The organism is Streptomyces sp. TSRI0107 (genome assembly GCF_001905845.1).
Classification (GTDB): Bacteria; Actinomycetota; Actinomycetes; order Streptomycetales; family Streptomycetaceae; genus Streptomyces.
In genome coordinates, this window is record NZ_LIVZ01000002.1 from 111990 (window position 1) to 226171 (window position 114182).

Genomic DNA, 114182 nt, shown 5'->3' on the forward strand with positions numbered 1-114182 from the left:
CCGCCCAGACCATCGACAACCTCGGCGCGTCCGGCGCCTGGTGGGTGAACGACCTGAAGAACTTCGACCCGAAGGTCCGGGCCCGGGTCGCGCGGCTGCTGTTCTCCGAGCAGGGCCTGGACCTGAGCGCCTACCGCTACAACATCGGCGGCGGCGGTACGGCGGTGACCACGCCGTCCCGGGCACCGGAGGACTTCCGTGCCGACGACGGCACGTACGACTGGTCGCGGGACGAGGGCGGCCGTACGTTCCTGAAGTACGCGGCGGAGTACGGCGTCGAGGACCTGATCGCGTTCGTCAACAGCGCGCCCGCCGAGTGGAAGTCCAACGGTCAGAGCTGCGGCGGCCACCTGAAGGCGGAGAACACCGAGGACTTCGCCGACTACGTCGCCGACGTCACCGACCACTTCGCCGCGCGGGGCGCCCGGTTCGACTACATCAGCCCGTTCAACGAGCCGACGAACAGCTTCGACTCGTGCGGCCAGGAGGGCATGCTCGTCCCGGTCGACCAGCGGGACGACATCGTGCGGGCGCTCGGCGCCGAGCAGCGCGCCCGGCACCAGCGGACCGGGATCATCGCGGACGAGTCCAGCAGCACCGTGCAGTTCAACACCGAACTGCCGCAGTGGATCGCCCAGCCGGGCACGGCGCGGTACGTGTCCAGGCTCGCCCACCACACGTACGACAACCCGGGCGACGACCAGCGGGCGCGGATCCACGAGACGTCGAAGGCGGTCGGCAAGCCGTCCTGGTCGACGGAGATCTGCTGCTTCGGCCAGGGCGGCACGGGCTGGGCGAAGGAGTACGACCCGACGATCGACGGCGGCCTGAACCTGTCCCGGATCATCCACAAGGACTTCGCCACCGCCCACGACTCGGCGTTCCACTGGTGGGTCGCGCTGTCCGAGATGATCGGCTCCGACCCGTACGCGAGGAACGACGACGGCTGGAACGACGGCCTGATCTACTACGACCCGGACTACGCGACGAACGGCAACCAGACGCTGTACTTCACCAAGCGCTACTACGCGCTCGGCCAGTACAGCAAGTTCGTCCGGCCGGGCGCCGTCGCGCACAACGTGACCGGCGCGCCGGACGGCGTCGAGGTGAGCGCGTACGACAGCAAGGGCAAGTGGGTGGTCGTGGTGAACAACCACAACACCACCGACACCCCGCTGGACCTGCACTTCAACAGTGACAGCCCGGTGCGGGCGGTGAAGGCGGTGCGTACGTCGGCGAGCGAGGACTGGGCGTCGGTGGCGAAGCCGTCGGTGGGCGCGGACGGCGCCGTCTCGGCGACACTCGCCGCGCGCTCCGTCACGACGTACGTCTTCGACCGGAAGGGCCGCGGCAGTACGGCGGTGACGGGGGCCTGGCAGGGCCGGCAGTCCGGCAAGTGCCTGACGGCGGACGCCTCGGGGGCCGCGATCGGCAGCTGCGCCGACGGGGCCGGGCAGCAGTGGTCGTACGACGCGAGGGGCGCCCTGAAGAACGCCGACGGGTATCTGACGGCGGGGAGTCCGGGGCTCGCGACCAGTGCCGAGTTCACCGGTGACGCGGCCCAGCGCTGGCTGCTGAACGGCAACGGGCAGATCGTGAGCGAGGCCACCGGCAAGTGCCTGGACGTCAGCGGGCAGGCGACCGCGGACGGCAGCCGGGTGATCCTGTACAGCTGCACGGGCGGGGCCAACCAGGCCTGGTTCCGGCACTAGTCCGACCGGTTCCGACGGCCGGCGGGCCACGTCCGTGGTGGCCCGCCGCTCCGTCACGTCCGGTATCACGAACGTTGCGCAACGCTTCGAACAGACTTCGTCCAACCCCTTGCCGAAGGCTTAGTCCAAGGTTAACGTCCCGCACCGCAAGCCCGTTTGAGCCATCTGAGCCGCAACCCCGCACTCGAGACAAGGACGTCAGCATGTCGGCATTCAGCAACAACACCTGGGACCGCCGGTCCGTACTGCGGGCCGCCATGGGACTGGCCGCCGTCGGCGGGCTGGCCGCGTGCGGAGGCAACAACGGCCGTGGCGGCGGGGCGGGTTCGGGGACGAGCCTGGTGCAGTACTTCCACGCCTACGGCGAGGCCGGCACCGAGCAGGCGGTCAAGCGGTACGCGAAGGCCTACAAGGACGCCGCGGTCAGCACGCAGTGGATCACCGGGTCGAACTTCGAGAGCAAGCTGTTCTCCGCGCTGCTCACCGAGAACGCGCCGGACGTCTTCGAGTTCCACCCGCAGATCCAGCTCGTCCGCAGCGGCCAGGTGGCGGATCTGACCGACATCGTCAGCCCGGTGAAGGACGACTTCAACCAGGCCGACATCGCCTCGCACACCATCGACGGGAAGATATGGGGCGTCCGCATGATCGACGACCCGCAGTTCTTCTACTACCGCAAGTCGATGCTGGCGGACGCGGGCGTCGAGCCGCCCACCACGCTGGACGAACTGGTCGAGGCCGCGGCCAAGCTGACCACCGACAACGTCAAGGGGCTCTTCCTCGGCAACACCATCGTCCCGGTGATGAACCCGCTGATCTGGTCGGCCGGCGCCGACACGCTCGACGAGAACAACCGGATCGCCTACCACACGGACGCGGTGGCCGCCGGGCTCGGCAAGCTGCGCGGCATGTTCGCCGACGGGCATCTGCTGCTGGACGCGCCCGCCGACTGGTGGGACCCGTCGGCGCTCACCCAGGGCCTGGTCGCGATGCAGTGGTGCGGTATGTGGGCGATGCCGGTGATCGAGAAGGCGCTCGGCGACGATGTCGGCATCATCCCGTTCCCGTCCTCGGCGGACGGCGCGAAGCCGGCCGTGGTCAACGGCGGCTGGTCGATGTTCGTCAACGCCAGGTCGAAGCACGTCGACGAGGCGAAGGGGTACGTGAAGTGGCTGTGGATCGACCAGAAGGAGTACCAGGAGGACTGGGCGCTGTCCTACGGCTTCCACATCCCGCCGCGCACCTCGCTCGCCGAGTCCGCCGACAAGCTGAAGTCGGGTCTGGCCGCGGAGGGCGTGAAGCTCTTCAACGAGTTCGGGCACTTCGACAACCCGGCCTGGACACAGGCCATGATCGTCGCCCTGGAGGGCGTCATCGCCGACTCCGTCCGCAAGGGCGGCAGCCCCGAGGCCGCGCTCGACAAGGCCGACAAGACCGTGGGCCGTGAGCTGAAGAAGCTCTTCGGATAGGCCGGCGGACGGACCACGACCATGTCGACCACCACACCCTCGCGGCCCGCCGAGAGCCTCGCCGCCGGCAAGGCCCCCGCGCTCGGGCGGCAACGCGGGGTCCGCGGCCGGACCCTCGCCTTCTGGCTGTTCACCGGACCGTTCCTGACCGGGCTGGCGATCTTCGTCTACATCCCGATCGGCTGGAGCGCGTACCTCTCCTTCTTCGAGGCCCGCTACACCGTCACGCCCAGCACGTTCGTCGGGTTCGACAACTACCGGTACATGCTGACGAACGACAAGTTCGTCGACTCCCTCGTCACCTTCACCGTCTTCGCCGCGATCGTCGTCCCGATCACCTGGGCGCTGTCGCTCGGGCTGGCGCTGCTGGTGCACCGGATCCGCTTCATGAAGGCGTTCTTCCGGTCGGTGTTCTTCCTGCCGACCGCGGTCAGTTTCGTCGCCGCCTCGCTGATCTGGAAGATGTCCGTCTTCAGCGGCGTCCGCTTCGGGCTGATGAACACCGTGCTCGGCTGGTTCGGCGCGGACGACATCGCCTGGCTGGCCAACCCCGACCCGCCCTGGTACTGGCTGGTCGTCCTGACCGTACGGCTGTGGCTCCAGGCCGGCTTCTACATGATCCTTTTCCTGGCGGCTCTGCAGAACATCCCGCAGGAGCTGTACGAGGCGGCCGCGATCGACGGCGCCAGGCCGGGCCTGCAGACCTTCCGCCATGTCACCCTGCCGCAGCTGCGGGCCACTTCCACGGCCGTGATCCTGCTGCTGCTCGTCGCCGCCTACCAGGCGTTCGACGAGTTCTTCAACCTGCTGAACAAGACCACCTGGGGCCGTCCGCCGCTGGTCGAGCTGTACTACACCGCCCTGGGCGAGAACCAGGACTACGGCTCCGGCAGCGCGGGCGCGATGATCCTGACCCTGCTGATCTGCGTCGTCACCCTGCTCCAGGGCCGGATCATGGGCTTCGGGCGAGGGGAGGAGTCGAAGTGACCCAGCGCACCCGCGGGGCGGGCTCCGTCGGCCTGTACCTGGCGACCGGTGTCGCCGCCTTCCTCTTCCTGGTCCCCTTCTATCTGATCGTGCGCAACGCGCTGTCCACGGACGCCGAGATCACCGGCGAGAACTGGAAGTTCTTCCCCACCGAGATCCAGTGGGGGAACATCGGTGAGCTGTTCGACGATCCGACGGTGCCGTTCGCGCAGTCGCTGTGGAACTCGGCCGTCGTCGGTGTACTGCATACAGTCGGCACGCTGCTGGTGTGCTCGCTCGCCGGATACGGCCTCGCCCGTATCCCCTACCGCCACGCCGACAAGATCTTCTACGCCGTCCTCGTCACCCTCATGGTGCCGACCGCCGTCACCTTCGTGCCCAGCTTCGTGCTGGTGTCCTCCCTCGGCTGGGTGTCCAGCCTGCGTGGCCTGGTCGTCCCCGGCCTGTTCAGCGGCTTCACCTGCTTCCTGTTCCGCCAGTACTTCCTGGGCTTCCCGAAGGAACTGGAGGAGGCGGCGCGGGTGGACGGGCTCGGCTACTGGGGCGCGTACTGGCGGATCGTCGTACCGAACTCCCTGAACTTCTTCGCGGCCATCGCGACCATCACCTTCATCAGCGGCTGGAACGCCTTCCTGTGGCCCCTGGTCATCGGCCAGGACCAGGAGGCGTGGACGGTGCAGGTCGCGCTCTCCTCGTACATGACCAACCAGACCGTCAACTTCCATCTGATCTTCATGGCCACGGCCATTTCCATCCTGCCCCTGGTGTTCGTGTTCCTGTTCCTCCAGCGCTGGCTGGTCCAGGGCGTCGCACAGACCGGCATCAAGGGCTGAGCTAGGAGACCGATGTCTGTCCGCACCACCCCCGCCGCCGACCACGTCGAGGACGTCTCCCCGGGCCGCGGAACCCTTCCGCCCCGCTCCTGGTACGCGTCCTCCGACGCCGCATCCCTCAGTCTGAACGGCCGTTGGCGCTTCCGGCTGTCCGCGACGGCGGACGCCGAGGACGACTCGTTCGCCGGGCCCGGGTACGACGCCGGGGACTGGGCGGAGGTCACGGTGCCGGGCCACTGGGTCCTCCAGGGCCACGGCGCACCCGTCTACACGAACCACCTCTACCCGTTCCCGGTCGACCCGCCGCACGTCCCGACCGAGAACCCCACCGGCGACCATCTGCGCGTCTTCGACCTGCCCGCCGACTGGCCGGCGGACGGGGACGCGGTGCTGCGCTTCGACGGGGTGGAGTCCTGCGCCCGGGTCTGGCTGAACGGCACGGAGCTGGGCGAGTTCAAGGGGTCCCGGTTGCCGCACGAGTTCACGGTCGGCGGTCTGCTGAAGACTGTAGGCAATGTACTGGCGGTCCGTGTCCACCAGTGGTCGTCCGGCTCCTATCTGGAGGACCAGGACCAGTGGTGGCTGCCGGGCATCTTCCGGGACGTCACCCTGCTGCACCGCCCGGCGGGCGCCGCGGGCGACTTCTTCGTGCACGCCTCCTACGACCATGCGACCGGCGCGGGCACCCTGCGCGTCGACTCGGAGGTCGCCGGCCGGGTCACCGTGCCGGAGCTGGGCGTCGACATCGCGACCGGCGAGCCGGTGACGGTCCCCGTGGAACCGTGGACGGCCGAGACACCCCGGCTCTACGACGGGGTACTGGCCACGCCGGGCGAGCGGGTGCCGCTGCGGATCGGCTTCCGGACCGTCGCCCTGGAGGACGGCCTGATCAAGGTCAACGGCACGCCGGTGCTGTTCAAGGGCGTCAACCGGCACGAGTGGCACCCCGAGCGGGGCCGCGCCCTGGACCCGGCGACCATGCGCGAGGACGTGCTGCTGATGAAGCGGCACAACGTCAACGCCGTGCGCACCTCGCACTACCCGCCGCACCCGGCCTTCCTCGACCTCTGCGACGAGTACGGGCTGTGGGTGATCGACGAGTGCGACCTGGAGACGCACGGTTTCGTCGAGCAGTCCTGGCGGGACAACCCCGTCGACGACGACCGCTGGACCCCGGCCCTGCTGGACCGCGCCGCCCGCATGGTGGAACGGGACAAGAACCACCCGTCGGTGGTGATCTGGTCCCTCGGCAACGAGGCGGGCACCGGGCGCGGCCTCACCGCGATGGCGGAGTGGATCCGCGGCCGGGACGGTTCCCGGCCGCTGCACTACGAGGGCGACATCGACTGCCGGGACACCGACGTCTACTCCCGGATGTACGCCTTCCACGACGAGGTCGAGCGGATCGGCCGCGGCCTGGACGGCGGCACGCTCAAGCGGCGCGACATGCCCTTCATCCTGTGCGAGTACGCGCACGCCATGGGCAACGGACCGGGCGGACTCGCCGACTACCAGCGGCTTTTCGAGTCGTACGACCGGCTCCAGGGAGGCTTCGTCTGGGAGTGGATCGACCACGGCATCGCCCACCCGGAGCTGGGCTTCGCCTACGGCGGTGACTTCGGCGAGGAGCTCCACGACGGCAACTTCGTCTGCGACGGGCTCGTCTTCCCCGACCGGCGGCCGTCGCCCGGCCTGGTCGAGTTCAAGAAGGTGATCGAGCCGGTCCGGATCGAGGGCGACGGCGCGGGCGGCACCGTCCGCGTCACCAACCGGCACGACTTCGCGGACCTGTCCGCGCTCGCCTTCGAGTGGTCGTACCAGGTGGACGGCGAGACGGTCGACGCCGGCCCGCTGCCGGTGCCGGCGCTCGCGCCGGGCGAGTCGGCGGAGGTCAAGCTGCCGCAGCCGGGCCCCGCGCCGGCCGGTGCCGAGACCGGGTGGACGGTGCGGGCGCTGCTGGCGGAGGCCACCGCGTGGGGGCCGAAGGGCCATGTGGTGGCGTGGGGCCAGCTCCCCGTCACGAACCGGGTGGCGCCGTCGGTGACGGCGAGTGAGCGGCCGGCGGTGAGCGGGGGGCTGGTGCGTCTCGGCCCGGCCGCCTTCGACGCGCGCACCGGCGCCCTGCGGACCGTCGGCGGCGTGGACGTGACGGATCTACGCCTGGACGTGTGGCGGGCGCCGACCGACAACGACAACGGGGCGCCCTGGCAGCCGGACGCCCGCTACGGGCTGCTGTGGCGCGAGCTGGGACTGCACCGGATGCGGCATCGCCTCGACGCGGTCGACGTGACGGACGAGGCGCTGACCGTGCGGACCCGGGTGGCGCCGGCCGCCGTCGACGTCGGACTGCGGACTGTATACCGCTGGACGTCGGACGGCCGCCGGCTGAAGCTCACCGTCTCGGTGACACCCGAGGGCGACTGGGCGGTGCCGTTGCCGCGGCTCGGTATCCGGTTCGGGCTGGCGGGCGCGGACGAGGTGTCGTGGTTCGGTGGCGGGCCCGGTGAGGCGTATCCGGACAGCAGGATGGCGTCGACAATCGGCCGTTGGCGGTCGACTGTAGACGATCTGCAGACGCCTTACGTCCGTCCGCAGGAGAACGGCGCCCGCGCCGACGTCCGCTGGGCGGAACTGGGCGGCCTGCGCGTCGAGGGCGACCCGGCGTTCTGGTTCAGCGCCCGCCGCTGGACCAGCGAACAGCTGGACGCCGCCGGGCACCTGACGGATCTCGTCCCCGGCGACACGGTGTGGGTCAACCTCGACCACGGTCAGATGGGCATCGGCTCGCAGTCCTGCGGCCCGGGCGCGCTCCCCCAGTACCACCTGCGGGCCGAGCCCGCGACGTTCTCCTTCGTCTTCGAGGCGAACGGCTGAGCCGACGCCGACCGGCCGGCACCACTCGGGGTGGTACCGGCCGGTCGCGGCGTCCGCGGAGCCCCACCGGCCCACACAGTCCGAACGGTCCGCACGGTCCGCTCGGTCCGCTCGGTCCGCTCGGTCCGACGGGAACGGTTCAGTGGTCGGCGCAGCACGGCGTGGGGTCGGGGACCTCGAACGGGGTGAGCCGGCCGCCCGCCGCGGGCATGGCGGTCAGGACCAGTCGGCCCTGGAGCCACTGGGGCCGTACGTGGTCGCGGGTGACCAGCGGGGTCGCCGGGTCCGGTGTCCCGGCCGCGCCCAGCACCGTCACGGCGTCGATCGCGGAGCGGGACAGCAGTTCGCCGACCGTCAGCGTGCCGGTGAGGTGGGCGGCGCCCGGGTAGAGGACCGCGCGGCCCACCGCGTCGGGGGCGCCGCCCTTCACCTCGTACCCCTCGGCGATCAGCCGCTCACGGCAGCCTTCCACGGACGTGGTGAGGGAGAGGGCGACGCGCGGCCGGTCGCCCCGCAGCAGGTGCGTGCAGCCGAACGCGCCCTCGGGGAGGGCGAGTTCGGCCGCCAGTTCCAGCAGCAGGTGATCGGCTGCGCGCAGGTCCTTCAGGCCCGCGTCCACGGTGAGGACGTACGGCGTGGTCACGACGGCAGGACCCACACCGGGTTGGAGTAGAACCACAGGTCGAGCCACGGGTCGGCGTCGCCGACGACGTCGAGGGCGGGGCCCGCCGGGTCGACGGCGGCGCCCATCGCGCCGACGGCGGTGCGGTTGCCGTCGGTGCCGCGCAGCCGGACGTAGACCGGGCGGTCGACGCGGCCGAGGTCGTAGGTGAGGCGGACCGTGCCGGTCGACTTGTTCACCTCGTACGACTTGACGACCTTGGCGGTGGGGGCGGTGAAGGTGTCCTTGTCCTTCACCTCGCCGGTGACGTCGCCCTGGATGACGTCGACGCGGGCGAGACTGGGCACGAATCCGGCCCAGTTGGGGCCGCCGGCGAGGGCCACGTCCACGGTGAGGGTGACCCGGGTGCCCTTCTTGACGTGCAGGGCGCCGCCGAGGGTGGCCCAGCGGCCGCCGCCGGCGACCCGGGCGTCGAGGGCGCTGATCAGCCGGCCGTGGTCGACCCAGATGCGGCCGGCGCGGATGCCGTCCATGACGGCGGCGTAGGAGAAGCCGTCGGCGCCGACGTGGGTGCGGCTGTACTGGCCGGGCCAGTAGTCGCCCTGGGTGACGTCGATCTTGCCGCCGTAGACGGGGTCCTCATAGCGGCCGTTGGCGTTGAAGTCGCCGCCGGGGCCGCGGACGGCGGTGTCGCCGTAGACCTGGTGGGAGTCGGAGTTGGCGGTGATCCACCAGGGCTTGCCCTCGGCGAGGAGGCTGTCCCACAGGCCGCCGACGGTGGCGGTCATCCAGTCGAAGCCGCCCCAGGTGCGGTACGACTCCGGCGGGTAGCCGGCGAAGGAGTTGGCGCCGGGGTTGTTGTCGTAGATGCCGCGGGCGCGGGCCATGCCGAGCGGGGCGGGCAGGCCGGCGGCCTGGTGGCCGGGGGCGCCCTCGAAGCCGACGGCGATCCGGTGCTCGGCGGAGGTGGCGTCGCGCCAGGCGCGGATCTCGTGCGGGGAGTCGACGCCGCGCCGCGCGGGGTGGTTGGCGAGCATCAGGGCGTCCTTGACCTTGCGGCGGCGGACCTGCTCGCCGAGGAAGGCCAGACCGGCGACGGCGAGGGCCTCGTTGGCGGGCGTGGAGTCGGTCGCGCCCTTGACGCTGCCGTCGTAGTCGGTCTCGAACTGCTTGAGGACGGCGACCTCGTTCTTGCCGGGGTGGACGAAGACGGTGCCGTGCTCGGCGGCCGGGATGTTCCACTCCAGGCCCTGGAAGACGAGGGTGTCCTCGAACGCGGCCCGGGCCTCCTTGATGTCCGGGTTGACCTTCTCGACGCCGATCTTGGCGTGGGTGGCGCTGCCGTGGTCGGTGATGACCAGCCAGTCCATGCCGTGCCGGGCGCCCTGACGGACCTGGTCGACGACGCGGTACTTGCCGTCGCTGCTGTACTGGGTGTGGATGTGGTGGTCGCCCGCGAGCCACAGGAAGCCGTCCCGCTTGCGTCCGCCGGGGGCGGCGTACGCGGGTGCCTGCGGGGTGAGGACGCTCGCGGCGGCGAGGCCCGCGCCGAGCAGTCCGGCGCGGCGCAGCAGCGAGCGGCGGGAGTGCTGTTCGGGGGTCAGGGCCTCGTCGGGCACGGAGGTGTCGAAGGCGGCGGGCAGGGCCGCGTGGTCGTGCGTGTTGTCGTGCGTGTGGTCGTGCTCGTGGTGATGGTGGTGATGCCCGTGGCCGTGGTGGTGGGCGTGCCCCATGGTGTGCCTCCTCGATGCCGCGGCGTGTGCGCGGCCGCCTTCTGCGGCGCTGCCGCGTCGCGTGAGGAGGATCAAGGCAGAAGATGAATGTTGAACGACTCGGGGGTGAGCAACAGAAGTCCCAAGCACGGCCGCTCGCCACGCCGTTGACAGCTTTCCCGACTGCCGGGTGGTGCCGTACGCGCCGGTCGACTGAAACCGGTACCTAATTCCACTAGCCTGCGGCCTGGAAACCCCAGGTTCGTGTCAGGGAGGCCCCCATGCCCCGTGCCGGTCTCACCGCGGACCGTCTCGTCACCGCCGCTGTCGAACTCGCCGACGAGGCCGGGTTCGAGAACGTGACGCTGTCCGGGCTGGCACGCCGGTTCGGAGTGAAGGACGCGAGTCTCTACTCGCACGTCAGGAATCTCCAGGACCTGCGCACCCGGATGGCGCTCCGGGCCGGCGGCGAGCTGATCGACCGCATCGCGGCGGCCGTCGCCGGACGCGCCGGCAAGGACGCGCTGACCGCGTTCGCGGGCGCCTACCGGGCGTACGCCCTGCAACACCCGGGCCGCTACGCCGCCACCCAGACCCGCGTCGACCAGTCCCTCGTCGCCGACTCCCCCGCCCTGCGCCGCACCGCCGAGATCACCTACGGCATGCTGCGCGCCTACGGCCTGGAGGAACCCGACCTCACCGACGCCGTACGCCTGCTCCGCGCCACCTTCCACGGCTACTGCGTCCTGGAGGCGGGCGGCGGCTTCGGTGCCCCCCGTGACGTACAGCGGTCCTGGGATCGTGCCGTCGACGCCCTGCACACGGCTCTGACGCACTGGCCGGGTGAGGAGGACGGCGGGGAGGTGGGTGAGGCGGGGAGGTGATTGAGCAGAGGGGTGACTCCCCCGCGTGAGCATGGTCAGCGCCCCCTTCGGCCATGGTCAGCGTCCCGCCGGCCACGGTCAGCGGCGCGTTGAAGGGCCGGTCGCCAGCGCCCGTACCTCGTCGTACGACGGCACCGTGCCGCCCGGCGCGCGCCCCGCGCGGATCTGCGTGAGCGCGTCCACGGCCGCGCCGAGCGCCTGCCGGTAGAGCAGGGAGCCGAGGCTGATCCGGCGGACGCCCAGGTCGGCGAGGTGGGGGACGGAGGGGCCGGCGGGCGAGTAGAGGATGTTGAGGGGGATGCCGTCGAGGTCGCGGACCAGGGCGGCGATCTCGGCGGGGTCGGTCAGGCCGGGCACGAACACGCCGTCGGCGCCCGCCTCCCGGTAGGCCTCCAGGCGGCGCGAAGTGCCCTCGCCGTCGCCCAGCCAGTACGTGTCCGTGCGGGCGTTGACGAACAGGCCGGGGGCCGCGGACTTCACCGCCGCGATCTTCTCGGCGTGCAGGGCGGGCGAGCCCAGGCCGTCCTCCAGGTTGATCCCCACGGCACCCACCACGGCCAGCTCCCGCGCGAACTCCCCCACCTCCTCCGGGACTTCCCCGAAGCCGTCCTCCGCGTCGACCGACAGCAGGAAGTTTTCCGCGCCGAGGGCAAGGGTGAGGCGCAGGGTCTCGTCGCGCGTGGCCGCTCTGCCGTCCGGCAGCCCGGCCGCCGCCGCGACCCCGAGACTCGTCGTGGCGATCGCGGGGAATCCCAGCCCGGCGAACAGCCGGGCCGAGGCGTGGTCCCAGGCGTTGGGCAGGAGAAGCGGGTTCCCGGCGCGGTGGAGGTCGGCGAAGGCGGTCATACGGGGAACGGTAGAGGCGAGTCCGTTCGGCGACCGCCGAAACGTCCCGGCGCTGACGGGCTTCCGCCCGGTCCCGGTCCGACTTTCCGACCGTCACTCCTCTCCCTTGAGGACGTGGGTGGACTCCCGTTGGATGTGCCCGGAGTGGTGGAGGAAGTCAAGGATCACGGTGAGCTCCGCGTCCGAGTCCTCCGCGCAACGGCCGGCAGCGACCGGTGACCAAACGGAGCCGGATGAGGTGTGCGACTGCGGCTGCGGTGCCGGGGTCCGGGGTCCGGACCGCCCCGCTCACACCGGCCGCACGTCCACCCCGTCGGCGTCCAGGCGGACCCGCAGCGCGGGACCCGCGCTCCAGCGGACCTCCAGCACCCCGCTGCCGGCGTCCACCGCCACGCTCACCGACTCGGCAAGCGGCTCAGGGTCCGGTTCGCCGGTGAGGCGGGCGAGGGCGACGAACAGCGTGCCGTCGTCGGCGGTGACGCCGGTCGCCGTGTCGGACAGCCCGTGCAAGGGAAGCAGTTCGGCGCGAACGCCGTCCCGCGCCGCCCACCCGGTGACCCGTACCGGCGTACCGGGGGCGGCTCCCGTCACCAGGTGCGCCCGCAGCTCGGCGGCCCCGTGCGCGAGCACGACGCTGGTCACCCGCGCTCCCCCGCCCGCCGAGTGCCGGGAGGCGACCCAGCCGTCGCCGACACCCAGCGGCACGATGTCCGCACGGCTCGCGTCGCCGCCGACGATCACGCTGTTGTCGTACGACGGGTCGGGCCGGGTGGCCGTCGAGTAGGCGAGGCGGGTGTAGTACGGGTCGTAGCGGACGTCCTCACTGCCGTGGTTGTGGAGCCGGACCAGCCCGTCCGAACGCGTCGACTGCAGCAGCCAGTTGGGCGGGCCGACCGGGGTGACGGCGTCCTCGCGCTCCGCCGGACCCGGCTCCTCCACGGCCGTCCAGACGGGGTGGTCCGGCGGGAGGAGCAGGCCGAGGAAACCCTTGCTCGCCCAGTAGGGGGAGGCGGGACCGGAGTAGTTCTGCAGCACGGACTCGTCGGGGCCGTGCCAGCCGAGGGTGAGCAGGCCGCGCTCGTCGACGGCGCCCCGGTCGAGGAAGTACTTCAGGGCGCCGGAGGCCAGGCGCCGGGTCTCGCCGGGCGGGAGCGGGGTGTGGCCTGTCAGCGCGCCGAGCCAGAGGGGCGCGGTGGTGGCGAAGCGGTAGGTGAGGGAGCGGCCCTGGTGGAGGGGGGCGCCGTCGGCGGCGAACAGGCGGGCGTAGTCGGCGAGGTGTTCCGACAACCGTCGACCGTATACAGCCGACAGTTCACCGTCGCCCGCCAACCATGCGTGGAGGACTGGATACAGGTGCATCGCCCAGCCGTTGTAGTAGTCGAACTTCCGGCCGTCGCCGTCTGTATACCAGCCGTCGCCGACATACCACTTCTCGATGCGCTCCAGCCCTCGGTCGATCGCCGCCCGGGACGCCGCCGTCTCGTGGCCGATCTCCTGGAGGAAGCCTCCGACGGTCACCGGGAACAACTCCCAGTTGCAGGGCCACGCCTCGGCGGTGAGCGCGTCCGCGAGCCAGTCCGCCGCCCGCTGCCGCACCCCGTCGTCCAGCCGGTCCCACAGCAACGGCCTCGTCAGCCGCAGCGCGAGCGCGATAGACGCGGCCTCGACCAGCGGCTGGGTCCGGCTCTCGACACGGGGCCAGACACCCGCGGCGCCGGCCGCGAGCCCGTCGGCGTAGCGCTGCAGCGTCGTCTCGTCACGGTGGAAGGCCGCCAGCAGCAACGTACGGGCGTACCCCTCCAGACCGTCGGAAAGACGACCGGACCAGCTCTCCCGGCCGCCGGGGAGGTGGTAGAGCGCGAAGTCCTCGGTGGCGTACGGCTCCACCGCCGCGAGCAGCGCGTCGGCTGCCGCCTCCCAGTGGGCACGGGTGAGGCCGGTGTACGGGCTGAGGGTGCGGTCTTCGGAAGGCAGCTGCATCAGTCCTCTTTCCGGTCTTCTTGCCGGTCTTCTTGGCAGTCTTCTTTCCGGTCCTCTTGCCAGTCTTCTCTCCGGGCCATCCGGGCCATCCGGGCCTTCCGGGCCTCGATTTCGCAGGTGGGTGCCTCGCTCCGTGCTCACGCAGGGAGGAAGCCCGGCCACCACGGCGGGACGTTTCCCGGGCACAGAGGCGCGGGATAGGAGTCCGGCATGCCGAGCCACGTCACGAGGAACCAGGTGAACCACAGAGTGAAGACGATCCCGGCGGCCGGTGCGGCCCGTCGGTGGCGTCTGCCGAGAGTGCCGTACAGGATCACCCACGGAACCGCGGCGGCGACCCAGATGAGCGGGGCGAGAAACAGCAGTGTCATGCCGTTCGCCGCCGCACCGCCCCCGACGTCACAGGCGGCCCACGCCCTGCCGACAGCGGCGACGGACACCACTGCGGTCAGCCCTCCGAAGAGGGCGCCGAAGCCGATTCCTCTCGACCAGGGTCTCGGAGGACTCGACGTCCCTGCTCCCACGATTACCTACTCCCCCAGCCTCGAACACAGGTGCGGAGAGTACCAACGTCCTGAAGCAGCCCCGTGATCTCCTGCTCGACCACGGGGTTCGCGGATCAGCCCGCTCCTGGTGTTCTGCGGCGGTGGCGCGGCGACCCTGCTCACCTGGCACGGTGGCCTCTTCGTCGTCCACGGTGTGCTGGTCGAGGCGGGAGCTGCCGACCGCCGCATGGACGGGACCGGGACTTCCTCGGACTGACTGACCTGGGGCGCCCCAGTTCCGGTCGGGGCGCCCCAGGGGCTCAACCCGCGCGGACCAGGCCGCGCGGTACCAGGTGCTGGGCTAGGAGTTCGTCGCGCACCAGTTCCGCGTAGACCGTGGCGCCGTGTACGGAGGTGTGGGTGTTGTCGCGCTTCTCGTTGTAGAGGTACAGCGCCTTGGACGCCTCGACGCCCAGCGATTCCACGACCGCCTTCGTCTTCGCCGTGAGGTCGATCAGCGGCACCTCCTCAGCCGTGGCGACGGAGCGGACGACGGCCGGGTGGTCGACGCCGAGGCCGTTGACGAGCAAGGCGGTGTTGTTGTTCAGGGTGCCGTCGGCGTTGAACCAGCGGCGCACGATCGGGGTGACGAGCACCGGCTCACCGCCCTTGTCGCGGACACCGGCCACCAGCGCTTCGAGGTTGGCCCGGTAGGTGGCCTCGTCGGTCGTCTTGTCGTTGTGGGCGAGCTGGATCAGGACCAGGTCGCCGCGCCGGATCTGCGGCTGGACGGTGGCCCAGAGCTGAGGGTTCTGCAGGAAGCTGACCGTGCTTTCGCCGGAGTCGGCGTAGTTGGCGACGGACAGGCCCTTGCGCAGGTACTGCGGCAGCTGCTGGCCCCAGCCGGCGTACGGGTCGCCGGGCTGGTCGCAGACCGTGGAGTCGCCGACGAGGAATATCTGCCGGGTGTGCCGCGCGGGGGTGACGCGGATGTCGGCGAGGGCGGGGGCCGCGCCGCCGATGACGAGGTCGAGGCCCGGCGTGCCGGCCGGACCGGTGGGCTCACCCTCCGGGATGCGGACGTTCACCGTGAAGCTGCGGGCGACGCGCTCCCCGGCCGGCGCGGCGGTCTCGGGGAGCAGGGCACGCCGGGTCTCGCCGCCGATGCGAGTGCTGGACGCCGTGTCGCCGCCGAGGAGGACCTTCACGTCGTACGTGCCGGGCGGGACGTCGAAGTGGCAGGCGTCGGCGGTGCAGTTCTCCGGTCCGAGCGACGACGCGGCGGGGACCTCGGCGTTCCCGGCCTGGGCGTCCCCCGCGTGGGCGGGCACCGCGGACAGTACGGTCCCCAGGGTCGCCACCACCAGCGCGGCGATGCTGAAACGTCTCACTTCCGGCTCCTCGATCACGGACGACGGGTCTGGCGGTGGACCGTACCGCGCTTGGCAAGCGCTTTCTAGCCCTCAGGCAGTTTTTGCACAACTCACAGTTCCGGCTCTGTGAAAGGCCTTTCGCGAAAACGATTCAACTGTCACCCTGCCAGTCACCCGCACCCCCCTCACCTCCCGAAGGAGGCATCCCCATGCCCGGATCCGCGAACCGACCGGTCGGACGCCGCAGCCTCGTCCTCGGCGCCGCGGCCGCCGCCGGCACGGCGGCCCTCGGGGGCCCGCTGGCCGGCTCCGCGTCCGCCGCGGCCTTCGGCTGGAGCGACGACGGCGCGAACTACGTCGTCGACACCGGCGCCCAACTGGTCTTCAAGGTCAGCAAGTCCAACGGCGACCTGACGTCGCTGGTCTACCGGGGCACCGAGTACCAGGGCTACGGCGGCAAGAACTCGCACATCGAGTCCGGCCTCGGCAGCTCCGCGGTGACGATCCGGCAGTCCGGCTCGACCATCCTGATCTCGGTCGCGTACGGCACGCTGCGGCACTACTACGCGGCCCGCAGCGGCGAGAACAACATCTACCTGTGGACCGACAAGGCCGACGACTCCGTCTCGGCGACCCGCTTCATCCTGCGCGTCAAGGCGGGCCTCTTCCTCAACGACGAGCCCGACTCGTACACCTACGCACCGACCGCCATCGAGGCCTCGGACGTGTTCGCCAAGTCCGACGGCCAGACCCGCTCCAAGCACTACTCGAAGCTGCGGGTCATGGACTACGACTACGTCGGCTGGACCGGCGGCGGCGTGGGCCTGTGGATCGTACGCAGCAACCACGAGAAGGCGTCCGGCGGGCCGTTCTACCGCTCCCTGCTGCGGCACCAGAGCGCCGACGGCGGCGGCCTGTACGAGATCCTGTACTACGGCCAGAACCAGACCGAGGCCCAGCGCTTCGGCCTCCAGGGCCCGTACGTCATCGCCCTCACGGACGGCGGCGCGCCCTCCGCCTCGCTGTTCCCGGGCACGCTCACCACCCCGTGGGCGGATTCGCTCGGCATCTCCGGGTACGTCGGGGCGAGCGGCCGGGGGCGGGTGGCCGGCGTCGGGATCACGGGCCGGAACACCGCGCATCCGTACACGGTGGGGCTCGCCAACGCGGCGGCACAGTACTGGGGAGCGGCGCGGGCCTCGGACGGCTACTTCTCCGTCGCCGGTGTACTGCCGGGGGCATACACGCTGACTGTCTACAAAGACGAGTTGGCTGTATACAGTACACAGGTGACGGTGTCCGCCGGGGCGACGACCACCCTCAACACCATCGCCATACCGTCGACGAACGACCCCGCCAACGCGAGCGTCATCTGGCGCATCGGTGACTGGACCGGCACGCCGAAGGGCTTCAAGAACGCGGACCTGATGACGTACGCGCATCCCTCGGACGTCCGGGCGGCCCCCTGGACCGGCAACGTCGTCATCGGCAGCGGCACGGAGACCTCGGCCTTCCCCTGCTACCTCTGGAAGGACGTCAACAACGGCATCGTCGTCTACTTCCGGCTGACCGCCGCCCAGGCCGCCGCCGCGCACACCCTGCGCATCGGGGTGACGACGGCCTACGCCAACGGCCGGCCGCAGGTCGTGGTCAACGACACCTGGACGTCGGCGATCCCCTCACCGCCCACCCAGCCGAACACGCGGTCGCTGACCAACGGCTCGTACCGGGGGAACAACCACACGTTCACCTACAGCGTCCCGGCGAGTGCCTGGCTCACGGACACCGGCCAGTACAACACGCTGAAGATCAACGTGGTGAGCGGTTCGGGGACCACCTCCTATCTCAGTGCCGGCACGGCGATCGACGCTATCGACCTGCTGGCCTGACCCTCGCCGGGGCGACGCCGGTCATGTCAGTTTCCGCGCGTCCACTGCTGGTTGGTGCCGCCGTTGCAGGCGTACGTGATGGTCGCGGCGCCGTTGGCGGTGGACCCGCCGTTCACGTCGAGGCATTCGCCCGTCGCGCGGGATCTGACGGTGACGTAGGAGCCGGTGGTGGTCAGCGACCACTGCTGGCTCGTCGCCGAGCCGGCGCAGTTCTCCTGGGTGACCGTGCTCGCGTTCTCCTGCACGCACAGGGAGCTGTGCCGGGCGGCCAGCTGGTAGTAGCCGCCGCCGACGGACTTGAGCCAGTACTTCTGGTTGTTGCCGCCGTTGCAGTCGTACTGCTTGATCTGCGCACCGGCCCACTGGGACTGGCTGGTGACGTCCGCGCACCGGCCGGAGTGCCGGGCGACGAGCGTCTGGTAGGCGGCGCCGGTTCCCGTGACCGTTCCGGCGGCCGTGTCGACGGTGACCTCCGGGGTCCAGGACATGGACATCGAGGTGGCGGTCGGGAAGGTCAGGGGAAGCCAGACGTAGCGGGAGTCGCCGACCGTGCCGCCGAAGGAGTTGCCCCAGCGGTCGCCGAGGTAGAGGTAGGACGTGGCCGTGGATTCCTGCAACGGTAGAACGTATGCAGTCTGCGATCCGTAGGCGGTTGCATCTCCCACATTGGCCATCGACGACCAGGGCCCGGCGAGGCTGGTGGCCGTGGCGTACTGCTGCTGGTTGGGGTTCCAGCCGGTCGCGCCCGAGGTGAGCATGAAGTAGACGCCGCCCCGCTTGAAGAGGGCGGGTGCCTCGCGGTGGCCGCCCGGCCACGGGTTGGCGACCAGGCTCGCGACGCCGGTGTAGTCGGCGGTGAGCCGGTAGATGTGCAGATCGTAGTTCTCGCGGGCGGCGGAGACCATGTAGCCGGTGCCGTCGGTGTCCACGAAGACGGTGATGTCCCGGGACATGTGCTGCCCGAGCGGGCGGAAGCTGCCCCGCCAGGCGTAGTCGCCGTCGACGGTGTCGGAGACGGCGACGGCGGCGCGGGCCTCGCCGTAGTCGGAGCCGTTCTCCTTGTGCATCCACATCACGAACTTGCCGGTGGCGGCGTTGTACATCACCTTCGGCCGTTCGATGTTGGCGACCGCCAGCTCGGGGTGGGTGGACTGGGTCAGGACGTGGTTGCGGAACTCCCAGTTCTTCAGGTCGGTGGAGCGGTAGGCGTCGACGTAGCGGAAGGTGTTGTCGGCGTTGCGGTGCTCGCCGAACCAGTAGTAGTAGGAGCCGACCTTGATGATGCCGCCGCCGTGGGCATGCACGGGATCGCCGGAGATGTCGGTGAACTGTATGCCGTTGCTGATCACCTGGGGTGCGGCCTGGGCGGGGCCGGCGGTGGCGAGGGCGCCTATCAGGCTCAGGCAGGCGGCGAGGAGGACGGCGTACACACGTCTCATCTCAGTCCTCCGCCCGTGCGGGGGTGTCGGCGACCGGGACGCCGAAGTCCGGGGTGCCGTCCGGCTTCCAGCCGAGCTTCTGGATCCGGGTGTGCCGGTTGGGGTCGTTCAGCGGATCACCGACGATCTCCTTGTACTGGCGGGCGTGGTAGACGAGGACGTCGGTGCTGCCGTCCTCGGCGACGGTGAAGCAGTTGTGGCCGGGCCCGTACTGCCTGGTGGAGTCATTGCTGGTGAAGACGGGGACCGGTGACTTCGCCCAGCTGGCGGGGTCCATGAGGTCGCTGCCGGCATCGGCGGTCAGGAGACCGACGCAGTAGTTGTGGTCCGTGGCGCTGGCGGAGTAGGTCATGAAGACGCGGCCGTTGCGCTGGAGGACGTAAGGGCCCTCGTTGACCTTGAAGCCGACGCACTCCCAGTCCAGTTCGGGTGTGGACAGTCGCACTTGCGGGCCGGTCAGCGTCCACGGGTCGGCCATCTCCGACAGCCACAGCGCGGTGTTGTTGCCCATGCCGGGCTCGTGCTGGGCCCAGGCGAGGTAGCGGGTGCCGCGGTGGGTGAAGGTGGTGGCGTCCAGGGAGAAGGTCTCCCAGGCGGTCCTGATCCGGCCCTTCTCGACCCAGGTGCCGCGCAGCGGGTTCGGGTGGGCGTTCTCCAGCACCCAGATCCGGATCTGCCAGACGTCCTCCTTGGGCGCGGCGGCGAAGTAGATGTACCACTTGCCGTCCACCCGGTGCAGTTCGGGCGCCCAGATGTGCGCGCCCATGTCACCGGAGGGGTGCACCCGCCAGATGACGGACTCGGCGGCCGTGGACAGGCCGTTGAGCGTGCGGGAGCGGCGCAGGACGATCCGGTCGTACTCGGGGGCGGTGGCGGTGAAGTAGTAGAAGCCGTCGGTGTGCCGGTTGATGTGCGGGTCGGCACGGTTGGGGACCAGGGGGTTCACGTACGGGGCTGCCTTGGGGGATGTGGTGGACGGAGCCGCCGACGCCCCGGCGGGAGCGGCGGCCAGGGCGCCCGCGGCGAGTGCGGCGCCCTTCAGGACGAGTCGGCGGTGGGGGTGGTGGGGAGTGGGGGGTCGGTCGTCGGCGCGGCTCATGCAGACTGCCTCTCGATGCTTCGATTCGAAATTTCGGACACCATCTGCCATTCCGAACGCGCACAAGCTATGGGCGTGTTGGGGACAGGTCAACGGGTCCGGTGGGACAGGTGACCGCCCCGTGAGAGGGGCGCCCCGTAGGGGTTCCCGTGAGAGGGCTCTGCGAGAGGGCCCTGTGAGACGGTCGTCCCGTGACCTGTGACGTGTGCGGACACGAGATGCGGCGGGAGCCGGAGCCGGAGTCGCGGATGCGATGGGAGCCGTCGCTGAGGGAACGGTGGTTCTGCGGCTGGTGCTACGCCTGGACCGACCTGGGACACCACCCGCACGAGGTCTCACGCCCGCAGTACGAGCCCATGAGCCGGCGCTGGGAACGGGCGGAGGGACCTGAGCTGCCGGAAGCCGTCGCCCACGCCTACGGACACTTCGGTACGACCTTGTGCGGCATCGCCCACGACGGCCTGACCGCCACCCCGTACTGGTGGATGCCGGAAGCGCCGCACGCCTGTCAGGCCTGCAAGGAGACCGCGACCGTCATCGACCGGCGCTGGCCGGAGGAGGTGCGGGACGGCGGACGGATCAATCCGGCCCCGCCCCCCGGTTCGCAGTGGCCCCCGTTCTGACGGCCGCCTGTCGGCAGGCCCCCGAGTCCGTGAAGACTTACCGGGTGAGGTCTTGGCCCGAGAGGTCTTGGCCTGTGAGGTCTTGGCCCGAGAGGTCCTGCCCTGCGAAGTCGTAGACGGCGAAGTCGGTGACCCGGCGGTATCCGATGCGCTGGTAGAGGGCGTTGCTGGTGGGGTTGGCCGCGTTCGTGAACAGCACGACTTCCTTGGCGCCCGCGTCCAGCGCGGCCCGGCTGACCTCGACCGTCACGGCGCCCGCGTAGCCGCGTCCGCGCAGGTGGGCCGGAGTGTATACAGGATCCACCCGGACCTGGCCGGCGACCATCGGGTTCGCGCCCGCCATGGAGACGGGCGTGCCGTCCGGGGTCTCCCAGAAGGTGTAGCTCTTCTCGGCGAAGCGGGTGCCGGCCCAGGAGGCGGCGTCGATGGTCACGGCCTCCCCGACGTCCGCGGCGAACTCACGGCACCAGCGCATGAGGTGCTCGTGGTCCCGCTCCCCCACGAGCCGGCCCCCGCCCTCGGGGAACGGCTCCGGCGGGGTGAGCGTGCCGAGCCGGTACAGGTGGAGCCGGACCCGGAGCGTCGGCGTCGCGCCCGTGCGCCGCTGCCAGGCCTCGGTGAAAGCGGCGGCGGTGCTGTGGTCCGCGCTGACGAACGGAAGGGAGTACCCCAGGTCGACCAGGTGAGCGGCGAGGGTGTCGGCCTGCCCGGGCGTGAGAGCGGTGACGCTCAGCCCTCGGGACGGGAACCGGTAGAAGACAGCGCCGACCTCGCCCGCCCGCTCCAGCCTGCCGAAGACGGGGCCCGGAGTTCCGTACGCGGCAGCCCCCAGTGTGCGCAGCTTCTCGGTCACCGACAGCGGCATGGTGTGCAGGACGGGGCGCGAGCGCAGGAAGTCTCCGGCTCGGGCGAGGAAGTCGTCGACGTCTTCGGTGAGTTGCCAGTCCGCCGGGCGCACGCTCCATGGTCTCTGGTGGAGTCGGCTGTGGGGAAGGACGGGGTTCAGGCCTCGCCCGGTGGCCGATGTCCGGCCCGCTCAGCGTCCGCTCGGCGCCTCCGGAAACCCCAGTAGGGGTGCGAGGCCCGGGCCTCGGCGGCCCAGCCGGCCAGGAACGCGAAAGCTTTGCCCCGCTCCCGGTAGCGGAGTTCGGGCGACCGTACCGGCGCCGCCGTAGTCCAGCTGCTCCTCGCCCGCGCGGGCCGGCATCAGCACGGTGAGCCAGTCGTACGTCACCGCCGAGGCGCACACCCCCAGTCGTCAGGCGGGCTCACCAGCTCCGTGCGCGGCGCCCAGCCGACGGGCGTGCTCGATGTGCCGGGCGAGCGGCCAGGCGGTGGCCGGTTCGCCGGGGACGTCCTCCAGCCACAGCGCGAAGTCGCCGTCCGGCTGGTCGACGCGCGCCAGGAGGCGGGGTGCGCGGATGCCGTACGGCTGCCAGTGCCGGGCGAGTCCCGACTCGTAGACGTGGGCCTCGCGGCGCCAGTAGTTCCAGTGCCGGGGGTCGTCGAAGGCGGCCCAGCGGCCGTCGGCCTCCTTGCGGCAGGTCAGCACCTTGAGTACGGCCGTGCGCTCACCGCGGCGGACCCGCCGGACGCCTGCCGTCACGCCGTTCTCGGGGTTGTGCACCAGGGGTTCGAGGACGGGCCGGCCGGCGCCGCCGAGGATCTCTCTCCGCTCCGTGCGGCTCCACTCCGGGCAGCTCCGCTTCCTGCGGCCACGGGCCTCTCCTACCCGCCTCATCGATTAGCGTCGTGGCATGACCAGCGATATCCCCGCGTTCGCGGACGCCCTAGCCGCCGGGACGGTCGTGCTGGACGGAGGCATGTCCAACCAGCTGGAGTCCGCGGGGCACGATCTGAGTGACGAGCTGTGGTCAGCGCGGCTGCTCGCCGAGCGGCCCGAGGCGGTCGTCGAGGCGCACCTGGCCTACTTCGAGGCGGGCGCCGACGTCGCCATCACCGCCAGCTATCAGGCCACCTTCGAGGGGTTCGCCAAGCGCGGCATCGGGCGCGAGCGGGCGGCCGGACTGATCGCGTCGAGTGTGGAGTCGGCGCGAGAGGCGGCCCGGCGGGCGCGCGCCGGGGGCGCCGGCCGGCCGTTGTGGGTGGCGGCGTCGGTCGGGCCGTACGGGGCGATGCTGGCGGACGGGTCGGAGTACCGGGGTCGTTACGGGCTCTCGGTCGACGAACTGGAGCGTTTCCACCGGCCGCGTCTGGAGGTGCTGGCCGCCGCCGCGCCGGACGTGCTGGCGCTGGAGACGGTGCCGGACGCCGACGAGGCGGCGGCACTGTTGCGGGCGGTGCGCGGGCTCGGGGTGCCGGCCTGGATGTCGTATACCGTCGACGGTGGACGGACGCGTGCCGGCCAGCCGTTGGAGGAGGCGTTCGCACTCGCCGCCGACGTGGACGAGGTGATCGCGGTGGGCGTCAACTGCTGCGCCCCGCAGGATGTCGACGCGGCGGTGGCGACGGCGGCCCGGGTGACCGGCAAACCGGTGGTCGTCTATCCGAACAGCGGGGAGACGTGGGATGCCGGGGCCCGTGCCTGGAAGGGCCGCTCCACCTTCACCGCCGCGCAGGTCGAGGGCTGGCTGGCGGGCGGGGCGCGGCTGATCGGCGGCTGCTGCCGGGTGGGTCCGCAGGCCATCGCGTCGATCGCGGACACGCTGCGGACGGCGTGAGCGTCGCGCACCGCTCCCCCGCCTGACTCCGGCGCCCCCACGCGGCCTCCGCACAACCTCCGCGCCGCCTCCTCGACACCGTCACACGCTGCTAGCCTCCACGCACCGGGAAGGTCGGGAACCGGTTTCTAGGCCTTCCCGCGGGTCCCCAGAGGCCGCTGCCGGGCCCGGCGGAAGGGGCGAGCGGGTATGACGAGGAAGAGCGGCGACGCCGGCCGCAGCACGATCCGGGACGTCGCGACGCGGGCCGGGGTGTCCGCGTCGACGGTGTCCCGGGTGCTGGGCGGCGAGTATCCGGTCAGCTCGTCGACGCGTACGCGCGTACTGCGGGCGGTGCGCGACCTGGACTACGTCGCCGACGCCCGCGCCAGAGCGGTCGCCGGTGCGGGTACGCCGTCCCTGGCGTTCGTGCTGGAGGACATCACCGGCCCGGCGTCCGCGCACATGGCGCACGGGGTGGAGCGGGAGGCAGCCCGGCACGGGCATCTGTGCCTGGTGTGCAGCACGGAGGGCGACGTGCGGCACGAACTGGACTTCGTGGAGATGATGCGGGCGCAGCGCGCGGCCGCCGTGATCCTGGTCGGCGGCGGCACGGACACCCCCGCGTACCGGGAGCGCACCCGCCGGATGGCGGACTCGCTGGCGTCGGCGGGCTCCCGGCTGGTGCTGTGCGGCCGGCCGCCGCTCGGGCCGGGGGCGCCGATGACGGTCGTCGAGTACGACAACGAGGGCGGCACCCACGCCCTGGTCGCGCACGTCCTCGCCCAGGGGCACCGGCGGATCCTCTTCCTCGGCGGCAAGCCCGACCACACGACGGCCCAGGGTCGCGAACGCGGCTACCTCGCCGCCCATCGGGCGCGCGCCGTCGAGCCGGATCCGGCGCTGCTGCTGCACGGCGACTTCACCCGCGACTCGGGCCACCGCCTGATGCGCCGCGCCCTCGCGGACGGGCTGGAGTTCACCGCCGTGGTGGCCGCCAGCGACACGGTCGCCGCGGGCGCGCTCACGGCACTGCACGAGGCGGGCCTCGACGTACCCCGCGACGTCTCACTGGCCGGCTACGACGACATCCCCTTCGCCCGCGATCTGCATCCGGCGCTCACCACGGTCCGCGTGCCCTACGAGGAACTGGGCCGGCTAGCCGTCCGCACCGCACTCGGCCGCACCCCGGACGCCCCGGACGAGCATCTGCTGCTCGGTACGCACGTGGTGGTGCGGGATTCGGTCGCTGCGGTCGGCTGAGCCTGCGGGCAGACGGTCGACTGGCCCTGCATTCCCGGAGCCGCTGATGGGCGGTGTGGCGGTGTATCGGTGTCAGTGCCGACGGACGCCGCCGGGGCGACGGAGGAGACGTGCCACCGACCGCGGTTGCGTGCCCGTGCCGCGGGTGGGCGTACCGTCGGCCGGGGCCGGTGCGGGTGGTGATTCCGGATCCGGAGGCGTGGCGGCGGGGTCGACAGTCCACAGGGCGAGTTGGGGATCCCGTGGACCGTATACGGTATGCGGCTCACCGTCGCCGAAGATCCGTACGGGGTGTGCGGTATCCCAGGCCTCCCAGCCGGGGCTTCCGTCGACGGTGAACCGTACCCACGCGGCGTGCATGGCGTCGGCCAGCTCCTGCGGGGCGCCCTCGCCGGCCAGCTTGGCCGACTCGGGCACCTCACCGCTGTCGAAGACGAAGCCCAGCTCCAGGGCGTGGCAGGCGCCGAGGCCGGGCCGCTGTGACGGCCAGGCGAACTCGTAGACGTACGACGAGCCGGGGCGGGCGTCGGCGAGGCGGTGCAGCGGGCGCCGCAGCAGATGGTCGGTGACCATCTGGCCGACGATCTCGGCGGGCCCGGCCCCAGGGTGCAGGGCACGATAGCCGCGCGGCACCTCGTGGCCGGCGTGACAGCGGGCCATGGCGCCGGCGAGGGCCACCGGGCCGAGGCGGTCGACGCGTTCCAGGAGCCCGCCGGGGACCAGCCACAGGCGGTACTCGTCCCGGGTCCACCCCATGAGCAGTTCGGCGCCCGCCGCGGCCTCGCCGTCGACCAGGGCCTCCAGCGGGTCGCGGGGTACGAGGTCGCCGTCGACGACGATGCCGAAGGCGGGCCCGCCCAGGACGGGGCTGCCGAGACGGCCGACCTCGGCCTGGGCGCGCAGCAGCAGCTCCCGGTCGACGGCGGCGAAGGCCTCGGCGGTCGCGGGCACCTTCAGCCGGGTGGCCATCCGGCGCACCATGCGCCGTACCTTGTCCCGGTCGGAGGCCTCCGGCGCCCCGCTCTGCAGCACGGCCCGCCGGAACAGGCCCTGGGCCTGCGGGGCGGCGATCAAGGCGCCGATGCTGATGGCACCTGCGGACTGGCCGGCCAGGGTGATGGCGTCCGGGTCGCCACCGAAGGCCGCGATCGCCTCGCGCACCCAGTGCAGGGCGGCGAGTTGGTCGCGCAGGCCGGGGTTGGCGGGGGCGTCCGGGAACAGTCCGTAGCCCTCGACGCCGAGCCGGTAGTTGATCGACACGAAGACGACGCCGTCGCGGGCGAAAGTGCGGCCGTCGTACACCGGCACACTTGAGGATCCCCTGGTCAGAGCCCCGCCGTGCAGCCAGACGAGAACCGGAAGCCGGGCTCCGGGGCCCGGCTCGGGTGTCCACACGTTCAGGTTGAGGCAGTCGTCGCCAGGCACGACCGGGTCGGACAGGTACTGCGCGAAGGCCTCGGAGTACGGCGGTTTCGGCGGGGTCGGACCGAAGGCGAGTGCATCCCGGATTCCGTGCCAGGGCTCGGGCGGGACGGGTGGCCGGAAGCGGTTCGGCCCGAAGGGGGGCGCCGCGTAGGGGATGCCTCGGAACACGGCGACACCGTGCTCGTACGTGCCGCGTACGGCTCCGTAAGGCGTGTGGACCACGGGGCCTGTCGGGTCTGTCCGGTCTGCTGCCGCCATCCGCCACCAGCTCCTCGCAGCGCTCGTGCACCGTTCATGTCAGAGCATCGCATCGCGGGGAGGTATTCCGGTGGAGGCCAGAGCGGGCGGTATACGGTATGCCGCCGACGGGTGACTGCCCCGCATCACGCATCCCCGCATCCCATATCCCGGATCTCGGATCCCGCCACACCGCAGACCGCAGACCGCAGACCGCAGACCGCAGACCGCAGCAACGAATACGGCATATCGCCGATCGCATACCGCCTACCGCCTACCGCCGGCATTCCGCAATTGACCCTCCCTCAGCCGCACACCTACGGTAGAAGGCGCTTTCAGAGCCGATCACCACCTCAGGCACTCCTCGCACCTCTCGCACCTCCCTCGCCCGTCAGGAGAGTCATGCCCAGCGCCCAGTTGCCCAGGGCCGTGTTCGCCATGGATCCGGTGCACCTCGCCCGGCTCTTCCCCGACGCCCTCCTGGCCCGGCTGCTGCGAACCGCGGAGCTCGACCCCGCTCTCGTCGTACGGGACTTCGCCGACCAGGCCGCCGCCGACGCGCTGGCCGGCGCGGACGTACTGATCACCGGCTGGGGCTGCCCTCACCTCGGTGCGGACGTCCTCGCCGCCGCGCCCCGGCTGCGGGCCGTGCTGCACGCCGCCGGCTCGGTCCGATCCCTGGTCGGTGACGCGCTCTGGCAGCACGGCGTGAAAGTCTCCAGCGCGGTCACCGGCAACGCGGTCCCGGTCGCCGAGTACACGCTGGCGATGATCCTGCTGGCCGGCAAGGACGCGTTCGGACACCGGGAGCGGTATCGCGCCACGCACACGTTCCCGACGCCCGCACAGACCGCCGCCATCGGCAACCTGGGCCGCCGCGTCGGCGTCGTCGGGGCCTCGCGGGTGGGCCGCCGGCTGCTGGAGCTGCTACGGCCACACGAGTTCGAGGTCCTGCTGTACGACCCGTACGTGGACGCCGCCGAGGCCGCCGCGCTCGGCGTTCGTGCCGTCTCCCTGGAGGAGTTGCTGCGCGGCAGTGACATCGTCAGTCTGCACGCACCCGACATCCCCGAGACGCGTCACATGGTCGACCGGGCCGGTCTCGCCCTGATCCGCGACGGCGGCGTGCTGATCAACACCTCCCGGGGCGCCCTCGTCGACCAGGACGCCCTCACCGACGAACTGGTCTCGGGCCGGTTGAGCGCGGTCCTCGACGTCACGGAACCCGAGCCGCTGCCGGCCGATTCCCCCCTCTACACGCTCCCCAACGTCTTCCTCACCCCGCACATCGCGGGCTCCCTGGGCAACGAGCTGGAGCGGCTCGGGCGGATCGTCGTGGAGGAGCTGGAGCGCCTGGCGCAGGGGCTGCCGCCGGTGCACGAGGTACGGCACGCGGACCTCATCCGGATCGCCTGACACACCGTCCACACCCTTCCGCACCCGTCCACACCCGTTCACGCCCACCCACACCCGTCGACACCCATTCACGCCCATCCACACCCCCATTCCTCCGACGCGTTCGGATTTCGAAAGTTCAGGCGGCAGCACTCCCCTCCTTCCCGTGTCTTCACGTCTCCCTGCCGCACACCTAGGGTAGGAAGCGCTTTCTATACGGTCGAGGCGACGACCCGAGAGCAGGGTGCTGGTCGCAATTTTCGAGGGCCCTCGGGCGGGCCGGAGGGGTGGTTTCCGATGGGCCGAACGGCACGGGCGAGCGCGACGGCCGGTCCGACGCTGGCGGTGGTGGCCCGGGAGGCGGGGGTGTCCGTGCCCACCGCGTCCAAGGTGGTCAACGGGCGCGAGGACGTGGCGCCGGAGACGCGCCGCCGGGTCACCGAGGCGCTGGACCGGCTCGGTTATGTGCGCAGACCCCGCTTCGACGCGGCCAAGTCACCGGGCATGGTGGACCTCGTCGTCCACTCCCTGGACAGTTCCTGGTCGGGTGCGGTGCTGCACGGCGTGGAGGAGGCGGCGCACGACGCGGGGCTGGACGTCGTCGTCTCGGCGGCGCTCGCCCGCAGCCGCGCCGGGCGTCCCGAGCGGGGCTGGCTGGACAAGCTGACCGTGCGCGGCTCGGCCGGGGTGTTGTTCAACCTGGCCGAGCTGACCGAGACGCAGTACGCGTGGCTGGAACAGCACCGCATCCCGTTCGTGATGATCGACCCGGTGCTGGAGCCGCCGCCGGGCGTGGTGTCGGTGGGCGCGGCGAACTGGCAGGGCGGGGTGACGGCGACCGAGCATCTGCTGTCCCTGGGGCACGAGCGGATCGCGGTGATCACCGGCCGCCGCCGCACGATGTGCAGCGGCGCGCGGCTCGCCGGTTACCGTTCGGCGCTGGCCTCGGCGGGTCTGCCGCACCGGCCGGAGTACCTGCGGCACGCCGGGTTCGACGAGGCCGTCGCCCGGCATCGCATGGCGGAGTTGCTGGATCTGCCGGAGCCGCCGACGGCCGTGTTCGTCTGTTCGGACCGGATGGCGCTGGGGGTGTACGAGGCGGTGGCGGAGCGGGGTCTCCGCATCCCGGACGACGTCAGCGTGGTCGGATTCGACGACCTGCCCGAGGCCCGCTGGGCGGCGCCCGCGCTGACCACGGTCCGTCAGCCGCTGGCGGAGATGGCGGCGACGGCGTTGCGGCTGCTGGTGCGCATGATGGACGGGGAGCGCCCCGAGAGCACCCGTACGGAACTCTCCACCCGCCTCGTGCTCCGGGCCAGCACGGCGCCGCCGCGCGTCGGCTGAGCAACCGTCGGAGCCGGCGGCCGGATCACTCGGCGAGCCGCGCCGCCCAGCCGATGCCGCCGCGCAGATGCTCCCGGAACCCGGGGTCGTCGTACGCCTCGGCGGCATGGCCGAAGGCGGTGTAGAAGACACGTCCGGCACCCTGCTCCCGGCACCACACCAGGGGGTGGTCGGCGCCCATCCCGCCACCGTCGTACGAGGATTCGTCGGCGGACACCAGCACGCGCACCCCGTGTTCGCGCGGGTTGGTGCGGAAGTCGTACCACTCGTCGGTGAAGTCCCAGACGGCAGGCAGGTGCCGGGTGGCCGGGTGTGTACGGTCCTCCACGAGCGCCTTGCCGGGCTGGTGGGCGGGGTGCCGGTCGAACCAGGCGCCCAGCATCTCCCCGTAGTAGGGCCAGGTGTACTCCGTGCAGGCGGCGGCGTGCACGCCGACGAACCCGCCGCCCGCCTCCAGGTAGGCGGCGAGCCGCGCGCGCCCGGTGGGCGTCAGGACCTCGCCGCTGGTGGAGAGGAAGACGACGGCGGCATAGCCGTGCAGCGGCCCGTCGAGCGCGTCCGGGTCCTCGGTGTGCTCCACCTCGAACCGCCCGAGCGCCCGTACGGCGGCGACGCCGGCCGGGATGGAGTCGTGGCGGTAGGCGGTGGTGCGGGTGAAGACGAGCAGTCGCGGAGCCATGCGGCGACCCTATGCGGGGTCGGGGCGGGGTCCCAGGGCTGCGATGGGCGCGAAACTTTCGGCACTCCGAGCCTCCTCGCAGTCCTCGCCGTCCTCGCCGTCCTCGCCGTCCTCGGCGTTGCCGGCCCCGTGGTGAGGTCAGCCGCCCGCGTTCACATCGTTGTTCGGCGCCCCGTCGCCCACCGGAGGCAGGTCCCCGCGCTCGACGGGTTCGCCGCCCTCACCGGCCCCGCCCCCGCCACCGTTGCCGCCCCCGCCACCGGTCCCGTTCCCCTCACCGCCACCATTCCCGCCCCCGCCCCCGCCACCGTTCCCCGGCAGCAGAGTGTCGAGTTCCTCCTCCGTGGGATGGTGCGCGCCGAGCGCCGCCTCGCGCAGGACGTCACGGCTGACGCCGGGGCCCCCGCCGACCCGGACGACGTGGCCGTCCTTGGGGACGGCGTACTCGCGCTGGTCGCCGGCGCTGCGGTACCAGGCGTCGCCGTCCTTCCGGCATTCCGTGTGCCCGCCGGAGGCGTCGCCGACCGGCTGCTCGGGGCAGGTCTTCGGGGTCATCTCGGTTCGGTCGACGCGGAGTTGGATCTGGCCGCCGGTGGACCGGGAGACGTAGACCGCGGAGAAGCCGTCGCCGCCGTACACGCCGACGGACTGCTGGGCCACGGTGTAGCCGTCGGCTTCGATCGCGTAGACGTGCTCGGGCGCGATGCCCAACGCCCGGGCACGCGAGGCGACTTCGGTCTGGTCGGCGGCCTGGCGCTGCTCGCCGCAGCCGGTCAGGAGGAGCGCGGGCAGCAGCAGGGAGGCGTACGGCAGGGCGCGCGGCAGACGAGTCATGGGCCCATCCTCCCGCACAGGTGTTCCACAGCGGGGCGGGGGTTGGCGTAGCCTCGGCGGCGATGAACACGATTCCGGCACACCTGGACCATCTCGTGCTCGCCACCCCCGATCTCGCCGCGACGGTGGCCGACTTCACCCGGCGGACCGGGGTGACCCCGGCTGTCGGCGGTACGCATGTCGGTCTGGGCACCCGTAACCATTTGGTCGGTCTGGGCGGTGCCGGGTATCTGGAGATCATCGGGCCGGACCCGGAGCAGTCCGGCCCGTCCGGTCCCCGTCCCTTCGGGGTGGACGCGCTGTCCGGGCCGCGTACGGTGACCTGGGCGATCAGCACGATGGACCTCGACGCGGCCATCGCGTCCGCCCGGGCCCGCGGCTATGACCCCGGCCCCGCCCGGGCGATGAGCCGCCGCACGCCCGACGGCACCCTGCTGGAGTGGCGGCTGACCGACGGCGCCGCCGCGCACCCCTCCGGTCTGGTGCCGTTCCTCATCGACTGGGGCGCGTCCCGGCATCCCACGGCCACGGGTCTGCCCACCACTCCCCTGCTGCGGCTGACGGCCACGGCTCCCGACCCGGACGAGATCCGGCCGCTGCTGTCAGCCCTGGGCACCGACCTGGTCCTCGCGGAGGGGCCGGTCGGCATCTCCTTCACCCTCGACACCCCGCGCGGACCCGTCACCTTCGGCTGAGCCGGCCGCGCGGGCGACGAAGACGAACTCCCGGCCGGGGCGGTCGGGAGCGTCCCGGACGTCCTCCACCACATAGCCGTGCGCGGCCAGGTCCGCCGCCACCTCGTCCCGTTCGCGGAACCGCAGCGTCGAGTCCGAGGTCAGCGCCTGCCCGTCGGAGTCGAACACGAAGGTCCAGCGGAAGGTGACCAGCGGGCCGTCGACGGCGGTCACCTCGACCCAGTTGTCGACCGCGCCGACGCCGGGTACGTGCGTGACGCGCCGGCTGGCGTCGCGGGTCCACTCCTCCCAGGCGCGGCGTGCCGGATCGCGGGTCTCGAGGACGAGGTGCCCGCCGGGCCGCAGCGCCCGGTGCGCCCCGCGCAGGGTGCGCCGCCAGGCCTCGGGGCCGGTGATGGCCTGGGCGACGTTCCCCGTCATCGTGGCGAGGTCGGTCCGCAGCGGCGGCAGTGCCGTCACGTCGCCGTGCACCCAGCGCACCCGTTCGGCCCCCGGCTTGGCTCGGGCGACGTCCAGGGAGGCCCCGGCGGGGTCGACCCCGACGACGTCGACCCCGCGCTCCGCGAGGAGCAGCGCGAAGACACCAGTACCGCAGCCGATGTCGAGCACGGTCCGGGCGCCGAACTCCTCGACGGCGCCGAGGTAGGCGTCCAGGTCGCCGCGGTCGGAGTCGAGCACGTCGTAGAGCGCGGCGAGCCGGGGGTGTCCGAAGAGCGGGTCGACCATGCGGGTGACGGTAGGGGGCGCCCGTGGTCGCGGCAACCGGGGGTGCGACTCACCCCCGCGGTCCCTGGACTTGGTGCACGGGCGGCACCTGGGGTATGGTCGATCTTGCCAGGCCGCCGGAACATCCGGTGACCGGACAGGCGTTGGTGGTCCAAGGAAAGACGCCCCGCTTCCTGCGGGGAGATGCAGGTGCAAGGCCTGCCCGGCGCTCCACAGTACGAGCCCCGTTCCTCCGGTCGGAGGGACGGGGCTCGTTCGTTTTCCGTCCGCGCGGGGCGGTGTCCGATTCTTTCAAGACCCGGCAGCGCGGCCCTGCCTACCGTGGCCGCATGAGTCCACGATTCGATGCCATCGGCCTGGTCGTCTCCGACATGGCCGCCTCCGTCGCCTTCTACCGCCGTCTCGGGTTCGCGTTCCCGGACGGTGCCGAGGAGCAGCCGCACGCGGAGGCCGGACTGCCCGGCGGGCTGCGGCTGCTGCTGGACACCGAGAAGACCGTGGGGTCCTTCCACCCGCGGTGGCGGCCGCCGTCCGGGGGCGGCTCACGGACCTCGATCGCGCTGCTGTGCGACGGTCCGCAGGAGGTCGACGCGGTGTACGAGGAGCTGGTCGGCGCCGGGTACCAGGGCGAGCTGAAGCCGTGGGACGCCTTCTGGGGGCAGCGGTACGCCGTCGTGCACGATCCGGACGGCAACGGCGTCGACCTGTTCGCGCCGCTACCGGCCGCCCAGTAGCCGGCCCAGCGGCAGGCCCGCCAGTTCCCTGACGTCCCGCGCCAGATGCGCCTGGTCGGCGAAGCCCGCCCGGGCCGCGGTCTCGGCGTACGGCACGCCGGTGCGGGCCAGCGCGAGGGCGCGTTGCAGCCGCAGGACGCGGGCGAGCGTCTTGGGGCCGTAGCCGAACGCGGCGAGCGAGCGGCGGTGCAGGGCGCGGGCGCCGAGGCCCAGTTCGTCGGCGGTGGCGGCGACCGGGCGGCCCGCGTCGAGGGCGGCGACGAGGTGGCGCAGCAGCGGGTCCGGCGGGTCGGCGTCCGCCGCGAGGCCGGCGGCGGCGGCCTCCAGTCCGGCCGTGGGATCGCCTGCCGCGCGGACGTGGGCGCGCAGCCGTCGTACGTCCGCCGCCGGGCGCAGCTCGGTCAGGTCGACCCGCCGGTCGCGCAGCTCGTGCGCGGGGACGCCGAGCAGGGCGGGGGCGACGCCGGGCGGGAAGCGGATGCCCGCCCAGAGTGCGGGCGGGCCGTCCGGGATGTGGGCACGGGTGTCGGGGCCGGCGACGAGCAGGCGGTCCTCGTGCCACAGCAGGTCCATGCAGCCGTCCGGCAGGACCCGTCCCGGTTCCGCGCCGGAGGGGGTGTTGGTCCACACCGTGGCGCCGAGCAGTGCGGACGTGCGCTCCCGGTACACGTGTGCCAGGCTACGCGGCCGCGGTGCGGCTGCGATGCTGCTGCGGGCTCACGCCGTACACCCGTTTGAAGGCGGTGGAGAGGGCGAAGGCGCTGCCGTAGCCGACCTGGCGGGCGATGGCCTCGAGGGTGTCGTCGGTGTCGCGGAGCCGGTCGGCGGCGAGGGCGAGACGCCAGTGGGTGAGGTGGGTCATCGGGGGTTCGCCGACGAGGTCGGTGAAGCGGCGGGCGAGGGCGGCGCGTGAGACGCCGGCCTTGGCGGCGAGGCCGGCGACGGTCCAGGGGTGTGCGGGGTCGTCCTGCATGAGGCGCAGCGCCCGGCCGGCCACCGGGTCGGCGAGCGCCCGGTACCAGCCGGGCGGCTCGGCTTCGGGGCGGGCGAACCAGGCGCGCAGCGCGGCGATGACCAGCAGGTCCAGGAGGCGGTCGAGGACGACTTCCTGGCCGGGGGCGTCGCGGACGATCTCCTCGGCGAGCAGCGGGGTGAGGGGGCAGTCCCAGACGTCGGCGGTGAGGGTGAGCAGCGGGGGCAGCGCGTCCAGCAGCGGGCCGCTGACCTCGCCGGGCCACAGGTAGGTGCCGATCAGCATCACCGCCGTGCCGTCGGGCCGGTCGCCCCAGGTGCGGACGCCGAGGTCCATGGAGCCGTTGAGGGGGCGGCCGTCGGGGTAGTGGCATTCGCCGCCGGGCAGGATCAGCGCCTGGGGGGCCGTGTCGGGGTGGTCGGCGCAGGTGTACGGGTCGGGGCCGCGGGCGATGGCCAGGTCGCCGGGGCCGATACGCATCGGCTTCCCGGTCGCCGGGGTGATCCAGGCGTCGCCGCGCGCCATCAGCATCACCGTCAGCGGTGCCCGGTCCTCGACCCGCACGGCCCACGGCGGGTCGAAGCAGGCCCGGATCAGGAAGGCGCCGCGGGCGCGGGGACCCGCGAGCAGGGCTCCGAGTGCGTCCATGCGGTCAGCGTAGACGCGCGCTTATGGGAATGAGCCGTTCGGCGATGGGCCCGTGGTGCGGGCGGCAGTTGACTGGGCGCATGACAGCGAACGGGAACGACGGGCGGGACATGATGGACGGGCGGGGCACGAAGGGCATGACCGTGGTGGTGACCGGTGCGTCCGGTCGTACGGGGCGGCGCGTCGCCGAGGCCGCGCGGGCCGCCGGGCTGGGCGTGCGGCCCGCCTCGCGCGCCCATGGCTTCGACTGGGACTCCCCGGCCGGCTGGGCGGACGTCCTGCGGGGCGCGGACGCCGCGTATCTGGTGCATCCGGCGGACGTGGGTGCCCCGGCGGCCGCCGAGGCGGTGGGGCGGCTGGCGCGGGAGGCGGTCGGGCTCGGTGTGCGGCGGCTGGTGCTGCTGTCGGCGCGCGGCGAGGAGCAGGCGCTGGCCACCGAGGCGGCGCTGCGGGAGTCGGGCGCGGACTGGACGGTCGTACGGGCCGCGTGGTTCGCGCAGAACTTCAGCGAGGGGCCGCTGGTGGAGGAGCTGCGGCAGGGCGGGGAGCTGGTGTTTTGCGGGGGTGCGGTGCGGGAGCCGTTCGTCGACGTGCGGGATGTCGCGGAGGTCGTCGTGGCCGCGCTGACGGCGGGTGACCGGTATGTGGGGGAGGTGGTGGAGGTGTCGGGGCCGCGGCTGCTGACGTTCGGCGAGGCGGTCGCGGAGGTCGCCGGGGCGGCGGGCCGGGAGTTGTCGTACCGGCCGGTGCCGGCGCGGGAGTACGGGGAGCGGCTGGCCGGGTTCGGGCTGCCGCCCGAGGAGGTGGCGTTCCTCGTCGAGGTGTTCGAGTCGCTGCTGGACGGGCGGAACGCGTGTCTCTCGGACGGTGTCCGCCGGGTGCTGGGGCGGGAGCCGAGGGACTTCGCGGAGTACGCGGCCGAGGCCGCGGCGGCGGGCGCCTGGAAGGCGCCGTAGCTCACTGTTCGTCGGGGGTGTCGCCCTTGTGGGCGCTCTTGGCGTGGTGGGTGCGCAGGCGGGCGGTGACGTCCTCCGGAGGCAGGAAGCGGGACCAGCGCTCGGGGAACTCGGAGGGCATGTCGGGGTCGTCGGGGTCGGCCTCGCGGGCGGCGGCGGCGCGGGCGACGTACTCGGCGACCTGCGCCTCGCGGACTCGCTCGTTGGCCTCGCGGGCGGCGGCCGTGGCGGCGGCGGGCCACACCCGGTCGATCGCGGCGTTGACGGCGGCGCCGACGAGGACGGCGAAGGCGGACACCCCGATCCACAGCAGGACGGCGACGGCGGCGGCGAGGGAGCCGTAGATCGTGGCGCCCTCGATGGTGTTGGTGAGGTAGATGCGCAGCAGGAAGCTGCCGAGGACCCACATGCCGAGGGCGACCAGGGCGCCGGGGACGTCCTCGATCCAGGGGGAGCGGACGGGCACGGAGACGTGGTAGAGCGTCGTGAGGAAGGCGATGGACAGGACGATCACCACGGGCCAGTACAGGACCTGCACCACCGTCGTCGACCAGGGCAGGATCCGGACCACCGCGTCGGGGCCGGCCACCATCAGCGGCAGGGCGACCGAGCCGATCAGCAGCGCCACGATGAACAGCAGGAACGCCATCAGCCGGGTCTTGACGATGCCGCGCACCCCGTCGAGGCCGTACATGACGGTGATGGTGTCGATGAAGACGTTCACCGCGCGGGAGCCGGACCACAGGGCGAACAGGAACCCTATGGAGATCACGTCGGGCCGGCCGCCGTTCATCACGTCGTCGAGGATCGGCCGGGCGATCTCGTTCACGCCCTTGTCGGACAGGACCGTGCGGGACGCCTCCAGGAGGTTGGTCTCCAGGCTGGTGATGGTGTCGGTGCCGGTCCACACGTCGACGTAGCCGAGCAGGCCGATGAGGCTGAGCAGCAGCGGTGGCACGGACAGCAGCGTGAAGAACGCGGCCTCGGCGGCGAGGCCGAGGATGCGGTACTCGATGCAGGAGTTAACGGTGTCCTTGAGCAGCAGCCAGGCGGTCCTGCGCTTGGAGACGTTCCGGTAGAGGGCACGCGCCCGGTGGAGACGACCGGAGGGCCGCTCGGGGGTTTCACTTGCTGGCTGCACGATCCAACGGTATCCGTCGTACGAGGTGGCGCTCACCCTGGTCCGGTGGGGCGGCCGTCGTGGCCGGACCGCAGGGTATCCGATCGGTACCTGGGGGTAGGTTGCCAGTCATGGCACGCAGCACCCACACCGTGACCAATCAGGCGCCGCCGCTGGTCGGCTACGACGTCTACTCCGCCGACCGGGCCCTGACGGCGGCGGTCGCACGGCACGTCGACCCGGAGCTGATCGAGGACGCCCGCTCGGAGCTGTCGGCGCTCGGCCGGACCTCGGGGTCGGCGCAGGTGCAGGAGTGGGGGGTGCTGGCGAACGAGTATCCGCCGCGGCTGCGCACCCACGACCGGTACGGGCGGCGGATCGACGAGGTGGAGTACCACCCGGCGTGGCACCGGCTGCTCGGCAAGGGCGTCTCGGCGGGGCTGACCTCCGCCTGGACGCGGCCCGGCGGGCATGTGCGGCGGGCGGCGGCGTTCGTGGTGTGGACGCAGGTCGAGGCGGGCAACGGCTGCCCGCTGTCGATGACGCACGCGGCGGTGCCGGCGCTGCGCGCGGATCCGGCGCTGGCCGCCGAGTGGGAGCCGCTGCTGACGTCCACGGTGTACGACCGTGATCTGCGGCCCGCCGGGCAGAAGGCGGGCGTGCTGTTCGGCATGGGGATGACGGAGAAGCAGGGCGGCAGTGACGTCCGCGCGAACACGACGGCGGCGACGCCGCTCGCGGAGGCCGGAACGTACGAGCTGACCGGGCACAAGTGGTTCTGCTCGGCGCCGATGTCGGACGGGTTCCTGGTGCTGGCGCAGGCGCCGGAGGGGTTGACCTGTTTCCTGGTGCCGCGGGTGCTGGCGGACGGCTCGCGCAACGTGTTCCGGATCCAGCGGCTGAAGGACAAGCTGGGCAACCGGTCGAACGCCTCCGCGGAGGTCGAGTTCGACGGGACGTGGGCGCGCCGGGTCGGCGAGGAGGGCCGGGGGGTGCGGACGATCATCGAGATGGTCGCGGCGACCCGGCTGGACTGTGTGCTGGGGGCGGCGGGGCTGATGCGGCAGGCGGTCGCGCAGGCGGTGCACCACTGCTCGTACCGGGAGGCGTTCGGCGGGAAGCTCGTCGACAAGCCGCTGATGCGCAATGTTCTGGCCGATCTCGCGCTGGAGTCGGAGGCGGCGACCGCGCTCGCGCTGCGGCTGGCGGCCGCCTGGGACGACGGCGGTGAGGAGGAGCGCGCCTTCCTGCGGCTGGCGGTGCCCGCCGCGAAGTACTGGGTGACCAAGCGGTGTCCGGCGGTGGCGGTGGAGGCCGCCGAGTGCCTGGGCGGCAACGGGTACGTGGAGGAGTCGGGGCTGCCCCGGCTGGTGCGGGAGTCGCCGCTGAACTCGATCTGGGAGGGCGCGGGCAACGTCCAGGCGCTGGACGTGCTGCGGGCGCTGCGGCGGGAGCCGGCCGCGCTGAACGCGACGCTGACCGAGATCGGCCGGGCGCGCGGCGCCGATCACCGGCTGGACGCGGCGGTCAAGAACCTGCTGACCGAGCTCGCGGACCTGGAGGGTGTGGAGGCGCGGGCCCGCCGGGTGGTGGAGCGGCTGGCGCTGGTGCTGCAGGGTTCGCTGCTGGTGCGGTTCGCGCCGCCGGAGGTCGCGGACGCGTTCTGCGCGTCGCGGCTGGGCGGGGACTGGGGGGCGTCGTTCGGGACGCTGCCGCACACGCTGGATCTGCGGTCGGTGGTGGAGCGGGCCCGGCCGGTCGGCTGACCTGCGCGGACACGTCAGCAGGGGTGGTGCTGCGCCGACACGGCACCACCCCTGCCACTGTGGGCCCGTTGAGGCCACGAGCGCCGCACGGGCGACGTCGCTCAATTTTCAATCAACGTATACGTGTTCACCAGGGTTGCAAGGGGTTGCAACTTGTTTGGTGCCGGTGACCGGAGTGTGCCCCTCCGTCCCCGGTGGGCGGCAGTATGGGACAACCATCAGCACGCGACCGGAAACCGTCTGCCGGAAGGCTTGACACCGGTTGCCCGAGAGGCAATTCCCCGGAGGACGACTGTGGCGAACTCGCCGTTGAACGTGACGCGACTCGCCGCCACCGACGCGGCACGGGCGGCGCGGATGCTCAGCGAGGTACGCGACGCCACCCTTTCCGGACAGCGCACGCCCATCGCGCCCCGGCCGGTGATCGAGGAGTCCTGGGGGCGCATGCTGCGCAGCGGGGTGGATCCGGACCACGACTTCCGGTCGGGTCTGCTCACCGCCGAGGAGGTCCGCCGGCGGCGTGAGGAGTCGCCGCTGCGTCATGTGATGCCGGTGCTGCGGCAGGGGCTGGTGTCGGTGGCGGACGAGGCGCACCACATCATGGTGGTCGCCGACGCGGACGGCCGGGTGCTGTGGCGGGAGGGCAGCATGGCGGTGCTGCGCAAGGCGGACGCGCTGGGGTTCATGCTCGGCGCGGACTGGCGGGAGAGCGTCGTCGGCACCAACGGGGTGGGCACCCCGGCGGTGGTGCGGCGGCCCGTCCAGGTGTTCGCCTCCGAGCATTTCGTACGGTCGCACGCCACCTGGACGTGTGCGGGCGCGCCGATCACCGATCCTAGGGACGGCCGGCTGATCGGGGTGGTCGACGTCAGCGGCCCGCTGGAGACCATGCATCCGGCCACCCTGGCCTGGGTGGACTCGGTGGCGAAGCTGGCCGAGGCGAGGCTGCGCGAGCTGCATCAGACGGCTCTGGAGCGGCTGCGGGCGGTGGCGGCGCCGGTGCTGGCCCGGCTGGGCGGGCGGGCGCTGGTGGTGGACCGGGACGGCTGGACGGCGGCGGTGACCGGGATGCCGTACACGCAGCGGGTCGCGTTGCCGAAGTCGCTGTCGGCGGGGCGGCGCCGGCTGCCGGCGCTGGGGGCGTGCGCGGTGGAGCCGCTGGACGGGGGCTGGCTGGTGCGGGCCGCCGAGGACGAGCCGCGGCCCCGGGACACGCCGACCCGGATCGTGCTGGACCTGTCCCAGCCGCGCCGCTGGACGGTGACGGTCGTCGGCAGCCTTGGTTCGTGGACCCATGAACTGAGTCCCCGGCACGCGGAGTTGCTGTATCTGCTGGCGATGCACCGCTCCGGGCGCAGCGCGGCGGGGCTGGCCGAGGACATGTTCGGCGAGGCGGCGCGCACGGTGACGGTGCGGGCGGAACTGTCCCGGGTGCGGCGCTACCTGGGGGGATTCTTGGAACACCGGCCGTATCGTTTCTCCGATGACGTGGACGTGACGGTGCTGCTCCCCTCCGACCGGCGGGACCTCCTCGCGCACTCGACCGCCCCGGCGGTGGTGAGGGCGCGGCACGCGGCCGCGGTGCCCTGAGCGGTGACCCAGCGTACGGGCCGCGGTGGCCTCTTCGGATCAATTACGGGGTCTTCGTCCCCAACCCCGGACACCTGCCGTAGCATCCCCCTACGGGCCCCCACCTGCTCCATGCTCAACCTGCGGAACGCGCGGCGCAGTTGGCCCCTCGGGAGGACTGATGAAGCAACGCGGCCGACATCGCAGACGCAAGCGCGGCCAGGCGCTGCGCGCCACCCTGGCCGGGACCGCGCTCGCGCTCACCGCCGCCGCCACCATGATCAGCGCCTCCCAGGCGGAGGACGGCGCCCGCCCGGGGCCGCTGAAGCCGCTCACCTCGGCCGCCGCGCTCCAGGAGCTGCGCCTGGACGAGGAGACCTATCCGGCGGCTCCCGGCCCGGCCCTGCGGGTCGCCGACGTCCTCGCGGACGCCGACCACGCCCTGCGTCCCGCCGCCGACTGCTCCGCCTCCGACCGCTCCGCGCTGCCCGTGACGCCGGCGGCCGCCGACGCCTGGTGCTGGGACGAGCCAGGCACGGACGCCGCGCGGGCGGGCGCGGTCACGGGTTCCGGGGACGCCGACGACGACGGCCGCTGGGGCGAGCACCGGGTGCTGCTGTCCGGCTGGAGCGACCCGCGCGGCCGCGCGCGGATCGCGGTCGTCGACGCCGAGCGCATGACGTACGCCTGGGTGCAGCCGGTGGTCCCGGCGGACGGCGGGCGCTCGCTGCGGCCGTTGCGCTCGCCGCTGTCCGGGCTGGTCTGGTACCAGGACAAGCTGCTGGCCACGGGCGACGAGGGCCGGACGCTGTACGTCTACGACATGGACCGCGTCCGGCGGACCTCCGCCGGCACCGACGGCCCCTCCTTCCAGCTGCCGGCCGAGCGCGCGTACCGCCTCGCCGGCGACACCCGGATCGGCGCGCTCTCCCTCGACCGCAGCACCGCGCCGGACAGCCTGGCCGTGAGCGAGGCGACACCGGCGGACACCGACCGGCCGGCCCGGCTGTGGCGCTACGCCCTGGAGACGGACGTCCTCGCCCCCGGCGCCGGGCTGCCCGACCCGGCCCCGGTCGAGGCGTTCGAGACGGAGGCGGCCGGCGTCCAGGGGGTGCTCACCCACCGGTCCCGCTGGTACCTGGCCCGCAGCGCGGGCGCCTTCGACGGGCACGGCACGCTGGTGCGGCTGGACGGCGACGGCGCCGGGGCGGCGCAGTGCGGGCCGGACGGGACGTACCAGTGCTGGAGCGGACCGGCCGCGTCGCTGTCCTACTGGGAGGAGAGCGGGACGGTGTGGTCGCAGTCCGGGCGGATGCTGTTTTCGCTGGGACTGAACACGATCGACAGGTCGCTGGACTAGATGATTCCCTGACCGCATGACCAACATCCCCGTGACCACCTGGTCGCTGGAGCAGACCTCGCCGAGCGATCTGCTCCCGGCGGCCGAGCCCGACGGCGACATCCGGATCGTCCGTGCCGAGGTGCCCTCGCCCGAGTTCAGCCGCTTCCTGTACACGGCGGTGGGCGGGGACGTCCGCTGGACCGACCGGCTGGGCTGGACGTACGCCCAGTGGCAGGAGGAGCTGGAGCGGCCCGGCGCGGAGACGTGGGTGGCGTACGACCGGGGGACGCCCGCCGGGTACGTGCAGCTGGACCCGCAGGACGACGGCGCGGTGGAGATCCTCTACTTCGGGCTGATCCCGGCCTTCCGGGGCCGCGGGATCGGCGGCCACCTGCTGTCGTACGGCGCCGCGCGGGCCTGGGACCTCGCCGACCGCTGGCCGGGGCGTCCGCCCACGAAGCGGGTGTGGCTGCACACCTGCAGCAAGGACGGCGAGTTCGCGATGGACAATTACCAGCGCCGGGGCTTCAAGCTCTTCGACACCAAGGTCGAGGAGGAGGCGGAGATCGCCACGCCGGGCCCCTGGCCTGGCGCATACCGCGCCTGACCTGCATGGACAAGGCCCTCTGCGGCCGGTGTGACCGACGACACCCTTGTCTCGCTAAGCGAGACAAGGGTGTCCGAATATTGGACGAAGCTGGACTGTGTCCAGATCGCCGTGACAGGCTTCCGTCATGTCTGGAACTGGAATCGCCTTGGTGAGTCGACGGCACGTCGACCTCGGCCGCATGTCCAGCGCCATCTGTCCGGCCCGCTGACAGCCCGCCAGCACCCCGGTTCCCCTTTCTTCTGTCTGCACCCGCGCAATGACGCGCACGTATGCCTGAAAGTGCCCGTACGCGCAGGTCAGAGCCGCTTTCCGCCTGTCCCGAAGGACGTATCAACCATGGCCGCCACCCCGCAGAACCCTGCCGCCGCGACTCCCCGCCGCAAGGTGAGCCGTCACCGCGGCGAGGGTCAGTGGGCCGCGGGGCACTTCACCCCGCTCAACGGCAACGAACAGTTCAAGAAGGACGACGACGGTCTCAATGTGCGGACACGCATTGAGACGATCTACTCCAAGCGTGGCTTCGACTCGATCGACCCCAACGACCTGCGCGGCCGGATGCGCTGGTGGGGTCTGTACACCCAGCGCAAGCCCGGGATCGACGGCGGCAAGACCGCGATCCTGGAGCCGGAGGAGCTGGACGACGAGTACTTCATGCTGCGCGTCCGCATCGACGGCGGTGCGCTGACCACGCGGCAGCTCCGCGTCATCGGTGAGATCTCGCAGGAGTTCGCGCGCGGCACCGCCGACATCACCGACCGGCAGAACGTCCAGTACCACTGGATCCGGATCGAGGACGTGCCCGAGATCTGGAACCGCCTGGAGGCGGTCGGCCTGTCCACGGTGACGGCGTGCGGCGACACCCCGCGTGTGATGATCGGCTCCCCCGTCGCGGGCATCGCCGAGGACGAGATCATCGACGCGACGCCGGCGCTGGAGGAGATGAAGCGCCGCGTCCTGAACAACCCGGCGTACTCGAACCTGCCGCGCAAGTTCAAGACGGCGATCTCCGGTTCCCCGCTGCTCGACGTGGTGCACGAGATCAACGACGTGGCCTTCGTCGGCGTACGGCATCCCGAGCACGGCCCCGGCTTCGACGTGTGGGTCGGCGGCGGCCTGTCCACCAACCCCAAGCTGGGCGTCCGCCTCGGCGCCTGGGTGCCGATCGACGAGGTCCCGGACGTCTACGAGGGCGTCATCTCGATCTTCCGTGACTACGGCTACCGCCGGCTGCGCAACCGCGCCCGGCTGAAGTTCCTGGTCGCCGACTGGGGCGCGGAGAAGTTCCGCCAGGTGCTGGAGGACGAGTACCTGGGCGGCCGCAAGCTGATCGACGGGCCCGCCCCCGAGCAGCCGGCCCAGCAGTGGCGCGACCACATCGGCGTCCACCGCCAGAAGGACGGCCGCTTCTACGTCGGCTTCGCGCCGCGTGTCGGCCGGGTCGACGGCGCCACCCTGACGAAGATCGCCGACCTCGCCGAGGCGCACGGCTCGGGCCGGGTGCGCACCACCGTCGAGCAGAAGATGATCGTCCTCGACGTCGAGGAGGGCCAGGTCGACTCGCTCGTCGACGGCCTGGAGGCGCTGGACCTCACCGCCCGGCCGTCCTCGTTCCGGCGCGGCACCATGGCCTGCACCGGCATCGAGTTCTGCAAGCTGGCCATCGTCGAGACCAAGCAGCGCGGCTCCCAGCTGATCGACGAGCTGGAGCGCCGGCTGCCGGACTTCGACGAGCCGATCACCATCAACCTCAACGGCTGCCCGAACGCCTGTGCTCGTATCCAGGTGGCGGACATCGGTCTCAAGGGGCAGCTGGTCCTCAACGACCAGGGCGAGCAGGTCGAGGGCTACCAGGTGCACCTGGGCGGCGCGCTCGGCCTGGAGGCCGGCTTCGGCCGCAAGGTGCGCGGTCTGAAGGTCACCTCCGAGGAGCTGCCCGACTACGTCGAGCGGGTCCTGAAGCGCTTCCAGGCGGAGCGCGAGGACGGCGAGCGGTTCGCCACCTGGGCGGCCCGGGCCTCCGAGGAGGCGCTGTCATGAGCGAGCGTGCCGCACCGTTCTACTGCCCTTACTGCGGCGACGAGGACCTGCGTCCGAGCGAGGAGGGCCACGGCGCGTGGGAGTGCGCGGCCTGCAACCGCGCATTCCGGTTGAAGTTCCTCGGGCTGCTGACCCGTGGGCTTCGGCAGGACACCACGGGAGGGGACGGGATATGACGACGGTTCAGGAAGCACGCACGGCCGAGGAGCTGAAGGCGCTCGCCGAGCAGGCGGGCCGCGACCTGGAGGACGCCTCCGCGCTGGAGATCCTGAAGTGGGCGGTCGACACCTTCGGCAAGCGGTTCTGCGTCACCTCCTCGATGGAGGACGCGGTGGTCGCCCACCTCGCCTCCCGCGCGATGCCCGGCGTCGACGTCGTGTTCCTCGACACCGGCTACCACTTCGAGGAGACCATCGGCACCCGTGACGCGGTCGAGGCCGTGATGGACGTCAACGTCATCACCCTCACCCCGCGCCAGACGGTCGCCGAGCAGGACGCCGAGTACGGGCCCAGGCTGCACGACCGGGACCCCGACCTGTGCTGCAAGCTGCGCAAGGTGCAGCCGCTGGAGGAGGGCCTGAAGGGCTACGCGGCCTGGGCGACCGGGCTGCGCCGCGACGAGTCCCCGACCCGGGCGAACACCCCGGTCGTCGGCTGGGACGAGAAGCGCCGGAAGGTGAAGATCTCCCCCATCGCCCGCTGGACCCAGGACGACGTGGACGCCTACGTCGCCGAGCACGGCGTCCTGACCAACCCCCTGCTGATGGACGGCTACGCCTCCATCGGCTGCGCCCCCTGCACCCGCCGCGTCCTGGAGGGCGAGGACGCGCGCGCCGGCCGCTGGGCGGGCCGCGCCAAGACCGAGTGCGGGCTGCACGGATGACGACCACGACTGAGGAGCTGCACGTGACGACCGGAGCCACCGTCTGGCTCACCGGGCTGCCGAGCGCCGGCAAGACCACCATCGCGTACGAGCTGGCCGGCCGGCTGCGCGAGGAGGGCCACCGCGTCGAGGTGCTCGACGGCGACGAGATCCGCGAGTTCATCTCGGCGGGCCTCGGCTTCAGCCGCGAGGACCGGCACACCAACGTGCAGCGCATCGGCTTCGTCGCCGAACTGCTCGCCCGCAACGGCGTGCTCGCCCTGGTCCCGGTCATCGCGCCGTACGCCGACAGCCGCGACGCCGTGCGCAAGCGGCACGAGACGAACGCGACGCCGTACGTCGAGGTGCATGTCGCCACCCCCGTCGAGGTGTGCTCCGTACGGGATGTGAAGGGCCTGTACGCCAAGCAGGCGGCGGGCGAGCTGTCCGGGCTGACCGGGGTCGACGACCCGTACGAGGAGCCGGAGACGCCGGATCTGCGGATCGAGTCCCAGAACCAGACCGTGCGGGAGTCCGCGGCGTCGGTGTACGCGCTGCTCACTGAAAGGGGACTGGCATGACGACGACCGTCGCCACGATCGACGAGGGCACCGGCACCCCGTACGCCCTGTCGCACCTGGACGCCCTGGAGTCGGAGGCCGTCCACATCTTCCGCGAGGTGGCGGGCGAGTTCGAGCGGCCGGTGATCCTGTTCTCCGGCGGCAAGGACTCCATCGTCATGCTGCACCTGGCGATCAAGGCGTTCGCGCCCGCGCCGGTGCCGTTCTCGCTGCTGCACGTGGACACCGGGCACAACTTCCCCGAGGTCATCGAGTACCGGGACCGCGCGGTCGCCAAGCACGGCCTGCGGCTGCATGTCGCGTCCGTGCAGGACTACATCGACCGCGGTGTGCTCAAGGAGCGCCCGGACGGCACCCGCAACCCGCTGCAGACGCTTCCGCTGACGGAGAAGATCCAGAGCGAGAAGTTCGACGCGGTGTTCGGCGGCGGCCGGCGCGACGAGGAGAAGGCCCGCGCCAAGGAGCGGGTGTTCTCGCTGCGGGACGAGTTCTCCCAGTGGGACCCGCGCCGCCAGCGGCCCGAGCTGTGGAACCTGTACAACGGCCGGCACGCCCCCGGCGAGCACGTCCGCGTCTTCCCGCTGTCCAACTGGACCGAGCTGGACGTCTGGCAGTACATCGCCCGCGAGGGCATCGAGCTGCCGGAGATCTACTTCGCCCACGAGCGCGAGGTGTTCCAGCGCAACGGCATGTGGCTGACCGCCGGCGAGTGGGGCGGGCCGAAGGACGGCGAGACCGTCGAGAAGCGGCTCATCCGCTACCGGACCGTCGGTGACATGTCCTGCACCGGCGCCGTCGACTCCGACGCGACCACGCTGGACGCCGTGATCGCCGAGATCGCCGCCTCCCGGCTGACCGAGCGCGGCGCGACCCGCGCCGACGACAAGCTCTCCGAGGCCGCGATGGAAGACCGCAAGCGCGAGGGGTACTTCTAAGCATGAGCACGACCACGACCGAGGAGCTCTCGGCCACCACCCTGCTGCGGTTCGCCACCGCGGGCTCCGTCGACGACGGCAAGTCCACCCTGGTCGGACGGCTGCTGCACGACTCCAAGTCGGTCCTCGCCGACCAGCTGGAGGCCGTCGAGCACGCCTCCCGCAGCCGCGGCCAGGACGCCCCCGACCTCGCGCTGCTGACCGACGGTCTGCGCGCCGAGCGGGAGCAGGGCATCACCATCGACGTGGCCTACCGCTACTTCGCCACGCCGCGGCGCCGGTTCATCCTCGCCGACACCCCCGGCCATGTGCAGTACACGCGGAACATGGTCACGGGCGCCTCGACGGCCGAGCTGACCGTGATCCTCGTCGACGCCCGCAACGGTGTCGTCGAGCAGACCCGTCGGCACGCGGCGATCGCCGCGCTGCTGCGGGTGCCGCACGTCGTGCTGGCGGTCAACAAGATGGACCTCGTCGGCTACGAGGAGAAGGTCTTCGCGGCGATCGCCGAGGAGTTCACCGCGTACGCCACCGAGCTGGGCGTCCCCGAGGTCACCGCGATCCCGATCTCGGCGCTCGCCGGTGACAACGTCGTGGAGCCCTCCGCGAACATGGACTGGTACGGCGGGCCGACCGTCCTCGAGCACCTGGAGACGGTCCCGGTCAGCCACGACCTGGCGCACTGCCACGCGCGGCTGCCCGTGCAGTACGTGATCCGGCCGCAGACCGCCGAGCACCCCGACTACCGGGGGTACGCCGGGCAGATCGCGGCGGGCACGTTCCGCATCGGCGACCGGGTCACGGTGCTGCCGTCCGGCCGTACGACCACCGTCACGGGCATCGACCTGCTGGGCGAGCCGGTCGACGTGGCCTGGACGCCGCAGTCGGTGACGCTGCTGCTCGCCGACGACATCGACATCTCGCGCGGCGACCTGATCGTGCCGAGCAAGGACGCCCCGGCGACCACGCAGGACGTCGAGGCGACCGTCTGCCATGTCGCCGACCAGCCGCTCGCCGTCGGCCACCGGGTGCTGCTCAAGCACGGCACCCGCACGGTCAAGGCGATCGTGAAGGACATACCGTCCCGGCTGACGCTGGACGACCTGTCCCTGCACCCGCACCCGGGGCAGCTCGTCGCCAACGACATCGGCCGGGTGAAGATCCGTACCGCCGAGCCGCTGCCGGTCGACTCCTACGCCGACTCGCGGCGCACCGGCTCGTTCATCCTGATCGACCCGAACGACGGCACCACCCTCACCGCCGGCATGGTCGGTGAGTCGTTCGCCTCTCCGGAGCCCGTCAAGGACGAGGCCGACGACGACGGATGGGACTTCTGAGCATGAACTCCCTTCGGTACGGCGGCGGACGGCGATGTTCGCGATGACGTCCGCGGACCCCGCACGCCGCCACCGAGAACCCGCCGACCCCACGGCCCCGCACTGATCCGACGGTCACCGCCGGGGCCTTCGAGAGGAACGACCTCCGTGCCTGCCACACCCGCCCTGCGCCGCGTCCTCGCGGTGATCGCCACGCTGCCGCTGCTCGCGCTCGCCGCCTGCGGCTACGGCTCCCAGGCGAAGGACCTCGACGACGTCCAGGTCGCCGCGGGCGCGAAGAAGATCGACGGGCTCGACTCGGTCCGTATCGGCTACTTCGGCAACCTGACCCACGCCACCGCCCTGGTCGGCCGTGAGAAGGGCTTCTTCCAGAAGGAGCTGGGCGGCACGCAGGCGAAGTACGCGACGTTCAACGCGGGCCCGTCGGAGATCGAGGCGCTGAACTCCAAGTCGATCGACATCGGCTGGATCGGCCCCTCCCCCGCGATCAACGGCTATGTGAAGTCGAACGGCACGAACCTGCGGATCATCGGCGGTTCGGCGTCCGGCGGCGTGAAGCTCGTCGTGAACCCCGACAAGATCAAGTCCTTGAAGGACGTCAAGGGCAAGAGGATCGCCACCCCGCAGCTCGGCAACACCCAGGACGTGGCCTTCCTCAACTGGGTCGCCGAGCAGGGCTGGAAGGTCGACGCGCAGAGCGGCAAGGGCGACGTGTCCGTCGTCCGCACCGACAACAAGATCGCGCCGGACGCCTACAAGTCCGGTTCGATCGACGGCGCGTGGGTGCCGGAGCCGACCGCGTCGAAGCTGGTCGCCGAGGACGCGAAGGTGCTGCTCGACGAGTCCGACCTGTGGCCCGACGAGAAGTTCGTGATCACGAACATCATCGTGTCCCAGGAGTTCCTGAAGAAGCACCCGAAGGCCGTCGAGGCCGTGCTGCGGGCGTCGGTCGCGACCAACCGGTGGATCAGCGCCCATCCCGACGAGGCGAAGGCCGCGGCGAACGAGCGGCTGGCGGCCGACACCGGCAAGCCGCTGCCGGCCGACGTGCTCGACCCGGCCTGGAAGTCGGTCGCCTTCCTCGACGACCCGCTGGCCGCCACCCTCGACGCCCAGGCCGGACACGCCGTGAAGGCCGGCCTGCTGGAGCGGCCCGACCTGAAGGGCGTCTACGACCTGACGCTCCTCAACAAGGTCCTCGCGGCCGAGGGCAAGGCCACCGTCGACGACGCCGGGCTCGGCGTCAAGTAACCGAATTCCGAGAGATCCAGGAGGTGACGACCATGGCCACGACCCTCGCCAAGGCCGCCGACGGTACCGAGACCTCGGTCGCGCACGCCGCCCGTATCGAGCATGTCTCGAAGTCGTTCCCGGGCCCCGCCGGGCCGCAGCTGATCCTGGACGACATCAGCCTCGATGTCGCACCCGGCGAGTTCGTCACTCTCCTGGGCGCCTCCGGCTGCGGCAAGTCCACGCTGCTCAACCTGGTCGCCGGGCTGGACCGGCCGTCCGCCGGGTCGATCGCGACCGACGGCCGCCCGGCGCTGATGTTCCAGGAGCACGCGCTGTTCCCGTGGCTGACCGCGGGCAAGAACATCGAGCTCGCGCTGAAGCTGCGCGGGGTCGCCAAGGCCGAGCGCCGGCAGCGGGCCGAGGAACTGCTCGAACTGGTCCGGCTGAAGGGCGCGTACGGCAAGCGGGTGCACGAGCTGTCCGGCGGTATGCGGCAGCGCGTCGCGATGGCGCGTGCCCTCGCGCAGGACAGCCGGCTGCTGCTGATGGACGAGCCGTTCGCCGCCCTGGACGCCATCACCCGGGACGTGCTGCACGACGAGCTGACCCGGATCTGGCGCGAGACCGGCCTGTCGGTGCTGTTCGTGACGCACAACGTGCGTGAGGCGGTACGGCTCGCGCAGCGCGTGGTGCTGCTGTCCTCGCGCCCCGGACGGATCGCCCGCCAGTGGACCGTGGACATCCCGCAGCCGCGCCGCCTCGAGGACGGCGAGGTCGCCGAGCTGTCCCGAGAGATCACCGAAGAACTGCGTGGGGAGATCCGCCGCCATGGCCAGCACTGACACGTCCGTCGACACACCCGTCAAGGACGGGGGCGACCTGGCCGGGCTGGAGGCCGGGCTGGACGCCCTGGAGACGGTCGAGTCGGGCCGTACCCCACTGCGCACGACGCTGGTGCAGAAGGTGCTGCCGCCGGTCACCGCGATCGCGCTGGTCCTGGTCGTCTGGCAGGCCCTGGTCGCCTTCGGCATCGTCGACGACCCGAGCAAGCTGCCCTCCCCGGGCGCCGTCTGGGCCGAGGTGGAGACGGCCTGGCTCCAGGGCACCCTGCTCGACTACATCTGGACGTCCGTCTCACGCGGCCTGCTCGGCTTCCTGCTGGCGCTGGCCATCGGCACGCCGCTCGGTCTGCTGGTCGCCCGGATGAAGTTCGTACGGGCCGCGATCGGGCCGATCCTGTCCGGCCTGCAGTCGCTGCCGTCGGTGGCGTGGGTGCCGCCGGCCGTGATCTGGCTGGGCCTGAACAACTCGATGATGTACGCCGTGATCCTGCTCGGCGCGGTCCCGTCCATCGCCAACGGCCTGGTGTCGGGCGTCGACCAGGTGCCGCCGCTGTACCTGCGGGCGGGCCGCACCCTGGGCGCGACCGGTCTGAAGGGCACCTGGCACATCGTCATGCCGGCCGCGCTGCCCGGCTATCTGGCGGGGTTGAAGCAGGGCTGGGCGTTCTCCTGGCGGTCCCTGATGGCCGCGGAGATCATCGCCTCCTCCCCCGACCTCGGTGTGGGGCTCGGCCAGCTGCTGGAGAACGGCCGCAACACCAGCTCCATGTCCATGGTGTTCCTCGCCATCCTGCTCATCCTGATCGTCGGCATCGCGATCGACCTGCTGATCTTCAGTCCGCTGGAGCGGCGGGTGCTGCGCAGCCGCGGTCTGCTGGTGAAGGGCTGACTCCCATGAAGCCGGTGCGTCCCGTCCTCGTCGTCGTCGCCCACGGCAGCCGCGACCCGCGGCATGCCGCGACCGTGCACGCCCTCGTGGAGCGGGTACGCGCGCTGCGGCCCGGGCTGCGGGTGGAGACCGGCTTCCTGGACTTCAACATCCCCTCCGTGCAGGGGGTGCTGGAGTCGCTGGCGGCGGAGGGCGTCCGCGACGTCGTCGCGCTGCCGCTGCTGCTGACCCGTGCCTTCCACGCCAAGGCGGACATCCCCGCGGTCCTGCGGGAGGCACCGGCCCGGATGCGGATCCGGCAGGCGGAGGTGCTGGGCCCGTCGCCGCTGCTGCTCGCCGCCCTGGACCGGCGGCTGTACGAGGCGGGGCTGACGCCCGCCGACAAGTCCTCGACCGGGGTCGTGCTGGCCTCGGCGGGGTCCACCGACCCGGAGGCGATCGCAGTGATCGCAGAAATCGCGCGGGAGTGGCGGCACACCGGTTGGTGCGCCGTGCGGCCTGCGTTCGCCTCCGCATCCCTTCCCCGGACCGAGGACGCGGTGCGGGAACTGCGCGCCCTCGGCTGCGCGCGGGTCGCCGTCGCTCCGTACGTCCTCGCGCCCGGCTTCCTCCCGGACCGCATCGCGCGGGGCGCGGCCGAGGCGGACGTCCTGGCCGATGTGCTCGGTCCCGCGCCGGAGGTGGCGCGGGTGCTGCTGGAGCGGTACGACGCCGCGCGGACGCCGATGCTGGCGGCGGTCGGCGCCTAACGCCTAACGCTTGCCGCTCAGAGGCCGAGCCCCAGCAGGGCCACTTCCAGCGGGAGCGGGGGCCGGGAGGGCAGGGCCGGGGGCTCCTCGCCGCGGCCCGTGTGGGTGGGCGGGACGGAGCGCAGGCCCTGGATGCCGTCGGCGGCCCACGGCGCGTCCGTCGACGGGAGCGACAGGGTCACGCGCCGCCCGTCGGGCAGTGTCGTCTCGAGCTTCGTCGGGTCGTTCGCCTGCGTCGCCATCGCCCCTCGCCTCCGTCGCGCCGCCCGGTTGTGCGGTTCTGTCAGGGAAGACGAGCGGGTGCGGGCCGGGGTTCCCCGACGGTCAGCGCGGGGCGGTGAGTTCCACCAGCTTCAGCACCGTGTTCCAGTTCCGGGTGGTGGCGATCAGGCCCTTGGTCAGGCGGGGCCGGGACAGGACGTCGGCGAGCTTGGAGCGGCCGAGTCCGTCGGGGGCGTACAGGTAGAGGGCACGGTCGCCGAGCCGGAACTCCTCCGGGAGGTGGGCGTCCCGGTCGACCTCGGCGAAGCGCGCCTCGTCGACGGGGGCGGAGAAGTAGGTGACGTGGAGCTGCCTGGCCTCCAGGTCGGCGGCGGGGAACGGGCAGGCGTCGGCGACGGCCTTCAGATAGGCGTGGTCGCGGACGATGACGTCCACCGGGAAGCCGTACTGCTTCTCGATCGCCCGGGTGAGTCCGGCGGCCAGGGACTCCTCGTCGCCGTGGCCGGCGGCGAACACGGCCTGGCCGCTCTGCAGATAGGTCCGTACGTCGTCGTGACCGAGGCCCTCGATCAGGGCGCGCAGGCCGGCCATCGGGATCTTCTTGCTGCCGCCCACGTTGATTCCGCGCAGCAGCGCCGCATACGTCGTCACCCGCCCACCCTAAGCGGCCGTCGTGCCCCGTGGGGGCGGGCACGACGGCCGCGGTCCCCCGGTGGGGGTGCGCGAAACTCTCGCCGAAACAGGGGGGATGGATCAACACCTACACGCTCTTGTGACTTAATCAACAAGGTTGCGTAATCCACAACTCACGTGCGCGGACGGCCGGGTGTCCCAGGGATATCCCGATAGATGTAAGGGGCCGTGGTCCTCCTCAGTGGTGAGGAGCGGGGGGCCGAGGGGATGAGTCGGGGCCTGCGGGCTTCACCGGGCAGTACGACGAGATGGCCTTACGCGGCGCCTACCTTCGAAGCGAAAGGTGGCGGCAGGGGGCCGCCACCGTGCACGAGGGGCAGCCCGGCATGAAGACCGGCAGGGGGACTGTCATGTCCGACGGACAAATACGGGTGCGGGGGTTCGCCGCGCGGGCGGGCGGCTGGAGCGCCCGGCATCGCTGGGCGGCCGTCGGCATATGGGTGCTGTTCGTGGTCCTGGCGATGGGGCTCGGCTCGGCCGCGGGCCAGGTCGAGGTCAAGGACAGCGATCAGCTCAAGGGTGAGACGCACACCGCGGCGAAGATCATCGAGGATGCGGGGATCGACGAACCGGCGAGCGAGACGGTCCTGATCCAGTCGAAGGACGGCGGCACCAAGGCGACCGACGCGGAGTTCCGCGCCGCCGTGGACGCCGTGATGAAGGCGGTCGACGGCACCGGCCGGGTCACCGACATCACCTCGCCGTACGACACGAAGACCATCTCGGCGGACGGTCGCAGCGCGCTGGTGCAGTTCGACATGCGTGGCGAGGCGGACACCGCGGGCGAGCGGGTGGAGCCCGTGCTGAAGGCCGTCGAGGAGGTTCAGAAGGACCACGGGACGCTGCGGATCGAGGAGATCGGCGGCGCGAGCATGATGAAGACGTTCGACGACGCGTTCGGCGACGACTTCAAGAAGGCCGAGTACTCCGCCGTTCCGGTGGCCCTGGGCATCCTGCTGATCGCCTTCGGCGCGCTGGTGGCGGCGCTGCTGCCGGTGCTGCTGGCGATCACCGCGATCATGGCGACGATGGGCCTGATGGGCGTCGTCAGCCATGTGATGCCGATGAGTGACACCGCGAACTCCGTGATGCTGCTGGTCGGTATGGCCGTCGGTGTCGACTACTGCCTGTTCTATCTGCGCCGGGAGCGTGAGGAGCGGGCCGCGGGGCGTGACGCGCAGACCGCGCTGCGGATCGCCGCCGCGACCAGTGGCCGCGCGATCGTCGTCTCCGGTGTCACGGTGTGCGTGGCGATGGCGGGCATGCTGTTCACCGGGCTCGCCGAGTTCGAGGCGATGGGTCTGGCGTCGCTGATGGTGGTGGCGGTCGCCATGGTCGGTTCGGTGACCGTGCTGCCGGCGCTGCTGTCGCTGCTCGGTGAGCGGGTGGACAAGGGCCGCCTGCCGTTCCTGTCCCGGCGGCGCCGCGGCGGCAGCGGGGAGAGCCGGTTCTGGACGGCCGTGCTGAAGGGCGTGCTCGCCCGGCCCGTGGTGTCCGTGCTGGTGGCGACGGGGGCGCTGCTGGCGATCGCGGCTCCGGCGGTCGGCATGAAGACGCAGCAGCTCACCCTGGACCAGGAGTTCGGCGACTCGCTGCCGATCGTGCAGACGTACAACCGGGTCAACGAGGCCTTCCCGGGCGGTTCCGAGCCGGCCGAGGTGGTCGTCAAGGCGGACGACATCAACGCGCCCGAGGTGCGGGACGCGCTCGCCGACTTCCGGGCGCGGGCGGTCAGTTCGGGTGCCTCGCGGGGCCCGGTCGAGATCAAGCTGCACGACGAGCGGAACGTCGCCTTCGTCTACGTCCCGCTGGTCGGCGGCTCCGACCTGGACAAGGCGGGCGCGAGCCTGGACAAGCTGCGTGACGAGGTGCGGCCGGCCACGCTCGGCAAGGTCGACGGTGTGGAGGCGCCGATCACCGGTCAGGTCGCGGGGTCGAAGGACTTCAACGACCAGCTCGCCGGCTCGGTCGTCCCGGTCTTCGTCTTCGTGGTGGTCTTCGCCTTCCTGCTGATGCTGCTGTCGTTCCGCTCGCTGACCGTCGCGATCACCTCGATCGTGCTGAACCTGCTGTCGGTGGGCGCGGCCTACGGCATCCTGGTCGCCGTCTTCCAGCACGGCTGGGGCGCCTCGCTGGTGGGCGCGGAAGGCGTCGGCGCGATCGTCAGCTGGCTGCCGCTGTTCCTGTTCGTGATCCTGTTCGGCCTGTCGATGGACTACCACGTGTTCGTGGTCTCGCGGATCCGTGAGGCGCGGCTGCGGGGGCGGACGACGAAGGACGCGATCGCCCACGGGGTGGTCACCACGGCCGGGGTGGTGACCAGCGCCGCGGTCATCATGGTCGCCGTCTTCGCGATCTTCGGAACGCTGTCGATGCAGTCGATGAAGCAGATGGGCGTCGGTCTGGCGGCGGCCGTGCTGATCGACGCGACGGTCATCCGGGGGGTGCTGCTGCCCGCGGTGATGGCGCTGCTGGGCGAGCGCAACTGGTATCTGCCGCGGTGGCTGCACCGGCTGCCGGACCTCACGCACGACGAGGCGCCGGAGGCGATCGCGGCGGAGCCGGCGCGGGGCGAGGAGGAGCCGCTGAGGGTGTGATCGCGTCCTCTTCATGACGGAGGGCCCGTCGGTTCCGGGGGAACCGACGGGCCCTCACTCATGCCCGGCACTTGGCCAGTTCGGCCTCGATGAGGTCGGCTGCCCGACCGGTACCGCCCTCCTTGGCCATGTCGGCCTGGATCTCCTTCAGGCGGTGGGCGACCTCGGCGTCGTCGACGAGGTCGAGGGCGGCGGCGCGCAGCGCCTCGGGGGTGGCCTCCTCGGTGGGCAGGTGCCGGGCGACACCGAGGCCCTGGAGCATGTCGGCGTTGCCGAACTGGTCGACGGCCTGCGGGACGGCGATCATCGGGGTGGCCGTGGCCAGTCCCTCCTGGCTGCCGCCCGCCCCGGCGTGGGTGACGAACAGGTCGGCCTGCCGGAGGATCGCCAACTGCGGTACCCACGAGCGCACTTCGATGTTGGCCGGTACGTCACCCAGTTCGGCGGGGTCGACGTGCCTGCCGATCTGGAGCACCACGTGCCAGCCCGGCAGACCGGCGAAGGCGCGGACGCAGTTGCGGTAGAACTCCGGCTGCTTGGTGAAGGACGAGCCCAGCGAGACCAGGACGACCTTCTCCGCCCCGGCGGGCCGCTGCCAGCCGCCCTCCGCGCTCCGGTCGCCCTGGCAGGCGCCGACGAAGGTGTAGACGCTCTCGTCGACGCGGTCGGCGTTGGGCTGGAGCGCCTTGGGGATCAGCACGATGGAGCGGTCGGGGCGCCCGGCGAACGCGTCGGGGTGCAGGGTGATCCCGTTCTCCTCCAGCCAGGCGTGGAAGCGCGCGTAGTACGCCTGGCCGCGTTCGGTCTTCCTCGGTTCCTCCCACATCGGTTCGGCGACCTCCTTCTCGTACCCCTCCCAGGCGACGAGGTTCGGCGACAGGGAGACGGCCGGGACGCCCCAGCGGTGGGCGAGGACCCGTGCCGGGTACGAGGTGATGTCGTGCAGGACGAGGTCGGGTTCGTCGCCCTCGTAGGCCGCGATGAGCTGGGGCAGGGCCTGGATGGCGTCGTTCAGGAACGGCTCGACGTTGTCCAGGAGGGTGCTGCCCCAGGCCGACGGGTCGTCGTCGGGCGAGGGCAGCGTCGAGTTCCAGGTCTTCACCTCGGCGCCGGTCTCGGCGGCCTTGTCCGCGAAGACGGGCGGGATCGCGTATGTGACCCGGTGGCCCCGTGCGACGAGTTCGCGGATCACCTCCAGGCTGGGGTTCACGTGGCCGTGGGCGGCGATGGAGAACATGGCGATGTGGGCGCGGCTGGTCATGTCGTGGAGCGTAAGCGAGACGATACGTCTCGTGCAACTTATTTCGGCGATCACCGCGTCAGCGCCTCGTGCAGCCGCAGCCACCGCTCCGGCGGCACCTCGCCGACGAGCACCCCCGCGTCCAGCCGCGCGGCACGGAAGGCGGCGTCGACCCGGCGCCCGGGATGGGCGCGCCGCAGGGACGCGTGCAGCGAGCCGCCGACCCCCGAGAACCCCAGTTCGACCAGTCGGGCCCAGTCGCGGTACGCGGCGGCGTCCAGCAGCGGTGCGGGGCGGCGTTCGATGCGGATGATCCCGGCGTCGACGCGCGGCGCGGGCCGGAAGTGGTGCCGGCCCACCCGCCCGGCCAGCCGCCACTCGTAGCGCGGCCAGGTGCGGATGGTCAGCAGGGTCCAGCGCCCGTAGTCGCCCGTGCGTTTGCGGGCGTACTCGAGCTGGGTGAGGAGGGTGGCGTCGGTGAGGGCGGGCGCCCTCAGACACCAGTCGACGATGTCCGCGGTGCGGGAGAAGGGCACGTTCCCGGCGACGGAGAACGGCACGCGCGGGGGCCGGGCGGCGAGGAAGTCACCGGCGACGACCCGGACGCGGGGGCTGCGGTCGAAGCGGGTGCGCAGCCCGGTCACGAGCCGCGGGTCGATCTCGTAGGCGAGCAGTTCCCGGCAGCGGCGGGCGAGCGGCTCCGTCAGGGCGCCTTTGCCCGCGCCGACTTCGAGGAGCAGGGAGGCGGAGCGGCCGTCCGGGACGGCGAGGCGCGCGAAGCGTTCGGCGGTGCGGCGGTCGGCGAGGAAGTTCTGCGAGAGCACCTTGGAGGTGCGCGTGGGGCGGGCCATGGCCTGCGGTCCTTGTCTTCCGGTGAGATGCGGAAAAGGGCAGCCGAAGGCCCTGACCGGAAGACCGTGAAAGGTGAGAGGAAGGGGTGGCGGACGCGGGGCGCCGGGTGATCAGCGCGTGCGGGACCCCAGGCCGGTCAGGGCTCCGGGGCCACGACGCATCCGAAGGAAGTACGTCATGCCCCGGCCGTGACCGGAGTTGAAGATCGCGTTGAAAGCTGCCACGGAACGGACGTTAGGCGCCCCGGGGCCGGGCGGGCAACGCGTTTTCGTCAGCGCTGGTACCGGGCGAGGACGAGGTTGCCGTCCTCCTCCAGGCGTCTGCGCAGCTCGTCCAGGCCGATCGCGCCGCTGTAGTACTCCTGGAACGCCGGGGTCGCCACCTTGTCCTTCCACTCCGGATAGCCCCGCACCGACTGGGCGGGCGCCGAACGCAGGTGGGCGGCCAGGGCGGTGCCCGTGGCCCAGTCGTGCTCGGCGGTGCGCAGCGCGGGGTCCTTCAGGGCCTCGGTGCCGGTGGGCAGCATCCAGTCGCCGAGGGCGAGACGCACCATGTTCTCCGGCCGCAGCAGGAAGTCGACGAACGCGGCGGCTTCCTTCTTGTGCGGGCTGTCCTCGGCGATGGACAGCGTCTGCGGGCTGACGCCCTGGGCGAGGCCGTCCGCGCCGGCCGGGGCGGGCAGCACCTGCCAGTCGAAGCCCTCCGGGGCCTGCTGCGCGATCTGCTGGCGGTAGGAGAAGCCGAGCGGGACCATCGCGTACCGGCCGCCGAAGAAGCCGGGCAGGGTGTCGGAGCCGCCGCTGCCGAGGGTGGTGGGCGAGGCGCTGCGGTCGGTGGCGACCTGGTCGTGGACGGTGCGCGGCACGACCTCGTCGGCCGCCTCGAAGCGCACGGTGACCCTGCCGTCCGCGTCCCGGTGGAACAGGCGGCCGCCCGCCGACAGGGACAGGTTGAGCGTGGCGGAGACGGGCTCCTTCAACGGCCAGGCCACGCCGTACTTCCCCTCCCCGGACAGCCGGCGGGTGACGGCGCGGAACTCCTCCCAGCTCCACGGGTCCTCGGGCGTCGGGATCCGCACGCCCGACTCCTTCAGCCAGGTCGCGTTGGCGATCAGCACCCTGGGCTCCTGGAGGAACGGCACGCCGTAGACGCCGTCGCCGAAGGTCGTCGTGTCCCAGGTGTGCCGCGGGATGTCCGCCTTGAGGCGGTCGGACAGCAGGTCGGTCAGGTCGGCGAGATAGCCGCCGTAGGCGAAGTCCGCGAGGTCGTCGGAGGCGTCGTGGATGATGTCCGGGGCCTCGCCGCCCTCGAAGGAGGTGAGGAGCTGGTCGTGCACGCTGTCCCAGCTGCCCTGGACGTACTCGACACGGACGTCCGGGTGGGTGGCGTTCCATTCGGCCACGAGTTCCTTGTTGGCCTCGACGGACTCCTGCTGCCAGGCCAGGGACTGGAAGCGCAGGGTGATCCGGCCGTCCCCGTCCCCGTCGTCCCCGCCGTCGCCGGAGCAGCCCGCGAGCAGCATCAGGGCCGCGAGGAACGCCGCCGTCAGCCTGGCGCGCATCAGCTCTTCACCGCCCCGGCGAGCATGCCGCCGGTGATCCGCCGCTGGATGACGGCGAAGACGACCAGCGACGGCAGGGTGGCGAGGAACGCGGCGGCGGCCAGCGGGCCGAGGTCGGCGACGCCCTCCGCGCCGATGAAGTGGGTGAGGATCACGGGCAGCGTCTGTTTCTCCGGGGACTTGAGCAGGACCAGCGCGAAGAAGAACTCGTTCCACGCGGTGATGAATGCGAACAGCGCCGTCGCCACGATTCCCGGCGCCAGCAGCGGCGCGGTCACCGACACCAGCGTCCGCAGCCGTCCGGCCCCGTCGACCGCGGCCGCCTCCTCCAGTTCGGTGGGCACCGCGCGGACGTACCCGGCGAGCATCCACAGCGCGAACGGCAGCGCCCACACCACGTACACCATCACCAGGCCCGGCAGGGAGTTGATCAGCCGGAGGTTCTTCAGCACCAGGAACAGCGGGATGATCACCAGCACGAACGGGAACGCCTGGCTGACCACCACCCATCCGGTCGCCGCCCGCGCCAGCCGGGTGCGGTGCCGGGCCATGACGTACGCCATCGGCGTCGCGATCAGTACCGCGATCACCGCCGCCGCGGCCGCCGCGAGCAGCGAGTTGAGCGCCGCGCGCAGCAGCGGCTGCTCGTCGAAGGCCTGCCGGAAGTTGGCCAGGGTGGGGTTCTCGGGAATCCAGGTGGGGTGCAGACTGCCCAGTTCCTGCGGCGGTTTGAAGGCCGTGGAGACCAGCCAGAGGAACGGGAAGGCGAGGAACAGCAGGTACGCGAGCAGCGCCGCGTACTGTCCGATCCGGGCCGTGGTGCGGGTTCTCACGCGTCGTCACCTCCCTTGAGCCGGCCGACGAGGAACACGGCGAGCAGCACCGAGATCACCGCGACCATGACGCAGCCCATGGCCGCGGCGTAGCCGAACTGGCCGTAGCGGAAGGCCTCTTCGTATGCGAAGAGCATGGGCAGGCGGGTACGGCCGCCGGGGCCGCCGTTGGTCAGGACGTAGACCAGGGCGAAGGAGTTGAAGTTCCAAATAAAGTTGAGTGCGGTGATGGCGAGGGCGATCGGGCGCAGGGCGGGCCAGGTCACGGTGCGGAAGCGGCGCCAGGCGCCCGCGCCGTCGAGGGCCGCCGCCTCGTGCAGTTCCCGCGGGGTGTTCTGCAGCCCGGCGAGCAGGGCGACCGTGGTCTGCGGCATGCCCGCCCACACGCCGACGACGATCACCGCGGGGAGTGCGGTGCCGAGGCCGCTGAGCCAGTCGCGGCCGTCGCCGAGGCCCAGGTCGCGCAGGGTCTCGTTGAGGATGCCCGCGTCGGGGTTGTACACCAGGCGCCACATGATGCCGACGACCACCTCGGGCATCGCCCACGGGATGATGGCGAGGGCGCGTGCGAGCCATCTCAGGCGCAGTTCCTGGTTCAGCAGCAGGGCGAGGCCGAGGGCCAGCAGGAACTGCGGCACGGTCACCCCGACCGCCCACACCAGGCCGATCCGGAACGACTCCCAGAACAGTGTGTCCTGCGCCAGGTCCCGGAAGTTGAGACCGCCGATCCACTGGGTGGGCTCGGTCCGGCCCGACTGCGCGTCGGTGAAGGCCAGCAGGACCCCGTAGAGCAGCGGTCCGACGCTCAGCACCAGGATCGGGATGAGCGCGGGCAGTACCAGGAACCAGGCCCCGTGGGCGGCGCCGCGCCGCCGGCGGCCCTGGTTCGGCGCGCGTTTCTCCGGGCGCCTCACCTCGGTCACCACTGTCACGTCATCGGCTCCTTTGCGCGGGTCGTGACGGTCCGGGCCCGGCGGGCCACCGTCATGGTCGTGAAGGCGGTATACGCCGTCAAGGCACCGCGCATACGGCCGCTTACCCGGTGCGACCTGTGCGGATGCGAGACTGGCCGACAAGTGGCGGAAACCGGCCACGGCGACGGACCGGCAGATCACGGACCAGCGGATCGCGGATCGGCGGATCGCGGATCGGCAGGTCGCGGATCGGCAGGTCGCGGGTCGGCGGAACGACGGATCGAGAAGACGGAGGCGGACGATGGACGAGGCACTGGCGCGGGACGTACTGGCCGAGGCGGGTGTGCTGCCCGGCCCGGCAAGGGACGCCCGGCTGCTCGCCCTGGGCGAGAACGCCGTGTTCGCCGCCGGGGACCTGGTCGTGAAGGTGGGCCGGGACGCCGAGCTGCTGGACCGCGCCCGCCGTGAGCTGGACATCGCGGGGTGGCTGGAAGAGGCCGGTGTCCCCGCGGTGCGGGCGGCCGAGCCGAAGGCGCTGCTCGTCGAGGGCCACCCGGTGACGGTGTGGCACCGGCTGCCCGATGCCGTGCGGCCCGCCGAGCCGCGGGACCTCGCCGAACTGCTGCGGGTCGTCCACGCGTTGCCCTCCCCCTCGTTCGATCTGCCGCCCCGCGAGCTGCTGGGCGGTGTGGAACGCTGGCTGCGTCTGGCCGGCGATGCCGTCGACCCGGCGGACGCGGCGTATCTGCGCGAGCGCCGGGACGGTTTCGCGGCGGCCGCGGCCGCGCTCACCCCGCATCTGCCGCCGGGGCCGATCCACGGCGACGCGCTGCCCCGCAATGTGCACATCGGCCCCGACGGGCCGGTCCTGGTAGACCTGGAGACCTTCTCCGCCGACCTGCGCGAGCACGACCTGGTGGTGATGGCCCTCTCCCGCGACCGGTACGGGCTGCCCGCCGAGGCGTACGACGCGTTCACCGGGACCTACGGCTGGGACGTGCGCGCCTGGGAGGGCTGTACGGTGCTGCGCGGCGCCCGCGAGACGGCGAGCTGCGCCTGGGTGGCCCAGCACGCGCCGAGCAATCCCAAGGCACTGGCCGAGTTCGAGCGCCGGGTGGCGTCACTGCGGGACGGGGACGAGACGGTGCGCTGGTACCCCTTCTGACGGACCACTCGGACCGGGCTCCGAGCCCCGCCCCGGTCCACCCGTCAGCTCAGAGCTGCGCCGCCCCGGCCGGCTGCTCCCGCAGCGGCCAGTTGCCGTCGATCACCGCGTCCCGCTCGCCCTTGCGGCGCAGGAAGTTCTGGAAGTCCGCCGCCCAGTCCGCGTACCACTCGATCTGGCGGCGGTGCAGTTTCGCCGGGCCGAGGGCCGCGATCTTCGGGTGGCGGTCGGCTATCGCGCCGGCCAGGCGGGCGGCGGCCAGGGCGTCGGCGGAGGCGTCGTGGGCGGAGTCGAGGGGAACGCCGTACTCCGCGCAGACCGCTTCGAGGGTGCGCTTGCCGCGGCGGTAACGGTCGGCCCGGCGGTCGATGGTGTACGGGTCGACGACCGGGGCGGGGTCCTGGCCGCCGAGGCGCTCGCGCAGGGACGGCAGTCCGTGCCGGCGCAGTTCGGCGGAGAGCAGGGTCAGGTCGAAGGAGGCGTTGTAGGCGACGACCGGGACGCCCGCCTTCCAGTACCCGGCCAGGACGTCTGCGACGGCGTCGGCGACCTGGTCGGCGGGGCGGCCCTCGGCGGCCGCGCGTTCGTTGCTGATGCCGTGCACGGCGACCGCGTCCGCCGGGATCTCGACTCCCGGGTCGGCCAGCCATTCCTTGCGGCCCAGCGGCTGCCCGTCCCTGACCTCGATGACGGCGGCCGTGACGATACGCGCCTCATGCGGATCCGTCCCGGTCGTCTCCAGGTCGAAGCCGATCAGCAGCTCGCGGTGCCAGCCCATGGGCGGTCCCCCTTCTCGGTGGTGCTTTCCCCCAGTGGTCTCCACCTTCGCATGCGCCACTGACAATCGGCGGCCCGCGTTCCGGTCACCTACCCCACCGGGCATTCACGACACCGGCATTCAGGACACAGGTCGCGAATCGGCCCAGGCCACCTCGAACTCCTCCCGGTACGTGGAGAAGAGCCCGGCGTCCAGCGCCCCGTCCTGTTCGTCCGCCTTGACCACCCGGCCGCCGTTGCGCAGCACCAGCACCGGCGCCTCCATGCCGCGGGTGCGCCGCAGATAGGACTGCACGACCGCGATGCCGTCGGAGCCGTCGCCGTCGACGAGGTAGGCGGTGAAGCGCGGTGTCTCGTCGAAGACCTGGATCTCGAACGCGCCCGGGTCGCGCAGCCGGGCCCGCACCCGGCGCATGTGCAGGATGTTCATCTCCACGGCCCGGCTCAGCTCACCGCGTTTGATGCCCAGTTCGCGCTCGCGCCGCTTCACCGCGCTGGAGGCGGGGTTGAGGAACAGCAGCCGGGTCCGGCAGCCGGCCTCGGCGAGACGGACCAGGCGCCGTCCGGAGAAGTTCTGCACCAGCAGGTTGAGGCCGATGCCGATGGCGTCGAGGCGGCGGGCGCCGCCGAAGATGTCCTCGGCCGGGAACTGGCGCATCAGCCGCACCCGGTCCGGGTGGACGGCCACCACGTCGGCGTACCGGTCGCCGACCAGGTCCTCGACCGCGTCGACGGGCAGCCGGCGGGCCGACGGCACGTCGCCGCCCGCGCCCAGGATCTCCAGCAGCCGCGCGGAGGCCCGCTCGGCCTGGCCGAGCACGGCCTCGGAGAGGGCGCGGTTGCGGGAGACGACGTTGCGGGTGACCTCCAGCTCGTCCAGGGCGAGTTCGACGTCCCGGCGCTCGTCGATGTACGGCTCGAAGCAGGGCCAGTGCTGCACCATCAGCTCGCGAAGCTGCGGCAGGGTGAGGAAGCTGAGGACGTTGTCGTCGGCGGGGTCGAGCAGGTAGCCCTTGCGGCGGCTGACCTCGCGGACCGCGACCGCGCGCTGCACCCACTCCTGTCCGGCCGGTCCGGCGGCGGCGACGACCCACTCGTCGCCGTGGACGGGTTCGTAGATGGGGCGCAGGACGGCGGCCACGACGGCGCGCATCCGCTGCTCCACGAGGTTCAGCCAGATGTAGGCCCGGCCGGCGCGCTGGGCGCGGGTGCGCACCTCGCGCCAGGCCTCGGCGTCCCAGTCCAGCTCAGGGCCGATGGAGTTGGTCTCCATCGGCCTGGCCAGGGACACCGTGCCGGGCGGGACGTCTGTGGAGTTCCCCTCGTGACCCTCGTCACCTGGGGGCAACTCCAGCCCTCCCGAGCCCACCCGCGCACCGCCTTCCGTTCCCGGGCACTCCCCGTGTCAACGATCAAGGAAGGGTACTCCGGGAGCGGTGGGCGGTGCAGCCGGATGGGCAGGCCGGTTTTCTCAACTTCCCCGGGTGACGCGCCCGTTCTGGTCGGCCAGCTCCTTCGGAGTGAGCGGATTCATAGCGGTGACGTCGCGCGGGGCGATGGTGAAGCCCTGCCAGTGAACGGGCATCGGCTGCTGGTCCTCGTCCCGTGCGACGTGGTGGAAGCCGATGTTCATCCAGACCACGGGCCGGGTGAGGGTCTGCCCGTCCACCCACTTGTCGACGGACTTCCCGGCGCCGGTGCCGCAGTGGTGCGGGTTGTCACTGGCGTACTGTTCGCACTTCTTGTACTCGGTGAAGTAGACGTCGTGCTTGGTGAACGCCCGGCCGGGGTACTTGGCGGTGGGTCCGGGCACCAGTTCGTAGGAGCGCGGGTGCCCGTCCTTGTTCTTGCCGGCCGTGCTGACCACGCGCCACCAGCGCATGTTCTTGGAGTCGCCGGCGAGTTCCTTGGTGACCTTGGTGCGCGTGGTCTTGTTGGACGGTGCCGGGCGGCCCTGGGAGGGCGGGCTGACGACGGAGTCGTACTGTTCGATCTTCGTTTTGGAGGAGCCGTCGAGGCCGAAGTTGAGCCGCCAGAAGACGTTGTGGCTGTGACTGGTCGCCTTGTCCTTGGCACCCTTGCCGATCGGCCAGCCGAGGCCGTCCCCGGCGTCGTAGTCCCTGGGCGAGAGGCTGCCGGTCGCGCCGACGTTCATGGCGATCGTGCCGTCGTCGGAGAAGCGCCACTCGGTGATGTACTCGTACCAGTCGACCTTGTTGACGCTGTAGACGAGCAGGTCCTTGCCCTGCTTCTGGTAGGACTTCCCGCCGTCCGACAGCCAGCGGTAGGCGTGGCCGCGGGAGCGGGTGGTGGTGCACAGGCCCTTGACGTTCGAGCTGTCGGAGTACGAGGGCTCCGGGACCTTGACCGTCTTGATGGTGCCGCCGGGGCACTCCCCGGGCGACAGGTTCATCAGCCCGTTGCCGAAGAAGTACTCCGTCAGGTCGTTGAACTCGTTGCCGCCGTCGTCGTACGGCACGTGGATCTGGGCGAGCTTGGCGCTGTTGAGCACCTTGATCGGGCGGGGTTCGCCGGGCGGCTGGTAGGAGACGTCCTCCAGGACGATCCCGGCCCGGCTCTCGAACCGCCAGCACATCCGCCAGGTGGTGCCGGAGGCGAGCTTCTGCTCGATGCGGTAGGCGGCGCCGCAGTCGGCGGCGGGCGCGGCGGGGGCGGCCTTCGGCTGTGCCGCGGGCTGGGCGGCGGCCGGTCCCGCGCCGGCCGCGGCTCCGGCGGCCAGCGCTGCCACGGTGAGCCCCACGGCCGCGCGCGTGCGGGCACGGCTGAATCTGTCGAGGCGCATGGAAAAGTGACTCCCTTACAGGAGGACGCGGGTCCTCCGACGGAGGGTGAGTTGGAAAGGCGAACCCTCGGCGGGTTCATCGGCGGGCTCAGTCGCGGTCGAGCGCGGCGACCTTGCGGGTGCTCAGGTCGACCACCAGGTGCCCGGCGTCGATCCACGGGCCGTTCCTGACCTTCGGGTACAGCCGCGCGCAGCGGTGCTCACCGCACTGGTCGAGGACGGCGGGCTGGGCGCCCGGGGCCGACTTGTAGATCATGCTGTGCAGCTGGAGCTGGTCCGCGGAGGTGAGCTCCTTGCCGGTGGCGTCCTCGTAGTCCGCCTTGAGGCCCGCGGCCAGCGGGTCGGCGAGGAGCAGCCCGGCCGCCTCGTCCTGCTCGGCGCGGCTCAGCGGCGGCTGGACGCCGCGCTGGGTGGCGGTCGCCTCCACCTTGCCGGTCTCCAGGTTCACCGTCCTGGTGACGAGGGTGTCGTCCTTGTAGTCGTAGAAGGACACCTCGGCGCGCCGGGGCGCGTCCGGGTCGTCGAGTTCGTCGGCCTCCGGCTCGGCGAGGTCCAGGCCGACGCGCTGCGGGCCGCGGTCGCCGTCGACGTCCTCGCTGGAGCGGAAGAGCTGTTTACTGAGGGCGAGCCGTTCGACCCGCGCCCGTTCGTCGTCGGTGAGCGGGTCGCGGCCGGTGCCGGTCTCCTCGTCGGCCGGCGCCTCCTCGACGACGCCCGGCCCGACGGCCGCTCCCTGGTCCTGAGTCCCCTCCGCCCGGTTCTCCCCCTGGGCCGGCTGCCCGGTCGTGCGGCCCGACGCCGGCCCCCCGGCCGTGTCGTCCGCCCCGGCCGTGCCCGGCAGGGTGATCGCCATCATCAACGCGGTCCCCGCGACCGCGATCCCCGTTCCCGCCACCACCTTGCCCAGATGGCGGCGCACTGTGTCGCGCACATCTCCCCCTACTCCCCCGGTCCGCATGGGAGTACGTTTCTGCCCCGCTGGTTCGGCATACGTCGTATGCACTGGTCGACCGGTAAGAGGGAAGTAGGGCAGAGGAGGTTCCCTCACTTTCGAAGGAGACTCGGGCCCAAGGCACCCCCCGTGGCGCGGCACACCTGGAAGAGTCGTAACCATGCAGGTCTGGCCTGGAGAGGCGTATCCACTCGGCGCCACGTATGACGGCGCCGGCACCAACTTCGCGGTCTTCACGGAGGCCGCGGACCGAGTAGAGCTGTGTCTGCTGCACGACGACGGCTCGGAGACGGCGGTGGAACTACGGGAGAGCGACGCGTTCGTACGGCACGCGTACCTGCCGGGTGTGATGCCGGGGCAGCGGTACGGCTACCGCGTGCACGGCCCGTACGCGCCGGAGCGCGGGCTGCGCTGCAATTCCGCGAAGCTGCTGCTCGACCCGTACGCCCGTGCGATCAGCGGGGCGGTCGACTGGGGCGAGGAGGTGTACGGCTACCACTTCGGCGCGCCCGACCGGCGCAACGACCTGGACTCCGCGCCGCACACCATGACGTCCGTCGTGGTGAACCCGTACTTCGACTGGGGCGACGACCGGCGGCCCCGGGTCGAGTACCACCGGACGGTGATCTACGAGGCCCATGTGAAGGGCCTGACCATGCGCCATCCGGGGCTCCCGGAGGAGCTGCGCGGCACCTACGCGGCCCTGGCCCATCCCGCGGTCATCGAGCACCTCACCGAGCTGGGCGTGACCACCCTCGAGCTGATGCCCGTACACCAGTTCGTCAATGATCACCGTCTGGTGGACATGGGCCTGAACAACTACTGGGGCTACAACACGATCGGCTTCTTCGCCCCGCACAACGCGTACGCCTCCTGGGGCGACCGCGGGCAGCAGGTGCTGGAGTTCAAGTCGGCGGTCCGCGCGCTGCACGAGGCGGGTATCGAGGTCATCCTGGACGTGGTCTACAACCACACCGCCGAGGGCAACCACCTGGGCCCGACGCTGTCCTTCCGGGGCCTGGACAACGCGCAGTACTACCGGCTCGCGGACGACCCCCGCTACTACATGGACACCACGGGGACGGGCAACTCGCTGCTGATGCGCTCCCCGCACGTGCTCCAGCTGATCATGGACTCGCTGCGGTACTGGGTGACCGAGATGCACGTCGACGGGTTCCGCTTCGACCTCGCCGCCACCCTGGCCCGGCAGTTCCACGAGGTGGACCGGCTGTCGTCGTTCTTCGACCTGGTGCAGCAGGACCCGGTGGTGTCCCAGGTGAAGCTGATCGCCGAGCCGTGGGACGTCGGCGAGGGCGGCTACCAGGTGGGCAACTTCCCGCCGCTGTGGACCGAGTGGAACGGCAAGTACCGGGACACGGTGCGCGACCTGTGGCGGGGCGAGCCACGCACGCTCGCGGAGTTCGCCTCCCGGCTGACCGGGTCCTCCGACCTCTACCAGGACGACGGCCGGCGCCCGCTGGCCTCCATCAACTTCGTCACCTGCCACGACGGCTTCACCCTGCACGACCTCGTCGCGTACAACCACAAGCACAACGAGGCCAACGGCGAGGACAACCGCGACGGCGAGAGCCACAACCGGTCCTGGAACTGCGGGGTGGAGGGCGACACCGACGACCCCGGTGTGCTGGAGCTGCGCGCCCGCCAGATGCGCAACTTCATCGCCACGCTGATGCTGTCCCAGGGTGTGCCGATGATCAGCCACGGCGACGAGTTCGCCCGCACCCAGCGCGGCAACAACAACGCCTACTGCCAGGACAGCGAGCTGTCCTGGGTGGAGTGGCCGGACGGCGAGGGCCTCGGCCCGGAGATGCTGGAGTTCACCCGGGCGATGGTGTGGCTGCGCAAGGACCACCCCGTCTTCCGCCGCCGGCGCTTCTTCCACGGGCGGCCGGTGGAGGGCACGCACGACGACCTGTCCGACATCGCCTGGTTCACCCCCGAGGGCCGGGAGATGACCCAGCGGGACTGGGAGTCGGCGCAGGCCTCGGCCCTGTCGGTGTTCCTCAACGGCAACGCCATCTCCGAACCGGGACCGCGCGGGGAGCGCATCGGCGACGACTCCTTCCTGCTGATGTTCAACGCCTCCCCCAGGCCGCTGGACTTCGTGGTGCCGGTCAACCACGGCCGCCAGTGGCAGGTCGTCGTCGACACCGCCCTCCGGGAGGGGGTGCAGCCGGGCACGGGCGCGAAGGTGGCGGCCGGGGAGCGGATGCGGCTGCTGGACCGGAGCCTGACGGTGCTGCAGCGGCCCGCGTAGATCCTGGCTTGCCCGGCTAGGGCTTGTCCCCGGCTAGGGCTTGTCCCCGGCTAGGGCCTGCCCGGCTTTTCGGGCACGCGCGCGTGGAGGGAGTTCTCGGCGCGTCCGGAGTACGTCGTCGGACGCGCCGTCAGCGCGATCGCGCAGGCCGGCGCGGCCGCCAGGCTCGCCACCGCGAAGGCCGCTCCGGGTCCGTGCGACTCGGCGAGCCGGCCGGTGAGGGCGAGCGCCAGGGCCTGGCCGCCGACGAGCGCGCTCGTCGCGAACGCCATCGCCTCGGCGAGCCGGGCTCGCGGGACCACTCGTTCGGTCAGCCCGAACACCGTGATCAGGTGCGGGGCGTAGGCCACGCCCAGCACCGTCACGACGGCGTACAGGGCGCCCAGGCCGTCCGTGGCCATCAGGGGCAGCGACAGCGCGCACGCCGCCGCGGTGGCCGTCCGCCAGCGTGCCGTCAGCCCGAAGCGGGCGGGTACGGCGGCCATGGCGAGCCCCGCGACCGCGCTCATCACGCCCATCGCGGCGTACACCAGCCCGGCCTGCTCCGGCCGCCCCAGCCGTTCGGTGAGCGCGGTGATGCCGGCCTGGCAGGCGCCGAACATCGCGCCCTGGAGCGCGAGGGCGGCCCGCAGGGGGTGGACCGCGCGGGGCATCCGGGGCCGGGACGGGGCGGCCGGGGACTCGGGGGCGGGGCCCGAGCGGGTCGGTGCCGTGGCCCGCGCGGTCGGGTGGAGGGCGAAGCCGGTGCCGCAGACGGCCACCAGGAGGGCCGCCAGCGCGACGGCGTGACCCGGATGGGCGACGACCGCCGCGAGGCCGACCAGGGCGGGTCCGAGCACGAAGGAGATCTCGTCGAGGGTGCTCTCGAAGGACAGCGCCGCGCCCACCGTGGCGTCCGGGGCCCCGGAGCGGCGGGCGAGGGCCACCAGACGGGTCCGCGCGAGCGGGCCGATCAGCGGCACCGACGCGCCCGCGAGCGCGCCGAGCAGGACGAGCAGCGGCGTCGGCGGACCGGCGAGCGCGCCCGCCACCAGCGCGGTGACGGCGAGCGCGTTGAGCAGGGAGCAGGCGAGCACGACCGGGCGCTGGCCGTGCCGGTCGGCCAGCCGGCCCACCAGCGGCCCGCACGCCACCTGCCCGAGCGCCAGCGCGCCGCCGGTCAGGCCGGCGACGGCCAGGGACCCGCTGGTGCGGGCGACCAGCAGCACGCTGCCGAACTGGATGGTCGCGGTCGGCAGCCGCCCGAGGAACGACACGGCCGGCAGCAGCGGCCCGGTCAGCGCGATCACCTCGCGATAGGTCCCCAGCGTGCGGCGCAACCCAGTGCTTCCCATCGCTCGAAGCTAGCCACGCGCGCGGGTGCGCGCGGAGGGGACGATGACACGAAACACCGCAAGGCGGGTATGTGGCTTTGCATGACACCTGAGCGCCCTGACCGCGCGGTGCCCACCGCCACGTACCGGCTTCAGTTGCAGCCCGAGTTCCCGTTCGCGGCCGCCGCGGCGGCCGTACCGTACCTGGCCTCGCTCGGCGTCTCGCACCTGCACCTGTCCCCCGTGCTGGAGGCCGTCCCGGGCTCCGTGCACGGGTACGACGTCGTCGACCACGCGCGCGTGCGCGCCGAACTGGGCGGTGAGGACGGGCTGCGCGCGCTGTCCCGTACCGCGCGGGAGCACGGTCTGGGTCTGGTGGTGGACATCGTGCCGAACCACATGGCCATGGCCCCGCGGCACAACCGGGCCCTGTGGGAGGTGCTGCGGGAGGGACCGAAGTCGGCGTACGCGCGGTGGTTCGACATCGACTGGGAGGCGCAGGGCGGCCAGGTGCTGCTGCCGGTGCTCGGTCACCCGCTCGGCGCGGAGCTGGAGCACCTGTCGGTCGACGGTGACGTGCTGCGCTACCACGACCAGGTGTTCCCCTTGCGCGAGGGCACCGAGGACCTGCCGCTGCCCCGGCTGCTGGACGCGCAGTGGTACCGGCCGGTGTGGTGGCGGCTGGCCCGTACGGAGCTGAACTACCGGCGGTTCTTCAGCATCTCGGAGCTGATCGGGGTGCGGGTGGAGGACCCGGAGGTGTTCGACGCCACGCACGCCACCGTGCTGCGGCTGCTGCACGAGGGAGTCGTGGACGGCCTGCGCGTCGACCACCCCGACGGTCTCGCCGACCCCGACAGCTATCTCCGGCGGCTGCACGAGGCCACGGGGGGCCGCTGGACGGTGGTGGAGAAGATCCTCTCCGACGACGAGCACCTGCCGGCGTCCTGGCCGGTCGCGGGCACCACCGGCTACGACGCCCTGCGGCGGGTGGACGGCGTGTTCACGGACCCGTCCGGGGCCGCCGAACTCCTCTCCCGCTACCGGCGTTTCGCGGCCCCCCAGACTGACCGGGGCGGGCACTGGGAGGCGACCGCGCGGCGGGCGGCGTACCGGGTCCTGGAGCACGAACTGGCCACCGAGGTCGACCGGCTGACCCGGGTGGCGAACCGGCTGTGCGCCGCGTCGCCGGATCCGGCGCTGCGCGACCGCGCGCCCTGGGCCCTGCACACCGCGCTGCGCGAACTGCTGGTCCGCATGGAGGTCTACCGGCCCTACGAGTCCGGCGACCCGGCGCTGGTCGTCACCGAGGAGGCCGCCGCGCGGGCCCGGTCGGCGTTCGCCGTGCCGGAGGAGGCCGGCGCGGTCGACGTGGTCCGCGAGCTGGTGCTCGGGCGGCACGGTGGCGGACCCGACCAGCTGGAGTTCCGCACCCGGTTCGCGCAGACGGCGTCGGCGCTGCGCGCGAAGTCGGTGGAGGACACGGCGTTCTACCGCTACGTGCCGCTGCTGTCGGCCACCGAGGTGGGCGGGAACCCGGGGCGGCCCGCGGTGTCCCCGGAGGAGTTCCACGCGTACTGCGCGCGTGTGCAGCGCGACTGGCCCCTCACCGGGACCGTCGTCTCGACGCACGACACCAAGCGCAGTGCGGACGTGCGGGCCGCGCTCATGGTGCTGACCGAGTGCCCGGAACGCTGGGCGGACGTGCTGGGCGAGGTGAGCCGCGCCGACACCGGCGCGCCGGACGGGCAGCTGGCGTGGGCGGCCTGGCAGACCGTGTTCGGGCTGGGGCCGGCCGACCCGGAGCGGGTGCGGGAGGCGCTGCTGAAGCATGTGCGCGAGGCCGGGATGTACACCAGCTGGACGGAGCAGGAGCCGCCGTACGAGGAAGCGGTGGCCGCGTTCGTGACGGCCGGGCCGTGCGGGGCGCCGGGCGAGCCGGTGGCCCGGCTGCGCCGCGCGCTGGAGCCGCACATCCGGGCCAACGTGCTGGGCACCGCCCTGGTGCATCTGACGATGCCGGGCGTGCCGGACGTGTACCAGGGCACGGAGGCGGAGTACCGGGCGCTGGTCGATCCGGACAACCGGCGGCTGGTGCGGTTCCCGCCCGAGGACCCCGGCGACAAGGGCGCGGTGACGGCGGCCGCGCTGCGGCTGCGGGCGCGGCGGCCGGAGGCGTTCGGGGACACGGCGACGTACACGCCGCTGGCCGCCGAAGGGCCCGCGGCGGCGCACCTGCTGGCGTACGCGCGTTCGGGGCAGGTGGTCACGGCGGTCACCCGGTTGTCCCTGCGGCTGGCGGAGGCGGGCGGCTGGCGCGACACCCGGCTGGCGCTGCCGCCGGGACGCTGGGCCGACGTGCTCGGCACCGGGCGGGAGTTCAGCGGGTACGCGCGCGTGGCGGAGCTGCTGGAGTCCCTGCCGGTGGCGCTTCTGGAGCGGGTCGGCGAGGAGGAGTGAGCCGGGCCGGTGCGGTGCTCTGCGGCCAGCGGGCCCGCAGGAGGTCCACGAAGGCCTCCGCGACGCCGGTCGGGGGCACGCGCGTGTAGACGCTCAGTGTGCGCTTCCACGGCGGGTCGGGCGACACCACCACGCAGTCCTCGCCGACCGCGCCGCGCACGATGTGCGAGGGCACGGCGCACACCCCGACCCCGGCGGCGGCCATCCGCACCGCCGTGGAGCTGTGCTCGGTCCACACCGCGCTGCGCGGGACGAATCCGGCGCGGCCGCACGCCCAGTCGAGGATGCGCCGGCCGTGGACGAAGGGTTCCATGGAACAGCGAATCCAGGCGCGGTCCGCGAGTTCGGGCAGCGACACCGTCGTACGGCCGGCGAAGCGGTCGTCGAACGGCAGCACGAGGACGATCTCCTCCTCGCCCACGGGCAGGATCGTGCCGCTCCAGTCCGCGGGGGCCGGCCCGAGGGCGAGGTCCGCCGTGCCGCGTTCGACGGCGTCCTGAAGGGATTCCGTCTCGGCGTACTCGTGCAGGCGCAGCACGACGCCCGGGTGGGCGGTGCGCCAGTGGGCGAAGACCTCAGGCAGGACACCGACCGCGAGGGCGTGGACGGCCGCGACGTGCAGTTCGCCGCCCTCGGCTCCGGCGGTGGCGCGGGCCGCGCGGCGCGCCTGGGCGGCACTGCGGACGGCGACCTCGGCGTGCGGGCGGAAGGCGCGGCCCATCGGCGTCAGGCGTACTCCGCGCGGGAGGCGTTCCAGCAGTTCGCCGCCGACCGACCGCTCCAGGGCCTTGATCTGGTGGGACAGCGCCGGCTGGGACACGTGCAGCACCTCGGCGGCGCGGGTGAAGGACTGCTCCTCCACGACCGTGAGGAAGTACTCCATCTGACGCAGACTCATGCCCCGACCGCCCCGCACCCGCTCCCGTGTCCGCGTCACCCACGCGGCGCGCCGCCATGGACGCCGACATGGACGACGCCATGGCTGCCATAAACGTCCTTCATCGAATCCACAAGAACATTGCCTTGGACGTATGGCAAGGGCCGGGCGGAGGCTGGGCGCATGGACACAGCGGACGTCATCGTCATCGGCGGCGGCACCGGCGGTTACAGCACCGCCCTGCGCGCCGCGGCCCTCGGTCTCGACGTGGTGCTCGTCGAGCGCGACAAGGTGGGCGGCACGTGCCTGCACCGCGGCTGCATCCCGAGCAAGGCGATGCTGCACGCCGCCGAGCTGGTGGACGGGATCGCGGAGGCGCGCGAGCGGTGGGGGGTGAAGGCGACCCTGGACGCGGTGGACTGGTCGGCGCTGGTCGCCACCCGCGACGACATCGTGGCCCGCAACCACCGGGGCGTGGAGGCGCATCTCGCGCACGCGGGCGTGCGGGTCGTACGGGGGAGCGCGCGGCTGACGGGGGCGCGCTCGGTGCGGGTGGACGGCGTGGGCGGCGTGGACGGGCGCGGGGGCGCGGAGGGCGTGCGTGACTTCGCCGCACGCCGGGGAATCGTGCTTGCGACCGGCTCACGCCCGCGCACGCTCCCCACGCTCACACCCGACGGCCGGCGCGTGGTGACCAGCGACGACGCGCTGTTCGCGCCCTCGCTCCCGGCCTCCGTGCTGGTGCTGGGCGGCGGTGCGATCGGTGTGGAGTACGCCTCGTTCCACCGCTCGATGGGCGCGCAGGTCACCCTCGTGGAGGCCGCCGACCGGATCGTGCCCCTGGAGGACGCCGACGTCTCCCGGCATCTGACGCGCGGTCTGAAGAAGCGCGGGGTCGACGTGCAGACCGGCGCCCGGCTGCTCGACGCGGAGGTGCGGGCCGACGGCGTACGCGCCCGGGTGCGCACCGCGCGGGGGGAGACCCGCGTGATCGACGCCGAGCGGCTGCTGGTGGCGGTCGGCCGGGTGCCGGTCACCGACGGCCTGGACCTGGCCGCCGCGGGCCTCTCCACCGACGAGCGGGGGTTCGTCGCACCGGCCGACTGGAACCGTCTGGAGACGGCCGTGCCGGGTGTGCACGTCGTCGGCGACCTGCTGCCGCCGCCGTCCCTCGGACTGGCCCACGCCTCGTTCGCGGAGGGCCTGCTGGTGGCGGAGACGCTGGCCGGGGTGCCGTCCGTGCCGGTGGACCACGCGGCCGTGCCCCGCGTGACGTACTCGTCGCCGCAGACCGCGTCGGTGGGTCTGAGCGAGGCGGAGGCACGCGCGCGGGGGCACGAGGTCGACGTCAACACCATGCCGCTCACCGCCGTGGCGAAGGGCATGGTGCACGGGCAGGGCGGGATGGTGAAGGTCGTCGCCGAGGCGGGCGGCGGACGGGTGCTCGGGGTGCACCTGGTCGGCCCCCATGTGTCGGAGATGATCGCCGAGAGCCAGCTGATCGTCGGCTGGGACGCCCAGCCCGACGACGTGGCCCGGCACGTGCACGCGCATCCGACCCTGTCGGAGGCGGTCGGCGAGGCGTTCCTCACGCTCGCCGGGCGGGGCCTGCATCAGCAGTGAGTCCGGTGCCGGGCAGCGCGGGCGTGCTCCCGGGCGCCCCCTGGAGGCTCCCCCGTGGTGCCGCGCGGTCTCCTTGACACCGTCCCGAGAGCGTGCGGTACTGCCGGTGCGAAGCCGGGCGGACGTACGGGGGTGAGTCCTCTGCCGGAGCTGCGCTACCCCACCGTGGCCGAACAGGTCGCCTCCGCGCGGACGCTGGCCGCCTCGTACCCCGGCTTGTGCACGCTCCGCGCGGTGGGTGTCTCCCGCGCGGGCCGTCCGCTGCACCTGCTGTCCGTGGGACGCGCGCGCCGCGCGGTGCTCGTCGTCGCGGGCGCCCACGCGAACGAGCCGGCCGGCCGTTCCACGCTCCTCGCGCTCGCCGGACGGGTGGCGGCCGAGCGACGGCTGCGGGCGGGGACGTCCTGGCACTTCCTGCTGTGCGCGGACCCGGACGGGGCGAGCCTGCACGTGACGCCGGCGCCGCGCAGTCTGCTCGACTACCACCGCGGCTTCTTCCGGCCCGCCGGACCGGAGCAGCCCGAGTGGTCCCCCGCCGTGCTGCCCCCGGACCGGCTGCCGCCCGAGACCCGCGCCCTGACCGGCGTGATAGACGAGCTGCGCCCCTACCTCCAGGTGACGCTGCACGGGACGGATCTGGGTGGCAGCTGGGTGCAGCTGACGAAGGACATCCCGGGCCTCGCGGAGCCGTTCGGCAAGTCCGCGGCGGAGCTGCGCATACCGGTGGAGACGGGCGCCTCCGACGCGGCGGGCTGGCCCGCCTCGGGTCCGGGCGTGCATGTGATGCCCGCGCCCGGCTCGGTGGCCTACCCGAGCATGCCGGACGACGCCCGGCGCAGCACGTGGTACCACGCCCACCGGTACGGCGGGCTGACCGCGGTGGTCGAGGTGCCGATGTGGGCGAGCGACCTGGTGGACGATCCGGCACCGCATCCCGCGCCGGGCGCGGCGCTCCGGCGGCTGGCGGACCGGCTGCTGCGGGACGCGCTGGCGGTGGAGGACGTGCTCGCCGAGGCGCTGCCGCGCCTGGACGGCTTGGACGGGCCCCTGCTGCGGGCCGCCCGGTGGGCACTGGAGCTGGTACCGGGGCTGGCGGCGGACCTGCGGCGGACGCCGCCGGCGGACCACACGATGGCGTACGTCGGCAGTGTGGACGCGTTCGCCCGGCGGCTGCCGCTGCGGGCCGCGGCGATGCTGCTGCGGGTGCTGCGGGAGACCGACGACCGCGCGGTGCCGCGGCTGGAGCAACTGGTGACGGGATGGAGCGACGCCTTCGCGCACCGGTTCCGGGCCCGCTGGGTGCCGTTGGAGCACCAGGTCGAGCACCAGTCCCGCACGGTGGTCGCGGCGGCGCTGCACGCGCGCGACAGGGCGGTGTGAGGCGTCCCGCGCCTGTGCGTTCCAGGAATCGCGCCCCACGCGCACGTGCCCGTCCCCGAGCCCGCCCAAGCCCTTCAGGAATCCAGCGCGAACACCGCTCCCGTCACCGCCTCCAGCTGACAGGTGTTCGAGAAGGTCTCCCGGTAGTCGACCGGCCGTCCCCGCCACTGTCCGCGCGCCTGGGCGGTCACGGGCGCGTAGATCATCGCGCAGGCGGCACCCTCGGGCGCGGCACGGCGGATGCCGCCGCCCAGGGCGTCGAGCTGGGCGCAGGCCTCGCCGGCCCGTGCGTGTCCCCGGGGCGGGTCGCACAGGAGCAGGACGGCACGCGTGGTGCCGGAGGGGGCGCCGCCGGGGCGGAGCCAGCCGGGGCCCGGGGACAACGCGTCGCCCCGGGTGACGGTGAGGTGGAGCCAGGTGCCCGGGCCGCCCGCGGGGACGGGCTCGGCCGCGGCCCGCGCCGGTGCGGGGGCGACGGCGAGCGCGGCGAGCAGGGCGGCCGCCGTCGGCAGACCGCGCCGTACGGCTCTCGCTGTGGTGGTGTGCGTCATTCCCGGTGCATCGGCACGACCGGCTCGGAGCCCCAGTCCGGCTCACCCGAACGGGAGCGCGCGGACGGCTGCCGCGCGGCCAGTTCGAACGCGGCGAGGACCACGCGGGACTGGTACTCGGTCTGGCGTGCCACCGGGACCCACTCGGCTCCGCAGCCGTCGCGGTAGTCGGCGCACCACGCGTCGAGGAGCCGGTTCAGCTCGGGCAGCGCGCCGGCCGGGTCCCGGCCCGCCCCGGTGACGAGCTGGTGCAGCAGTCCGGCGGTGCGCAGGGCGAGGCGGCGTCCGGCGATGCGCAGGGCGGTCAGGTGGGCGACGTCGAGCGGCGGCAGGGGGCGGCGCCGGTCGTCGAGGTCGGGGTCCCAGGCGTCGGCGAGGCCGGGGCAGACGAGCAGGTAGTCGTCGACCGGCGCCAGCAGGCGGGCCGCGTCCGGTACGCCGGCGGTGTACGGGCGGAGCCGGGCTAGGAGGTCCCGCAGCAGCCGGGTGTCGTGCCGCAGGGTGTGGCTGACGGTCCGCAACCGCGCCTCCGGGTCGGCGGGCACGGTGTCGTCCTCCACGGCCCCCACGCCCCACATGGGTGCCTCGACGACGGCCGTGACGGTGCCGTACCGGTGCGGGTGGAACCAGGTGGACTCGACGGCGGCCTCGGTGATGGCCGCGACCCGGTCGCCGCGGCGTGGCGGCGGGATGCGGTAGACGGCGGGGCCGAGGCACGGCCAGTACAGGGTGTCGTAGGGGCCGAGTTCGCGCGGGACGCCCATCCGGGCCGCGATGCGGGCGACGCGCCCGGCGAGGCCGGGCAGGTCGCGGGTCAGCTCGACGAAGCCGCCGCCGACGTCGACGCCGTGCAGCGAACACTGGAAGAAAGGTTTCAGCTCGTCCTGGAGCGCGAGCAGGGCCCGGGTTTCCGGCAGGGTGGCGCCGGCCGCGCCGTCGGGCAGCCATTCGGGCTGTTCCAGGAAGCCGGGGCGGAAGAAGTGCCGGAAGTAGCGGCCGAGGCGGTACGGGCCCGTCAGCCAGCCCTCGTTGCGGCGCAGGCCGTCGGGGTCGAGGCAGAGCAGCAGGTTCCAGGTGGCGTCGGCGCCCTCGGTCAGGCGCGGGTCGGCGAGGGCGCGCTCGGCCAGGCGCAGCACGGTGGCGCCGCCGACGGGCTCGTTGGCGTGCGGTCCGGCGACGATCAGGGCCTGGCGGCGGCCGTGGCCGATCGAGAGCAGCCACAGGGGCGTGCCCGCGCGGGAGGTGCCCACGCGGCGCAGCCGGGCGTCACGCGGATGGCGGGCGGCGAGGGCGGCGGCCCGGGCGCCCAGCTCGTCGACGGTCGGATAGCGCAGGAGGGGCGGCAGGGCACACCTCCGTCGTGACGCTGCGGGTTCACCTGGTGTACGTGGTGTACGCACAGTCAGTCACGACTTCAGGTGTACGTCAACACTGCCACCGCGCGTGCGACTTGGCCGCGCGGCTCAGTGCGCGGCGAGCCGGAAGGCGACCTGCCCGAAGGACACCTGGTCGCCCTCGCGGACGACGGTGGCGCCGATGACGCGGCGGCCGTTGACGGCGGTGCCGTTGGTCGAGCCGAGGTCCCGCAGGATCCACATGCCGCCCTGACGGCTGAGTTCGGCGTGCACGCGGGAGACCGTCTCGTGGCTCAGCCGCAGGCCGCTGGCGGGGTCGCGGCCTATGCTCAGCGGGCGGCCGGCCGACGGGTGGGGCAGCAGCAGCTTGGGCAGCCGTTCGGCCTGCCAGGCGCGGCGCAGCCGCTCGGTGAAGCCGGACACGGCCTCGACGCTTCCGAACACCAGCCGGGAGAAGCGGCCCTCGGTGGGCAGGTCGGCGGTGAGCGCGGCCAGCTCGTCCGCGTGGCGGGCGGAGAGGGCCAGCTCCATGCGCCGGATGAACGTGTCATGGGACAGCCGGCCCATGGCGACGCCGTCACGCAGAACCTTCAGCGCCTGGTCGCGCTCCGCGTCGGAGGGCCGCGCGAGAGAGGTCGGGAACTCGAAAGACGACGTCACGGTGGTGATTGTCGGTCAGTGAACCCCGGGTGTCCAGAAATCGGGAAATCGGCGACCACGCGCGCGTACCCGACGACACCGGGGGTGAATCGGGAAGATGCAAAAGCGGATTGATCCATTTTGGCGCACCATGGACGGGCTACATCACGGTGAGCAGACGAAGGGGAACCGTCCGTGCAGTTCGAGGTGTGGGCACCGCAGGCCGGCCGAGTGACGCTCCACTGCGAGGGGGGCACGCGCGCGATGGAGGGCGATCCGGAGCGCGCGGGATGGTGGGTCGCCGAGGCGGAGGCGCGGGACGGCACCCGCTACGGCTTCGCGCTGGACGACGGCCCCGCCCTGCCCGACCCGCGCTCGCGGCGGCAGCCGGACGGCCCGGACGGGCTGAGCGCGGTCGTCGACCACGGGCGTCACGCGTGGCGCGCGAAGTGGTCCGGGCGTCCGCTGCCGGGGGCGGTCCTGTACGAGCTGCATGTGGGCACGTACACCCCGGAGGGCACCCTGGACGCGGCCGCCGAGCGGCTCGGGCACCTCGTGGAACTGGGCGTGACGCACGTGGAGTTGATGCCGCTGTGCCCGTTCCCCGGGCGGCACGGCTGGGGGTACGAGGGGGTGTCGCTGTGGGCGGTGCACGAGCCGTACGGCGGCCCCGAGGGGCTGAAGCGGTTCGTGGACCGGGCCCATGAACTGGGGCTGGGCGTGGTCCTGGACGTCGTGCACAACCATCTGGGCCCGTCCGGCAACTACCTTCCGGCGTTCGGCCCGTACTTCACCCATACGCATCAGACGCCCTGGGGCGCGGCCGTGAACCTGGACGCGCCGGGCTCGGACGAGGTGCGCGCGTACCTGGTCGGGAGCGCGCTGGCCTGGCTGCGGGACTACCGGATCGACGGGCTGCGGCTGGACGCGGTGCACGCGCTGGTGGACACGCGCGCGTACCACTTCCTGGAGGAGCTTTCGACGGCGGTGGACGGGCTGGCCGCCGAAGTGGGGCGGCCGCTGTTCCTGATCGCGGAGTCCGACCTGAACGACCCACGGCTCGTCACCCCCCGCGCGGAGGGCGGTTTCGGGCTGCACGCGCAGTGGAACGACGACTTCCATCACGCCCTGCACACCGCGCTGACCGGCGAGGGCCAGGGCTACTACGCGGACTTCGCGCGCGCCCCGATGAAGGCGCTGGCCAAGACGCTGACCGGCGGGTACTTCCACGACGGCACGTACTCCAGCTTCCGCGGCCGATGTCACGGGCGGCCCCTGGACCGCACCCGGGTGGCCGCGCACCGGCTGCTCGGCTACAGCCAGACGCACGACCAGGTCGGCAACCGGGCCGTGGGCGACCGGCTGTCCGCGTCCCTCTCCCCCGGGCTGCTGGCCTGCGCGGCGACGCTGACGCTGACCGGGCCGCTCACCCCGATGCTGTTCATGGGCGAGGAGTGGGCGGCGGGCACGCCCTGGCAGTTCTTCACCGACCACACCGATCCCGAACTGGCGGAGGCGGTACGGCAGGGCCGGCGGCGGGAGTTCGCGGCGCACGGGTGGGCGGCGGAGGACGTCCCGGACCCGCAGGACCCGGCGACCCGGAACCGCTCCTGCCTGGACTGGTCCGAGCCGGAGCGCGAGCCCCACGCGCGCGTGCTCGCCTGGTACCGCCGCCTCATCGCCCTGCGGCACGCGCAGCCGGACCTCACCGACCCCGACCTGGCCGACATCAGGGTGGCCTACGACGAGGAGGCCCGCTGGCTCGCCTTCCGGCGCGGTGACGTGTGCGTGGCCGTGAACCTGGCCGGGGAGCCCGCCGCGATCCCCCTGGGCACCCGTCCCGCCCGGATCCTCGCCGCGTGGGAGCCGGTGGACGTACCGGACGCGGAGGGACTGCTGCGGGTGCCGGGGGAGTCGTGCGTGGTGCTCGCACAGCCCTGAGCGGACGTCCTGCTCGCACACAGGACGGCTACGGGGTGTCGTCCGCGCTGTCCGTGTCGCTGCCCGCGTCGGTGTGCGTGCCGGTGTCCGCGTCCTCCCGCAGCTCCGTCACACGCTCCAGCAGGATCGGTTCCCACGCGCGGCGCAGCTGGAAGCGCAGGAGGGGCAGCGGGGCGGAGGTGCGGCCCGACAGGGTCTCGGCGAGGTTGAGGACGCTGTCGCAGCGGGCCAGCCAGAGGCCGCGCAGGCAGGGGCGGGCACCGTAGCCGGCGAGGGTGGCGGCGCGTACGGCCGCGGGGGCGCCCAACGCGCGCGCGAGTCCGGCGATGTCCTCGGCGGGGTCGCCGACGACCGCGTCGGCCCAGCCGAGGACGGCACGCACCCGTCCGTCGGCGCTCACGACCAGGTGCTCGCCGGTGAGGCCGTGGTGGACGAGGACGGCGCCGCCGGGCTGCGCGGCGAGCTGGACGGCGGCGGCCGGGGTGAGCTGGTGCAGGCGCGCGGCGTCGAACTCGTCGGCGGCGGCCAGGCGTTCGGCGGCGTGCCCGGCGGACCGGCGCAGCGTCTCCAGGGACCGCGGGGCGGTGCGCGGCACGCCCAGTGTCTCGGCCTGCCGCAGCGGCACCTCGCGCAGGCCGGTGAGCAGCCCGGCGAGGTCGGCCTCGCCGATGGCCGAGACGTCGTGCTGTTCGCCGGAGCCGCCGGGCACCTTGCTGTCCAGCGTGTACGTGAGGCCGGGCGCCCACTCGCCGTGCGCCACGCTGGCCGGCACGGCGACCGGGAGGTACGGCCGGACGAGGTCGCGCAGCCGCAGCTCGCGGCGCTGCCGGACGGCCGCCTCGGCGTCGGGGGCGAGGCGCAGCACGTGGCGGGTGCCGACCCACCAGGTGGCGGGCTGCTCGCCGCCGGCGATCGGCCGGACGTCGGGGCCCGCGGCGGAGCCCGCGCCCTCCCTGAGCAGGGAGCGGACCAGTCGGCGGACGGTGTCCTCGGTGGGTGTCGGTGCCTGGGTCATGGTCGGACCGTTGTCGTGTGCGGGCGTACGGGGACGGGGTCGTGGTGTGCGGTCAGTCCACTATCACCATCTCGCGCGGGGTGTCGTTCAGACGACGGCCGCCGTCCTCGGTGACGGTCACGATGTCCTCGATGCGGACGCCGAAGCGGCCCGGCAGGTAGACACCGGGCTCCACGGAGAAGCACATGCCCGGCACCAGGGGCTGTTCCTCGCCCTCGATCATGTACGGCGGTTCGTGCGTGGTGACGCCGATGCCGTGGCCGGTGCGGTGGATGAAGTACTCGCCGTACCCGGCGTCGGCGATGACCGCGCGGGCAGCCCGGTCGACGTCCTGGCAGGCGGCACCGGGCCGCACCGCGCGGAAGCCCGCCTCCTGGGCCTCCCGGACGAGGTCGTGGACCCGGCGCTCCTCGTCGGTGGGTTCGCCGACGTGGACCGTGCGGGAGGTGTCGGAACCGTAGCCGTCCTTCAGGCCGCCGAAGTCGAGGACCACCATGTCGCCGCGTTCGATGACGCGGTCGCCGACCTCGTGGTGCGGGTTGGCGCCGTTCGGGCCGGAGGCGACGATGGTGAAGTCGACCTGGGCGTGCCCGAACCTGCGCAGCAGACCGGCGAGGTCGGCGGCGAGGTCGGACTCCCGGCGGCCGGCGAAGGGAACCTTCCGGATCTCCTCGAACGTCGCGTCGGCGGCGGCTCCCGCGGCCGCCAGGAGCCGCAGTTCCGCCTCGTCCTTGACCGCGCGGAGCATCGGCAGGGCCTCGGTGAGGGAGGCGTAGGCGGTGTCGGGCAGCGCCTTCTGCAGGGCCAGCAGGTGCATGGCCCAGGCGTTGTCGCTGACGCCGAACCGGCCGGTGCTCTCGAGGAGGGCGGCGGTGGTGGCGTACGGGTCCTTGCCGTCGGTCCAGTCGCGCAGCGTCAGCGCGGGCGCGCCGGCCGCCTTCTCGGCGTCCGGGGCCTCCAGGGTGGGGACGACGAGGACGGGGTCCTGCCCCGCGGCGAGGACGAGCAGGGTGAGCCGTTCGGTGTCGGCGGTGGGCGCGTAGCCGGTGAGCCACACCAGGTCCGGGCCCGGGGCGACGAGCAGCCCGGCCAGTCCCGCGTCGGCGGCCGCCCGCGCGGCGCGCTCCATGCGGGCCCGGTAGTCGTCGGCGGTGAAGGGCGCGAGCTTACTGCTGCCGGTCATCCTGGCCTCCTCGGCGGGGGTGGGAGCCACGGGCAGCATCCTGCCCGGACGGCGGGGGCGGCGCGAGCCGGTGTGCGGCGCTTTCGGGACTTTCGAACGGGCGGGCGGCCACGGGTCAGCCCTCCAGGGCCATACGAGCGCCCAGCAACAGCAGCACGCCGCCCGAGACCTGCTCCAGCCGCCGGCGTGCCCCGGCACGGGAGAGGACGGCCTTCATCCGGCCGACGAACCACACGTACAGGCCGTAGTAGCCGACCTCGAAGACGGCCCAGATCGCGGCGAGGGCGACCATCGCGGGCAGGTGCGGGGCGCCTTCGGGGACGAACTGCGGCAGGAAGGACAGCGCGAACACGGCCGCCTTGGGGTTGGCGAGGTTCAGCAGCAGCCCCGCGCGGTACGCGGACCAGCCGCTGCGCTCGACGGTCTCCCAGGCCTCCCCGGCCTCGCCGGTGCGGCGCATCCGGTGGGCCTGCCGCAGGGCCTGGACGCCGAACCAGACGAGGACGGCGGCGCCGACGATCCGCATCACGTCGTACGCCATCTGGGAGGCGGTGAGCAGGGCGGTGAGTCCGAATGCCGCGGCCACGCCCCAGACGAAGACCCCGGTCTCGTTGCCGAGCACGGTCAGGAAGCCGGAACGGCGGCTGCGCAGCGACTGCTTGATGATCAGGACGGTGCTTGGTCCGGGCGAGGCGGCGATCAGGGCGCAGGCGCCGAGGAAGGCGAGGAGGGTGCTCAGCATGGGCCTCATCGTCGCGCCGCGCGGTCGGGGCCGACCAGTGGTTTTCGGGAGTCCGGGACGGCCGCACCTCACCTCCACCTAATGGTTGGGGGTTGATCATCCATTACGACTAATGCTTTGATTCGGCCGAACCGTTAACCAGGCAGACCGCCGGACCCCCGGCCGCAGGAGGCGCTCGCCGTGCTCGTAGTCGCACACATCAGTGATCTGCATCTGGACGGGAGCGCGCGGGCCACGGAGCGCGCCGAGCGGGTGAGGGACCGGCTGTGGCGGCTGCCGGGGCGGGTGGACGCCCTGCTGGTGACCGGGGACATCGCGGACCACGGCGCCGAGGCGGAGTACGAGGAGGCCGCCCGGATCCTGGGGCTGCGGGACGGCGGGGCGCCGTTCCCGGTGCTCACGTGTCCCGGCAACCACGACGCCCGGGCGCCGTACCGCAAGGCCCTGCTGGGGCGGCCGGCCGCCGACGGGCCGGTCAACAGCGTGCGGGTCTTCGACGACGCCGCCGTGCTGATGTGCGACTCCAGCATTCCGGGGCGGGACGACGGGGCGCTGGAGGACGAGACGTACGCCTGGATCGAGGCGACGCTCGACGGGCTCGGCGGCGGGCGCCGGGCGCTGCTCGCCTTCCACCATCCGCCGGTGGCGCTGCACCATCCCCTTCCCGACTCCTACCCGTTGGGCGAGCCGGACCGGCTGGCCGCGCTGCTGGCACGCCGGCCCGAGATCGCCGGGCTGATCACGGGCCACGCGCACACGCCCGCGGCCACCGTGTTCGCCGGACGCCCGCTGGTCGTCGGGCCCGGGGTGACGTGGACGCTGCGGCTGCCGTGGGAGGGCGAGCAGGTGGCCGACAGGGACGCCCCGGTCGGGCTGGCCTTCCACGTCCTGGACGACGAGGGGCGGCTGACCACCCACTTCCGGGTGGTGTGAGCGCGGACCGGGTCAGGTCACGACCGCGGGAGCGACCGAGAGCTGCTGGTAGCCGCCGCTGCGGTGGCGCACCGTCAGGGTGACGTGCTCCCCCGGCCTCGCCCGGTCGACGGCACGGACCAGGTCGGCCGCCGAGTCGATCCGGGCGCCGTCGAAGGTGAGGAGCACGTCGCCGCGGACGAGCCCCGCCGTGTACCCGGGGCCGGGCACATGGACCCCGACCACCTGGGCGCCGGCCTTCTCGGCGTCCACGACCTCCAGGCCGAGGGCCGCCCCGGCGGCCGGCCGGGGCACGGACACGCCGGTGCCGGCCGAGGCCGACGGGCCGGCCGGGACCGCCGGTGCCTGCGCCTGATGACGGGCCTGGTGCCGGGTCTGGCCCCGGAACTCGGCGAGTTCACGCATGCCGACGACGGTCGTGCCGACCGTGCCCAGCCCGACCCCGGCCAGCACCAGGACCGTCCCGGCGCACAGGCCGAGCAGCAGGGTCGTGAGCCGTCGGCCGCGCCGGCGCACGGCGTGCGGGCGCCGGGCGGAGTCGCCGCTCCGGCCGCCCCCGCCGGGGTCCTGACCAGGCATCGGCTTGGGACGCAACGCAGTCTGTTCCATGGATCGCCTCCGGCTGGTGCCCTACCCGGAGCACCAGCGCACGACGTGCCACGAACGAGTGAGACTGACCGGTGGCCGGACGAGGGAATCCTTGGACGCCGCACCACCGGCATGCGACGCGTCACTCCCGGCGCGCACGTCACGGCACACATCTCACGCGCGGATCAGCAGCGCCTCCGCGAGGGCCGCCGCCGCGCCCCGCGGTGATCCGCCGTACACCAGTTCCGTGCGGTGCACGACGCGCGGGGCGACGACGGGGACGGCGACCGCGCCCGGCACCGCGACGGCCGCCGCGCGGGGCAGCAGGGCCAGCCCGTGACCGGCGGCGGCCAGCGCGCCGAGCGCCCGTACGTCGGTGCCCTCGTATGTGAGGGCGGGCCGGAAGCCGTGCCCGCCCGTCACCGCCCGCAGCCGGTCCAGCGGGAGGGCCGCGTCGGGGGCGTCGAGCCAGCGGGCGTCGGCGAGGTCGCCGAGACGCAACCCGGTGCGGCCGGCCAGCGGGTGCGTCCCCGGCAGCAGCACGCAGACCGGTTCCTCCCCGACGCCCTCGGTGGTCAGCGGGGCGACGTCCGGCAGCCGCAGGGGGTCGCTGGGCGCGGCCAGGCCGTCGACGAGGCCGAGGTCCGCGGTGCCGGTGGCGACGGCCGCGGGGATCCCGGCGCGGGGCAGCACCCGCAGGGTGACACCGGCCGGCGGGAGCGCGGCGAGCACTCGGGGGCCGAGCGCGGTCGGGGCGGCTGCGAGGGTCAGCCCGAGCGCGGGTGCCGCCGCGATCCGGGCCACGTCCGCGCGGGCCGCGTCGAGGCGGAGCAGCAGCGGGCCCGCGTGTTCCAGGAGCCGTTCCCCGGCGGCGGTGGGCGCGACGGGACGGCGGGTGAGCAGGGACGCGCCGAGGTCCTGTTCGAGGGCGGCGATGTGCTGGGACACCGCGGACTGGGTGTAGCCCAGCTCGCGCGCGGCCTCGGAGAAGGAGGCGAGGCGGGCGACGGTGACGTAGGTGCGCAGGAGGTGCGGGTCCATGCGGGCCAGCCTCTCATCAGCATTGCTTATCGAGGGTGCAGAGATCATCGTTGGACGTGAACGAAGGGCCGCGCCCAGGATGAACGGCATGACACAGACCGCAGCGCGCACCGCGCGGGTCGCCCTGGTCGGCGACCGCACCCCCGACGTCGTCTCGCACAGCCGTATCCCCCTGCTGCTCGACTCGCTCGCCGCCCGCGACCGGCTCGTCCTCGACCCGTACTGGATCCCCTCCACGGAAGCCGAGGCCGACGGCGCGGTGCGCGGGTTCGACGCGGTGTGGGTGGTGCCCGGCAGTCCGTACCGCAGCGAGGCGGGCGTGCTCGCCGCGATCCGTACGGCGCGCGAGGAGGGCGTCCCGTTCCTCGGCACCTGCGGCGGCTTCCAGCACGCGCTGCTGGAGTACGCCCGCGCGGTGTGCGGGCTGACCAGGGTGGCGCACGCCGAGAACGAGCCCGACGCCGAGGACTTCCTCATCGAACCGCTCGCCTGCTCGCTGGCCGGCCACGAGGCCGCCGTACGGCTGGAGCCGGGCTCCCTCGCGCACTCCCTGCTCGGCTCGGAGCGGACCGTCGAGCGCTACTCCTGCAACTACGGGCCCTCCCGGCACCTCGACACCCTGCGCGCGCACGGGCTGCGGTTCTCCGGACGGGACGAGGACGGCGCCGTCCGGATCGTCGAACTGCCGGGCCACCCCTTCTTCGTGGCGACACTCTTCCAGCCGGAGCTGTCCGGCGACGGCTCGCGCCCGCACCCGGTGATCCGGGCGCTGGCGCGAGCCGCGGTCGAGCACGCCGCCGCGCGGGAGGCGGCTCAGCCCGTGTGACCCTCCCCGTGGCCGCCGTGCGCCCCGCCGTGGTCGAACTTCAGCGCCTCGGGCGGCATGACCACGAACGGCCGCATCATGCCCATGTCCTCGTGTTCGAGGAGGTGGCAGTGGTACATGAAGCGGCCGTACGCCCCGTCGAACCGGCCCATCACGCGCAGCGTCTGGTTCCCGGGCACCCGGAACACGTCCTTGTGGCCGCGCTCGTTGGGCGCGAGCGGGATCTCGGTGTCCGCGTCGTACCGGATCGGGGTGCGGGTGCCGCCGATCGCCGGGTCGAAGCCGGAGACGTCGTAGGCGTCGCGGCCCAGGAGCTGGAAGTCGGCCAGGTGGATGTGCATGGGGTGGACGATCGGCGCCAGGTTGAGGAAGCTCCACTGCTCGTGGCTGCCCTCGGCGATGGTGTAGTTGAGGGCGTCGTTGAACGTCCGGGCCATCCGCCGGTAGGTCCGCGTCCTGCCGTCCGGGCCGGTGATCTGGATGATCCCGTCCGTGGGCACCTGGATGTCGCCGGGGTTCCCGACCTCCGCCATCTCCCACATCTCGGGGTGGCCGCCGGCGCCCTTGGTGGCGGGCGGGGTCAGCACGATCAGCCGGTGGCCGTGCTCGATGTCGTGGGTGAGGCGGCGGAACGAGCCGGAGAGCACCTCGGGCAGCTCGAAGGTGTCGGGCTCCGCGCAGTCGCCCACGCGGAACTCCATCACCTGCGGGTACCGCACGTTGCCCACCGGGTCGGGCACCCCGGCCGGCTGGTTGGCGCCCTTGTTGACCAGCCGCAGGGTGCGGCCCTCGAGCCCTCGGAAGTCCACCAGCAGGTCGAACCGCTCGGCGGGCGCCGCGGTCAGGGTGGGCAGCGTCTCGTCGAAGTCGACCGGGACCGGCCTCGGCAGCAGCCCGCCGTCACTGCCGATCTGGTGCACGACGCCCGGCACCGGGTTGTCGTCCTCGTCGACCAGCACGAGGTCGTAGATCCGCGCGTTGGACGCGTTGACCAGCCGGAAGCGGTACCAGGCCGCGGCCACGTCGGCGTACGGCCAGATACGGCCGTTGACCGTGGTGTAGGGGCCGGTGAAGGGCAGGCTGACCGGCTTGCCCGTCTCCGGGTGGGACGGGATCACGACGACCGTCTTGTGCAGCAGCCGGCCGTTGAGACGGCCGTCCTCGTCGGTGTCGAGGTTGCGGTCGGCGAGCAGCAGCGGGATCTCCCGCTCCCCGGAGGGGAGATGGAGGGCGTCCTCCTCGTCGTCGCGGACGAGGTAGGTGCCGTACAGTCCCGTCATCACGTTCCACCGCGTGATGTTCATGGCGTGGTCGTGGTACCACCACTGGACGGCCTGGTGGTCGTTCGGGTACTCGGAGAGCTGGGCGTCGCCGAAGCCGACCGCGTTGTCCGCCCAGCCGTCGTTGCCGCCGCCGGTCTGCGCGCCGTGCAGATGGGTGACGGACCACGGAGGCAGGGCGGCGACGTCCTTGTTCGGCTCGACGCCCTCGCGGCCCGGCTCGGTGGTGGCGGGCGGGGTGCCGGGGGCGCGGGCCGGGACCTCCACGGAGGTCACCGGGTACTCGCCGTCCCGGGGAATGCGGTTGGTCCAGGCGATGCGCACGCGCTGCCCGCGGCGCACCTCGATGGTGGGGCCAGGCACCTGGCCGTCGTACCCCCACATCAGGGTCGGCGGCAGCTGCGGGTGCAGGCGCACCCAGGTCGGGCGGAGCGCGATCTCGGTCTCGCGCAGGACGTCGTCGCCCTGCGGCCGCAGGACCGGCGGGACGGGCAGCGGGGCGACGTAGGGCGTGAGGCCGGCCGGTGCGGGCCGCTTGCTGCCGTCGCGCTCGGTGAGCTGCCCGGTGGTCCTCTCGATGATGTCGGTCAAGGTCGAACACCCCCGTGTGTTCTGTCGACTGTTCCCCTCATCCCAGAAGACTCCGTTCGTCCCGCCCCGGTTCACTGAATGCCCCGTTCCGTACGAGAAAGTTCGGAAACCGTGAAGGGAAGCGGTTCGTCCGGTTCCTGACCGGCCCGGAGTCCGTTGTCGGTGGCGGCTGTTACGTTCTGCCACATGACCGATCACGCTCTCCGGCTGCTGCGGCAGGACCGCCGGCTGGCCGCCCTGGCCGCGTTCCCGTTCGACTTCGACCTGGACCGGGCGGCGCACGGCCATGTCGAGCCGGTCCGGCTGGCCTCCGGCGGCCCGCTGGAGGTGATCGCGGGTGACGACACGGGCGGCACGTACTTCGTCTGCGGGGACGGCTCCGTGCTGTACGCGTCGTCGGAGGGCGCGGCCGGGATCATCGGATCGAGCGCCGACGAGGCGCTGGAGATCCTGATCGGCCTGCCCGCGTGGGGCTCCTGCACCGATCTGTCGCCCGAGGACGGCGAGGAGAAGATCCTCGCGCGGGTCACCGAGGCCGAGGACGAGATCCGCGAGTACTACGGCATCGACGAGGAGCGGGCCGAGCTGCGCGCGGCGCTGGGCCTGCCCGAGCGTTCCCCGGTGGAGCTGGTGGGGATGCTGCACGCCGCGCTGCTGCGCACCGAGCCGGACTTCGTGCTGCTCAACGACGAGGAGCACCGGGCCTACGAACTCCTCGACGATCTTCCCCGGCCGCCCCTGTGGGAGGCGGTGCTTGAGCGGGGCCGCGCCGACCTGGCGCTGCTGCGGGACGGTGACGCGGCGGCCGGTGAGGCGGTGGCCGCGGACCCGGTGCGGCGTCGACTGGCGCTGCGCGCGGCGCAGTTCGACCGCGCGGAGGGTGATCTCGGCCTGCTGCGGCGGCTGGTGCGGGCGGAGGCGGGCTCGTCGATGACGGACGAGCTGCGGCTGGCCGCCGTGCTGATCGGCCTGCACGGCGACAGCCGCGATCTGCCGCTGCTGCACGAGGTGCGCGAGACGGACTTCGACACGCACTGCGGACTGAGTGATGTGCCCGGATCCGAGGCCGACGGCGCGGAACTGCGGGAGTGGGCCCGGGAGATGGACGAGGCGATGTTCGGCACGGACCCCGCCGACGAGCCTGAGTCCACCTGGATCGAGCTGGCCCTCGACCAGGGGCTGACCGGCCTCGCCCGGGTGGCGCTGATCCGTCGGCTCGACGCGATCGAGGTCGACCAGGGTCTGCTGCGGCAACCGAGCGACCCGGACCGGCTGGATCCCTCCCCGCTCGGCTGGATCGCCGAAGATTTCGAGCGGGCGGGCGACCTCGCGCAGGCACTGCGCGCCCAGCGGCTGTGCGTGGCCCTTCAGGACACCGCGTGGGACCGCGCGGCGGCCCTCCTTCGCCAAGCCGAACTGGAGCGGCGCGCGGGCGAACTCGACCGGGCCGTGCGTTCACTGGCCCGGGTCATGGACGCCCTCGGCGACGGCGCGGACGCCTCGGTGCGGGACTGGCGGCGGATCAACTTCGGGTTGTTCATCGCCCGGGAGCACTACGAGCTGACCGGCGCCCTGGCCGACGCGGATCTGCCGGAGGAGGCCCGCGCGCTGTTCGAGACGGCGGAGGAGATACGCGGCGTCCTGTCGGAGCCCGCCGCCCGGGGAGTGCGCGAACTCGCCGAGGCGACGGCCGACAGGCTCGCGGCGGTCAGCTGACCCGCGCGGCGACGGGTACGGCCGGGGCCCGGTCCGGGGCGAAGCCGTGGGTGCGGCCCGCCAGCCACTCGGCCTTGTAGCGGTCCACCGAGCGGTGCCAGTTCAGGATGCCGGCCACCCAGTTCTGCAGCGCGGCCACATAGGCGTCCAGCCCGGCCCGCGCCTCCTTCGACAGAGCGAAGTCCTCGCAGACGACGGGAAGTTCGGTCGCGATGACGTGCTCGAACTGCTCCATGCGCTGGTTCATCAGGTCGGCGACGACGCCGAGCGCGGTCGGATAGTCGATGCCGAAGAAGTTCTGCACGACGAGGATCGCGTTGTGGATCTCCCCCTCGTACTCGATCTCCTTCTGGTAGGAGAAGACGTCGTTGAGGAGGCAGGCGAAGTCGACGGCCGCGTTCTCCATCGAGCGGACCGGGCCGCTGCGGTAGACCTCCGGCGGGACCGCCGGGCCGTGGCCCATGCGGCACAGGCTCATGGTCATGTCGGAGCCGAAGGTCGCGCGGCGCATCTCCAGGTAGTCGACGGGGTCGGGGACACGGTTCTGGATCTGGTTCGCCACCTCCCACACCCAGCTCTCCGTCATCACGTCCACGGTCGCCTTCAGCGCCCTGCGGGAGTCCTCGTCCATCCCCGCGGTGGTGCGCAGCCACAGGTCGCACAGTCCGCGCTCCATGGCGTTGACGGGCACGATCGGCGTTTCGCCCGCGATCGGCATGCACGCCGACAGACGTCCGGTGGTCAGCCGCGCGGCGGCGAGGTCGCGACGGTGCCCGAAGACCAGCGGGTAGTAGTCGTCGCCGTAGGTGCCCCAGGCCAGCCACTGGGCGCTGAGGTCGAGGGCCTCCTCGGAGCCGTCCGGGTCGAGGCCGGCGGAGCACAGCGGCAGGTCGTAGGCGTCGAGCTTGTCCTCGTCCCAGACGCCCTCGCTGAGGATGCCCATCCGCTGCGCCCAGGGCAGGAGGCGGGCGCGGGCGCCGTCCAGGCCGGGGTTGAGGCGGAGTTCGTACGGCATGCGGATGTCGGGGATGAGGGCCGGGCCGACCTTCTGGTACGGCTGGTGCGTCCAGGCCCGCAGCCGCTGGGCGCCCGCCGAGGCGAGCAGCGACCGGACGTCGACGGCCGAGGTGCCGGGTCCGCCGGGGCTCTCCCACGGCGCGCTCTGCGAGGCGGCGTTCTCGTTCATGTACCGGCTGGAGCGCATGTGCCACTCGTGGCCGCCGGACTGCCAGTCCTGAAGTCCCTTGGTGTAGGCGGCGACGGCCGCGACCTCGGCCGGGCCGAGGCCCTTCTCCAGGGCCAGCGCGGGCACTTCGGTGAGCGCGGTGTGCTCGAACTGGTGGAGCCGGGAGGTGAGGACGTCGTTGACGGTGTCGGCGGCCTCCTGGGTGGTGCAGCCGAAGAAGGTCTCCAGGACCAGCACGCCGTTGCTGTTCTCGCCCTCCTCCTCGACCTCCCGCTGGTAGGAGAAGAGGTCGTTGCGCAGGTGGACGCCGTCGGAGAAGGTCTCCATCAGCACCCTGAGCGGCCTGCTCCCGGCGACGGAGGCGGGCACCTCGGCGGTCGCGTACTCCACCAGACCGGCCGACCAGGGGGCGCCGCCGACCTTGCGGCGCATCTCGATGTACTCGACGGGGTTGGCGATCCGCCCCTCGTTGATGTTGGACAGCTCCCACATGGACTCGTTCAGCAGGTGCTCGGTGGCCACGGCGAAGCGGCGGCGCCAGTCGGCCGACATGGCGGGCACCGTGCGCGTCCACAGGTCGGCGAGGCCCGCCTCGACCGGGTTCCGCGGCTCGGGCACGGGAGTGGCCAGGTCCAGCGGCATGAACAGCGGCAGCCGGTCCAGGTAGGCCTTGCCGCCGGCCCGGTCCTGGCTGCGCTTGAACGTCTCCAGGAAGTGGTCGTCGAAGAAGAACACCCACACGTACCAGTCGGTGATCAGCGAGAGCGCGTCCGCGTCGCAGTCGGGGTGGGTGTAGGCGCAGAGCAGGCCGTAGTCGTGCGCGTCGAGGTCGGCCTGCTCCCAGATCCCGGACCCCTCCAGCATGCCCATCTCGCGCGCCCACACGGTCGAGTGGGCGCGGGCCTCGTCGACGTGCGGGTTGAGCCGAGCGGGATACGGCATGTAGAAGTGCGGGAGTTCGAACGGCTGCGTCATGGCCGGGGCCCTACCCGTGCCCCCGCCGGGGCATCCGTACGGCGGGACATGATCACACCATCGCGTGAATCGAGGCCGATCCGGGGCCGACGGCTCGGGTTACGGCCCCGTGCCGAGGCGGGTCACACCCTCACCTGGATCAGCGCGTGCGTGCCCGCCGTCCGCCAGCGCTGCCCCTCCGCCGCGACGAGGGAGGCCTCGGTGCGGGCGTCGAGGCCGCAGATCACCTCGGACTTCAGGGTGCGCAGGGCGGCGACGGGACCCGGGAACCAGTCGGTGAGATCGGCGAAGGGAGTGCTCGGCGGCCACCGCCGGTCGCCGACGAGACGGCGGTAGTTGAGGTCGCCCTTGAAGACGGTCACCGTGGCCGCGGCGAACTCGGCGCGCAGGTCGTCCGGCATCTCGGCGTACGGCAGCGGGCCGCCGGAGAAGGGATGGGCGCGGACGGTGAGGCGGCCGTCGGTCATCGCCGCCCACAGCCGCCGTCCGTATCCGGCGGCCGCGCCGGATGCCGCGGTGAGCCGGCGCAGGGCGTCGAGGACGTCGGCGGTGGTGGCGTCGGAGACGTAGTACGGGTACGGCTTGACGTGCAGCACGGCTCGTTCGACGCGGCCCTGCCGGAGGAGGTCGGCGATGAGCAGCAGGTCCGGGACGAGTTCACGGCCCGCGTTGTCGGCGACCAGGCAGAGGGTGCCCGTGCCGGAGGGCGGGAGCAGCGACCAGAGGGTGTCGCTGTCGTCGGCGACCAGGCCCGGGACGGCGGCCCGGGTCTCGGCGCCCTCGGCGGAGAGCCGGAAGCCGAGGTCGGCGCGGTTGCCCCAGAGGGAGCCGTGCAGCAGGGCGCGGGCGCGTTCGTCGTCCGGGCGGTCCTCCAGGGCGTCCAGGGCGGCGAGTTCGTCGTCCGTCGCCGGGGCGTCCAGCTCGGCGAGCTTGGCCGGGCGGAACGGGTCGATGCCCTGCCAGGGACCTGGCGTGAAGTAGCCGACGGCGTCGAGGAGTTGCCGGTAGAAGTAGCTCTCGGACCACAGCCACGGCACGTCGAACCAGGACCGTCCGACGTGGGTGTCGAGCCCCCAGTCGCGCCAGCGGCCGAGGTCGGGCGCGTCGGCGGGGAGCGGTTCGAGGACGCCCTCGGTGCAGTTCGCCAGCAGCATGTCGAGGGCGCGGCGCCGCTCGGGGTCGTACGGGACGGACTCCCGTACCTGCCGGATGATCGCGGGGTGGCGCTCGGCCAGCACGCTGTGCGGGAAGGAGCCGGGCCGGTCGGCGAGGAGCACGGGCGCGGGGGCGGTGTCGGGCATGCGCCTCACCGTACCGCGCGGGATCGGGCGCCTCGCCGGTCGCGGCGGGGCCGGTCAGGCGGTTCTCATCTCCCGTTCCAGGTGGGCGACGAGGCTGAGGTAGCGCGGGCGGCGGGTCACCGGTACCAGGCCGCGGATGAGGACGTACCACATCTCGGCCATGCGGCGGGGCAGCCGGACGAGGGGTTCGAGGGAACGGCCCATGACCCGCAGGCCGACGAAGAAGCTGACGAGGGAGTGGGCGATGGCGTCTATGTCGGTGTCGGGGTGGACGTCGGACTCCTTGACCGCGCCCAGGAGTTTGCGGGAGGCGATCTCCAGCCACTCCGTGAACGGGTGCGGCAGCGGCGGCCGTACGCCCACGCCGGCGGTGGCCAGGCGCAGTCCCGCGCGGGCGACCGGGCCTTCGACGGCGAGCCGGGCGATGCCGAAGGTGATGCGCATCAGGGCTTCCAGGGATGAGCAGTCCCGGTCGTCGACCTCGCGGGCCAGTCGGCGCGAGGACTGCGACTGGATCTCCATGATGGCGTGCGCCAGGTCTTCCTTCGCGGCGAAGTGGAAGTACAGGGCGCCCTTGGTGACATGGGCGTGCTCGACGATGTCGCTCAGGCTGGTCGATTCGTAGCCGTGCCGGTCGAACAGGTCGGCGGCGGCTGTGATAATCGTCGCTCGGGTCTGTTCGGCGCGTAACTGCCTCGCCATCGTCTCGACTCTCCTGGATGAAAAGAACGGGCCATGCCGTTTTTTAGTTACGGGGTGCACACGATAGCTCACACCCCGCTGGCATGTGCCAGACCGTCAGCTGGCTACGCCTCTCCACGTGGACGCGTTGACGCAGTTCATCGTAGCCCCAACCAGTGGTGATCCAGGAGGCCGATGACCGGAACCTTACGATCCCGAGGCCCGGCATATGACAAACTCCCGCCGAAACATACCGGATATGCGGTTCTTATAGATGGGGAAACAAAAAAGGTGGGCCGGACGGTGCCCATCCGCACCGTCCGGCCCACCCGTCAGGGGAAGCGCCTCAGAAAGTCAGCTTCCAGCTGTTGAGCCGGCCCGTGTCCTGCGCCGCCACGTCCTGCACCCGCAGCTTCCAGGTGCCGTTGGCCGCCTCGGCGGACGCGTTCACCGTGTAGGTGGTCACGACGTTGTCCGCGGAGTCCGAGGAGCTGGAGGACTTCAGACGGTAGGTCGAGCCGTCCGGCGCCACCAGGTCCAGGACCAGGTCACCGCGGTAGGTGTGGGTGATGTCGACGCCCACCTGCAGGGCCGACGGCGCGTTGCCGCTGCGGCCGCTGACGGTGATCGGGGACTCGATCGCCGAGCCGGCGTCCGGGATGGAGACCGCGGTGGTGCTGGTGAAGGTGGTGCCCCCCGTCGAGCCGCCGGAGCCGCTCACCGCCTGCACCGTCTTCGTGGCGTCCGCGAGACCCGCGCCGCAGCCGCCGGAGCAGGCGCCGGGCAGCGGACGGGCGTTGGACTTGATCGCCGACTCGATCTGGGCCGGGGTCAGCGCCGGGTTGGCCGACTCCATCAGCGCGGCGAGGCCCGCGATGTGCGGGGTGGCCATGCTGGTGCCCTGGTAGTAGGCGTACGACTCGGTGGACGGCGTCTTCGTGCCGGAGTTCAGCGTGGAGTAGATGCCGTTCGCGGTGCCGGTGCTGGTCTGGCCGCCGGGCGCCGAGATGTCCACGAGGGAGCCGTAGTTGGAGTAGGAGGCCTTGGCGCCGGTACGGCTGGTCGCGGCCACCGAGATGACGTTGTTGCAGTTGCCCGGCGAGTGGCCGGAGACGTTCTCGTTGTCGTTGCCCGCCGCCACGACCACCGTGGTGCCGCGGTTCACGGCCGCGTTGATGGCGTTCTGGGTGGCGCTGGTGCAGGCGCCGTCGCCGCCGAGGCTCATGTTGATGACCTTGGCGACGTTGCTGTTGGCGGGCACGCCGGAGACGGTGCCGCCGGACGCCCAGGTGATGGCGTCGATGATGTCGGAGTCGTAGCCGCCGCACTTGCCGAGGACGCGGAGCGGGGAGATCTTCGCGCCGTACGCGATGCCCGCCATGCCCTTGCCGTTGTTGGTGGCCGCGGCGATGGTGCCGGCGACGTGCGTGCCGTGCCAGGAGGAGCTGGAGGCCGGGACGCCGGCGCCGCACTCGTTCGCGTTGTACCAGTCGCCCGGGTCGGCCGGGTTGGAGTCGCGGCCGTCACCGTCGACGGAGACGGCGGTGTCGGCGATGAAGTCGTAGCCGCCGACGATGTTCGCGGCGAGGTCGGAGTGGGCGACGTAGCCGGTGTCGATGACGGCGACGGTGACGCCGGTGCCGGTGGTGGTGTTCCAGGCGCCCGGCACGTTCATGCCGGCGGTGGCCTCGAACAGGTCCCACTGCTTGGCGTAGTCGGTGTCGTTCGGGTCGGCCTGCGGCTTGTTCAGACGGTCCGGCACGACGTAGGCGACCTGCGGGTCGGCCCGGTACTCGGCGATGACGTCGGCGACGTCCGTCTTCGTCAGGTCCTCGCCGAGGTCGACCAGGGCGGCACCGGTGCCGAGGCGGCGCTGGAAGTCCAGCCGCTCGCCGGCCTTCTTGCCCTTGGCCACGGCGTCGGCCTCGGCGGCCTTGTTCGACTTGGCCTCGGAGGCGCCGGACTCGTAGCCGACGATGAGGCGTTCGGCGGTGACGCCGGGGGCGGCCTCGGTGCGGGCCGCGAGGTCGGCGGGTGCCTGCGGGGCGGGCTCCTGGGCGACGGCGACCGAGGCGCCGGCGGCGGTGAGCAGGGCCGCGGAGAGCGCGGCGGCGGATATCAGCTTGCGACGGGTGGACGGGGAAGTACGCAAGGGCGTGCCTTTCGTGGCCGTACTCCGGGCAGCTCGGAGCGGCGGTCGGGCGCTTCTTCGTCGAAGCGGAGGGGGGTTTACCGAAAAGCGAGCGCGTTGGCCGGCCAGGCGCGAGGTGCGTCAGCTGGGTCAGGGGTTACCTGTGGGTCAGCTGTGCTCGAACGATAGGCAAACGAAAGGTCACAGGGATACAGGGGAAACCCTCGATCCGGCCGGAAACCCACCCTCGCTGTCCGGGAGTTGACCGCTCCTGACGGGATTCGCCCGCTATGCGGGGACGGTTACCGGCTCACTACGGGAAGTACGGCGCGCCGTCCGCCCCCGGCCGCGCGCGGTCCAGCCGCAGGCCCAGCATGGCGGCGAGCCGGTGCTCGGGGTGGTCGAGGTCGAGGCCGGCCAGGGCGACGGCCCTGCGGACCCGGTAGCGCAGGGTGTCGGGGTGGACGTTCAGCTCGCGGGCGCAGGCCGCGACATCGCCGAACGCGTCCAGGTAGGGCCCGCGTAGGCGAAGACGCGGTGGCCGGTGTCCTCCACGCTGACCAGGCCCTGGGTGAGGGAGGCGAGGGTCTGGGCGAGGGAGTACAGGTCGCCGCGGTGCCCTGTGGCGGTGGCGGCGGCGCGGGCCAGTTCGGCGCGGGCCACGGTCTCCACCTCGTCCCAGCGCAGCCCGGCCGGGACGACCAGCAGGGCGACGCCCGCGGGCGCGGCGGCCGCGCGTACGTCGTCGCCGGCCTCGCGCACGGCCACGGCGACGGCCCCCGCCGCCCCGGCGGCACGCAGCGACGCCACCGCGTCGGCTCCCCGCGCGCCGACCGCCGGCACCAGCGCCCCGGCCAGTTCCCCGACGGCCTCACCGGGCTCGGCGATGACGACGGCCCCGAACCCGGCACCCCGCCCCCGCCGGACACCGACTCGGCCCCGAGCACGGCGGCGAGCCTGCTCAGGGGGCGCGGGCGGCATCGGGACCGCCGAGAACGTGGGACATGCGGCCGCAGTAGGCGAGCGGCGCGGGGTTGCCGCAAGGGTGACCGAATGCCGGCGGGGTTGCTCCGTGTCGAGGCAGTCGGGACCGCCCTGACAGGAAGAAGAGGACGGGTTGGTCACAGGGCCGCGAGAACCGGCAGGAGGGCGCGGGCTCTTGTCAGGTCTGTGGTCAGGGGGCGGTCCTCCGTCGCGCGTGGGAGGGAGCCGGTCGCCGTCATGAGGGCGGGGGCCGCCGGTGGGGACGGGTGCAGGCGGAGGGCCCGTACGGCGGTGACCAGTTCGCAGGACAGGACCGTGGCGTACGCCTCGGTGGCGCGCAGGGCCTGGCGGGCGGACTGCGAGGCGAAGCCGGCGGCCTCCTCCAGGCCGTGGGAGAGGACGGCGTGGCCGGCGGAGGCGGGGGTGGCGCAGGTGCGCAGCTCGGCGAGGGCGGAGGTGGCCGTGTACTCGAGGATCATGGTGCCGGAGCTGCCCGCCGGGCCGGTGGCGAGGAACGCGGGCAGGCCGGTGAGGTCGGGGCGGCCCAGCGCGGCGAGGCGGGCGGCCGAGAGCTGGGCGGTCTGCAGGACGGCGAGGTTCAGGGCGTCCAGGGCGAGGGCGAGCGGGGCGGCGTAGAAGCCGCCGTGGTGGTAGGCGGCCGTGCCGTCCGGGGCGATGAGCGGGTTCTCCGTGGGGCAGTTGACCTCGGTCTCCACGACGTGGCGCAGCCCGTCCGCGGCGTCCAGGGCGCAGCCGTGCACCTGGGGGAAGGCCCGGAAGCCGTACGGGTCCTGGATACGGCGGCCGGTGCCGTACGGCCGTTCCGGCAGCCCGAGCAGCCGCCGTACCTCCGCGGCGGCCCGCGCGGCGCCCGGGTACGGGCGCAGGGCGTGCACGGGTGCCGCGTAGGCCTCCGGCGAGCCGGTCACGGCGGCCAGCGAGAGCGCGGCGACGGCGTGCGTGGCGCGCAGCAGGGTGTCGAGGGTGTGCCAGGCGAGCGCCGCCTGCCCGAGCGCGAGGGCGTTGCTGCTGAGCAGCGCGAGCGCGTCGCCGGGACGGAGGGTGACGGGGGCGGGGGCGGTGCCGGGGGCGGGGTGGGGCAGCCAGGGCCGCTCGCCGATGAGGGCGAGGCCCGTCTCCGCGAGGGCCGTCAGGTCGCCGGTGCCGAGGCCGCCGTACTCGGGGACCGCGGGGTGGAGGCCGAGCCGCAGTGCCTCGGTGAGGGCGTGGACGAAGTCGGGGTGGATGCCGGAGCCGCCGGCGAGGAGCTGGTTGACGCGGACGGCGAGCATGGCGCGGACCTGGCGGGCGGGCAGCGGGGCGCCGGCGCCGCCCGCGTGGCTGCGCAGCAGGCGCAGGCCGTGGCCCGCCTCGTCGTCCGGTCCGACCGGGACCGAGCGGTGCGCTCCGACGCCGGTGCCCCGGCCGTACAGGCGCCCCGCGGCGGCAAGTCGCTGGGCGGCGCGCCAGGAATCCCGGACGCGTCGCAGCGCGGCAGCGGGCACGTCCGGTACGGCCGCGCCGTCGGCGAGCCGCGCCACGTCCGCGGCCGTGAGCCCACCGCCGTCGAGGGTGACGCGGGCGGCACCCCCGGGGGTGCGCGTCGGTTCGTCGGCGGTGGTGCTCACGGTCGGTGCGGCGGGCGGGTGCCGGGGGCGGACGTCAGTCGAGGCCGACCGACTTCAGCCAGGCCTTGGCCACGTCGAGCGGGTCCTTGTTCTCGAGCTGCACCTGGGAGTCCAGGTCGAGCAGCGTCTTGGTGTCGAGCTTGGCGGAGACCGCGTTGAGGGTGTCGACGCCCTCCTGGGAGAGGCCGCTCTTGTGAACCAGCGGGGTCACGTTGGCGAAGCCGAAGAGGTTCTTCGGGTCCTGGAGGACGACGAACTTCTCCTTGGTGATGGTCGGGTCGGTGGTGAAGATGTCCGCGGCCTGCACGGTGTTCTTCGTCAGGGCGGCCTGCGTGAGCGGTCCCCCGGCGTCGAGCGCCTTGAAGGACTTGAACTTCAGGCCGTACTCCTTCTCCAGTCCGACCAGACCCTGGTGCCGGGTCTGGAACTCGGGCGAGCCGCCGATGACCAGGTTCGGCGCGATCTCCTTCAGGTCGGCGAGGGTGGACTGCCCGGTGAGGCCGTACTTCTTCGCCGTCTCGGCGTTGATGGAGACGGAGTCCTTGTCCTCGGCGGGCGCCGACTCCAGCAGGGTCAGCTTGGTGTCGAGCTTGGTCTTGACCGCGGCGTTCACCGCCTCGACCGACTTCTGCTCGGCCTTGGGGTCGAGGTAGGCGAGCAGCGAGCCGTTGTACTCGGGCAGGACGGTGATGGTGCCGTTCTTCAGCATGCCGTAGGTGGTCTCACGGCTGCCGATGTTGGGCTTGTAGCTGACCTCGATGCCCTTGGCCTTGAGCGCCTCGCCGTAGATGTCGGCGAGGAGGATGCTCTCGGCGAAGTTGTTGGAGCCGACGACGACGGTGTCGCCGCCCACCGCCTTGTCCTCCGCGAGCGGGTTGTCGGCCTCGTCGTCGGACGAGCCGCAGCCCGCCACCAGCGCCGCGGTGACGGCGAGTGCGACGGCGGCGGCGCCGCGGTGTCGAGTTCTGGTCCAGCTGCTCTTCACGGTAGAAGTCACGTTTCCCGTTCCGGGCCGAGTGGGTGTTGGTGGTCGGTGGTGCCGGCGTCGCCGTCGATCCAATCCAGGCCTTTCTCGATTGGTCAAGGCCCCACTGATCACAATTGCCTTCAACAAGTGGCTGTTTGACGGGGCCAAGTGGCAGCTTGCGTGAGAAAAGCGAACGAACTCGCGCTGATCCTGAGCGTGTTGTAACGGATTCTTGACGTGCAGTGGCGATCGATCATCTCAAGAGGCGGTAGTCTCCCCGGAGTTGACGCCCGTCACACGGATGCGTGTCGATCAGTAACGGTCATGGATCACGGTCACGAGGGAGGCCCGATGTCCACGCGCGAGGTGGGGATCCGTGGCTTCGCCGACCGGTGGCCGTTCCGCCGCAAGCTCAACGTCCTGGTCGGCGTGCCCCTCGCCGGGCTCGGCGCGGTGCTCTCCTACCTGATCGCCGGTCAGGTCGAGCAGGCCCAGGACGCGGCCACCGCGGCACGGCTGGTCCGGGACAGCACCCAGGTCGCCACCCTGGTCGACCGGGTGGAGGCGGAGCACCAGCAGGCCATCCTGCTGTCCGTGCGCCACGAGGCGGCGGGCGCCGGCACGAAGCCCTCCCTGGAGGGCTACCGCGAGGCGCAGGACGCGGTCGACGCCCAGGTGGAGAAGGTGCGCGACACCTTCGGCGACCGGCTGCCGGACTCCGAGTCCCTGGCGCTGCGCGAGATCAGCGGCCTGGACAGCCTGCGCGCCACCATCGAGCAGGGCTACCTGCCCGCCGACAACATCGACCCCGCCTACACGGGCGCCGCCGAGGGCCTGATCGACGGGCTGGGCCTGGACCGCAACGCTGCCCTCGCGGCCACCTTCACCGGCAACCTGCTGGACTCGCTGCTGCGCGCGGACGCCGCCCACAGCTCCTTCGAGACGAGCGTCTTCTCCGCGTCGACGGGCGACTCCAACGCGCTGATCGAGTTCGTCAACGCGGTCGGCGCCGACGAGCTGTACCGGCACCAGGCCGACCGCTTCGGCCGGTTCGCCACCGAGGCGCAGGCGGCCGAGCTGCGCGGGATCGAGCACAGCGCGGCCCAGGCGGTCATCGGCCGGCAGTTCGCGGAGCTGCAGATCGACCCGAGCGGGCTGCAGGCGGGCACGCCGGAACGGATCCGGGAGAAGTTCAACGAGGCGCTGGCCGCCTACCCCGCCTATCGCGACCAGTCCGCGACCCGGCTGGAGATCACCGCCTCGCTGATCGACCAGATCGCCGACCGCGCCGACACCGCGTCCTCCGACGCCTGGTGGAACGCCGGCTGGCTGCTGGGCCTCGCGCTGCTCGGCTTCTCGCTGTGGCTCGCCTTCGCGGTGGCGGTACGCCGCTCGGTGGTGCGGCCGGTGCACGCGCTGACCGGTGCCGCCCGCACGGTCGCCGACGTCGCCGGGCGCGAACTCGCCCGGGTCGCCGACGACGACGCCGAGGACGACGCGCCGCTGCGGCTGAGCGAGGTGCCGGTGACCGCACGGGACGAGATCGGTGACCTCGCCGACGCCTTCAACCACGTCCAGACCACCGCCGCCGCGCTGCTGGAGCGGCAGGTGCTGAGCCGGCGCAACGTCGCCGAGATGTTCGGCAACGTGGGCCGCCGGGTGAGCAACCTGACCACCCGGCAGCTCGCCCTCATCGACGCGGTCGAGCGCGGCGAGACCGACCCGGCGCTGCTGGAGCGGCTGTACCGCATCGACCACATCGCGGTCCGGCTGCGCCGCAACGCCGACAGTCTGATGCTGCTCGCCGGCATCCGGGAGACCGTCCTCGACGCGGGGCCGACCGCGCTCACCAACGTGGTGCGGGCCGCGCTCGGCCAGATCGAGGGGTTCCAGCGGGTCGAGCTGCACGCCGGGACCGAGGTCATGGTGGAGCCCGACATCGTCGGCGACCTCACCCTGATGGTCGCCGAACTGCTGGAGAACGCGGTGTCGTTCTCGCCCGCCGGGAGCGCCGTCGAGGTGACGGTGCAGGGCCGCGCGGACGGGGCGACGGTCACCGTCGCCGACCACGGCCTGGGTATGAGCGCCGAGCGGCTGGCCGAGGAGAACGCCCGGCTGATCCGCCGCGAACGGCTCGACCTGATGCCGACGAAGGTGCTCGGCCTGTTCGTGGTGGGCACGCTGGCCCGCCGCTGGGACATCGGCGTCACGCTCACCCGGACGCCGGGCGGCGGTGTGACGGCCGAGGTCGTCATCCCGCCCGCGCACCTGCTGACGCCCACCGGCTCGGCCCCGGCCCTGAACAAGGACGTACGCCCGGCCGGTACGGCCACGCACGGCACGCCCGCCGCCACCGCCGAGCCGAACGCCGTACGACCGGATCGGCACCCCGCACGCCCGGAGGCCGGCGCGGCCGCCGGTACGGCGGGCGGGCCCGCGCCGCACGCCGGTGCGGAGCCCGGGCGGTCCGAGGCCGCGCACCCGCTCCCCCGGCGGCTGCCCCGGCGTGAGCCGGGTACCGCCGGCGGCGACGGCTCCCCGCTCATCCCGCGGGCCCGCACCGAGTCCGCCCCGGCGGGCGGCGGCGCCCGTCCGCTGCGCCGCCGGGTCCGCGGGGCGACCCTGCGGACGACGCTCGGCGCGGACGGCGGCCACGGTTCCCCGCGCGAGGCGGTGCCCCCGGCCGACGCGGAGGCGGTGCGCAGCTCCCTGGAGGAGTTCGAGGCGGCCGTCGAACGCGCCCACCGGGACAGCGACGGCATCGGCATCCCCCGCCCGGACGGCCTCGGCGCCCCCGGCACCGCACCCGAGACCCCCGACTCGCACCCCCAGACCAACCCCCCGGAAGGAGCGCAGAGTTGAGCGCGCAGACAGGTGGCACTCCCGCCGGAGACACCGCACCGGACGACCTGCGGGCCGCCGCAGCCGACTTCACCTGGCTGCTCAACCGCTTCGCGACCGAGACCGCGGGTGTCGTGGACGCCATCGCGGTGTCCTCGGACGGACTGCTCATCGCGGTGGCCCAGCTGCGGGAGCGAGCCCACTCGGAACGGCTGGCGGCGATCGTGTCCGGCCTGACGAGCCTCGCCGCCGGCGCGTCCGGCAACTACGGCCTGGGCGCGCTCAACAAGGTCATCATCGACCTGGAGGGCGGCCATGTGCTGGTCTCGGCGATCGGCAGCGGGGCCGTGCTCGGCGTGGTCGCCGACAAGGAGGCCAAGCTCGGCAACATCGCGTACGAGATGACGCTGTTCGCCAACCGTGCCGGTGCCGCGCTCAGCCCGCAGCTGGTGCTGGAGCTGAAGAACACCGTCGGCGCCGCGTCGACGGGCTGACCGGTCACGGCCCGCTCGCGCGAGGGCCGGCCGAGAGAGGAAGAGACCACCCATGGCGGACGGCTTCCCGCCGCCCCCGGGCCCGGACGAGGTGCCGGACCCGGCCGGCCCCGTCCCCGCCGTCCGCCCGTTCCTCGTCACCTCGGGCCGGGTGGCGGGCGCGGGCGAGGCCGCGGCCGAGCGGCCGATGCCGGTGGAGACCCAGGTGATCGCCACCGCGGAGGGGCTCGACGCGCTCGGCGGGCTCTCCTTCGAACGGCACGACATCGTGGCCGCGTGCGCGCGGCCGCAGTCCCTCGCCGAGATCGCGGCCCGGCTGCGGCTGCACCTCAACGTGGTCCGGGTGCTCGCCGACGATCTGCGGGCCGCCGGGCAGCTGGCGGTGTACGTGCCGAACGCGGCCGCCACCCATGACGCGTCCGTCCTGCGAAGGGTTATCGATGGCCTGCGCGCCATCCCCGACTCCCGAGGGGTACTCCGTGACACCGACTGAGCCCGCCACCCGCCGGGGCGCCGCCGCGCGGACCGTCGTACGGCCGCCGCTGCCGGTGAAGATGGTGATCGCGGGCGGTTTCGGGGTGGGCAAGACCACCGCGGTCGGCGCCATCTCCGAGATCGAGCCGCTGACCACCGAGGCGGCGATCACCGAGGTCGCGGCGGGCGTGGACGACCTCACGCACACCCCGCGCAAGACCACCACGACGGTGGCCATGGACTTCGGCTGCCTGACGATCGACCCGACGCTGAAGCTGTATCTGTTCGGCACGCCCGGGCAGGACCGGTTCGGGTTCATGTGGGACGACATCGTGGAGGGCGCGGTCGGCGCGCTCGTCATCGTCGACACCCGCCGGCTGGACGACTGCTACGCGGCCGTGGACTACTTCGAGCACAAGCGGATCCCGTTCGCGGTGGCGGTCAACGCCTTCGACGGCCGGGTCGAGCACGCCCTGGACGAGGTGCGCTGGGCGCTGGACGTCGCCGACCACGTCCCGGTCGTCGTGTTCGACGCCCGGGAGCGCGGTTCGGTGCGGGACGCGCTGCTCGTCGTACTGGAGCTGGCGCTGGCGCGGACCGAGACGGCGGGGGCCTAGGCCCCGTCTGAGGGCCCCGGCCCGCTCAGGTGCTGCGCCGCACCCCCGGTGAGACCGTGATGCGGGCGATCGCCCAGAACACCGCGAGGGTGGCCAGGGCGAGCAGGGCGACCAGGGCGGCGCCGCCCGCGACCTTCTCGTAGTCGCGCTGGTAGAGGCCGTCGATGATGTAGCGGCCGACGCCTCCGAAGCTGACGTAGGCGGCGATGGTGGCCGTGGAGACGATCTGCACGGCAGCCGTGCGCAGTCCGCCGAGGATCAGCGGGAGCGCCACCGGGAGTTCGACCCGCAGCAGCACCCCGGTCTCGCGCATGCCCATGCCGCGGGCGGCGTCCACGGGTGCCGGGTCGACGGAGCGCACCGCCTCGTAGGTGGTGACGAGGATGGGCGGCACGGCGAGGACGACCAGCGGGATCATCACCGGGGCGAGGCCGAGGCCGAGCAGTACGAACAGCAGGACCATCAGGCCGAAGCTGGGCAGTGCGCGGCCGGCGGTGGCGATCAGGGCGAGGGTGTTGCCGCCGCGGCCGGTGTGGCCGGTGAGCAGGCCGATCGGCAGTCCGATCGCGGCGGCGACGCCGAGCGCCATGAGTGAGTAGCCGAGGTGTTCGAGCACCCGGGTCGGGATGCCGTCGTAGCCGTGCCAGCGGGCGCCGTCGCTGAAGAACGCGTCGATGAAGCCGAGTACGTTCACGCCGCCGCCCCTTCCCGCTTGTCGTGGGTGCCGCGCGGCATCCAGGGGGTCACCAGCAGCCGCAGCAGGATCAGTACGGCGTCCACGAGGACGGCGAGGACGGCGGTGCCCACCACGGACAGCCAGATCAGGCGCGGCTGATTGTAGATCATGCCGCTGTTGAGGAGATTGCCGAGCGCCCCCTGGTTGCCGATCAGCATGCCGACGCTGACGAGGGAGATGCTGGACACCGACGCCACCCGCAGCGCGGCGATGATGGCGGGCGCGGCGATCGGCAACTGCACCTGGAGGTAGCGCCGGACGGGCCCGAAGCCCATGGCGGTGGCGGCGTCCAGGGTCTCCCGCGGCACCGAGCGGACGCCGTCGACGATCGCCGGGACGAACACGACCAGGCTGTAGACGGCGAGCGGAATCATCACCGTGATCTCGCTCTGGCCGGTGTAGTCGATGAGGACGACGAAGAAGGCGAGCGAGGGGATCGCGTACAGCACGGTCGTGATGCCCAGCACCGGCGGGTACAGCCAGCGCAGCCGGACGCACAGCTGGGCGACGGGCAGCGCCACCAGCAGCCCGGCCAGCACGGGCAGCAGCGCCTCGCGCAGGTGCAGGGCGATCAGCCCCCAGTAGCTGTTCTGGAGGTCGCTGGTCATGTCGAACAGGCCGTTCATCGGACGGCCTTCTCGACGCGTCCGGCGTCGGTGCGCCGTTCGGCGTGCGCCCCGCGGATGGCCTCCGCGATGGCCTGCTGGGACACCACGCCGGCCGCCCGGCCCTCCCCGTCCACGGCGACCGCCCACCCGGTGGGCGACAGGACCGCGCAGTCGAGGGCGGCCCGCAGCGAGTCGGTGTCCTTCCGGAACGGCCGCCCGCACGGCAGCAGCCGCTCCGGCCGGATGTCCCCGGCGGCCAGGTCGCGCGGCGCGACCCAGCCGAGGGGCTTGCCGTCGAGGCCGGTGACGAGGAGGTAGGGGGCGCCGGCGGTGTCGCGGGCGGCGATCTGCTCGGCGGTGGCGTCGACGGCGACGATCGGCGTGGTCAGCAGTTCCAGCCCGGCCGCGGTGAAGAAGGAGAGCCGGCGGATGCCCCGGTCGGCACCGAGGAAGTCCTCGACGAAGTCGTCGGCGGGGTTGCTCAGCAGTTCGGCGGGCGGCGCGAACTGGGCGAGCCGGCCGCCGGTGCGCAGCACGGCGACCATGGTGCCGAGTTTGACGGCCTCGTCGATGTCGTGGGTGACGAAGACGATGGTCTTGCCCAACTCGTCCTGCAGTCGCAGCAGTTCGTCCTGGAGGCCCTTGCGGACGACGGGATCGACGGCGGAGAACGGCTCGTCCATGAGGAGGACGGGCGGGTCGGCGGCCAGCGCGCGGGCCACGCCGACGCGTTGCTGCTGGCCGCCGGAGAGCTGGTAGGGGTAGCGGCGGGCGAGTGAGGCGTCGAGGCCGACCCGCTCCATCAGTTCCCGGGCGCGGGCGCGTGCCTTGTCCTTGCGCCAGCCGAGCAGGCGGGGCACGGTGGCGATGTTGTCGACGATCGTGCGGTGCGGGAAGAGCCCGGCGTGCTGGATGACGTAGCCCATGGACCGGCGCAGTTCGCTGACGGGCTGCCGGCGGATGTCGGCGCCGTCGAGGTGGATGGTGCCCTCGCTGGGCTCGACCATCCGGTTGATCATCCGCAGGGTCGTCGTCTTGCCGCAGCCCGACGGTCCGACGAGGACCGTGATCGAACGGTCCGGTATCTCCAGTGAGAGCCGGTCGACCGCCACCGTGCCGTCCGGGTACCGCTTGGTGACTGTATCTATCCGTATCAAAACGCCGAACACCCTTCGGGTTTGGCAGCTGCTGTGCGCTCGCGCCGGGCGGCGGGCCGTTGCGGGGAGAGTCTAGACCGGTTGTATGGCTACCAGATCAACAGACCACCGCCGATTCCCGCTGCCCGCAGGGCAGTTGCCTCGATGCCGGACAGCCGGGCGCCGATGTGCCGCGCGTGCTGGTCGGCGGTGCGGTCGGCGGGGCAGGTGCGCGCGGCGAGTTCCCCGAGCCCGTCGCGGACCAGGGCGCACTCGCGCAGGAAGGCGGGGATCTCCTCCGGGGCGACGAGGTCGCCCTTGACCAGGGCCGGGAGGAAACGGGCGCCCAGCTCCCGGATCGCCCGCGACCCCCAGACCCTGGTCCGCCAGCGCTCCGGCCCGGCCAGGTCGCAGGCGCCGTCCGGGGTTTCGAGGATGTCGATGTCCCCGTCGGCCCGGACCAGGAAGACCTCGACCGTCAGACTCATGCGCCCAGTGGATCACGCCGCGGCGAGCGGCACGCCCGGCGTGCGCCGCACCCGGTGTCCGGTGTCGACGGCGTACACCTCGCAGCCCTGCTGCCCGGCCGCCCAGGCGACTCCGTCCGGGCCCAGCGCGAAGGCGGCGGTGGCGACGGTGTCGGCCTCGGTGAGGGTGGGCGCGACGACGGTGACGCCGAGGAGGCCGGTGGACGGGCGGCCGGTGCGGGCGTCGAGGATGTGGTCGCCGCGCTCGTAGCGCCCGGAGGTGGCGACGGCGCCGTCGGTGAGCTCCAGCACCGCGCACACCCGGTCGGCGTGTTCGGGGTGCCGTACGCCCACCCGCCAGGGCCCGCCCGCGACGACGACGTCTCCCCCGGCGTTGAGGCAGAACCGCCGCACCCCGGCGCCGGCCAGCAGATCCGCCGCGCGCTGCACCGCCCAGCCCTTGACGACGGCGCACGGGTCGAGGCGGCGCCCGGGCGGGCGTACGTCGAAGGCGCCGCCGGTGGCGACCCGGTACCGCTCGGCGATGGTCAGCACCTCGGCGAGGCCGGCGCTGACGTCCTCCGGGCGGAGCTCGCCCCGGTCCAGGCGGGACACCTCGCTGTCGGGCCGGAACGGGCTGAACCGCGCGTCCGCCTCGCGCAGCCAGGTGTAGACCGCGTCCGCCAGGCCCTCGGGGACGCCGGTGTCGTCGATCCGCAGCGACACGGGGAAGCCCATGACGTGCTCGACGCGCCGCACCTCAGGCCCCCCGCGCGTCGAGCGCGGCCTGCAAGGACTCCCGGTAGCCGTCGCTGGTGACCGTCGCGCCCGACACCGTGTCGATGTCCGCGCTCTGCGCCCGCAGCGTCTCCTCGATCAGCCGCGGCACCGCGTTCGTGGTCTGCGGGTGGTTCGGCTGCTTCAGCATCCGCACGGAGGCGATCTCGTCGCCCTCGAACGTCACCTCGACCTGCACGTCCCCCTTCTCCGTGGCGACGGTCGGACCCGCCACCACCCGGGACGCTCCCGAGGGGCCGGAGGGGGCGGACGACGGTGCGGAGGGTGTGGCGGGCGCGGGGGCCGCCGAAGTGTCGCCGGTGGCCGGGGCGTTCTGGGACGGTGTGTAGCGCCAGACGGGGATCAGCCCGGCCACCGTCAGGACCAGGACGGGCAGTGCTCGCTTCACGGTGTTCTCCTCGTACCTTTCGTTCCCGTCGACCTCGTCGGCCCCGTCGGTCCCATCGGTCCCGTCGGTCCCGTCGGTCCCGTCATTCCTGTCGCGTCCGTCATCCGGCCAGGCTGAAGCGCTCGAAGTGGATCTGCGGGGCCGGTACGCCCAGTTCGCGCAGGCTGCGCCGGACCGCGGCCGTCATGCCGGGCGGGCCGCAGAGGTAGACGTCCCGGTCGGCGATGTCGGGGACCAGGCGGGCCAGTTCGGCCGGGGACAGCTTGTCCGGGGTGACGGGGCCGGTGACCAGGTACAGTTCGGCGCCCTTGGCGTGCGCCAGCTCGCGCAGCTCGTCGTGGAGCACGGCGTCCCGTTCGGTGGCGACACGGTGGATGACGACCGCGTGGCCGTGCAGTTCCTCCAGCAGTGCCCGGATCGGCGTGACTCCGACGCCGCCCGCCACGAGTACCGCGTCGGGGCGGGTGCGGCGCATCGTGGTGAACGCCCCGTAGGGGCCCTCGGCGAAGACCCGGGTGCCGACTTGGAGCCGGCGCAGTGCGGCGCTGCCGTCACCGGCCGCCTTGACGGTCAGCCGGAGGGTGCGGCCGTCGGGCGCCGCCGACAGGGAGAACGGGTTGGCCTGCCACCAGCGGTCGCGGGTGAGGAACCGCCAGAGGAAGAACTGGCCGGCGCGGGCGGGCAGCCGGTCGAGGTCGCGGCCGGTGACGTAGACGGAGACGACGTTGTCGTTCTCGGGGACGACGGCGGAGACGCGCAGCTGGTGGCGCAGGTTCCGCCACAGCGGCAGCACCAGTCGGCCCACGAGCACCGAGCCGAGGACGACGCCCCACAGGGTCCACCAGTAGGCGGTGGCGGCGGGCGAGGCGACGAAGGTGGTGCCGACGGTGACCTGGTGGGTGAAGGCGAGGACGACCGCCACGTAGGTGTACAGGTGGATGAAGTGCCAGGTCTCGTAAGCGAGTCGGCGCCGCGCGAACCGGGCCGAGACGGCGCCGACGACGAGGATCAGGGCGAGGGCGACCACCGCGCGGAGCACGCCTTCGACGGTCTCGGCGAGGTCCACCAGCTGGTTCACCGGGTCCAGTCCGGACGAGTCGGCGTAGCCGAGGGTGATGAACACGGCGTGCGCGAGCAGGGTCCACAGCAGCGCGAAGCCGGTCCAGCGGTGCCACAGGGTGAGCCGGTCCATGCCGATCCGGCGGTCGAGCCAGGGCAGCCGGGCCACCAGCAGCAGCTGGAAGGCCATGAGGAGGGCGCCGTACAGGCCGGCGAGCCGGCCGGTCACGACGAGGGCGTTGGCGGCGAATCCCGCCTGGACGAAGAAGAAGGTCACCACGGCCGCGTTGGCGGCGAGCACGGCGTACAGACCGGTGCGCGCCACCACCTCGGGACGGATCGCCGTGGGGGGCCGGGGAGGCGATTGGACGGTCGTCACGGACGGCAACTCCTGGATCGGGGACCTGAGAACACCGAGCTTCGCCGTCCCGACCTGTCGATTTCCTGTCGTACAACTTTCAAGTGGGTATCGATCCGTGCCCGCGCCGGACACCGGCCCGGTGGGGCCGGGCGCGTCACGCACTATGAACGGGTGGAGAAAGTACGACTGCTCGTCGTGGACGACGATCCGCCCATCGCCGACCTCGTCGCCACGGTCGCCCGCTACGAGGGCTGGGACGCCGTCACCGCGAACACCGGCGAGCAGGCGCTGCGCCGGGCGGCCGAGTTCCGCCCGGACATCGTGGTGCTCGACCTGATGCTCCCCGACCTGGACGGCTTCGGCGTCCTGGACCGGCTGCGCCGCTCGGGCACGATGGTGCCGGTGGTGTTCCTCACCGCCCGGGACGGCGTCGCCGACCGGGTGGCGGGGCTGACCCGGGGCGGCGACGACTACCTGGTGAAGCCGTTCGCGGTGGAGGAGCTGATGGCCCGGCTGCGCACCGTGCTGCGGCGCAGCACCGGGCCCGGGTTGCAGCGGTCGGTGCTGCGCGTCGGGGACCTGACGATGGACGAGGACACCCGGCAGGTGCGGCGCGGCGACGCCCTGCTGACGCTCACTCCGACCGAGTACGAGGTGCTGCGCTATCTGATGCGCAAGTCGCCGACCGTGCTCACCAAGGCGCAGATCCTCGACCACGTGTGGGAGTACGGCTTCGGCGGCCGCTCCAACGTGGTGGAGCTGGTCGTCAGCAGGCTGCGCCGCAAGCTGGACGAGGCCGGCGGCGGGCCGCTGATCCACACCGTGCGCGGCTTCGGGTACGTGATCCGGCAGGCCGCCGAGTGAGACGTGCGAGGCGCCTGCTCGCCCGGATGCGGCGGGCCCGCCGCGGGATGCGGCTCGGCACCCGGCTGGCGCTGGGCCTGGGAGCGCTGTCGCTGGTGGCGTTCGCCGTGGTCGGCACCGCCCTGACCGCGTACATGCGGGACTACCTGGAGCGGCAGCTCGTCGACCAGATGCGGCTGGTGCAGACCGTGCAGTCCAAGGACGCCGCGGAGCACGGCATCGTGCGGCGCAAGCCGTACTACGGCTGGTACACCGCGGTGTACGACGTGACGGGCGGCGACGCGAGGCTGCGCCGGCCCTCCGACGTCCCCGCCGACACCAGCGCGTTCGCCGACCTCGCCGAGACGATGGCCCGCACCGGCGCCGACCCCCTCGCCCGGACCGCGAGGATCGACGGCGAGGGCGTCTTCCAGCTGCGCGGCTGCGAGGTCGAACCCGGGGTGGTGCTGGTCAGCGCGGCCCCCACGCAGGACATCGACGACACCGTACGGCAGCTGATCACCGTGCAGGTCGTCGCGTTCGCGCTGGCCCTGCTGGCGCTGGTGGTGTTCGGGCGGCGGATGCTGCGGCGCGGCCTGAAGCCGCTCAGCGACATGGCGCGCACCGCGCACGGCATCGCCTCGCACGATCTGAGCGAGTCGGCGGCCCGGTTGCCGCTGCGCGCCCCGCGGGCGGGCGGCGGGCCGGAGGTGGAGGAACTGCGCACCGCGTTCAACACCATGCTGGAGCACATAGACGACTCGCTCGCGGTGCGGGCGGAGGCGGAGCAGCGGCTGCGCCGGTTCGTCGCGGACGCCTCGCACGAGCTGCGCACCCCGCTGATGTCGGTGCGGGGTTACGCGGACCTGTTCCAGTACGCGGCCGCCAACGAGCCGGGGGAACGCGAGCGGCACCTGGCGCGGCTGCGCGCGGAGGCCGCCCGGATGGGCGTGCTGCTGGACGACCTGCTGCTGCTCGCCCGGCTCGACGCGGCCGAGGTGGAGACACCGCTCAGGATGGCGGAGGCGGACCTGGTGGAGCTGGTGGAGCAGGCCGCCGACGCGTTCCGGGCGGGTCACCCGGACCGTCCGCTGACCGTGCGGACGCCGGGCGGGCCGGTGCCGCTGCGGCTCGACCCGCAGCGCGTCCGGCAGGTGCTGGACAACCTGCTCACCAACGCGGCCGTGCACACCCCGGCCGGGACCGACGTGTGCGTGGCGGTCTCCGTCACGGCCGGGGCGGCCCTGGTCCGGGTCACCGACGCGGGGCCCGGCATTCCCGCCGCCGACCGGGAGCGGGTCTTCGACCGCTTCTACCGCGTGGACAAGGCCCGCAGCCGCGACCGGGGCGGCAGCGGCCTCGGCCTGTCGGTGGCCCGCTCCCTGGTACGGGCGCACGGCGGCACGATCGAGGTGGCGAGCGAACCGGGCCACACGGAGTTCACGGTCCGGCTGCCGGTGCCCTGAGGTCACATGTCCCGGTGCACCACATGCCCCCCGGTCACGGTGAGCCGCACCGGGGCCTCGGCGACCTCGTCCGCCGGGGCCTGCACCGGGTCGAGGGCGAAGGCGGTCAGGTCGGCGCGGAAGCCCACGGCGATCCGTCCGGCGACGGCCTGCTCACCGGCGGCGAGGGCCGCGTGGGTGGTGCAGCCCTCCAGGGCCTGGAGGCCGGTGAGACCCGCCCGCGCGGAGGCCGCTCCGCGGGGTGCCCGTGCCGTCGCCAGCACCGCGCGGGCGTCGTGGTGGGCGATCGGCCAGTCCGAGCCGAGCGCGACGACCGCGCCCGCGTCCCGCAGGTCCCGCAGCCGCCAGGCCCGCCCGGCACGCGTCTCGCCCAGCCGCAGGGACCACTCGTCGGAGCGGTCGGCCCGGGTGTAGCCGGTGTGCGGGGGCTGCATGGAGGCGATGACGCCGAGCCGCGCGAACCGGCCGATGGTGTCGTCGGGCACCGACTCGATGTGCTCGACGCGGTGCGTGAGCCGCGCGTCCGGTCCGAGCGCCTCGACGGTGTCGAGGACGTGGCGTACGGCCGCGTCCCCGATGGCGTGGGTCGCGGTGCGCACTCCGGCGCGGTGCAGGAATCCGACGGCGTCGCTGTACGCGGCCGGGTCGGGCCAGAACGCCTCGGTGCCCTGGCCGTGGCAGTCCGGGTGCTCCAGCCAGGCGGTGCCGCCCTCGACGGTGCCGTCCATGAAGAACTTCACCCCGCCGACCCGCCAGTGCCGCCCGCCGAGGCTCTGGGCGGCGACCAGTTCGTCCAGGTCGTCCCGGTCGGCGCCCGGCATGCACCAGGGGGCGAAGCGCAGCCGCAGCGGGAGCACGGTCTCCTCCGCCACGGCGCCGACGAGCTCCGGGTCGCCGAGGTCCATGACATGGGCGCCGGTGAGTCCGGTGGCCGCCATGGCGGACAGCAACTCGACGAGGCGGGCGCGCCGTTCGGCGTACGACGGGCGGGGCATGACGGCGGTGACCAGGTCCATCGCGGCGTGCTCCACGAGGTGCCCGGTCAGCCGGCCGTCGGCGTCGACGGCGAGGTGGGAGCGCTGGGCGAACGTCCGGGGGCCGGTCACGCCCGCCGCGTTCAGCGCTGCCCCGGTGACGAGGGCGGAGTGTCCGTCGTACAGCCGCAGGAAGGCCGGGGTGCCGGGCAGTACGTCCTTGATCAGGGCGCGGTCGACGGGGCGTCCGCCGAACACGTTGTGGTCCAGGCCGAAGCCCACCACCCAGCCGTCGGTCCGCTCCGCCGAGGCGAGCGCCGCGCGCAGGCCGTCGAGGTCGGTGACCGTGGACAGGTCGAGCCCGGTGGCCATGTCCAGGCCCCACACGGGGTGGCTGTGGCCGTCCACCAGGCCGGGCACGAGGCAGGCGCCGCCCAGGTCGATGACCTCGGTGCCCGGTCCCCGCCAGTCGCGTACGTAGGCGTGGTCCCCGACGGCGGCGATCCGCCCGTCGCGCACGGCGACCGCGTCGGCGTACGGCCGTTCGGGGTCGAGGGTGCGGACTCGGGCGCCGGTGAGGACGAGGTCGGCGGAGGGCATGCGGGCTCCTTGTCGTACGGAGTGGGGCGGGTGTGCGGGTGCCGGGGGGTCAGTCCGCGCGGCGGGCGGCCGGTTCGGGGACGCCGTGAGCGTCGGGTTCGAGGGCCGGGTCCGCGTCCGGCTCGGCGGCGAAGCGCTCGTAGACCTCGGGCCGGCGCCGGCGCAGGGCTTGGGCGAGAGCGAGTCCGGCGAGGAAGACGGCGGGGACGAGGGCGACGAGCACGGTGTTCACCGTCGGGGAGGCGCCGGTGAACTGGT

The 114182-nt window shown here is 72.7% G+C and carries 101 protein-coding genes and 1 pseudogene (2 of these 102 cut by a window edge); 46 read left to right on the top strand and 56 right to left on the bottom strand.

The features are described from left to right. The 5 genes from AMK31_RS04710 to AMK31_RS04730 all read left to right on the top strand — a co-directional run. On the top strand, positions 1-1712 hold the 3' portion of the coding sequence (locus tag AMK31_RS04710) for a glycoside hydrolase (protein ID WP_073939087.1). Its footprint begins 121 nt before the window's first position; 1712 of the gene's 1833 nt are visible here — the last part of the coding sequence; its start codon lies off the left edge, out of view; it ends in the stop codon at positions 1710-1712. A gap of 203 nt (positions 1713-1915) precedes the next feature. Further along, positions 1916-3181 (top strand): ABC transporter substrate-binding protein, encoded by a 1266-nt coding sequence (locus tag AMK31_RS04715; protein WP_073939088.1) that lies wholly within the window; start codon positions 1916-1918, stop codon positions 3179-3181. A gap of 21 nt (positions 3182-3202) precedes the next feature. Next, positions 3203-4168 (top strand): carbohydrate ABC transporter permease, encoded by a 966-nt coding sequence (locus tag AMK31_RS04720; protein WP_073939089.1) that lies wholly within the window; start codon positions 3203-3205, stop codon positions 4166-4168. Continuing rightward, the gene (locus AMK31_RS04725; RefSeq protein ID WP_073939090.1) at positions 4165-5001 is read left to right on the top strand and encodes a carbohydrate ABC transporter permease; all 837 of its coding nucleotides are present in this window, start codon (positions 4165-4167) and stop codon (positions 4999-5001) included. Before AMK31_RS04720 ends, AMK31_RS04725 begins: the two co-directional genes overlap by 4 nt. Positions 5002-5013: 12 nt before the next feature. After that, entirely contained in the window at positions 5014-7875 is a 2862-nt protein-coding gene (locus AMK31_RS04730; protein ID WP_073939091.1) for a glycoside hydrolase family 2 TIM barrel-domain containing protein, read from the top strand. Between the two features lie 139 nt (positions 7876-8014). Here AMK31_RS04730 and AMK31_RS04735 read toward each other — a convergent pair whose 3' ends face one another. Both AMK31_RS04735 and AMK31_RS04740 read right to left on the bottom strand, forming a co-directional pair. Continuing rightward, a complete protein-coding gene (locus AMK31_RS04735; protein ID WP_073939092.1) occupies positions 8015-8518 on the bottom strand; it encodes a hypothetical protein in 504 nt (167 codons plus the stop codon). Further along, complete coding sequence (locus AMK31_RS04740; protein WP_073939093.1) at positions 8515-10230, bottom strand: PHP domain-containing protein; 1716 nt, start codon at positions 10228-10230, stop codon at positions 8515-8517. Before AMK31_RS04740 ends, AMK31_RS04735 begins: the two co-directional genes overlap by 4 nt. 260 nt (positions 10231-10490) lie before the next feature. Here AMK31_RS04740 and AMK31_RS04745 point away from each other — a divergent pair, with 260 nt between their 5' ends. Next, a complete protein-coding gene (locus tag AMK31_RS04745; protein ID WP_073939094.1) occupies positions 10491-11093 on the top strand; it encodes a TetR/AcrR family transcriptional regulator in 603 nt (200 codons plus the stop codon). 78 nt (positions 11094-11171) lie between these two features. Here the strand turns inward: AMK31_RS04745 and AMK31_RS04750 are convergent, their stop codons facing one another. From AMK31_RS04750 to AMK31_RS04765, 4 genes are all read right to left on the bottom strand, one after another. Continuing rightward, complete coding sequence (locus tag AMK31_RS04750) at positions 11172-11939, bottom strand: isocitrate lyase/PEP mutase family protein (RefSeq protein ID WP_073939095.1); 768 nt, start codon at positions 11937-11939, stop codon at positions 11172-11174. Between the two features lie 288 nt (positions 11940-12227). Beyond that, entirely contained in the window at positions 12228-13919 is a 1692-nt protein-coding gene (locus tag AMK31_RS04755; protein WP_073939096.1) for a DUF2264 domain-containing protein, read from the bottom strand. 137 nt (positions 13920-14056) lie between these two features. Beyond that, complete coding sequence (locus tag AMK31_RS41290) at positions 14057-14290, bottom strand: hypothetical protein (RefSeq protein WP_241842533.1); 234 nt, start codon at positions 14288-14290, stop codon at positions 14057-14059. 434 nt (positions 14291-14724) lie between these two features. Further along, complete coding sequence (locus tag AMK31_RS04765) at positions 14725-15795, bottom strand: rhamnogalacturonan acetylesterase (protein ID WP_073939098.1); 1071 nt, start codon at positions 15793-15795, stop codon at positions 14725-14727. Between the two features lie 191 nt (positions 15796-15986). Here AMK31_RS04765 and AMK31_RS04770 point away from each other — a divergent pair, with 191 nt between their 5' ends. Continuing rightward, a complete protein-coding gene (locus tag AMK31_RS04770; RefSeq protein ID WP_073939099.1) occupies positions 15987-17666 on the top strand; it encodes a rhamnogalacturonan lyase B N-terminal domain-containing protein in 1680 nt (559 codons plus the stop codon). A 26-nt stretch (positions 17667-17692) separates the two neighbouring features. Here the strand turns inward: AMK31_RS04770 and AMK31_RS04775 are convergent, their stop codons facing one another. Together AMK31_RS04775 and AMK31_RS04780 are read right to left on the bottom strand one after the other, a co-directional pair. Further along, complete coding sequence (locus AMK31_RS04775) at positions 17693-19105, bottom strand: RICIN domain-containing protein (RefSeq protein WP_073939100.1); 1413 nt, start codon at positions 19103-19105, stop codon at positions 17693-17695. 1 nt (position 19106) lies between these two features. After that, positions 19107-20204 (bottom strand): glycoside hydrolase family 43 protein, encoded by a 1098-nt coding sequence (locus tag AMK31_RS04780; RefSeq protein ID WP_073939101.1) that lies wholly within the window; start codon positions 20202-20204, stop codon positions 19107-19109. A gap of 191 nt (positions 20205-20395) precedes the next feature. Between AMK31_RS04780 and AMK31_RS04785 the strand changes: the two genes are divergently transcribed. Continuing rightward, positions 20396-20827 carry a hypothetical protein gene (locus AMK31_RS04785; RefSeq protein WP_073939102.1) on the top strand — a complete coding sequence of 144 codons (432 nt, stop codon included), beginning with the start codon at positions 20396-20398 and terminating at the stop codon, positions 20825-20827. A gap of 37 nt (positions 20828-20864) precedes the next feature. Here AMK31_RS04785 and AMK31_RS04790 read toward each other — a convergent pair whose 3' ends face one another. Both AMK31_RS04790 and AMK31_RS41295 read right to left on the bottom strand, forming a co-directional pair. After that, a complete protein-coding gene (locus AMK31_RS04790; protein WP_073939103.1) occupies positions 20865-21785 on the bottom strand; it encodes a GNAT family N-acetyltransferase in 921 nt (306 codons plus the stop codon). Positions 21786-22085: 300 nt separating this feature from the next. Next, entirely contained in the window at positions 22086-22568 is a 483-nt protein-coding gene (locus tag AMK31_RS41295; RefSeq protein WP_241842534.1) for a hypothetical protein, read from the bottom strand. A 16-nt stretch (positions 22569-22584) separates the two neighbouring features. On the opposite strand from AMK31_RS41295, the gene mmuM reads away from it, so the two are divergent. Together mmuM and AMK31_RS04805 are read left to right on the top strand one after the other, a co-directional pair. Further along, a complete protein-coding gene (mmuM, locus tag AMK31_RS04800; protein ID WP_073939105.1) occupies positions 22585-23508 on the top strand; it encodes a homocysteine S-methyltransferase in 924 nt (307 codons plus the stop codon). 189 nt (positions 23509-23697) lie between these two features. Further along, complete coding sequence (locus AMK31_RS04805; protein ID WP_073939106.1) at positions 23698-24750, top strand: LacI family DNA-binding transcriptional regulator; 1053 nt, start codon at positions 23698-23700, stop codon at positions 24748-24750. Positions 24751-24822: 72 nt separating this feature from the next. Here the strand turns inward: AMK31_RS04805 and AMK31_RS04810 are convergent, their stop codons facing one another. Then, the gene (locus AMK31_RS04810; protein WP_198948421.1) at positions 24823-26433 is read right to left on the bottom strand and encodes a carboxylesterase/lipase family protein; all 1611 of its coding nucleotides are present in this window, start codon (positions 26431-26433) and stop codon (positions 24823-24825) included. A gap of 381 nt (positions 26434-26814) precedes the next feature. Between AMK31_RS04810 and AMK31_RS04815 the strand changes: the two genes are divergently transcribed. Then, a complete protein-coding gene (locus tag AMK31_RS04815; protein ID WP_198948422.1) occupies positions 26815-27828 on the top strand; it encodes a hydroxyacid dehydrogenase in 1014 nt (337 codons plus the stop codon). Between the two features lie 276 nt (positions 27829-28104). Then, entirely contained in the window at positions 28105-29151 is a 1047-nt protein-coding gene (locus AMK31_RS04820) for a LacI family DNA-binding transcriptional regulator (RefSeq protein WP_073939109.1), read from the top strand. Positions 29152-29176: 25 nt separating this feature from the next. Here AMK31_RS04820 and AMK31_RS04825 read toward each other — a convergent pair whose 3' ends face one another. Then, the gene (locus tag AMK31_RS04825) at positions 29177-29830 is read right to left on the bottom strand and encodes a ThuA domain-containing protein (protein ID WP_073939110.1); all 654 of its coding nucleotides are present in this window, start codon (positions 29828-29830) and stop codon (positions 29177-29179) included. Positions 29831-29968: 138 nt separating this feature from the next. Continuing rightward, the gene (locus tag AMK31_RS40875) at positions 29969-30664 is read right to left on the bottom strand and encodes a hypothetical protein (RefSeq protein ID WP_073939111.1); all 696 of its coding nucleotides are present in this window, start codon (positions 30662-30664) and stop codon (positions 29969-29971) included. Between the two features lie 62 nt (positions 30665-30726). Here AMK31_RS40875 and AMK31_RS04835 point away from each other — a divergent pair, with 62 nt between their 5' ends. Further along, complete coding sequence (locus tag AMK31_RS04835) at positions 30727-31359, top strand: VOC family protein (RefSeq protein WP_073939112.1); 633 nt, start codon at positions 30727-30729, stop codon at positions 31357-31359. Here the strand turns inward: AMK31_RS04835 and AMK31_RS04840 are convergent. Next, positions 31267-32085: a class I SAM-dependent methyltransferase gene (locus AMK31_RS04840; RefSeq protein ID WP_079186695.1), complete on the bottom strand. Its 819-nt coding sequence runs from the start codon at positions 32083-32085 to the stop codon at positions 31267-31269. The two genes, AMK31_RS04835 and AMK31_RS04840, sit on opposite strands and share 93 nt — an antisense overlap. A 329-nt stretch (positions 32086-32414) precedes the next feature. Here AMK31_RS04840 and AMK31_RS40880 point away from each other — a divergent pair, with 329 nt between their 5' ends. Next, positions 32415-32819 (top strand): VOC family protein, encoded by a 405-nt coding sequence (locus tag AMK31_RS40880; protein ID WP_198948423.1) that lies wholly within the window; start codon positions 32415-32417, stop codon positions 32817-32819. On the opposite strand, the gene AMK31_RS04855 is transcribed toward AMK31_RS40880, so the two are convergent. After that, entirely contained in the window at positions 32802-33488 is a 687-nt protein-coding gene (locus tag AMK31_RS04855) for a helix-turn-helix domain-containing protein (RefSeq protein WP_073939114.1), read from the bottom strand. The two genes, AMK31_RS40880 and AMK31_RS04855, sit on opposite strands and share 18 nt — an antisense overlap. A 10-nt stretch (positions 33489-33498) precedes the next feature. Then, complete coding sequence (locus AMK31_RS04860) at positions 33499-34440, bottom strand: helix-turn-helix transcriptional regulator (protein ID WP_073939115.1); 942 nt, start codon at positions 34438-34440, stop codon at positions 33499-33501. A gap of 80 nt (positions 34441-34520) precedes the next feature. On the opposite strand from AMK31_RS04860, the gene AMK31_RS04865 reads away from it, so the two are divergent. Further along, positions 34521-35396, top strand: coding sequence for an NAD(P)H-binding protein (locus AMK31_RS04865; RefSeq protein ID WP_241842535.1), 876 nt, complete (start codon positions 34521-34523; stop codon positions 35394-35396). Between the two features lies 1 nt (position 35397). Here the strand turns inward: AMK31_RS04865 and AMK31_RS04870 are convergent, their stop codons facing one another. After that, positions 35398-36537 carry a YihY/virulence factor BrkB family protein gene (locus AMK31_RS04870; RefSeq protein WP_073939540.1) on the bottom strand — a complete coding sequence of 380 codons (1140 nt, stop codon included), beginning with the start codon at positions 36535-36537 and terminating at the stop codon, positions 35398-35400. A gap of 110 nt (positions 36538-36647) precedes the next feature. Here AMK31_RS04870 and AMK31_RS04875 point away from each other — a divergent pair, with 110 nt between their 5' ends. From AMK31_RS04875 to AMK31_RS04940, 15 genes are all read left to right on the top strand, one after another. Beyond that, complete coding sequence (locus tag AMK31_RS04875) at positions 36648-38282, top strand: acyl-CoA dehydrogenase family protein (RefSeq protein WP_073939117.1); 1635 nt, start codon at positions 36648-36650, stop codon at positions 38280-38282. Between the two features lie 294 nt (positions 38283-38576). Then, positions 38577-39872 carry a GAF domain-containing protein gene (locus tag AMK31_RS04880; protein ID WP_073939118.1) on the top strand — a complete coding sequence of 432 codons (1296 nt, stop codon included), beginning with the start codon at positions 38577-38579 and terminating at the stop codon, positions 39870-39872. Positions 39873-40032: 160 nt separating this feature from the next. Further along, a complete protein-coding gene (locus AMK31_RS04885; protein WP_073939119.1) occupies positions 40033-41211 on the top strand; it encodes a hypothetical protein in 1179 nt (392 codons plus the stop codon). Between the two features lie 16 nt (positions 41212-41227). Continuing rightward, positions 41228-41800 (top strand): GNAT family N-acetyltransferase, encoded by a 573-nt coding sequence (locus AMK31_RS04890; protein WP_073939120.1) that lies wholly within the window; start codon positions 41228-41230, stop codon positions 41798-41800. 127 nt (positions 41801-41927) lie between these two features. Further along, complete coding sequence (locus AMK31_RS42280) at positions 41928-42011, top strand: putative leader peptide (protein ID WP_310591794.1); 84 nt, start codon at positions 41928-41930, stop codon at positions 42009-42011. A gap of 128 nt (positions 42012-42139) precedes the next feature. Further along, a complete protein-coding gene (locus tag AMK31_RS04895; protein WP_073939121.1) occupies positions 42140-43840 on the top strand; it encodes a nitrite/sulfite reductase in 1701 nt (566 codons plus the stop codon). Beyond that, complete coding sequence (locus AMK31_RS04900; protein ID WP_073939122.1) at positions 43837-44016, top strand: hypothetical protein; 180 nt, start codon at positions 43837-43839, stop codon at positions 44014-44016. Before AMK31_RS04895 ends, AMK31_RS04900 begins: the two co-directional genes overlap by 4 nt. Then, positions 44013-44723: a phosphoadenylyl-sulfate reductase gene (locus AMK31_RS04905; protein ID WP_073939123.1), complete on the top strand. Its 711-nt coding sequence runs from the start codon at positions 44013-44015 to the stop codon at positions 44721-44723. The genes AMK31_RS04900 and AMK31_RS04905 overlap by 4 nt, the downstream gene beginning before the upstream one ends. A gap of 23 nt (positions 44724-44746) precedes the next feature. Continuing rightward, positions 44747-45283, top strand: coding sequence for an adenylyl-sulfate kinase (cysC, locus tag AMK31_RS04910; RefSeq protein WP_073939541.1), 537 nt, complete (start codon positions 44747-44749; stop codon positions 45281-45283). Further along, a complete protein-coding gene (cysD, locus tag AMK31_RS04915) occupies positions 45280-46218 on the top strand; it encodes a sulfate adenylyltransferase subunit CysD (protein WP_073939124.1) in 939 nt (312 codons plus the stop codon). Before cysC ends, cysD begins: the two co-directional genes overlap by 4 nt. Before the next feature lie 2 nt (positions 46219-46220). Then, positions 46221-47555, top strand: coding sequence for a sulfate adenylyltransferase subunit 1 (locus AMK31_RS04920; protein ID WP_073939125.1), 1335 nt, complete (start codon positions 46221-46223; stop codon positions 47553-47555). Positions 47556-47702: 147 nt separating this feature from the next. Further along, positions 47703-48806, top strand: a complete 1104-nt coding sequence (locus AMK31_RS04925) for an aliphatic sulfonate ABC transporter substrate-binding protein (RefSeq protein WP_073939126.1) — start codon at positions 47703-47705, stop codon at positions 48804-48806. Between the two features lie 32 nt (positions 48807-48838). Continuing rightward, complete coding sequence (locus AMK31_RS04930) at positions 48839-49630, top strand: ABC transporter ATP-binding protein (protein WP_073939127.1); 792 nt, start codon at positions 48839-48841, stop codon at positions 49628-49630. Then, positions 49617-50519 (top strand): ABC transporter permease, encoded by a 903-nt coding sequence (locus AMK31_RS04935; RefSeq protein WP_073939128.1) that lies wholly within the window; start codon positions 49617-49619, stop codon positions 50517-50519. The genes AMK31_RS04930 and AMK31_RS04935 overlap by 14 nt, the downstream gene beginning before the upstream one ends. A 5-nt stretch (positions 50520-50524) precedes the next feature. Next, on the top strand, positions 50525-51268 hold the full coding sequence (locus AMK31_RS04940) for a sirohydrochlorin chelatase (RefSeq protein ID WP_073939129.1): 744 nt from the start codon (positions 50525-50527) through the stop codon (positions 51266-51268). 17 nt (positions 51269-51285) lie between these two features. Here the strand turns inward: AMK31_RS04940 and AMK31_RS04945 are convergent, their stop codons facing one another. Both AMK31_RS04945 and AMK31_RS04950 read right to left on the bottom strand, forming a co-directional pair. Beyond that, positions 51286-51510: a hypothetical protein gene (locus tag AMK31_RS04945; RefSeq protein WP_073939130.1), complete on the bottom strand. Its 225-nt coding sequence runs from the start codon at positions 51508-51510 to the stop codon at positions 51286-51288. A gap of 82 nt (positions 51511-51592) precedes the next feature. Beyond that, complete coding sequence (locus AMK31_RS04950) at positions 51593-52141, bottom strand: DUF1697 domain-containing protein (protein ID WP_073939131.1); 549 nt, start codon at positions 52139-52141, stop codon at positions 51593-51595. Between the two features lie 392 nt (positions 52142-52533). Here AMK31_RS04950 and AMK31_RS04955 point away from each other — a divergent pair, with 392 nt between their 5' ends. Next, positions 52534-54780, top strand: a complete 2247-nt coding sequence (locus AMK31_RS04955; protein ID WP_073939132.1) for an MMPL family transporter — start codon at positions 52534-52536, stop codon at positions 54778-54780. Between the two features lie 58 nt (positions 54781-54838). On the opposite strand, the pseudogene AMK31_RS04960 reads toward AMK31_RS04955, so the two are convergent. From AMK31_RS04960 to AMK31_RS04980, 5 genes and pseudogenes are all read right to left on the bottom strand, one after another. Further along, a pseudogene (locus tag AMK31_RS04960) lies at positions 54839-56078 on the bottom strand (glycosyltransferase). 13 nt (positions 56079-56091) lie between these two features. After that, positions 56092-56871, bottom strand: a complete 780-nt coding sequence (gene erm(O), locus AMK31_RS04965) for a 23S rRNA (adenine(2058)-N(6))-methyltransferase Erm(O) (RefSeq protein ID WP_073939134.1) — start codon at positions 56869-56871, stop codon at positions 56092-56094. A gap of 272 nt (positions 56872-57143) precedes the next feature. Continuing rightward, positions 57144-58433, bottom strand: coding sequence for an ABC transporter substrate-binding protein (locus AMK31_RS04970; RefSeq protein ID WP_073939135.1), 1290 nt, complete (start codon positions 58431-58433; stop codon positions 57144-57146). Next, on the bottom strand, positions 58433-59266 hold the full coding sequence (locus AMK31_RS04975; RefSeq protein WP_073939136.1) for a carbohydrate ABC transporter permease: 834 nt from the start codon (positions 59264-59266) through the stop codon (positions 58433-58435). Before AMK31_RS04975 ends, AMK31_RS04970 begins: the two co-directional genes overlap by 1 nt. Next, entirely contained in the window at positions 59263-60198 is a 936-nt protein-coding gene (locus AMK31_RS04980; protein ID WP_073939137.1) for a carbohydrate ABC transporter permease, read from the bottom strand. Before AMK31_RS04980 ends, AMK31_RS04975 begins: the two co-directional genes overlap by 4 nt. A 283-nt stretch (positions 60199-60481) precedes the next feature. Here AMK31_RS04980 and AMK31_RS04985 point away from each other — a divergent pair, with 283 nt between their 5' ends. Beyond that, on the top strand, positions 60482-61345 hold the full coding sequence (locus AMK31_RS04985) for a phosphotransferase enzyme family protein (protein ID WP_073939138.1): 864 nt from the start codon (positions 60482-60484) through the stop codon (positions 61343-61345). Between the two features lie 49 nt (positions 61346-61394). Here the strand turns inward: AMK31_RS04985 and AMK31_RS04990 are convergent, their stop codons facing one another. The 4 genes from AMK31_RS04990 to AMK31_RS05005 all read right to left on the bottom strand — a co-directional run bounded on the left by AMK31_RS04990 (position 61395) and on the right by AMK31_RS05005 (position 65856). Continuing rightward, the gene (locus AMK31_RS04990; RefSeq protein WP_073939139.1) at positions 61395-62123 is read right to left on the bottom strand and encodes a 3'-5' exonuclease; all 729 of its coding nucleotides are present in this window, start codon (positions 62121-62123) and stop codon (positions 61395-61397) included. A gap of 120 nt (positions 62124-62243) precedes the next feature. Beyond that, positions 62244-63491, bottom strand: a complete 1248-nt coding sequence (locus AMK31_RS04995) for an SAV2148 family HEPN domain-containing protein (protein WP_073939140.1) — start codon at positions 63489-63491, stop codon at positions 62244-62246. Positions 63492-63593: 102 nt separating this feature from the next. Further along, the gene (locus tag AMK31_RS05000; protein WP_073939141.1) at positions 63594-64925 is read right to left on the bottom strand and encodes a copper amine oxidase; all 1332 of its coding nucleotides are present in this window, start codon (positions 64923-64925) and stop codon (positions 63594-63596) included. 88 nt (positions 64926-65013) lie between these two features. Then, positions 65014-65856, bottom strand: coding sequence for a Tat pathway signal sequence domain protein (locus tag AMK31_RS05005; protein ID WP_073939142.1), 843 nt, complete (start codon positions 65854-65856; stop codon positions 65014-65016). Positions 65857-66037: 181 nt separating this feature from the next. Between AMK31_RS05005 and glgX the strand changes: the two genes are divergently transcribed. Next, entirely contained in the window at positions 66038-68155 is a 2118-nt protein-coding gene (gene glgX, locus AMK31_RS05015; protein WP_073939143.1) for a glycogen debranching protein GlgX, read from the top strand. A gap of 50 nt (positions 68156-68205) precedes the next feature. Here the strand turns inward: glgX and AMK31_RS05020 are convergent, their stop codons facing one another. Next, the gene (locus AMK31_RS05020; RefSeq protein ID WP_073939144.1) at positions 68206-69489 is read right to left on the bottom strand and encodes an MFS transporter; all 1284 of its coding nucleotides are present in this window, start codon (positions 69487-69489) and stop codon (positions 68206-68208) included. Between the two features lie 81 nt (positions 69490-69570). On the opposite strand from AMK31_RS05020, the gene treY reads away from it, so the two are divergent. Then, positions 69571-71928 (top strand): malto-oligosyltrehalose synthase, encoded by a 2358-nt coding sequence (gene treY, locus AMK31_RS05025; protein WP_073939145.1) that lies wholly within the window; start codon positions 69571-69573, stop codon positions 71926-71928. Here the strand turns inward: treY and AMK31_RS05030 are convergent. Further along, a complete protein-coding gene (locus AMK31_RS05030) occupies positions 71849-72826 on the bottom strand; it encodes a LysR family transcriptional regulator (RefSeq protein WP_073939146.1) in 978 nt (325 codons plus the stop codon). The two genes, treY and AMK31_RS05030, sit on opposite strands and share 80 nt — an antisense overlap. Positions 72827-72988: 162 nt before the next feature. On the opposite strand from AMK31_RS05030, the gene lpdA reads away from it, so the two are divergent. Both lpdA and AMK31_RS05040 read left to right on the top strand, forming a co-directional pair. Beyond that, positions 72989-74428 (top strand): dihydrolipoyl dehydrogenase, encoded by a 1440-nt coding sequence (lpdA, locus tag AMK31_RS05035; RefSeq protein WP_073939147.1) that lies wholly within the window; start codon positions 72989-72991, stop codon positions 74426-74428. 132 nt (positions 74429-74560) lie between these two features. Beyond that, on the top strand, positions 74561-75808 hold the full coding sequence (locus tag AMK31_RS05040; protein WP_073939148.1) for a M14 family zinc carboxypeptidase: 1248 nt from the start codon (positions 74561-74563) through the stop codon (positions 75806-75808). Positions 75809-75882: 74 nt separating this feature from the next. On the opposite strand, the gene AMK31_RS05045 is transcribed toward AMK31_RS05040, so the two are convergent. The 3 genes from AMK31_RS05045 to AMK31_RS05055 form a co-directional block, all read right to left on the bottom strand. Then, positions 75883-76359, bottom strand: a complete 477-nt coding sequence (locus tag AMK31_RS05045; RefSeq protein WP_073939149.1) for an SSI family serine proteinase inhibitor — start codon at positions 76357-76359, stop codon at positions 75883-75885. Continuing rightward, positions 76356-77759, bottom strand: a complete 1404-nt coding sequence (locus AMK31_RS05050; protein ID WP_073939150.1) for a M14 family zinc carboxypeptidase — start codon at positions 77757-77759, stop codon at positions 76356-76358. The genes AMK31_RS05045 and AMK31_RS05050 overlap by 4 nt, the downstream gene beginning before the upstream one ends. Positions 77760-77822: 63 nt before the next feature. Further along, positions 77823-78374 carry a DUF1707 and FHA domain-containing protein gene (locus AMK31_RS05055; protein WP_073939151.1) on the bottom strand — a complete coding sequence of 184 codons (552 nt, stop codon included), beginning with the start codon at positions 78372-78374 and terminating at the stop codon, positions 77823-77825. Positions 78375-78548: 174 nt separating this feature from the next. On the opposite strand from AMK31_RS05055, the gene treZ reads away from it, so the two are divergent. Then, positions 78549-80294 carry a malto-oligosyltrehalose trehalohydrolase gene (gene treZ, locus AMK31_RS05060; RefSeq protein ID WP_073939152.1) on the top strand — a complete coding sequence of 582 codons (1746 nt, stop codon included), beginning with the start codon at positions 78549-78551 and terminating at the stop codon, positions 80292-80294. Positions 80295-80322: 28 nt separating this feature from the next. On the opposite strand, the gene AMK31_RS05065 is transcribed toward treZ, so the two are convergent. From AMK31_RS05065 to AMK31_RS05075, 3 genes are all read right to left on the bottom strand, one after another. Then, complete coding sequence (locus AMK31_RS05065) at positions 80323-81309, bottom strand: aminoglycoside phosphotransferase family protein (RefSeq protein ID WP_073939153.1); 987 nt, start codon at positions 81307-81309, stop codon at positions 80323-80325. 52 nt (positions 81310-81361) lie between these two features. Then, positions 81362-82492, bottom strand: a complete 1131-nt coding sequence (locus tag AMK31_RS05070) for an aminopeptidase P family protein (protein WP_073939154.1) — start codon at positions 82490-82492, stop codon at positions 81362-81364. A 115-nt stretch (positions 82493-82607) separates the two neighbouring features. After that, on the bottom strand, positions 82608-83234 hold the full coding sequence (locus AMK31_RS05075; RefSeq protein WP_073939155.1) for a LysE family translocator: 627 nt from the start codon (positions 83232-83234) through the stop codon (positions 82608-82610). Positions 83235-83414: 180 nt separating this feature from the next. Between AMK31_RS05075 and AMK31_RS05080 the strand changes: the two genes are divergently transcribed. After that, positions 83415-84167 carry a metallophosphoesterase gene (locus AMK31_RS05080; protein WP_073939156.1) on the top strand — a complete coding sequence of 251 codons (753 nt, stop codon included), beginning with the start codon at positions 83415-83417 and terminating at the stop codon, positions 84165-84167. 12 nt (positions 84168-84179) lie between these two features. Here the strand turns inward: AMK31_RS05080 and AMK31_RS05085 are convergent, their stop codons facing one another. Further along, positions 84180-84776, bottom strand: a complete 597-nt coding sequence (locus tag AMK31_RS05085; RefSeq protein WP_073939157.1) for a PDZ domain-containing protein — start codon at positions 84774-84776, stop codon at positions 84180-84182. 153 nt (positions 84777-84929) lie between these two features. After that, positions 84930-85796, bottom strand: coding sequence for a LysR family transcriptional regulator (locus tag AMK31_RS05090; RefSeq protein ID WP_073939158.1), 867 nt, complete (start codon positions 85794-85796; stop codon positions 84930-84932). Between the two features lie 88 nt (positions 85797-85884). Here AMK31_RS05090 and AMK31_RS05095 point away from each other — a divergent pair, with 88 nt between their 5' ends. Continuing rightward, positions 85885-86622, top strand: coding sequence for a CTP synthase C-terminal region-related (seleno)protein (locus AMK31_RS05095; protein ID WP_073939159.1), 738 nt, complete (start codon positions 85885-85887; stop codon positions 86620-86622). Here the strand turns inward: AMK31_RS05095 and phsA are convergent. Next, positions 86610-88493: an O-aminophenol oxidase PhsA gene (gene phsA, locus AMK31_RS05100; RefSeq protein WP_073939160.1), complete on the bottom strand. Its 1884-nt coding sequence runs from the start codon at positions 88491-88493 to the stop codon at positions 86610-86612. The two genes, AMK31_RS05095 and phsA, sit on opposite strands and share 13 nt — an antisense overlap. Positions 88494-88679: 186 nt before the next feature. Here phsA and AMK31_RS05105 point away from each other — a divergent pair, with 186 nt between their 5' ends. Further along, positions 88680-90209, top strand: coding sequence for a hypothetical protein (locus AMK31_RS05105; protein WP_073939161.1), 1530 nt, complete (start codon positions 88680-88682; stop codon positions 90207-90209). On the opposite strand, the gene cyc2 is transcribed toward AMK31_RS05105, so the two are convergent. The 8 genes from cyc2 to AMK31_RS05145 form a co-directional block, all read right to left on the bottom strand. Next, positions 90202-92370, bottom strand: a complete 2169-nt coding sequence (gene cyc2 / locus AMK31_RS05110) for a germacradienol/geosmin synthase Cyc2 (protein ID WP_073939162.1) — start codon at positions 92368-92370, stop codon at positions 90202-90204. The genes AMK31_RS05105 and cyc2 overlap by 8 nt on opposite strands. Positions 92371-92492: 122 nt before the next feature. Then, on the bottom strand, positions 92493-93671 hold the full coding sequence (locus tag AMK31_RS05115; protein ID WP_073939163.1) for a damage-control phosphatase ARMT1 family protein: 1179 nt from the start codon (positions 93669-93671) through the stop codon (positions 92493-92495). Positions 93672-93725: 54 nt separating this feature from the next. Beyond that, a complete protein-coding gene (locus tag AMK31_RS05120) occupies positions 93726-94373 on the bottom strand; it encodes a ScbR family autoregulator-binding transcription factor (RefSeq protein ID WP_073939164.1) in 648 nt (215 codons plus the stop codon). Positions 94374-94698: 325 nt separating this feature from the next. Further along, a complete protein-coding gene (locus AMK31_RS05125) occupies positions 94699-96504 on the bottom strand; it encodes a S8 family peptidase (protein ID WP_073939165.1) in 1806 nt (601 codons plus the stop codon). A gap of 292 nt (positions 96505-96796) precedes the next feature. Then, positions 96797-96994 carry a helix-turn-helix domain-containing protein gene (locus tag AMK31_RS39560; protein ID WP_107468540.1) on the bottom strand — a complete coding sequence of 66 codons (198 nt, stop codon included), beginning with the start codon at positions 96992-96994 and terminating at the stop codon, positions 96797-96799. Next, entirely contained in the window at positions 96952-97464 is a 513-nt protein-coding gene (locus tag AMK31_RS39565) for a hypothetical protein (protein WP_143204205.1), read from the bottom strand. The genes AMK31_RS39560 and AMK31_RS39565 overlap by 43 nt, the downstream gene beginning before the upstream one ends. Before the next feature lie 140 nt (positions 97465-97604). Beyond that, complete coding sequence (locus AMK31_RS05140) at positions 97605-99095, bottom strand: aromatic amino acid lyase (protein ID WP_073939167.1); 1491 nt, start codon at positions 99093-99095, stop codon at positions 97605-97607. A gap of 34 nt (positions 99096-99129) precedes the next feature. Further along, positions 99130-100092 (bottom strand): ABC transporter substrate-binding protein, encoded by a 963-nt coding sequence (locus tag AMK31_RS05145; RefSeq protein ID WP_073939168.1) that lies wholly within the window; start codon positions 100090-100092, stop codon positions 99130-99132. Positions 100093-100413: 321 nt separating this feature from the next. On the opposite strand from AMK31_RS05145, the gene AMK31_RS05150 reads away from it, so the two are divergent. The 4 genes from AMK31_RS05150 to AMK31_RS05165 are packed head-to-tail and all read left to right on the top strand — an operon-like array spanning position 100414 to position 104488. Then, positions 100414-102924, top strand: a complete 2511-nt coding sequence (locus tag AMK31_RS05150; RefSeq protein WP_241842536.1) for an ATP-binding protein — start codon at positions 100414-100416, stop codon at positions 102922-102924. After that, a complete protein-coding gene (locus tag AMK31_RS05155) occupies positions 102921-103397 on the top strand; it encodes a roadblock/LC7 domain-containing protein (protein WP_073939170.1) in 477 nt (158 codons plus the stop codon). The genes AMK31_RS05150 and AMK31_RS05155 overlap by 4 nt, the downstream gene beginning before the upstream one ends. Positions 103398-103449: 52 nt before the next feature. Beyond that, the gene (locus AMK31_RS05160; RefSeq protein WP_073939171.1) at positions 103450-103890 is read left to right on the top strand and encodes a DUF742 domain-containing protein; all 441 of its coding nucleotides are present in this window, start codon (positions 103450-103452) and stop codon (positions 103888-103890) included. Next, positions 103877-104488 (top strand): GTP-binding protein, encoded by a 612-nt coding sequence (locus AMK31_RS05165; protein ID WP_073939172.1) that lies wholly within the window; start codon positions 103877-103879, stop codon positions 104486-104488. The genes AMK31_RS05160 and AMK31_RS05165 overlap by 14 nt, the downstream gene beginning before the upstream one ends. A 25-nt stretch (positions 104489-104513) precedes the next feature. Here the strand turns inward: AMK31_RS05165 and AMK31_RS05170 are convergent, their stop codons facing one another. From AMK31_RS05170 to AMK31_RS05200, 7 genes are all read right to left on the bottom strand, one after another. Continuing rightward, positions 104514-105182 (bottom strand): ABC transporter permease, encoded by a 669-nt coding sequence (locus AMK31_RS05170; protein ID WP_073939173.1) that lies wholly within the window; start codon positions 105180-105182, stop codon positions 104514-104516. Then, entirely contained in the window at positions 105179-105850 is a 672-nt protein-coding gene (locus AMK31_RS05175) for an ABC transporter permease (protein ID WP_073939174.1), read from the bottom strand. Before AMK31_RS05175 ends, AMK31_RS05170 begins: the two co-directional genes overlap by 4 nt. Next, positions 105847-106989 (bottom strand): ABC transporter ATP-binding protein, encoded by a 1143-nt coding sequence (locus AMK31_RS05180; RefSeq protein ID WP_073939175.1) that lies wholly within the window; start codon positions 106987-106989, stop codon positions 105847-105849. Before AMK31_RS05180 ends, AMK31_RS05175 begins: the two co-directional genes overlap by 4 nt. Before the next feature lie 89 nt (positions 106990-107078). After that, positions 107079-107456 (bottom strand): hypothetical protein, encoded by a 378-nt coding sequence (locus AMK31_RS05185; protein ID WP_073939176.1) that lies wholly within the window; start codon positions 107454-107456, stop codon positions 107079-107081. Positions 107457-107468: 12 nt separating this feature from the next. After that, positions 107469-108194 (bottom strand): FAD:protein FMN transferase, encoded by a 726-nt coding sequence (locus AMK31_RS05190; protein ID WP_073939177.1) that lies wholly within the window; start codon positions 108192-108194, stop codon positions 107469-107471. Position 108195: 1 nt separating this feature from the next. Beyond that, positions 108196-108621: an FMN-binding protein gene (locus AMK31_RS05195; RefSeq protein ID WP_073939178.1), complete on the bottom strand. Its 426-nt coding sequence runs from the start codon at positions 108619-108621 to the stop codon at positions 108196-108198. A gap of 100 nt (positions 108622-108721) precedes the next feature. After that, positions 108722-110059 (bottom strand): ferredoxin reductase family protein, encoded by a 1338-nt coding sequence (locus AMK31_RS05200; protein ID WP_073939179.1) that lies wholly within the window; start codon positions 110057-110059, stop codon positions 108722-108724. Positions 110060-110212: 153 nt separating this feature from the next. Here AMK31_RS05200 and AMK31_RS05205 point away from each other — a divergent pair, with 153 nt between their 5' ends. Together AMK31_RS05205 and AMK31_RS05210 are read left to right on the top strand one after the other, a co-directional pair. Then, the gene (locus AMK31_RS05205) at positions 110213-110905 is read left to right on the top strand and encodes a response regulator transcription factor (RefSeq protein WP_073939180.1); all 693 of its coding nucleotides are present in this window, start codon (positions 110213-110215) and stop codon (positions 110903-110905) included. A 26-nt stretch (positions 110906-110931) separates the two neighbouring features. After that, entirely contained in the window at positions 110932-112350 is a 1419-nt protein-coding gene (locus AMK31_RS05210; protein WP_385310937.1) for a sensor histidine kinase, read from the top strand. Positions 112351-112352: 2 nt separating this feature from the next. Here AMK31_RS05210 and AMK31_RS05215 read toward each other — a convergent pair whose 3' ends face one another. Further along, positions 112353-113924, bottom strand: a complete 1572-nt coding sequence (locus AMK31_RS05215; protein WP_073939181.1) for an amidohydrolase — start codon at positions 113922-113924, stop codon at positions 112353-112355. Positions 113925-113973: 49 nt separating this feature from the next. Further along, a protein-coding gene (locus AMK31_RS05220; protein WP_079186696.1) for an APC family permease crosses the window boundary here: on the bottom strand, positions 113974-114182 show its 3' end. 1345 nt of this gene lie beyond the right edge of the window; the window shows 209 of its 1554 coding nt (coding positions 1346-1554); the start codon falls outside the window, past its right edge; its stop codon occupies positions 113974-113976.

What these genes read in the sequence shown, in the direction of transcription:
- AMK31_RS05020 (WP_073939144.1), bottom strand. Translation starts at nt 69,489, where the DNA reads ATGGGAAGCACTGGGTTGCGCCGCACGCTGGGGACCTATCGCGAGGTG.
- AMK31_RS41290 (WP_241842533.1), bottom strand. Translation starts at nt 14,290, where the DNA reads ATGACACTGCTGTTTCTCGCCCCGCTCATCTGGGTCGCCGCCGCGGTT.
- AMK31_RS04875 (WP_073939117.1), top strand. Translation starts at nt 36,648, where the DNA reads ATGGCACGCAGCACCCACACCGTGACCAATCAGGCGCCGCCGCTGGTC.
- AMK31_RS05070 (WP_073939154.1), bottom strand. Translation starts at nt 82,492, where the DNA reads ATGACCGGCAGCAGTAAGCTCGCGCCCTTCACCGCCGACGACTACCGG.
- AMK31_RS04815 (WP_198948422.1), top strand. Translation starts at nt 26,815, where the DNA reads ATGCCCAGCGCCCAGTTGCCCAGGGCCGTGTTCGCCATGGATCCGGTG.
- AMK31_RS04775 (WP_073939100.1), bottom strand. Translation starts at nt 19,105, where the DNA reads ATGAGACGTGTGTACGCCGTCCTCCTCGCCGCCTGCCTGAGCCTGATA.
- AMK31_RS05045 (WP_073939149.1), bottom strand. Translation starts at nt 76,359, where the DNA reads ATGACGCACACCACCACAGCGAGAGCCGTACGGCGCGGTCTGCCGACG.
- AMK31_RS04885 (WP_073939119.1), top strand. Translation starts at nt 40,033, where the DNA reads ATGAAGCAACGCGGCCGACATCGCAGACGCAAGCGCGGCCAGGCGCTG.
- AMK31_RS04770 (WP_073939099.1), top strand. Translation starts at nt 15,987, where the DNA reads ATGCCCGGATCCGCGAACCGACCGGTCGGACGCCGCAGCCTCGTCCTC.
- AMK31_RS05090 (WP_073939158.1), bottom strand. Translation starts at nt 85,796, where the DNA reads ATGGACCCGCACCTCCTGCGCACCTACGTCACCGTCGCCCGCCTCGCC.
- AMK31_RS04840 (WP_079186695.1), bottom strand. Translation starts at nt 32,085, where the DNA reads ATGGTCGACCCGCTCTTCGGACACCCCCGGCTCGCCGCGCTCTACGAC.
- AMK31_RS04805 (WP_073939106.1), top strand. Translation starts at nt 23,698, where the DNA reads ATGACGAGGAAGAGCGGCGACGCCGGCCGCAGCACGATCCGGGACGTC.
- AMK31_RS04990 (WP_073939139.1), bottom strand. Translation starts at nt 62,123, where the DNA reads ATGGGCTGGCACCGCGAGCTGCTGATCGGCTTCGACCTGGAGACGACC.
- AMK31_RS40875 (WP_073939111.1), bottom strand. Translation starts at nt 30,664, where the DNA reads ATGACTCGTCTGCCGCGCGCCCTGCCGTACGCCTCCCTGCTGCTGCCC.
- AMK31_RS04935 (WP_073939128.1), top strand. Translation starts at nt 49,617, where the DNA reads ATGGCCAGCACTGACACGTCCGTCGACACACCCGTCAAGGACGGGGGC.
- AMK31_RS39565 (WP_143204205.1), bottom strand. Translation starts at nt 97,464, where the DNA reads ATGCCGCCCGCGCCCCCTGAGCAGGCTCGCCGCCGTGCTCGGGGCCGA.
- AMK31_RS41295 (WP_241842534.1), bottom strand. Translation starts at nt 22,568, where the DNA reads ATGAGGCGGGTAGGAGAGGCCCGTGGCCGCAGGAAGCGGAGCTGCCCG.
- cysD (WP_073939124.1), top strand. Translation starts at nt 45,280, where the DNA reads ATGACGACGACCGTCGCCACGATCGACGAGGGCACCGGCACCCCGTAC.
- AMK31_RS05115 (WP_073939163.1), bottom strand. Translation starts at nt 93,671, where the DNA reads ATGCCCGACACCGCCCCCGCGCCCGTGCTCCTCGCCGACCGGCCCGGC.
- AMK31_RS05185 (WP_073939176.1), bottom strand. Translation starts at nt 107,456, where the DNA reads ATGAGTCTGACGGTCGAGGTCTTCCTGGTCCGGGCCGACGGGGACATC.
- mmuM (WP_073939105.1), top strand. Translation starts at nt 22,585, where the DNA reads ATGACCAGCGATATCCCCGCGTTCGCGGACGCCCTAGCCGCCGGGACG.
- AMK31_RS40880 (WP_198948423.1), top strand. Translation starts at nt 32,415, where the DNA reads ATGAGTCCACGATTCGATGCCATCGGCCTGGTCGTCTCCGACATGGCC.
- treY (WP_073939145.1), top strand. Translation starts at nt 69,571, where the DNA reads ATGACACCTGAGCGCCCTGACCGCGCGGTGCCCACCGCCACGTACCGG.
- AMK31_RS05000 (WP_073939141.1), bottom strand. Translation starts at nt 64,925, where the DNA reads ATGCGCCTCGACAGATTCAGCCGTGCCCGCACGCGCGCGGCCGTGGGG.
- AMK31_RS04865 (WP_241842535.1), top strand. Translation starts at nt 34,521, where the DNA reads ATGACAGCGAACGGGAACGACGGGCGGGACATGATGGACGGGCGGGGC.
- AMK31_RS05065 (WP_073939153.1), bottom strand. Translation starts at nt 81,309, where the DNA reads ATGACCCAGGCACCGACACCCACCGAGGACACCGTCCGCCGACTGGTC.
- AMK31_RS04905 (WP_073939123.1), top strand. Translation starts at nt 44,013, where the DNA reads ATGACGACGGTTCAGGAAGCACGCACGGCCGAGGAGCTGAAGGCGCTC.
- AMK31_RS04820 (WP_073939109.1), top strand. Translation starts at nt 28,105, where the DNA reads ATGGGCCGAACGGCACGGGCGAGCGCGACGGCCGGTCCGACGCTGGCG.
- AMK31_RS04940 (WP_073939129.1), top strand. Translation starts at nt 50,525, where the DNA reads ATGAAGCCGGTGCGTCCCGTCCTCGTCGTCGTCGCCCACGGCAGCCGC.
- AMK31_RS05210 (WP_385310937.1), top strand. Translation starts at nt 110,932, where the DNA reads ATGCGGCGGGCCCGCCGCGGGATGCGGCTCGGCACCCGGCTGGCGCTG.
- glgX (WP_073939143.1), top strand. Translation starts at nt 66,038, where the DNA reads ATGCAGGTCTGGCCTGGAGAGGCGTATCCACTCGGCGCCACGTATGAC.
- AMK31_RS04720 (WP_073939089.1), top strand. Translation starts at nt 3,203, where the DNA reads ATGTCGACCACCACACCCTCGCGGCCCGCCGAGAGCCTCGCCGCCGGC.
- AMK31_RS04810 (WP_198948421.1), bottom strand. Translation starts at nt 26,433, where the DNA reads ATGGCGGCAGCAGACCGGACAGACCCGACAGGCCCCGTGGTCCACACG.
- AMK31_RS04825 (WP_073939110.1), bottom strand. Translation starts at nt 29,830, where the DNA reads ATGGCTCCGCGACTGCTCGTCTTCACCCGCACCACCGCCTACCGCCAC.
- AMK31_RS05030 (WP_073939146.1), bottom strand. Translation starts at nt 72,826, where the DNA reads ATGAGTCTGCGTCAGATGGAGTACTTCCTCACGGTCGTGGAGGAGCAG.
- AMK31_RS05075 (WP_073939155.1), bottom strand. Translation starts at nt 83,234, where the DNA reads ATGCTGAGCACCCTCCTCGCCTTCCTCGGCGCCTGCGCCCTGATCGCC.
- AMK31_RS05085 (WP_073939157.1), bottom strand. Translation starts at nt 84,776, where the DNA reads ATGGAACAGACTGCGTTGCGTCCCAAGCCGATGCCTGGTCAGGACCCC.
- AMK31_RS05105 (WP_073939161.1), top strand. Translation starts at nt 88,680, where the DNA reads ATGACCGATCACGCTCTCCGGCTGCTGCGGCAGGACCGCCGGCTGGCC.
- AMK31_RS05215 (WP_073939181.1), bottom strand. Translation starts at nt 113,924, where the DNA reads ATGCCCTCCGCCGACCTCGTCCTCACCGGCGCCCGAGTCCGCACCCTC.
- AMK31_RS04740 (WP_073939093.1), bottom strand. Translation starts at nt 10,230, where the DNA reads ATGGGGCACGCCCACCACCACGGCCACGGGCATCACCACCATCACCAC.
- AMK31_RS04835 (WP_073939112.1), top strand. Translation starts at nt 30,727, where the DNA reads ATGAACACGATTCCGGCACACCTGGACCATCTCGTGCTCGCCACCCCC.
- AMK31_RS05175 (WP_073939174.1), bottom strand. Translation starts at nt 105,850, where the DNA reads ATGAACGGCCTGTTCGACATGACCAGCGACCTCCAGAACAGCTACTGG.
- AMK31_RS04920 (WP_073939125.1), top strand. Translation starts at nt 46,221, where the DNA reads ATGAGCACGACCACGACCGAGGAGCTCTCGGCCACCACCCTGCTGCGG.
- AMK31_RS04715 (WP_073939088.1), top strand. Translation starts at nt 1,916, where the DNA reads ATGTCGGCATTCAGCAACAACACCTGGGACCGCCGGTCCGTACTGCGG.
- AMK31_RS04730 (WP_073939091.1), top strand. Translation starts at nt 5,014, where the DNA reads ATGTCTGTCCGCACCACCCCCGCCGCCGACCACGTCGAGGACGTCTCC.
- AMK31_RS05095 (WP_073939159.1), top strand. Translation starts at nt 85,885, where the DNA reads ATGACACAGACCGCAGCGCGCACCGCGCGGGTCGCCCTGGTCGGCGAC.
- AMK31_RS04860 (WP_073939115.1), bottom strand. Translation starts at nt 34,440, where the DNA reads ATGGACGCACTCGGAGCCCTGCTCGCGGGTCCCCGCGCCCGCGGCGCC.
- AMK31_RS04955 (WP_073939132.1), top strand. Translation starts at nt 52,534, where the DNA reads ATGTCCGACGGACAAATACGGGTGCGGGGGTTCGCCGCGCGGGCGGGC.
- AMK31_RS04945 (WP_073939130.1), bottom strand. Translation starts at nt 51,510, where the DNA reads ATGGCGACGCAGGCGAACGACCCGACGAAGCTCGAGACGACACTGCCC.
- AMK31_RS04755 (WP_073939096.1), bottom strand. Translation starts at nt 13,919, where the DNA reads ATGCAGCTGCCTTCCGAAGACCGCACCCTCAGCCCGTACACCGGCCTC.
- AMK31_RS04895 (WP_073939121.1), top strand. Translation starts at nt 42,140, where the DNA reads ATGGCCGCCACCCCGCAGAACCCTGCCGCCGCGACTCCCCGCCGCAAG.
- AMK31_RS04970 (WP_073939135.1), bottom strand. Translation starts at nt 58,433, where the DNA reads ATGCGCGCCAGGCTGACGGCGGCGTTCCTCGCGGCCCTGATGCTGCTC.
- AMK31_RS04930 (WP_073939127.1), top strand. Translation starts at nt 48,839, where the DNA reads ATGGCCACGACCCTCGCCAAGGCCGCCGACGGTACCGAGACCTCGGTC.
- AMK31_RS04780 (WP_073939101.1), bottom strand. Translation starts at nt 20,204, where the DNA reads ATGAGCCGCGCCGACGACCGACCCCCCACTCCCCACCACCCCCACCGC.
- cyc2 (WP_073939162.1), bottom strand. Translation starts at nt 92,370, where the DNA reads ATGACGCAGCCGTTCGAACTCCCGCACTTCTACATGCCGTATCCCGCT.
- AMK31_RS04750 (WP_073939095.1), bottom strand. Translation starts at nt 11,939, where the DNA reads ATGACCGCCTTCGCCGACCTCCACCGCGCCGGGAACCCGCTTCTCCTG.
- lpdA (WP_073939147.1), top strand. Translation starts at nt 72,989, where the DNA reads ATGGACACAGCGGACGTCATCGTCATCGGCGGCGGCACCGGCGGTTAC.
- AMK31_RS04900 (WP_073939122.1), top strand. Translation starts at nt 43,837, where the DNA reads ATGAGCGAGCGTGCCGCACCGTTCTACTGCCCTTACTGCGGCGACGAG.
- AMK31_RS04745 (WP_073939094.1), top strand. Translation starts at nt 10,491, where the DNA reads ATGCCCCGTGCCGGTCTCACCGCGGACCGTCTCGTCACCGCCGCTGTC.
- AMK31_RS05120 (WP_073939164.1), bottom strand. Translation starts at nt 94,373, where the DNA reads ATGGCGAGGCAGTTACGCGCCGAACAGACCCGAGCGACGATTATCACA.
- AMK31_RS05150 (WP_241842536.1), top strand. Translation starts at nt 100,414, where the DNA reads ATGTCCACGCGCGAGGTGGGGATCCGTGGCTTCGCCGACCGGTGGCCG.
- AMK31_RS04985 (WP_073939138.1), top strand. Translation starts at nt 60,482, where the DNA reads ATGGACGAGGCACTGGCGCGGGACGTACTGGCCGAGGCGGGTGTGCTG.
- AMK31_RS05160 (WP_073939171.1), top strand. Translation starts at nt 103,450, where the DNA reads ATGGCGGACGGCTTCCCGCCGCCCCCGGGCCCGGACGAGGTGCCGGAC.
- AMK31_RS04890 (WP_073939120.1), top strand. Translation starts at nt 41,228, where the DNA reads ATGACCAACATCCCCGTGACCACCTGGTCGCTGGAGCAGACCTCGCCG.
- AMK31_RS42280 (WP_310591794.1), top strand. Translation starts at nt 41,928, where the DNA reads ATGTCTGGAACTGGAATCGCCTTGGTGAGTCGACGGCACGTCGACCTC.